Raw genomic sequence first — 111,786 nt, 5'->3', positions numbered from 1 at the left:
AGAAGTGGACGACGCCGTGACTTCGCGTTTCGTCCTCTGAATGCGGTAGTTCGTATCGCCGACTACAGCATCCAGAGGACGAAACGCGTCATTGGGCGCGTTCGGCGTAGGCCTCGACGAGCTGGGTTTCGGCGTCGTCGAGGTACTGCGCGAGGAGCTTTTCGGCACCCATGCCGTCGCCGGCTTCGAGGCGTTCGAGAATCTCCGCGTTGCGCTTGAGGTACGGCTCGTGGAAGCGCCGCGGGTCGGCCATCATGTGGAAGACCAGCCGCAACTCGGCGAGTATGCCGCGCATCAGCTCGTCGATCCGCTCGCTGCCGCTGAGTTCCGCGATGACCGAGTGGAACCGGATGTTCGCGGTGCCGAGGTCCTGCCAGCGTTCACTCCGCTCGGCGAGCCTGCCGTCCTCGACCATCCGCGCAAGCTTCGCGAAGGCCGGCGGCTTCTCCGTCACCGCCCGCACCGCCGAGCACTCGACGACCTTGCGCACCTTGTAGAGGTCGACGACGTCCTCGACCGACAGCATCCGCACGAAGACGCCGCGGTTGAGCTCGTGGGTCAGCAGCCGTTCGTGCGTGAGCAGCCGGAACGCCTCGCGCAGCGTGTTCCGGGAGACGCCCAGCGCCGAGCCGATGTCGTGTTCCGACAGCCGCACGCCGGGCAGGAAGAAGCCTTCCGCGATGCGCGTGCGGAGGACACCCGCGACCCGCTCGGCGGTGCTGGTGCGGCTGATCATGTCCCGGTCCGCTTCGAGTCCTCGCACCGATCCAGGACCACCCTCCGCGATCGTCACGTGACCGATCCTACCTACGCACAAGAGGCCAAGCCAAGGATCATCTTGTGGAATTGTTGAACAATACCTACAGTGGCTACTCATGTGACCCGTGCCACGATGAGATTCACCCTCTGGAGGTGCCGATGAACGCGACAGCCACTACCGAAGACACACGCCCCTTCGCCTGGTTCCGCACGCTCGGTTCGCGAGGCCGCCGGGCCTTCGTCGGCGCGTTCGGCGGGTACGGGCTCGACTCGTTCGACTACCAGACCCTGCCGCTGGGCCTGGCCGCGATCACCGCCTACTACGGCCTTTCCGGCGGCGAGGCGGGCCTGCTCGGCACGACGACGCTGGTCGTCTCCGCGATCGGCGGCATCGGCGCGGGCGTCCTCGCCGACCGCATCGGCCGCGTGCGCACCCTCCAGATCACCATCGCGATGTACACGGTCTTCACCGTGCTCTGCGGGTTCGCGCCGAACTTCGAGACGCTCCTGATCTTCCGCGCCCTGCAGGGTCTCGGTTTCGGTGGCGAGTGGGCCGCCGGCGCCGCGCTGGTGGCGGAGTACTCGCAGGCCCGCTACCGCGGCCGGACCGTCGCCTTCGTGCAAAGCGCGTGGGCGGTCGGCTGGGCGCTGTCGGTCGTCGTCTACACGGTGGTCTTCAGCATCTGGAGCCCGGACATCGCGTGGCGCGTCATGTTCTGGACCGGCGTCATCCCCGCGCTGCTGGTGCTGTGGGTCCGCCGCAACGTCCAGGACGCGCCCGTCGCGGAAGCGGCTCGCGCCACCAAGAAGGAACGCGGTTCGCTGGCGGGCATCTTCAAGCCGGACCTGCTGCGCACGACGTTCTTCGCCGCGCTGCTCGCGACCGGCGTCCAGGGCGGCTACTACACGCTCGCGACCTGGCTGCCGAGCTACCTCAAGACCACCCGCGGCCTCACCGTCATCGGGACCGGCGGCTATCTCGCGTTCCTGATCTCCGGCGCCTTCATCGGCTACATCACCGGCGGCTATCTCACGGATCTCTTGGGCCGCAAGAAGACCTTCCTGCTGTTCTCGGTGCTCTCGGCGTGCCTCATCGTCGCCTACACGCAGATCCCGGCGGGCGCGAACACGCTCGTGCTGTTCCTCGGCTTCCCGCTCGGGTTCTCGATGTCCGCGATCTTCAGCGGGTTCGGCGCGTTCCTCGCGGAGCTGTACCCGTCGGCGCTGCGCGGGACCGGGCAGGGCTTCACCTACAACCTCGGCCGGGCCATCGGCGCGACCTTCCCCGCCGTGGTCGGCTTCCTCGGCGCGGGCGGCGCGATGGTGTTCGGCGCGGTCGGCTACGGCATCGCCGTGCTGGCGCTGCTCGGCCTTCCCGAGACTCGCGGCCGCGAACTTCTGTGACGACAATCGGAGGAGGAGGCACCGCGATGACCACTTTCGACGAACCGGCGACGTTGTCCCCCGGCGAGGCCCGCGTCCTGTTCCGCGCGGGCACGGCCCGCCCGACCACCGGCTGGGCGAACGGGTTCACCCAGACCAACCTGATCGCCGTCCCCGAGGACTGGGCCTACGACGTCCTGCTGTTCTGCCAGCGGAACCCGCAGCCCTGCCCGGTGCTCGACGTCAGCGATCCCGGCGATCCGTCGACGCGGCTGGCGCCCGGCGCGGACCTGCGCACCGACCTGCCGCGCTACCGCGTCTGGCAGAACGGCGTGCTGTCCGGCGAGATCCCGGACGCGAGCGGGCTGTGGCGCAGCGACATGGTCGCGTTCTCGATCGGCTGCAGCTTCACCTTCGAAGCCGCGCTGGCCGCGGAAGGCATTCCGTTGCGGCACGTCGACCAGGGCCGCAACGTGGCGATGTACAAGACGAACCGCGAATGCGTCCCGGCCGGGCGGCTGCACGGGCCGATGGTGGTCTCGATGCGGCAGATCCCCGAATGCCGCATCGACGACGCCGTGCGCGTCACCCGGGGAATGCCGGCCGTGCACGGGGCGCCCGTGCACATCGGCGACCCCGCGGCGCTCGGCATCACTGATCTCGGCGAGCCCGATTTCGGGGACCCGGTCGACGCGAAACCAGGTGACGTGCCGGTGTTCTGGGCGTGCGGCGTGACCCCGCAGGCGGCGCTGATGGCCTCGCGGCCGCCGTTCGCGATCACGCACGCGCCGGGCTACATGTTCGTGACCGACAAACTCGACAGTGAGTTCAGGGTGGCCTGATGGATCTCGGCAGCATGGATCTCAACAGCGATCTCGGCGAGGGTTTCGGCGCCTGGAAGATGGGCGACGACGACGCCATGCTCGACATCGTCACCAGCGCGAACGTCGCTTGCGGCTTCCACGCCGGCGACCCGTCGGTGATGCGGCGCGTCTGCGAACGCGCGGCGGAGCGGGGTGTCGTCATCGGCGCCCACGTCGCCTACCGCGATCTGGCCGGGTTCGGGCGGCGGGCGATGGACGTCGCCCCCGCCGACCTGGCCGACGACGTGCTCTACCAGATCGGCGCGCTCGACGCGTTCGCCCGCGCGGCGGGGACGCGGGTGCGGTACGTCAAGCCGCACGGCGCGTTGTACAACACGGCCGCGGTGGATCCGGAGCAGGCGGCCGCGGTGGTCGAGGGGATCCGGCGGTTCCATCCCGGACTCGCGCTGCTGTGCCCGCCGGGGTCGGAAATGGCCAAGCAGGCCGGAAAAGCCGGGTTCCCCGCGTACGCCGAAGCCTTCGCAGACCGCGCGTACACGCCCGAAGGTCTGCTCGTCTCCCGGAAACTGCCGGGCGCCGTCCTCCACGACGCCGACGAGGTGGCCGAACGGGCGGTCGCGATGGCGGCCACCGGCAAGGTCGTCGCCGTCGATGGAACGGAATTGGCCCTTCAGCCGCATTCGCTCTGCGTACACGGTGACACGCCCGGCGCCGTCGAACTGGCGCAGCGGATCCGCGCGGGGCTCGGCGCGTCCGGTGTCCGCATCGGACCTTTCGTCGAGGCCGCGTGATGCGGGTGCTGCCCTACGGGGCGCGTGCGGCCATGGTCGACTTCGACGATCCGTCGGAGGTGCTCGGGCTGCACGCCTCCCTGGAGCAGGACCCGCCGGACGGTGTCGTCGAGCTCGTCCCGGCCGCGCGGACCCTGCTCATCCGGTTCGACCCGGGCCGGACCCACCACGACCGGCTCGCCTGCGACGTCCTCGATCGGTCCACAGTGGACATCGCCCCGCGCGAAGCCGCCGAGATCGTCGTGCCGGTGCGCTACGACGGCCCGGATCTGGCCGACGTCGCGGCCGCCACCGGCATGTCGGCGGAAGCGGTCGTCCGGCGGCACGAGGACGGGACCTACGTCTCGGCGTTCTGCGGTTTCGCCCCGGGTTTCGCCTACCTGACCGGCCTCGACCCCGCGCTGCACCTGCCGCGCCGGACGAGCCCTCGCACCCGGGTGCCCGCCGGTTCGGTCGCGATCGCGGGCGAGTACACGGCGGTGTACCCGAACGCCTCGCCCGGCGGCTGGCAGCTGATCGGGCGGACCACGCTGCCGGTGTGGGACGTCGAACGGGACCCGCCGAACCTGCTGGCACCGGGTACGCGGATCCGGTTCACTTCATGACCGCGAAGATCGAAGTGGTCCGTCCCGGGATCTTCGCCACCGTGCAGGATCTCGGGCGGCCCGGCCTGGCCGCGATCGGCGTCGGCCGGTCCGGCGCCGCCGACCGCAGTTCGCTGCGGCTGGCGAACCGTCTGGTCGGGAACCCCGAGGGCAACGCCGCGCTGGAGTGCGTGCTGGGCGGCCTCGTCCTGCGGTTCTCGGCCCCGGCGACCGTCGCCGTCACCGGCGCGCCCTGCTCGATCACCGTCGGCGCGCGGGCCGCCGGCCCCGGCTCGCCGATCCCGGTGGGCCCCGGCGACGAACTCGTTCTCGGCACGGCCTCCCGGGGTTTGCGGTGCTATGTCGCGGTGCGTGGCGGCATCGACGTCCCTCCGGTACTGGGCGCGCGGGCGACGGACACCCTCGGCAAGCTCGGCCCGCCCGTGCTTTCAGCCGGGATGACCTTGCCGGTGGGGCAGCGGGTGCTGGCCCACCCCGGGGTGGATCTCGCTCCTCGTGCCCCGCTTGCCGATGTCCCGGTTCTGCGGGTCACCCCGGGACCTCGGGTCCCGTGGTTCGTCCCCGGCGCACTGTCCACTTTGGTCTCTTCCGGTTACGTCGCCACCGCCGACGTCGATCGGGTGGGCGTGCGACTCGATGGCCCTGTCCTGTCGCGGGCCCGGGAGGGCGAGTTACCACCCGAGGCCGCCGTGCCCGGCGCATTGCAGATTCCTCCTTCGGGTCAGCCGATCCTGTTCCTCTCCGACCATCCGGTGACCGGGGGCTATCCGGTGATCGCGGTCGTGGAGGAAGCGGATCTGGATCTGGCCGCTCAAGTGCGGCCAGGACAACGGGTGCGGTTCCGGCTCGGTTGAGAGCGCAAGCAGGCGACTACTTGCGGGGACGGTCGGCCTATGCCCTGAGGTGCATCGTGTTGCGGCGGGGCTCTCCTGTCGGGTCGAGGTACGCGGGGGCGGTGAATTCGGGGAGTCCGTCTTGGGCGATCTGGACTTTCCATTCGCTGTGGTGGATCAGCCGGTGGTGTTTGGTGCAGAGGAGTACGAGGTTGTCGATTTTCGTTTCTCCGTGGTGTCGCCAGAAAACAATGTGGTGGGCGGTACAGCGTGGAACGGGCATGTCGCACCCCGGGAACGCGCAGCCTCCGTCGCGGATCGTGAGTGCGTACTTCTGAGCTAACGACACTGTTCGTTTTGAGCGGCCGATGTCGAGGGGTTCGCCCGCGGTGCCGAGAACACCGGGTCGCACGCGGGCGTCGCAGGCGAGGATGTGGGTGGCTTCCCCCGCTTGGCCGGGGAGATTTCGGCTGGTGGTCTTGAGCCGGACGTAGTCGGTGAAGGCGTCGCCGTAGCGTTCGGCTTGGGTGCGGGGGTCGCGGACTCCGTCGATGGCCTTGTGGGGTTTGGCCATCGGGTCCAGGTCGGATTTCAGTCGTGCGTAGGTTTCCAGGTCCAGGGTGGCTTTGAGGCCGAGCGTGCCGTCGCGGTGCTTGACGAACCGCAACTCCGGCCGGACATCCTTCGGGTCCTCGTTGCGCGGCTCTTTCCCGTCCGGATCGAGCTTGTCCAGGAGCCGTCGCCCGGCGCGGGCGATGCTCCGCGGCCCGGCATGACGAGCGAGGTCGACGAGAATCTTCTCCCCGCCCCGCACCTCCTCCTCCGGCACGAACGACGGGATCCGGGCGAGAGTGCGGATGATCGCGTCGATCTGCGACCCACCGATCGCGCCCTCCGCCGAAGCCTCAGCAGTCAGAGGCGCCAAAGGCGGAACAGGATCACCACCGACAGACGGACCGGGATACAACGCCAGCACCCGATCCGCCCGAGCCTTGGCCTCCTTCTCCGTCACATGGAAGTCCTCGTAAATCATCGCCGCCAACGTCGAATGCCCGCTACATCCCCGAACCCCGCGCGTATTGATCTCCGCGAGAATCGCGTTCTGCTCCGCATCCAGCTGACGCTTGAGGACTTCCAATTCCTGCTTACGGGCATGCAACACAGCCGTGTCGACACGCCACCACTCGATGCGCGTCGTCTGGGATCTGTCGCTGCCGGCCACGAAAACAACGCTACTCGCGGTCGAACATTTGTTCTATCGCACGTTTATGTGACACGTGAACTTGCTATTCCTTTCGTATGACGGTGGCCGCGGGCCGTGTCTCGCCTGCCTCGATCCGCTGGTGGTGCCAGCGCTACCAGTCGGCGTCCGGCCGCCACCAGCACGGTTCGGGGGGCTCGCCTGATGGTCACGAGCACGGTGGACGACGAGGCTGGACCCGATCGATCCGAAGTCCTCGAACAAGGGAAAAGTATGTCGAGAGTGGGTTCCTTGCGCCGCAACCTGATCCGTGCCGCCGGTGTCGCGCTGGTGGGTTCCGCCTGCGCGCTCGCGGTGCCCGGGAGCGCCGGCGCCGTGGTGAACGGGAAGGATTCCACCGAGCGCTACGAGTTCATGGCCTCGATCCCGGAGGTCGTGCCCGAGATGAACAACGCCAAGGGTGTCTGCGGTGCGGTGCTGGTCCATCCGCAGTGGGTGGTGACCGCGGCGCATTGCGTCGACCCGGGACGCAACCCGGCCAGGCCGGAAGGGACGGTCCGCATCGGCAGCCAAGGGCGGACCTCCGGCGGCTCGGTCCGCACGATCGACCGCTGGGTGCGCCACCCGGGCTACGAACCGGGCGCGCCGAACAAGAACGACATCGCGTTGGTGCGCCTGGACCGCCCGGTCTACCAGCAGCCGATCCGGATCGCCGATCGTCCCGGCCCGCCCGGCACGCCGACCCGTTTGATGGGCTTCGGCACCACGGTCGACACCGCCGACCTGACCAAGGTGGTGTTCCCCGAACGGCTCCAGGAACTCGACACCCGCCGCGGAGCGGTGTCCGAATGCTCGCCCGGCTACGCGGACCGGACCCGGCTGTGCACGATCAGCCGCAAACGTGACGCGATGGCGTGCATGGGCGACTCCGGCGGGCCTCAGGTCCAGCGCGGGAAGGGCGGCCGATGGGAGCTGATCGGCGTCACCTCCGGCCCCGGCGACGACGACGTGCCCTGCGCCAACGGTCCCGGCCTCTACACCAGCGTGCCCGCCTACGCCGGCTGGATCCACCGCACCATCCACGAACACAACTGACCTCCCGTCCCCGCTCGAGTCGGCACGTACCCGTGGCCGACTCGAGCGGGATCGTGGTGTCCAGACTGAGCTGGATCCGGTCGGATGCCAACCAAGAGCGGACGCCACGCGTCTTCGTGACTGTGATCAGCAACAGAGAGCTCTCCTGGAACGGGTGTGTCAATGGCCGGGATCTCGGCGGGCTGGGACGGACCAGGCCGCACGCGGTGGTCCGGATGGAGGCGCCGACGCGGTTGAGCGAGGCCGGGTGGGCGGCGGCTTGGGCGTATGGGGTCCGCACCGTGGTCGATCTGCGCGATCCCGACGAGCGCGAGCCGGACCACGCGCCGAGACCGGCAGGGATCACGACCGTTCATGCCCCGCTGGATCCGGTCGGCACCCCGTTCTACGAACGCTGGCAGAAGATCGATCACTTGGCCTCACCGCTGCACTACCCGGCGATGCTGGCCGAACACCCCGAGCGGGTGATCACCGCCGTCCGGGCGATCGCCAACGCCGCGCCGGGGTGCGTGGTGTTCCACTGCGCCGGCGGCAAGGACCGGACCGGGCTGCTCGCCCTGGTGTTGCTCGCGTTGGCCGGAGCGGCGCCGGAGGAGATCATCGCCGACTATCTCCTGACCTACGAGCGGATGAAGCAGCGGCACGACGAGCTCGGTTTCCGTGATCAACTGGCCGCGGTGACCGACCTTGTCGCGGCCCGCGACACCACCATCGAAGCGTCGCTGACCTCGACGATCACGTCGTTGACGATGCCGGGATACCTTCTCGACAACGGCCTGTCCGATGCCGAGCTCACCGCCCTGCGCGCCCGACTGACCACGCGCTCCTAAGAAGGAAGTCCCGAGACCCGCAGCGTGATGTTCAACCGCCCTGCCAACCCCAGCTCCGGATCAGCGGTCCCCGGCGACACCCGCGGCACCCCGTGGAAAGCCAGCCGCGACTCCCCGCCGAACACGAACAGATCCCCCGACCGCAGATCCACGTCCGTGTACGGCCGCCCGCGGTCCGTCGTGTTCCCGAACCGGAAAACGCACGCGTCCCCCAGGCTCAGCGACACGACGGGCTCCAGCGAGGCCTCGTCCTTGTCCTGGTGCATCCCCATCTTCGCGGCGGAGTCATAGAAGTTCACCAGCGCGATGTCCGGCTCATACGACGAAGACCCGTGAGCATCGGCGACGGCCCGCCGGCCGAGATCGCCCAGCCAGCCGGGAAACGGGAGCACCGGCGAGCCGTCGTCGGTCACCTTCGAGTACCGGTACGGGTGCCAGTGCCAGCCGAGACAGACCGTCCGCACCGACATGACGCCGCCGTTCGGCAAGCGCGTCCGCCGGTAGCCACGCCAGCCGCGACAGGCTTCGACCAGCCGTCGTTGCTCGTCGAAATCGAGCCAGTCGGGCACGTGCACGGCACCGGGGGCGACTTCGGCACGCGGGCGAGGGATCAGCGCGTCCACGGGTCGAGTTTGCCAGGGCGCGCGCCGACGAGCCGGTGGCCCCGCACCATGACACCGGCCGCGGCGAACCGGCTCAGCACACGCTGGACGAAACGCGGCCGAGGCGGGGCATGCCTGACAGTCACGGCGGAAAAGCTGCCATAACCTGCCACGGGAAACCACCTTTCGGATTACTCCGATCGGCGGGTTGACCGTAAGGCGTACACCCGGTTACCGCGCGAATTCGACCACCGTCACCCCGGCCTGGGCGGGCACCGGGTCGTTCATCGCCGCCAGCACCGCGGGGACGTCGTCGAGGCCGACCCGTTTGCCGATCATGGCCTCCAGGTCGATCCCGGCGGTCTCCACCACCCGCAGCATCTCGGGGTATTCGTGCGCTTGCAGTCCGTGGATGCCGACGATCTCCAGCTCCCCGCCGATCACCCGGTGCATCGGGATCGGCGCGATGCCCTGCGCGGGCGGCATCAGCCCGGCTTGGACGTGCCGTCCCCGCTTCCGGAGGCTGCCGACCGAAGCCGCGCAGGTGGTCGGCGAGCCGAGGCAGTCGAGGGAGACGTGCGCGCCACCGCCGGTCAGCTCCCGAACGTGAAGAGCGACGGCTTCGTGGCCTTCGAACGCGGACGGATCGACGGCCGACGCCGCCCCCATCCGCGTCGCCAGCGCCCTGGCCTGCGGAGACGGGTCCACGGCGACGACCGACGCACCGGCCGCGACGGCCAGCAGGATCGCCGAGACACCGACGCCTCCGCAGCCGTAGACCGCGACCCATTGCCCGGGCCGGACCCCGCCTTGGCGCAGCACCGCCCGGAACGCCGTCCCGAACCGGCAGCCCAGCGCCGCCGCCTCGGCCGAAGACAGCGAGTCCGGCAGCGCCACGAGGTTGACCTCGGCGTTTTCCAGGGCGACGTACTCGGCGAACGAGCCCCAGTGGGTCGCGCCCGGCTGGAACTCGCGGTCGCAGATCTGCTGGTCACCGGCCGCGCACTGGGCACAGGTGCCGCACGCGCAGACGAACGGCACCGTCACCCGGTCACCCACCGACCAGCCGCGGACACCCTCGCCGAGCGACGCGATCCGGCCGGCGAGTTCGTGCCCGGCGACGTGCGGCAGCGTCACCGACGTGTCGTGTCCCTGCCAGGAGTGCCAGTCGCTGCGGCACACCCCGGTCGCCTCGACGGCGATCACCACCCCGCCCGGCGGCGCGGACGGATCCGGCACCTCGCGTACCTCGGGCAGCACCCCGAACTCCTCGAAGACGACCGCCCGCACCGGCTCTCCTCTACGGTCCCGTGTCCCGGCTCCGCTGCGTCACCAGGCCCTCGCCGGGCACCGTACACCGGGCCGCACGTCCGCGTGGCGGCCCGAGAAGGCGGGACAGGGACTCCGGCGGCACCCCGAGGATCTCTTCGAGATTCTTGAGCACCAGCAGGGATTCCGGTCGTTCGGGACGGCAGCGGCCGGACTGCCAGTGGCTCAGCGTCGCGAGACTGACCGAGCACCCCCGCCCTCTCAGCCGGTACCGGATCCGGTCGAGACCGAGACCCCTTGCCCTGATCGCCGCTCTGAGGGCGTCCGCGAACGGCCCGGTCTCCAGCAGCCGCCTGAGTTCACGTCCTTCCGCCACCCCCCGGTCGATGGTGTGTGTCCGCTGACCGGTCATCGTCATCGCCTTCGCACGCTCGCTTAGCCACCCGGAATAGCGCAGCCTAGGCGCGGGAACACATGATCGGAAGGGCCTTAGATCACTCATCCGCACGGCATGTGGGTGACCTGCGCGGAATTCGAATTATGCAGAGACGTAGGGAAAATTCCCACCGGGCGAGCCGCCCGAAATGTGTCCACAGTGGACACGGCCGGTCAGCGCAGCGCGACCGACAGCGCCTGCGCGATCTCCTTACCGATCGCGTGCGTCGCCGCGTCCGGCGGCGAACCGACCTTGACCACCATCGGGCCGCCGAACGGCTGGCGCTCGACGACCTCGATCCGTTCGCCGAGCCCGATCGAATGCTCGGTCAGGTAGCGCAGGAGCTCCGGGTCGGTGTCCCAGACGCGGACGATCTCGCCGACCGCGCCGGGCGGGAGGTCGTCGAGGATGCGCATCGGCATCTCCTCGACGCTGCCGTCGGGGGCGGGGATCGGGTCGCCGTGCGGGTCGCGGACCGGGTTGCCGAGTTTCGCCGCGATCCGCTCGACGAGCCTGTCCGACACCGCGTGTTCGAGCGCGTCGGCCTCGGCGTGCACCTCGTCCCAGGTGTAGCCGAGTTCGGACACCAGGTACGTCTCGATCAGCCGGTGGCGGCGGAGCACCGAACGGGCGAGCTGCCTGCCTTCGGTGGTCAGCTCGATCCCGCGGTACGGGACGTGCGCGACCAGCCCCAGCTGGGACAGCTTGGTGACCATGCCGGACGCCGAGGACGGGCTGACCTCCAGCCGTCCGGCCAGCGACGTGTTGGTGACGGCCTCACCGCGCTCCACCAGCCCGTAGATCACCCGGACGTAGTCCTCCACCGACGACGACCTGCGGTTCGCCCCTTCACCCATGGGTGCGAGTTTACGGCTTGCCGCTTGGCCGTGACTCACCCAGCGTGCGGTCGCCAGCGGTACCGGATCCAGCCGGGGACGGGGTCGGCGCCGAGCTGGGCGTAGAACGCCTCACCCTTCTCGTTGCCCTCCTGCATGTCCCATTCGACCCGCCCGGGGGTCCGCGCGCTCAGCTCGTCGAGCAGCTCCCGGCCGAGGCCGAACCGGCGGTGTTCCGGGCGCACGAAGAGGTCGTCGAGCCAGATCCCCGGCCTGGCCTCCCAGGTGGAGAAGTTCCAGCTGCAGAAGGCGAAGCCCGCGACCTTGCCCGGTTCGCCCGGCGGGGTGGCGAGCAGCACCCACGCCTTCGGATCGGGTCCGAAGAGGAATCCGGCCATCTCCTGGCGGTCCAGCTTCAGATCGTGTTTGTCCTCGTAGACCGCGTGCTCCTCGATGAGCGCGCAGATCTCCTCGATGTCGTCCGCGACGGCGTCCCGTACCGGCATCAGTCTCAGCTCCGTTCGTAGACGAGGTCGCCGCCGACGGCGGTGGCGACGACGTGGATCGAATCCAAAGTGGACTCGTCGGTCGGGTCGGCCGAGAGGACGGCGAAGTCCGCGAGCTTGCCGACCTCCAGCGTCCCCAGGTCCTTCTCGGCGAAAGCGGCGTACGCGGAGCCGTAGGTGTACGCGCGCAAGGCTTCGGCGGGGGTGAGCCGCTCGTCGGGCCCCAGCACCACACCGGACGCGGTCTTCCGCCGCACCATGTCGGCCAGCGCGAGCAGCGGCGCGCCCTCGACGACCGGGCGGTCGGAGCTGGCGGGGAGCACGCATCCCGCGTCGAGCAGGCTCTTGAGCCGGTAGCACCACGGTTCGCGCTCGGGGCCGAGCGCGGCGCGCATCCCGTCGCCGATCTCGTTGACGAACCGGCCCTGCGGCGACGCGATCAGCCCCAGCGACGCCAGCCGCTCCAGCTCCTCGGGCCGCAGCACCGCGCAGTGCTCGATGCGGTGCCGGTGATCGGGCCGCGGGTCTGCCTTCAACGCGGCTTCGTAGGCGTCGAGGACGACGGTGATCGCGCGGTCGCCGATGGCGTGCGTCGCGATCTGCCAGCCGGCCTTGTGCGCGGCGGCGATCGTCCTGGCGATCTCGTCCTCGGGCACCTGGAAGTAGCCGACGTTGTCCGGTTCGCCCGCGAAGGGCTCGTGCATCGCGCAGGTCCGGCCGATCAGCGAACCGTCGGCGAACAGCTTCATCGCGCCGATCCGCAGCCATTCGTCGCCGAACCCGGTGCGCATCCCCAAGTCAAGCCCGAAGCCCGCACCGGCGTCGAGGTCGTGGAGCACGCTCGCCGCGACCATCACCGTGCTCCGCACCCGCAGCACTCCGCGATCGCGCGCGACCTGGTAGGCGGCCAGTTCGGCGGGTGTCTCCCCCACGAGACCCCCGCCGATCCCGGCCTCCTGGACACTCGTGATGCCCTCGGCCAGGTAGCGCTCACTCGCCCTGTCCAGTCCCCGGACGACCCGCTCGACCGGCGTCGGGTAGGTCAGCGGCCGCAGCATGAGCTGGGCCTGCTCCCGCAGCAGGCCGGTCGGCGAGCCGTCGCCGTCGCGGACGACGTCACCGCCCACCGGCACGTTCCCCAGGTCCAGCCGCTCCAGGACCGCGGAGTTGACCACGGTCATGTGCCCGGACGTGTGCTTGAGCCGCACGAGATGTCCCGGCGCCGCGCGATCCAGCCCCTGCCTGGTCGGATGGCCGCCCACGAGCTTGTTCTGGTCGTAGCCGCTGCCGATGATCCAGCCGCCCGGCGGGGTCTCCGCCGCACGCCGGGCGACGGCGTCGTACACCTCTTCGACGCTACGGCAATCCGACAGCGCGACGTCGTCGAGCGCCATGCCGAACCAGGCCATGTGGTTGTGCGCGTCATGGAATCCGGGCACCACCACAGAGCCGCCGAGGTCCACTCGCTTCCTTGCGGAAAGCGCCGCCGCATCGTGTCCCAGCGCCACGATTCGTCCGTTCAGCGCCGCCAGCGCTACGGATTCCCCCGTTCCGGTGAGGAACCGGGCGTTCTCGTAAACCGTGTCGACCCGCATGGATTCGACCCTATCGATCGATCGATCGGTCGTCTAGGCTCGGCGTCATGAGCACCGTGGACTACGCACTCGACGACGGCATCGCAGTGATCTGGCTGAACCGCCCCGAACGGCTGAACGCGGTGGTCGCCGAACTGGTCGACGACCTGCTGGAGGCGCTCGACGCGGCCGCCAAGTCGGACGCGCGGGCCGTCGTGCTCGCCGGCCGCGGGCGCGCGTTCTGCGCGGGTCACGACCTCAAGGAGCCCACCCCCGAGGGTGATTCACGCCCGCGGCTCGACCGGCTACAGGACGTGACGCGCCGCCTGCGTGGCCTGCGCCAGCCGGTCATCGCCGCGGTCCACGGCTACGCGATCGGCGCGGGCGCCGAGTTCGCGATGGGCTGCGACCTGATCCTCGCCGCGGACGACGCGGTGTTCGCCTTCCCCGAGGTCTCGCTCGGGCTGAGCGTCACGGGCGCGGCGTCGCGGCTGCTTCCGCTGCTGGTCGGCCCGCTGAAGGCCAAGGAGCTCCTGCTGCTGGGCGAACGCGTGAGCGGCACCGAGGCGTACGAGCTCGGCCTGGTCAACGCCGTCCTGCCCGCCGACGACCTGATGGACACCGCGCTCGACTGGGCGGCCAGGATCGCCGCCCATCCGGCGGCCGCGGCCACGATGGCCAAACGCGCCCTCGATTCCGGCATCGACAGCTCACTCGACGCCGCGCTCGAACTGGAGGTCAGCCACGCGCTGATCACCGAGCACTCCGCCGAGGTCGCCGCGTCGGCCGAGGCCTTCCGGAGCCGGACGTGACCCCGCTCGCCGGGATCGACACCCTGCTCGGGCTGACCACCCGCGCCGCCGCGCTCTGGCCGGACAGGACGGCGTGGATCTTCGACTCCACCGGCGAAAGCTTCACGTTCGCCGAAGTCGACGCGCGCAGCACGGAGTTCGCCCGCGCGCTGCTGGACCTCGGCGTGCGGCCGGGCGACCGGGTCGCGGTGATGCTGCGCAACCAGCCCGAGTTCCCGTTGCTGTGGCTGGCACTGGCCAAGATCGGCGGGGTGCTCGTGCCGGTCAACACCGGGTACCGCGAATTCGACGGTGCCCACGTACTCCGGCATTCCGGTGCCAGGTTCGCCGTCGCCGCCGAAGAATTCCTGGAGCTGCTGACCAAGATCGCGCCGGAGACCTCGCTGGAACGCGTACTCACGCCGGGCGAACTCACCGACCCCGGCGGCACCCCGGCTTTCGGGAGCGAGGCCGAACGCCCGATCAACATCCAGTACACCTCCGGCACCACGGGCGCTCCCAAGGGCTGCGTGCTGCCGAACCGGTACTGGACGACCCTGGCGATCAGCCTGGCGACGGACTTCCCCGCCGTCGGCGCGGACGACGTCATCCTGACCGCGCAGCCGTTCCACTACATCGATCCACAGTGGAACGTCGCGCTGGGGCTCGCGGGCGGCGCGACGCTGGTGGTGCTCGACCGGTTCCATCCGTCCACGTTCTGGGAGAAGATCCGCGAACACGGCGTCACCTGGTTCTACTGTCTCGGCCTGATGCCCACCCTCCTGGTGCGCCAGCCGGAAAGCGAGCTGGACAAGGCGCATCGGGTCCGCGCGATCTGCGCGTCGGCCATCCCGCGCGACCAGCACGCGGCGCTCGAAGCACGCTGGGGCGCGCCGTGGTACGAGGCATTCGGCATGACCGAGACCGGCGGCGACATCCGGATGTACCCGGCGGATCACGAAGAGACCGTCGGCACCGGCTGCCTCGGCAGGCCCGCGCCCACCCGTGAGGTGATGATCGCGGACGCGGATGGGAAACCCTTGCCGCGCGGGGAGACCGGTGAGCTGCTGATCCGCGGGGTCGGCCTGATGCACGGCTACCACGACGACGTCGAAGCGACCAGGCGCGCGTTCGACGGCGGCTGGTTCCACACCGGCGATCTGGCCACAATGGACGAACAGGGCCGCGTGTACTACGTGGGCCGCACCAAGGACATGATCCGCCGCAGCGGCGAGAACATCTCCGCCGACGAGGTCGAACGGGCGTTGCAGCTGCATCCGGCGGTCAAGCTCGCCGCCGTCATCGCGGTGCCGGACGAGATCCGGGGCGAGGAGGTCAAGGCGTACCTCGTCCTCGAAGAAAACGAAGGACACCGCTGCGAACCGGCCGAACTGGCGGAATTCTGCTCGGCGAAACTCGCCTATTTCAAGGTCCCCCGGTTCTGGGCCTTCGCGGCGGAACTGCCGATGACACCGTCGGAACGGGTCGCCAAGGGCGAGCTGAAGAAAGCGGAAGACCTTCGCGCCGGATCTTGGGACAGGACCACGGAAACATGGCTCTGAACATGGACTCTCGGCGGGAAAAAGAACCTCGAGTCGTGAACACCCGCGAAAGAGTCCGGCAGGCGGCGGTGAAATTGTTCGCCGCCAAGGGGTTCCATGGCACCGGGATCCGGGATCTCGCGCAGGAGGCGGAGCTTTCGTCCGCCAGCCTGTACCACTACATGGGCACCAAAGAGGATCTGCTGGTGACCATCATGAACGAGTCGCTGCGGCGGCTGCTCGACGCGGCGCAGCAGGCGACCGCCGGGCTCGCCGATCCCGTGTCCCGGCTCGGATCCCTGGTGGCCCTGCACGTGCTCGCGCACGCGATCCAGCCGGACGACACCCGCGTGGTGGACAACGAGGTCCACGCGCTCACCCCCGGCGCCAGGGCCGGCGTCGTCGGGCTGCGCGACGCCTACGAAAGGCTGTGGGCGGACGCCATCGAAGACGGGGTGACGGCCGGCGTCTTCCACACCGATCAGCCTTCGGTCACCAGGCTCGCACTGGTGGAGATGTGCAGCGGGGTCGCGCGCTGGTATTCGCCGAGCGGGCCGCTCACCCTCGATCAACTGGCCTCGCATTACGCGGAACTGGCGCTGCGGGCGCTGGCCTGTGAACGCCATCTTGACGTCGCGGCGTTGCAAAACTGCCGTGAAGTGGTCTCGGGAGTGTGGCGAGTGCCCGTTTAACGCCGACTCATACCTTGTACGCCTTGCTCAGACGGCTTCTCTGGGGGACGCTCGAAGGGTGACTGAGCAAACGATCCAACTCGAACTGGACGACTCGGGTCTCTCGCCGGCGTTGCCGGTGCCTTCGAACCCCCGTGATCAGGTGCAGGACGTCCCCTACCGCCCGGTGGGCTTCCGTGACGACGACCTGCCCACGGCCCTCGAACGGTGCGCGACATGGCTACGCCAGGCTCAGGAGTGGCTCGGGGAACCGGTCGATGTGCTGGCCGTCCATCTCGACTACGACGACCGCAAGGGTTCGCCCTACTACGACGTCAAGCTTCTCTGCAACGAGGAGGACCTGGCCGGGGTCCCGATCGCGATGCGGAGCCAGAAGTAAGTAGTCCCCTGATGTGATGAACGGGACTTTCCTGGCGAAAACTGCCGGGAAAGTCCCGTTCATCCCAGGTGTCAGCCCAAAGTGCCGCCGACCTTGACGTGCCCCTTGAGCAGGTTGCGTGCGATGGTCCGGCGCTGGATCTCGTCGGTGCCCTCGTAGATCCGCAGCAGCCGCAGTTCCCGGTACCACCGCTCGACCGGCAGTTCCCGCGTGTAGCCCATTCCGCCGTGGATCTGCAGGACGCGGTCGACGATCTCGTTCGCCTTCACCCCGCCGTACAGCTTCGCCATCGACTGCGCGTGCCGCGAGTCCAGCTTCTGGTCGACCTGCCAGGCGGCGTGCAGCACCAGCCAGCGCAGCGCCTCCAGTTCGGTGCCGGAGTCCGCGATCATCCACTGGATGGCCTGGCGCTCGGCGATCTTCTGCCCGAACGTCTCCCGCGTGTTGGCATGTTCGATGGCCATCGAGATCAGCCGCTCGCACGAGCCGATCGCCCGGGCGGGCAGCAGGTAGCGGCCCGCCCCGATCCACTGCATGGCCAGGTCGAAGCCGTGGCCGAGCTCGCCGAGGATCTGCGTCTCCGGCACGCGGACGTCCTCGAAGACCAGCGCCGCCGGGCCCCATTCGCCCATGGTGTCGATGTATTCGGACTTCCAGCCCGCGTCACGGTCGACGAGGAAGCAGGTGACGCCGCCGTTCGCACCCTTCTCCGGATCGGTGATCGCGAAGACCATCACGAAGTCGGCCTCGTTGCCGCCGGTGATGAAGGTCTTCTCGCCGTTGATGACCCAGTCGGTGCCGTCCTTGCGGGCGGAGGTCCGGATGGCCTTGGCGTCCGAACCCGCGCCGGGTTCGGTGATCGCGAAGCACGACTTGCGTTCGCCCGAGATCGTCGGGAGCAGGTAGCGCTCCTTCTGCTCATCGTTGGCGTAGTACAGGATGTTGTCCGCTGCGCCGCCGAAGCGGAACGGCACGAACGTGCGGCCGAGTTCGGCCTCCAGCAGCGCGGTCATCACCGCGGAGAGGCCCATGCCGCCGTACTCCTCCGGCGTCTGCGCACCCCAGAAGCCGGACTCCTTGGCCTTGAGCTGCAGCTCGCGCAGCTCCTCACCGGTGAGCCCCGGCTGACCGGCGCGTTCGCGGCGAAGTACCTCCTGCTCGCGCGGCATCAGGTCCCGCTGGACGAACGTGCGGACCCAGTCGCGCACCTCGCGTTCCTCGACGCTGAGAGAGAAATCCATGGTCAGCCCGCTCCTGTTCGGCATTGACTAAGCGCTCGCTTAGCTCAGGGTACCGCTTCGGTTGTCGTTCGCCGAGAAACTGTCATAAGTTTTCGCAACCTGTTCTCGTCTCGTTGAAGGGCACCCATGAGCACGCAGGAACCCGCGGCGAAGCGGGACCGGACCCATTACCTCTACATCGCCGTCATCGCGGCCGTCGGTCTCGGCATCGCGGTCGGCATCCTGTTCCCCGAGGTCGGCAAGGAACTGAAGCCGCTCGGGACCGGGTTCGTGAACCTGATCAAGATGATGATCTCGCCGATCATCTTCTGCACGATCGCGCTCGGCGTCGGCTCGGTGGCGAAGGCCGCGAAGGTCGGCCGCGTCGGCGGGCTCGCGATCGGCTACTTCCTGGTGATGTCCACGGTCGCGCTGATCATCGGCCTGGTCGTCGGCAACATCCTGCAGCCGGGCACCGGACTGCACCTGACCCCCGAGATCGCCGAAAAGGGCCAGGACCAGATCGCCAAGAGCGAGGGCACCGTCGAGTTCCTGCTCGGGATCATCCCGAAGACGCTGGTCTCGGCGTTCACCGAGGGCGAGGTGCTGCAGACGCTGCTGGTCGCGCTGCTCGCCGGGTTCGCGCTGCAGAAACTGGGCACGAAGGGCGAGCCGATCCGCCGCGGCATCGAGCACATCCAGCGGCTGGTGTTCCGGATCCTGGCGATGATCATGTGGGCGGCCCCGGTCGGCGCGTTCGGCGCGATCGCCGCCGTCGTCGGTGAGACCGGCTGGAAGGCGCTGCAGAGCCTCGCGGTGATCATGCTCGGCTTCTACATCACCTGCGGGCTGTTCGTGTTCGTGGTGCTCGGGCTGATCATCGGCGTGTTCGCCAGGGTCAACATCTTCAAGCTGCTGAAGTACCTCGGCCGTGAGTTCCTGCTGATCCTCTCGACGTCGTCTTCGGAGTCGGCGCTGCCGCGGCTGATCGCGAAGATGGAGCACGCGGGCGTCTCCAAGCCCGTCGTCGGCATCACCGTGCCGACCGGGTACTCGTTCAACCTCGACGGCACCGCGATCTACCTGACCATGGCGTCCATCTTCATCGCGGACGCGCTCGACAAACCGCTGACCATCGGCGAGCAGATCTCGTTGCTGGTGTTCATGATCATCGCGTCGAAGGGGGCGGCCGGGGTCACCGGCGCGGGGCTCGCGACGCTGGCGGGCGGGCTGTCGTCGCACCGGCCGGAACTGGTGGACGGCGTCGGGTTCATCGTCGGCATCGACCGGTTCATGTCCGAGGCGCGCGCGCTGACGAACTTCGCGGGCAACGCCGTCGCGACCGTGCTGATCGGCACTTGGACCAACGAGATCGACCGGGAGCAGCTGGACCGGACCCTGAACGGGCAGTCGCCGTTCGACGAGGCGACGCTGCTCGACGAAAACTCGAGTGATGCCAGTGCGGAATCGGGTAAAAAGAAGATGTGATCGAATGTGCGGTCCGCTGGTCCCCGCCCCTGCCCGCTGAACCCCGGTTCCTGGCCCTGCTCGACGAGCTCGAACAGGGCCGGTACGACAGCTACCGTCAGGACATCGACAAACGCCGGTTCCTGACCGGCCGGGTGCTGGCGAAGACCGTCGCCGCCGAGCGCCTCGGCCTCGCCGTCGAGGCCGTGAAGTTCGACGCGACCTGCGAAGACTGCGGTAAACCGCACGGCAGGCCCCGGGTCCCCGGCGCGCCGCTGATGCTGTCGATCTCGCATTCAGGCGACCTCATCGGCGTCGCGGCCACCGCGGGCACCCCGGTCGGCCTCGACGTCGAGACGGCCACCAGGCGGGCCGAGGACTCGCTCATGGAGTACGCGCTGACCCCGGCCGAGCAGGCCGCGATCTCCGGGCTGCTCGAAGCGGAGCGCGCGACGGCGTTCTTCACCTACTGGACGCGCAAGGAAGCCGTCATGAAGGCCACCGGGAAGGGCCTCAAGATCCCGCTGCAGAGCATCACGTTCTCCGCGTACGACGAGGAGGCACGGCTGGTCCGGTCGAGCCACGCGGCGCTCGACCCGGACCGGACCCGGCTCGCGGACCTCAAGGCGACCGAGGGCTATCGGGCCGCGGTCGCGCTGATCACCTCGGACGACATCTCGGTCACCGAAGACTTCACGCCCCTCTGACCTCACGCAATTCGTCCTCTGGATGCGGTAGTTGCGCGTGCAACTACCGCATCCAGAGGACGAAACGCGCTAGATCTCGAGGCCCATGGCGGCCAGCAGGGTGCGGAACTTCGCCGAGGTCTCGTCCAGTTCGGTCCGCGGGTCGGACGCGGGCACGATGCCGCCACCGGCGTACAGCCGCATGGAGGTGTCGGCGATCTCCGCGCACCGGATCCCGACGGCCCATTCGCCGTCTCCGGCCGCGTCGACCCAGCCGACGGCGCCCGCGTAGTACTCGCGGTCGAACGGCTCCAGCTCCCGGACCAGGGAGCGCGCGGCACCGGTCGGCGTGCCGCAGATCGCGGGCGTCGGGTGCAGCGCGGCGGCGAGGTCCAGCGCGGTGACGTCCTGGTCGATCAGCTCCCCGGTGACGGTGGTCGAGAGATGCCAGATCGCCGGCGTCGAGACCAGTTCGGGGCCTCGGACGTCGAGCGCGCGACAGAACGGCCGGAGGATCTCGACGACGGACTCCACCACCACGGCGTGTTCGAGGTGGTCCTTTTCGGACGCCAGGAGTGCCTCACCATGGGCCCTGTCGATCGCCGGGTCCGCCGACCGGGGCATCGACCCGGCATGCGGCCGGGACAGCACGGCGCCGCCGGTGCGGGAGAGCAGGAGTTCGGGGGTGGCGCCGACCAGCGTGCGCCCGCCGGGCAGCTGCGCGGCGTAGGTGGTGTGGCGGGGGTTCCCGTTCGCCAGGTTCCGGACGACGTCCGCGACCGGGACGGCAGCGGCGAAATCGAGATCGAGGGCGCGGGCCAGGACGACTTTGCGCAGGTCACGGTCGCTCAGCGCCGAGACGGCCGCGCGGACGGCGGCGAGATGCGCCTCCGGTTCGGGCACCGAAGTGACCTTGACCGGCTGCGGGAGGGCGGTGCGCGGAGGAACGGCCCCGCGCTCGGAAGACGCCCGGTGCACCGTGCGGGGCAGGACCAGGTGACCCGGCGTCGAGGTGCCCTCGCTGGTGTCGAAGGGCAGGACGCCGACCGCGATCGGAGCACCCGAGTCGGTGAACAGTCGGGGGAGTGCCCCGGACAGCCGCGCCGGATCGGTGTCGGTCGCGGTGGCGGCGGCCCCGGTCGCGAGGAGCGCGTGCCGGGCCGTGGCCAGGAGGAAGTCGCCCCGCTCGTAGCGGGCGGCCAGGTCTGCCGGGGTCGCCGGTGCGGTACTGGTCGTCACCCCACCAGCGTCCCAGGCTCCGGCTGAGACCAGGGGAAAGTGTTGCCCGGGCAACAGCCTCTCAGGCAACACCTTCCCCCGGACAGCCCGTGACCTGGGCAGTGTCTCTCAAAAGCGCGCTTTACTTCAGCGCCTCGAGGAGGGCCTCGCGCTGCCGCTCGCCCAGGCCGGCGGCACGCCGGTCCGGGTCGATCCCGGCCTGCTCCAGCAGGGCGGCGACCTTGACCGCACCCAGGCCGGGCACGGCCTTCAGCAGCTGCGTGACCTTCGTCTTGCCGATGGTCTTGTTCTCCTTGGCCTGCTTGAGCACCTTGTCGATGCTCTCCTTGCCGGACTTGATCGACGCAAGCAGCTCGGAGCGCGCTTTGCGAGCCTCAGCCGCCTTGGCGAGGGCATCGGCGCGCTGCTCCGGAGTCAACGTGGGCAGAGCCAACGTAGTAGTCCTTTCATCTCAGGTCTCCGCTTTCGCGGCCGACGGCCTTTAACCATGCTTGCAAGAGCAAGCGCTGGCCAGCCGTCTCTGTACCACGGCTCCAGTAAACGCCACCCGTTCCTCGGCCGTGAAACCGACACGCACTTATTACCCCTCGACCACGCCACGGGCAACCCGCCCCAGCCTGCGGAAACACGCCCATCGGGCGGCGATTCGCCTGCGTTCATCACCCTTATGAGCGATGCGAAGACTTCGCACTGTTAGCCATTTTTCGTTTCATGGTAGGAAAAACACGAATTATTGATGATCTTGACCCGAACCGGCGAACACCCGTTAGCGCGACACTGTGACCGAACGGTTGCCTGCGACGTTACTGACCAGTTCACCCGACCCGCATTAGAGTCGGCCCAACCCCAGTTCACCGGAGAACGAGCACCACGGGAGTACGCGATGTTGAGCACGATGCAGGACGGACAGCTGTCACTGGGCAGGCTGCTCCGCCACGGCACCAAGGTGCACTCCGAGAACGAAGTCATCACCTGGACCGGTTCAGAAGCCCGCCGCGAGACCTACGGTGAGCTCGGCAAACACGCCGCGAAGCTCGCGAACGCCCTCCGGAGCCTCGGCATCACCGGTGACCAGCGCGTGGGCACGTTCATGTGGAACAACGCCGAGCACATGGCCGCGTACCTGGCCATCCCCGCGATGGGCGCGGTGCTGCACACGCTGAACATCCGGCTGTTCCCGGAGCAGCTGGTCTTCGTCGCCAACCACGCCGAGGACCAGGTCGTCATCGTCGACGGCACGCTGATCCCGCTGCTGGCCAAGCAGCTGCCCGAGCTGAAGACCGTGCGCCACGTGATCGTGGCCAACGGCGACGCCTCGGCCCTCCCGGCGCCCGACGGCGTCCAGGTGCACTCCTACGACGAGCTGCTGGCCGGCCAGCCGGACACCTTCGACTGGCCCGAGGTGGACGAGCGTTCCGCCGCCGCGATGTGTTACACCTCGGGCACCACGGGTGACCCGAAGGGCGTCGCGTACTCCCACCGGTCGATCTGGCTGCACTCGATGCAGGTCACGATGACCGACAGCATGCGGCTGGCCCAGCACGACAAGGCGCTCGCGATCGTCCCGATGTTCCACGCGATGGCATGGGGCATGCCGTACGCGGCGCTGATGGTCGGCGCGTCGCTGCTGATGCCGGACCGCTTCCTCCAGCCCGCCCCCATCGCCCAGATGCTCGACGCGGAGAAGCCGACCTTCGCCGGCGCCGTCCCGACGATCTGGCAGGGCCTGCTGTCGCACCTCGACGCGAACCCGCAGGACATCTCGCATCTGCGCGAGGTCGTCGTCGGCGGGTCGGCCGCGCCGCCGTCGCTGATGCACGCGTTCGAAGACCGCTACGACGTGCCGATCCTGCACGCCTGGGGCATGACCGAGACGTCGCCGCTGGGCAGCGTCGCGCGTCCGCCCGCGGCCGCGACCGGGGAGAAGGCGTGGGAGTACCGCTACACGCAGGGCCGGTTCCCGGCCTCGGTCAGCGCCCGGCTGATCGGCGACAACGGCGAAGAACTGCCGTGGGACAACGAAAGCGTCGGCGAACTCGAAGTGCAGGGGCCGTGGATCGCGGCGTCGTACTACAGCGGCACGAGCGGTGACGAGCCCGACCCGGAGAAGTTCCACGACGGCTGGCTGCGCACCGGCGACGTCGGCAAGATCAGCCCGGACGGCTATCTCACGCTGACCGACCGCGCGAAGGACGTCATCAAGTCCGGCGGCGAGTGGATCTCCTCGGTGGATCTGGAGAACCAGGTGATGGCCCATCCCGCGGTGGCCGAGGCGGCCGTGGTCGGCATCCCCGACGAGAAGTGGGACGAGCGTCCGCTGGTCGCCGTCGTGCTCCGGGAAGGCCAGAGCGCCACGGCCGAGGAACTGCGCGAGTTCCTGTCCGACAAGGTCGCGAAGTGGCAGCTTCCGGAGAACTGGACCTTTGTGGACGAAGTCCCCAAGACGAGCGTCGGCAAGTTCGACAAGAAGCGGCTGCGGGCGTTCCACTCCGAAGGCAAACTCGACATCAGTCAGCTCTAACGGGTTAATCTCCCGCGCGCCTGCCCTTCCGTGAAGGCCATCTTGAGGGACCCTGTCCCTGGAGATGGCCTTCACGGCGTTCGGCGAAGGGTTTGTTGGTGCGTAAGACAAGCAGGCGGACGTTCCTCGCGTTGGCGGGGACGACGGCGCTCTCCTCGCTCGCCGCCTGCGGGTCGAACACCGTCCAAACAGGAACCCCGCCGCCCTCGACGGCGTACTCCGCCGGGGTGACCAGGCCGAAACCGAAACCGGTGGACCTCGCGCAGTGGTACCACCCGTATCCCGAAACCGGTGTCCAGGAAGCCGTCACCCGCTACGCGGCCGCGTACCAGAAGTCCAAGGTCGCGGTGCAGTGGAATCCCGACGACTACGAGACGAAACTGAACGCCGCGCTGGCAGCGGGCCCGGTCCCGGACGTCTTCGAAGGCCAGGTCACCGTCGACCGCGTCCGGCAGAACCTCCTCGTCCCGCTCGACGACGTCATCGGGCCCGTGCGCGGCGACTTCAACGCCTCGCTGCTCGCGGCGCAGACCGTCGACGGCAAGCTCTACGGCATCCCGCAGGCCCTGGACACCCAGGTTCTCTTCTACCGCAAGAGTTTCCTGCAGGAGGCCGGGGTCGAGCCGCCGCAGACGCTCGACGAACTCGTCGACGCGGCGAAGAAACTCTCCAAGGACGGCGTCAAAGGGCTGTTCGCCGGCAACGACGCGGGCGCGGCGGCACTCGCCGGGCCCTTGCTGTGGTCGGCCGGGCTCGACTACGTCAAGGACGGCAAATCCGTCGGCTTCGACGATCCGCGTGCCGCCACGGCGTTCGGAAAGCTCCACGAGCTCAACGGTTCGCTACTGCTGGGCGCCTCGACGGACTGGCAGGACCCGGTCCCGTTCATCGACGGGCTCGCCGCCATGCAGTGGACCTGGCTGTGGAACCTGCCGAAGATCCAGGACACCATGAAGGACGACTTCGGTGTCCTGGCCTTCCCCCGGCTCGACGCGTCGGGCGCGCCGTCCGTCCCGGTCAGCGGCCTGAGCTCGATGGTGCATTCGAAGAGCCTGAACCCCAACGCCGCCAAGGACTTCGTCAAATGGCTCTGGCTGGAGCGCACCGATTTCCAGCAGGAGTTCGCCACGAAGTTCGGCTTCCATCTGCCCGCGCGGCTGAGCGTGCTCGACAAGATCCCCACGGCGGGCGACGCGGCGAAGCTGGTCCGGGAGAACGGCCGCGCCGCCGGTCCACTGTGGACTTCTTCGGCGAACACCGCGCTCGTCGACGCGCTGGGCCGCATCGCCCGCGACGGCGCGGACCCGGCCGCCGAGACGAAGAAAGCGGTCGAAGTCGTCAAAGCCGAACTGGGTCGCCTGTCCGCGTGAGCCGCCGTGAGCGGACGTAAGCGACGATCAGCACGATCGACAGGATCACCGCGCCGCCGTCGGTGACCAGCGACGGGAGCACTCCCGGCCAGCCGTGTTCACCGATCGCGGCCCGGTGCACCTCGAACGGCACGACGAAGACGCCGAACGCCTGGCCGACGTTGAACGCGAGCACCGGCCAGAAGAGCCAGCGCCGGCGGAACCAGACCAGCAGTCCCAGCGCGTTGCCGGCGATGAAGACGTTCCCCACCAGCCGCAACGCGCTGAGATACGTCGGCGCCTCGGCGGTGTCCGCGCCCTTGAGCCGCATGCTCGCTTCGATCAGGTCCAGATCGATGATCACGTAGTTCTGCAGTGCCGTCCCGAGCACGAAAACGACCGAGCACAGCACCGTGACCAGGCGGATCTTCGGTGTCCAGAGCATCACTTCCCCCGTTCTCTATCAGTGATAGAGACAAATCTATCACTGATAGAGTCCTCGGGTGGCACGCAAAGGCTCGCTGGACCTCGCCAAGATCACCGAGGCCGCCGTCGATCTGCTCGGCGAAACCGGTCTCGCCGAGCTCAGCACCCGGCGCCTGGCGGCGAAACTCGGCGTCAGCTCACCGACGCTGTACTGGCATGTGAAGGACAAGGCGGAGCTGCTGGACCTCGTCGCCGAAGCCATCTGCGCCGACGCTTTCGAGATCGACGGCGAGCTGCCGTGGCGCGAACAGCTCGCGAGCGGACTCCGCCAGTTCCGCGCCCTGCTGCTGCGCCACCGGGACGCGGCCGCCCTGCTGCGCGAACGGCCACCGACCGGCCCGCACCGGCTGAGCCACATCGAAACGACCGCCCGGATCCTGCTTGAGGCCGGCTTCTCCGAAGAAGACACCGCGGGCATTTCACGGCTGCTCACCGCACACGTGCTCGCCTCGGTGGAAACCCTCCCCGCGCGGAAGCCGGACGAAGGGTTCCTCGAACGTCTCGCGGCCTATCCCCACGTGAGCAGGCTCGGCCCGGCTTTCGCGACGCAGAGCGGCGAAGATCTGTTCGACCTGGGTGTCGAGGTGATCTTGGACGGACTCGAAGCCCGGCTCTAGGCGCTGTCCTGTAAGTCCGTTCGATGGGCTTCGTGATCCAGGTGGTCTCTGGCGGTGCGGACGATTCAGCCTCGTACCGGGTCGTACTCGGCTGGATCGCCCGTGCCGTCAGGGGCCGCCTGGGCGCGAAGACCGCGGACGGACTTACAGGACAGCGCCTAGTCGCCGGAGACGCCCCAGATCGCCAGTTCGACGGCGACGTCGTTCTCGTAGAGCAGCGCGCAGTTCGCGCTCCAGCGCGGGCGGCGTTCGTACGGCAGCCGACCCGCCTTGTCGAGTTCGTCGAAGCCCTCGACGGACGGCTCCTCGGTGCCGAAGGCGGCGAGGAGTTCGGCGTCGGTCAGGGGCCGGATCGTGCCGAAGTCGTCCTCGCCCGTGGCGCTGATGAACTCGTGGACGTCGAGCACGGAATGGGTCCCGGACTCCTGGACGCTCTCCACCTCGTACAGCTCGTCGACCGAGTCCGGGCGGCCGAGTTCGTCCTCTTCCCAGAGGTAGTCGCCCTCCGCGAACACGCGCGCCTTCATCGCGTCCAGCGCCGCTTCCGGGTCGCCGCCGAACCGGCCGCGGACAGACCAAGCCGAAGCACCCACCAGGACCACCTCCACGCTCGCCGAGCGGACAGCGTAAACCGTCTCCGGTCCTTTCGGGTTCGGCCAAACGTGACAAATTTTCGCATTACCCTTTTCCGGAGTTCACCTCACGGCTAACGTCTTCCGGCATCGTCCTTCCGCGACACCCACCCGCGACGAGTAGGGGCACCGCCATGTCCGACATCTCCAGGCGCACCTTCGCCACGGCAGGCGCCGCCGGCGTCGGGCTGCTGCTGTGCACGCCGACCGCCAACGCACTCGACCGCGCGCTCGCGCGCACCACCACCCGCGCGACGCGGACCGCGGGCACCACGCTGGAATCCGCGGCCGCCCCGCTCAAGAGCGGTCCGGGCTACACGCGGCTGACCGCGGGCCCCGGCTGGCCGCTCGTCGTCCGCGGCGAGCTCGCCGCGCCGAAGTCCGGCCGCGACGACCGCCGCCGTGCGATGGCCTCGTTCGCGCAGTTCACCGACCTGCACTTCACCGACGCCGAGAGTCCGGCGCGGTTCGAGTACCTGCACCCGTTCGTCGGCTCGGCGCACCGGCCGCAGGAGACGCTCGGCCCGGTCGCGACGACGGCGCTGGTGGAGCGGGTGAACAGCCTGAAGGCGGGCCCGTTCACCGGACGGGCGATCGACTTCATGGTCACCACCGGCGACAACACCGACAACCACGAGCTGATCGAGCTCGAATGGTTCCTCAAGGTGCTCAACGGCGGCACGGTGAACCCGACCTCGGGCGACCCGAACGTGCACGAAGGCGTCCAGACCTCCGGGTCCTCGCACTACTGGAACCCCGGCAAGACACTGGACGACGCGTACACGAAGAAGGGCTTCCCGCAGTTGCCCGGCCTGCTCGGCGCGGCGTCGGGCACCTTCACCTCGCCCGGTCTCGACGTCCCGTGGTTCTGCACCTTCGGCAACCACGACGACAGCATCGTCGGCACCGTGCCGGACCTGCCCGGGATGGACGCCTGGTACACCGGCCGGTTCAAGGTGATCGGCAAGGACGAGACGACGTCGCGGAAACTCGCCAAGGCGATCGGTTCCGGCTCCGGCGTCCCGGTCACGGAGCTGTTCGGCGGCTCGGGCACGATCCGCGAGATCACCCCGGACGAGCGACGGCGGCCGTTCAGCACCGCGGAGTTCGTCCAGCACCACCTCGACACCGCCAACACCGGCCCCGGCCCGGTCGGCCACGGGTTCAGCGGGAACAACGCCGACGGGCGGAACGTGTACTACACCTTCCGCATCGCGCCGGGCGTCGTCGGCATCAGCCTCGACACCACGACGATGGCCGGGCTGGCCGACGGGTCGATCGGACTCGGGCAGTTCACCTGGGTGGAGAACACGCTCAAGCGCAACAGCTCGACGTACTACGACTTCTTCGGGCGCAAGGTCACGCAGAACGTGACGGACGAGCTGTTCATCCTGTTCAGCCACCACACCAGCGACACCATGGGCAACGTGCTCCCCGACGCGCGGCACCCGCTGGAGCTGCGCCTCAACGGCGACACGTTCGTCTCGCTGCTGAACCGGTTCCCGAACGTGCTGGCGTGGGTCAACGGGCACACCCACCACAACAAGATCACCCCGCACCCCGGAAAGACGGCGAAGCAGGGCTTCTGGGAGATCAACACCGCGTCGCACATCGACTTCCCGCAGCACGCGCGGATCATCGAAGTCGCCGACAACGCCGACGGCACGCTCTCGCTGTTCACGACGCTGATCGAGGCGGAAGCGCCGTACGAGGCTTCGTACTCGGACACCTCGACGCAAGCGCTCGCGTCGCTGTACCGGGAGTTCTCGTACAACGACATCCACGCTTCGCTGGGCGCGGTCGGGACGGCCCAGGACCAGAACACGGAACTCCTCCTGCCCCACCCCCTCGCCTGACCTCCTCGCCTGACCTCCGCGCGTTTCGTCCTCTGAATGCGGTACTTGCGCGTGCGACTACGGCATTCAGAGGACGAAACGCGGTCGTCTAGCGGGCAACTGTTTACATACCTCGCGCGACCGGCGAAAATCCCTTCCCTACTGGGTGGATTCGAGGGATGGGAGCCGCGATGCGCATACGAGGGCTGGTCACGCTGCTGACGGTCGCTACGCTGACCGCGGTGACGGCACAGACGGCGGAGGCGGGTCCCGGCCGTGGAGACGACGAGTCGATCGATTACCACGAATGGTCCGGTCACCACGGTTTCCGGGACGGCAGGCTGGAAGGGCTCGGCCTCGACCACGGCGCACTGCGCATCGACCGCCCGATCGGCACCGTCGAGCACACGGAACCCACGCTCGGCACCACGAAGACCTACGAATACGGCCAGTGGACGTCGAGGAGCCACACGCAGGGCTTCGACGCCTCCCAGCTGGTCGCGTCGTGGAACGCGAAGACGCCGGCCAAGACGTGGATCAAGGTCGAAGCGAAGGGCCGCACCGCGTCGGGCACCGAGACCGCCTGGTACGTCATGGGCCGCTGGGCCAACGGAGACACCGACATCAAACGCACCAGCGTCAACGGCCAGAGCGACGCCAACGCCGCGGTCGACGTCGACACGCTGGTCATGAAGGCGGGCGTCGCGCTCCGGTCGTACCGGCTGCGGGTGAGCCTGTACCGCGAGGCCGGTTCCCGAGCCACGCCGTCGGTGACGTCGGTCGGCGCCATGACGTCGCTGGTCCCGGACCGGTTCGAGGTCAAGGCGACGAAACCGGGCCGCGCCACCGGGATCGAACTCAGGGTGCCCGCCTACGCCCAGAACCTCCACAAAGGACAGTTCCCGGAGTACGGGGGCGGCGGCGAGAACTGGTGCAGCCCGACGTCCACCGAAATGGTGGCCGAGTACTGGGGCAAACGGCCCAAGCCCGAGGACATGGCGTGGATCCCGGAGGGTTACGTCGATCCGACCGTCGCGTACGCGGCCCGTTACACGTTCGACTACGCCTACGACGGAACCGGAAACTGGCCGTTCAACACCGCGTACGCCGCTTCACTCGGATTGCGTGGGCACGTCACCCGTTTGCACTCCTTGACCGAACTCGAGAACTACATCGCGCGCGGCATCCCGGTGATCACGTCGCAGTCGTTCAAAGCCGAGGAACTCGACGGCGCGGGCTACGGCACCGCCGGGCACATCATGGTCGTCGTCGGCTTCACGAAGGACGGCGACGTGATCGCGAACGACCCGGCAGCCAGCAGCAACGACCGCGTCCGGAACGTCTACAAACGACACCAGTTCGAGACGATCTGGCAGCGCACCAAGCGGTACAACACCACCGGCGGGGTTTCCAGCGGCCCGGGCGGGGTCGCGTACATCATCACGCCTCGCTGAAACGGGCCGACTGAACCGATACCGCACCCGAGCGGATGTCGCGACACCGGTGGATTCCGTGGCAAGCTTCTGAGTTCACGACTACTCGGAGGTGGGTATGCCGTACGAGGTGACGTGGTGAAACTCTTCACCGACGCCGATTTCCCCGCCGACCCGTACCCGGGGTCGCGGCCGGGCCATTCGTTCGTCCACTTCGACGGCGCCGGGCACAGCCTGGACACCGCGCCGGAAGGCTGGCGCGAGCGCCAGGCCGTGCTCGCCTACGGTTCGAACGCGTGCCCTTCGAAGATCACCTGGCTGCGGGAGAACATGGGCCTGCGCGGCCCGGTCGTCGTATGCCACGCGCGCTGCACCGACCTGGCCGCGGTCTGGGCGTCCGGCCTGCGGTTCCGGGACGGGCAGCGGCCCGCCACCCTCGCCGCCGCCCCGGGGGTGGTCGAGGAGCACGCCGTCTGGTTCGCGACCCCCGACCAGCTCGCCGTGCTCAACGAATGCGAGGGCAACGGGCAGCGCTACCGCCTGGTGCGGCTGACCGCTCCGGCCATCACCCTCGACGACGGCACCGTGCTCGACGACGTGGTGGCCTACGTCGGCGCCGCGGACATCCGCCTGCCGATCCTGGTGGACGGCAGGCATATCCGCGTCGCCGACCTCGAACAGCGCCGGGCCGCGGCGCTGGAAGGGATCCCCGCCGAAACGCACGGCCTGGACTGCACGCTGGTCGAGGTCGGGACGCTGGTCAGAGAAGCTTCCCGGGATTGAGGATCCCGGCCGGGTCGACGGCTTTTTTCGCCGCCCGCAACACTTCGACGCCGATCTCGCCGATCTCCGCGGACAGATAGCGAGCATGGTCGACGCCGACGGCGTGGTGGTGCGAGATGGTGCCGATCCCGGTGATCGCCTCCGACGCCGCCGCCTTCGCCCGCTGCCACTGGCCGATCGGGTCGGCCTCGTCGCGCGCGGTGAGCACGGTGAAGTACAGCGACGCGCCCGTTTCGTACGCGTGCGAGACGTGGCACATGATGACGGCCTTGCCGAGCGTGGCGGTGAGCGCGGCGCGGACGGCGTCGCGCAGGTCGCTCAATTCCGCCCAATAGGCGGCGGTTTCGAGGGTTTCGACGCAGACACCGTTGTCCATCAAGGCGTCCCGCTGCCGAGGCCCGGAGAACCGGCCGCGGCGCCAGGATTCGCCGAGCGCGGCGCCGATGCGGACGGCGCCGAACGGCTCCAGCACCCGGGTGGTCTCCTGACGACGCCGGGCGACCTCGCGTTTCGACGCGCCTTCCCAGCCGACGATCAGCAGGCAAGGCGCGTGCACCCCGCGTGCCTTGAGATACCGGCGCAGCGCCTTGGTCTTCCAGTTGTCGTTGAGCGCCAGCGAAACCTCGCTCTCGTCCACATCGGACAGCCGGGTGACGTCCGCGAGCACGTGCCGCTGGGCGAGTTCGCGGATCGCCGCGGTGCCGTTCTCCCAGCCGTCGAGGACGTAGCCTTCGTAGCGGCGGACCTCCGGCACCGGGCGGACGCGGACGGCGACCTCGGTGATCACGCCGAGCGCGCCCTCGCTGCCGACCGCGAGGTGGCGCAGATCGGGTCCGGCGGCCGACGCCGGCGCGACACCGAGCTTCCATTCACCTCGCGGGGTCGCGAGCCGGACGCCCTTGACCATGTCCTCGAACCGGCCGTAACCCGACGAGGCCTGACCGGCGGACCGGGTCGCGGCGAATCCGCCGATCGTGGCGCGTTCGTAGGACTGGGGCACGTGCCCGAGGGTGAAGCCGTGCTCGGCGAGCAGCCGATCGGCTTCCGGGCCGGTGACCCCCGCCTGCAGGACCGCGATCCGGGAGACGGGGTCGACGGAGACCAGCGCGTCGAGCCTGGTGAGGTCGAGCGCGATGACCGCGCTCTTGTCCCCGCGCAGCGCCGCGACCCCGCCGACCACCGACGTCCCGCCGCCGAAGGGGACGACGCCGACGTCGTGCCGGGCGCAGATTTCCAGCACCGCCTGGACTTCGTCGGGATTCCCCGGCAGGACGACGGCGTCCGGCACCGGAAAGTCACCGAACCCGCGGCGGCGCACCAAGTCCAGATAGGACAGCCCGCTCGCCCTGGCGAGCCGTTCCCCCGGCGTGACCAGAACGTGTCCGGCGCCGACGAGCTCCTCGAGGTCTCGCTTCGGCTGTCCGTCCAGCAGCGGTTCGGGAACGGACAGCGCCGAATCGGGTGCGAAGGGCGCCGCGGAGCCCAGCGGGCCGATACGCTGGACGAGCCACCGCAGGGCCTTCGCCGGAAGGTGGGCCGCGTCACCCGCCTCGGGCGTCCAGGATCGTCTTAACCGGTGGTCAATAAGCTCGGTCACGACTACAGTGTTACATATGGACGTAAAACGTCACTCACCTGCGGAAACAGGCGTCTCGGCACTGGCGGATACCCGATCCCGCCAGGCCTCGACACGCGTGTCCGACGACGTTCTGCTCGACGCCGCGAAGAAGTGCGTGCTCGCCGTCGGCGTGCGGCGGACCACGCTCGCCGAGATAGCGCGGACGGCGAAGGTCAGCCGGATGACCGTCTACCGCCGTTTCCCCGACGTGCGAAGCGTGCTCGCGACCCTCATGACCCGCGAATTCGGCGGCCTGCTGCAAGGCGCGGCCGAACCGGAGGTCGAACCGGCCCACTTCCGCGAGAAGCTCGTCCAGAGTTCGGTCGCCGCCGTCGTCGCGCTGTCGGGCGACCCGCTGTTCCGCACGCTGCTGGACCTCGACCCCGAACTGGTCCTGCCCTACATCGTCGAGCGGCTCGGGAAGACCCAGCGCTTCGCCGAGGGCGTGATCCTGCACCTGCTGCAGGGCGGCCACGAAGACGGCTCGATCCGCAAGGGCGACCTGCCCTCGCAGGCGCGCACCCTGTTGCTGCTCATCCAGTCCTTCACCTTCTCGTTCCGCCCCGCCACCGCGGACGTGAACGAGAAGGCGCTGATGACGGAGTTCGCCCAGGTGCTCGACGCGGCGTTGCGCCCGTGACGCCCGGCTCGCTCAACGCCCTGCGACGTGAGCGCGAGCTCGCGGCACTGGCCGGCGGCGAGCGGGTCGACCTGGCGGTGATCGGTGGCGGCGTCACCGGCACGGGGATCGCGCTGGACGCGGCCGCGCGCGGGCTCTCGGTGGCCCTGATCGAGGCGTACGACCTCGCGTACGGGACGTCGCGCTGGTCCAGCAAGCTGGTCCACGGCGGGCTCCGCTACCTCGCCAAGGGCGATCTGGCGCTGGCGCACGAAAGCGCCGTCGAACGCGGGATCCTGATGACCCGTACGGCCCCGCACCTCACCCGCGCGATCCCGCAGCTGTTCCCCCTGTACCCCGAGACCTCCCGCGGTCAGCAGGCGTTCATCATGACCGGCCTCGTCGCCGGGGACGGGCTCCGCCGCGCGGCCAGGACCCCGGCGTCGGTGCTGCCCCGGCCGCGGTCGATCCCGGCAGCGGAGGCGCTGGCGCTCGCGCCCGGCCTGTCCCCCCAAGGCCTGCGCGGCGCGCTGCTGGCCTACGACGGCGCGCTGACCGACGACGCGCGGCTCGTGGTGAGCCTGGCGCGCACGGCGGCGTCACGCGGCGCGAAGATCCTCACGAGGGTCGAGGCCCTCCGGCTCGGCGCGGATTCGGTGCTGGCCAGGGACCGGCTCACCGGGCGGGAGATCGAGATCCGCGCCCGTCAGGTGATCAACGCGACGGGCGTCTGGGCGGGCGAGCTGGCGGAGTCGGTGCGGCTGCGGCCGTCCCGCGGCTCCCATCTCATCCTGTCCTCGGAGGCGGCCCGGATCGGCGCGACGTCGGTCAACGTGCCCGTCCCCGGCGAGAACAACCGGTTCGTCTTCCTGCTGCCGCAACCCGACGGCCGGGTGTTCGTCGGGGTCACCGACGAGCCGACCGACGGCCCGGTGCCGCGGGTGCCGTCCGTGCCGGAGTCCGATGTGGACTTCCTGCTCGAAGTGGCGTCGAAGGCGTTCACCCGCCCGCTGACCCGCGCCGACGTCGCGGGCTCGTTCGCCGGGCTGCGGCCGCTGGTCGAAGGCGGTGGCGGGCGCAGCGCGGATCTTTCGCGCAAGCACGCGGTGGTGACCGGCTCCGACAGCGTGCTCACCATCGTCGGCGGCAAGCTGACGACGTACCGGAAGATGGCGGAGGACGCCGTCGACGCGGCGTTGAAGCGGTCCGGGCTGCTCGCCGGGCCGTCGACCACGTCCCGGCTCCCCTTGCTCGGCGCGACTCCGCGACACCGTCTGTCCACTGTAGATGCTCCGGCTCGGCTGGTCGCGAAGTACGGCACCGAGGCACCGCGGGTCGCGGCACTCGGCGAGGTCGACCCGGAACTGGGGCTGCCGCTGTTCGGCGGCACCGAGATCAGCGCGGCCGAAGTCGTCTGGGCGGTGCGGCACGAGGGCGCGCTCGACGTCGAGGACGTCCTGGAGCGCCGCACCCGGCTCGGCCTGGTCGCCCCCGAGGCCGAGGCCGCCCGAGCCCGCGTCCAGGAGCTCGTCGACAAGTCGCTCGCCGGTCTCGCCTGAACCGCGTTTCGTCCTCTGAATGCGGTACTTGCGTGCGCAACGACCGCATTTAGTCCTCTCGATGCGGTGAAGCACGCCCTCAACTTGACGAGTCGTTGGGTTTTTGCAACAGTATGTTCCATGAGCCCGGTCAGACGCGGCAAAGAGCTGCCGATCTACAACCGGCTTCCCGTGCTCCGAGCGGAGCGCGGACTGAGCAGGGCCGCCCTCGCGACCGCGGTCGAGGTCAACCCGCAGACCATCGGCGCGCTCGAACGAGGCGACCACTACCCGAGCCTCGACCTGGCGTTTCGCATCTGCGCGGTGTTCGACCTCCCGGTCGAGGCCGTGTTCAGCCGCGAACCGTTCACGCCACTGTCCACTCAGGTCTACCGGGAGGGGGGAACATGAGTGACGAGCGAGGCCGTCTCGCGGTGTACTGGGAACGCCAGCAGGAACGCTGGGAGGCGCTGGAACGCAAACGCGCCCAGCGGCTCCCGACCTGGCGGACGAGGAAACGGCGGCGGACGTTGAGCGTGTTCGTGGTGGCGGGCAACCTGATCCTGATCACCGGCGCCGCCCTGTTCCACGTCGCACCCGAGGTGGTCTTCTTCTTGTGCTGGTTCGGCGGCAGCATCGTCGCGGGCGGCGCGCACTACCTGTTGCGGATCCTGACCGGCAAGATGAGCAACGGGTTCTCCATCCGGCTCGACGAACGCGAGCGGGAATGGCGGCATCGCGCCACGTTCATCAGCTATCAGGTCCTGGTCGCGCTGATGATCATCGCGGTGTTCTACGGCCTGATCGTCTCCGGTACCGAGGACGGCGGCGCGCGCGGCGCGATGATGGGTTGCGCGCTGCTGGTCGCCGGCACCACGCTGTCCGGCGTCATCCTGGGCTGGTCGCTGCCGGACGACGATCCGGAGGATTTCGACGAGGAGATTCCGGCATGACCGTCACCAGGACCCGCTCGGACCGGCGGCGGCTCGCCGTCGCCGCGGTGATCGGCCACCTCGTGGTCATCGCCGGAGCGGCGTTGCTGCGCGAGCCGACGTTGTGGTTCGCCGTCGGCATGATGGGTCCCGGGCTGTGCCTGTGCGTCGGAGCCGCGGCCGTGTTGCGCCGTTCGGTCGGCAGACCGGGCTCCGCGGCGAAGGACCTCGACGAGCGCGAACTGCTGCTGCGCAACCGCGCGCACTACGCGGCGTTCCAGGGGATCTGTCTGCTGATGCTGGTGGACCTCGCGTACGGGCTCTACGCGGCCGGGCAGCCGGATTCCGGCTCCCTGCTTTCTTCGATGACAGCGGCGTTGTTCGTCTTCGGTACGTCGCTGCCGGCTCTCTGGCTCGCCTGGAGACTGCCGGACGACGATCCCGAAGACTTCGCAGACATCGACGAGGGGATTCCGGGATGACCGGGGACAAGAAGCGCTACCGGCTGTCGATCGGTGTGGTCGCCGTCGCCTTGGTGGCGGGCGGGGTGTTCGCCGGCGCGGCCAGGGCGGTATTGGTCTACCGGGCCACTTCGGTGGTGAGCAACGTCAAGCTGGACGGACTGGTCCAGCGCAACCGCACGGTTTCCGGCGTCCATCGGGGGATCACGGCGCTGGTGCGGTATCTGGAGGAGGGGAAGTGGAAATGAGCGAGGGGAAGCTGGAGATCGACCGGATCTCCAAGAAGTACGGCGCGAAGGTCGCGCTGGACGAGGTGAGCTTCGAGGTCCAGCCCGGTGAGCTGTTCGGGTTCGTCGGCAGCAACGGCGCCGGCAAGACCACGACCATGCGGATCGTCCTCGGGGTGCTGGCGGCCGACTCCGGCCAGGTGCGCTTCGGTGGCGCGCCGATCACCCACGAGACCCGCACGCACATCGGGTACATGCCGGAGGAACGCGGCCTGTACCCGAAGATGAAGGTGCTGGAGCAGCTGGTCTATCTCGCCGAACTGCACGGGATGTCGGCCAACGACGCCCACCGCAGCGCCGAGAACTGGATCGCCCGGCTCGGGCTGACCGAACGCCGCAAGGACGAGGTCCAGAAGCTGAGCCTCGGCAATCAGCAGCGGGTGCAGCTCGCGGCCGCGCTCGTGCACGATCCGCGGGTCCTCGTGCTGGACGAGCCGTTCTCCGGCCTCGACCCGCTGGCCGTGGACGTCATGAGCGGGGTGCTGCGCGAGAAGGCCGCGACCGGCGTGCCGGTGGTGTTCTCCAGTCACCAGCTGGATCTGGTCGAGCGGCTGTGCGACCGGGTCGGCATCATCCGAAGTGGGCGGATGGTCGCCTCGGGCACCGTCGGCGAGCTGACCGCGGGCGCCGGCAACGGCCTCGTCGTCACCGCGCCCGGCGCCTCGCCCGGCTGGGCTTCGGCCGTTCCCGGCGTCCGGTCCGTCGAGCAGAACGGCCCGACGTCGATCCTCGAACTCGAAGCGGGAGCCGACGACCAGGCCGTGCTCGCCGCGGCGCTGGCCACCGGCCCGGTCACCGAATTCACCAAGCGCAGGCGTTCGCTGACCGAGCTGTTCCGCGACGCGGTCACCGAAAAGCCCGCCGCACAGGGAGTTTCCGCATGAACACCGTTTCCTCATGGCGCGCGGTCTGGCTCATCGCCAAACGTGAACTGAACACCCGGCTCCGCACCCGGTCCTTCGTGATCGGCACCGCCGTGCTGCTGGTCATCCTGATGGGTTACGTCCTGCTGCAGTCCACGCTGGCCGACAACCAGGACAAGAGCAAGATCGGGCTCACCGGGCAGACCGCCGGGATCGCGCAGCAGCTCCAGAAGGCGGGCGAGGCGATCGGCGAGAAGATCGAGACCGTCACCGTCGCCGATCCGGCGCAGGGCAAGACGCAGGTCGAGAACGGCGATCTCGACGCGTTGCTGTCCGGCAACGCCACCGAGCTGAAGGTGCTCGTCAAGTCCGAATTGGACACCAAGCTGCGCACCGTGCTGAACGGCGTGTCCCAGCAGGAAGTGCTCAACGGCATCCTTTCCGAGGCACAGAAGTCCCCCGACGAGGTGATGCGCACCGTCGGACAGACCCAGGTCGAGGTCGCCTCGATCAAACCGCCGGATCCGGAGAAGTCCCAGCGGATGGTGATCGGGCTGATCGTGGCCGTGCTGCTGTACATGAGCATCGTGACCTACGGGACGCTGGTCGCGCAGGGCGTGGTCGAGGAGAAGTCCAGCCGGGTGGTCGAGATCCTGCTGTCGACCGTCCGGCCATGGCATCTGTTGCTGGGCAAGGTGATCGGGCTCGGCCTGGTGGGGCTGACGCAGCTGGTGATCATCGGTGGAGCCGGACTGCTCGTCGCGTCGTCGACCAACGTGCTGACGCTGTCCGGGGTCGCGACCGGCGCGCTGCTGTGGGGCGTGGTCTGGTACCTGCTCGGGTTCCTGTTGTACGCCACCGTCTACGGCGCGATGGGTTCGCTGGTCTCCCGGCAGGAGGACACCCAGTCGGTCATCGGCCCGGTCAACATCGTGCTGATCCTCGGCTTCGTCGTCGGGTTCAACCTGCTGGCGCAGGCGCCGGAGGGCACGGCCACGAAGATCCTGTCGCTGGTGCCGTTGCTGTCACCGGTGCTGATGCCCGCGCGGATCGCGGCCGGGACCGTCGAGGTGTGGGAGGTCGCGGCGTCGCTGGGCCTGACCGTGGGCGCCATCGCCCTGTTCACCTGGCTGGGCGCGCGGATCTACCAGAACAGCGTCCTGCGGGTCGGGAGCCGGATCAAGCTTTCCGAGGCTCTCAAGGGCTGATCGCTTCGCGCGTGAAGGCCCCCTTCCCTCGGCTCACCCGAGGGAAGGGGGCCTTCACGCGCTTTAGGTGCCTTTGATGGCGCCGTAGCGCTCCAGGGCGACCTGGCGTTCGTGGGCGTGGTCGACCATGGGTGCGGGGTAGTCCTTGACGCCCTGCGGTTTGTGCGCCGCTTTCCCTTGCACGGACCGGAGTTCGGGGACGTAGCGGCGGACGTACTCACCCGAGGGGTCGAACTTCTCCCCCTGCGTGGTCGGGTTGAAGATCCGGAAGTACGGCGCGGCGTCGGTGCCGCTGCCCGCGACCCACTGCCAGTTCAGCTGGTTGGACGCGAGATCGCCGTCGACCAAGTGCCGCATGAAGTGCCGCGCGCCCAGCCACCACGGCAGGTGCAGGTCCTTGACCAGGAAACTCGCCACGATCATCCGGACGCGGTTGTGCATCCAGCCCTCGGCGAGCAGCTGCCGCATCCCGGCGTCGACGATCGGGAACCCGGTCCGCCCCTCGCACCAGCGCTTGAAGGCCTCGTCGTCGCTCTCGTGTTCCATGGCGTCGAAGCGGGAATCGTAGTTCTTGCGCGCGGTTTCCGGGCGGTGCCACAGGACGTCGGCGTGGAACTCGCGCCAGGCGAACTCCCCGCGCAGCGACTTCGCGCCGGATCCCTCGTTCCCGGCGAGGTCGGCCAGCAGGGTGCGCGGGTGGACGCACCCCCAGCGCAGGTACGGCGAAAGCCTGGTCGTACCGGGGCGATCGGGGCGGTCACGATCCTCGTCGTAGGTCTCCAGGCCGTCGTCCAGGAACTCGTGCCAGCGCTCCAGCGCGGCCTTCTCGCCGGGCTCCGGCAGCTCCATGCCTTTGAGCGACGGGGATTTCGGGAGCTTGACCGAACGCGGCGGCTCCACCCAGTCCACTATGGACTTTCCAGTGTCGGCGGGGCGCGGCCAGCCGTGGCGCACCCAGGCGCGATAGAACGGGGTGAACACGCGATAGGGATCGCCGTCCGGCTTGGTGATCCGGCCGGGGGTGATCGCGTACGAGGAGCCTGTCTCGGTCCAGGCGATGTCGTGCTCCGCCAAGGCCTTCTTGACCTCGTCGTCGCGACGGCGGCCGTACGGACCGGTGTCCGAGCTGACGTGCACGGCCGCGGCGCCGATCTTCCGCGCGGCCTTGACGACCTCTTCGACCGGGTCGCCCTTGACGAGCATCAGCCGTCCGCCGAGCTGGTCGTCCAGTGCCTTCAGGCAGCCGTGCAGGAACGCGACGCGCGGGGCGCCGGAGGGCTTGAGGAGCGCGTCGTCGAGGACGTACAGCGCGAGGACGTGCTTGCTGTGCTTCGAGGCTTCCAGCAGGGCGGCGTGGTCTCCGAGGCGGAGGTCGCGGCGGAACCACAGCACTACGGGGGCTTCTCTGGTCACCCCGGGAACCCTAAGCGGTACCGGCGGTGAGCGCAGTCCGGCCCCCGGATGTCATGAAAGGGCCGTTCCTGACGAAAAACGTCAGGAACGGCCCTTTCATGACACTTGCGGGAAGCGGGCTGGTCAGCGCTCCGAGATCGGCGCGTAGTTCCGCTCGGCGGAGCCGGTGTAGATCTGCCGCGGGCGGCCGATCTTGGTGGCCGGGTCCTGGATCATCTCGCGCCAGTGCGCGATCCAGCCCGGCAGGCGGCCCAGCGCGAACAGCACGGTGAAGTACTTCGTCGGGAAGCCGAGCGCCCGGTAGATCAGGCCGGTGTAGAAGTCGACGTTCGGGTACAGCTTGCGCTCGATGAAGTAGTCGTCCGAGAGCGCGGTCTCTTCCAGCTTCTTCGCGATGTCGAGCAGCTGGTCGCCGCCCTTGAGCTTGGAGAGGATCTCGTCCGCGGTGTTCTTGATGATCTTCGCGCGCGGGTCGTAGTTCTTGTAGACCCGGTGCCCGAAGCCCATCAGGCGGACACCCTTTTCCTTGTTCTTCACGCGGGTGACGAAGTTCGCGACGTCGCCGCCCTCGGCCTGGATGCCCTCGAGCATGTCCAGGACCGCGCTGTTGGCGCCACCGTGCAGCGGGCCGAACAGGGCGTTGATACCGGCCGAGATCGAGGCGAACAGGTTCGCCTCGGAGGAGCCGACGAGGCGCACGGTCGAGGTCGAGCAGTTCTGCTCGTGGTCGGCGTGCAGGATGAACAGCAGGTCGAGCGCCTTGGCGACGTCCGGGTCGACCTCGTAGGGCTCGGCCGGGAAGCCGAAGGTCATCCGCAGGAAGTTCTCGACCAGGCCGAGCGAGTTGTCCGGGTACAGCAGCGGCTGGCCGACGGACTTCTTGTACGCGTACGCGGCCAGGGTCGGGACCTTGGCCAGCAGGCGGATGGTGGACAGCTCCACGTTCGCCTCGTCGAACGGGTTGAGCGAGTCCTGGTAGAAGGTCGACAGCGCCGATACCGCGCTGGAGAGCACCGGCATCGGGTGCGCGTCGCGCGGGAAGCCGCTGAAGAAGGCCTTGAGGTCTTCGTGCAGCAGGGTGTGGCGCTGGATCTTCTCGGTGAACTCGGACAGCTGCGCCTGGGTGGGCAGCTCGCCGTAGATCAGCAGGTACGAGACCTCGATGAAGGTCGACTTCTCGGCCAGCTGCTCGATCGGGTACCCGCGGTAGCGCAGGATGCCGGCGTCACCGTCGATGTAGGTGATGGCCGACGACGCGGCACCGGTGTTCACGAACCCCGGGTCGTGGGTGATGTACCCGGTCGTCGCCAGCAGCTTCCCCAGCTCGATCCCAGGCGCACCCTCGACCGGGTGGATCACCTTGAACTCGTGCTCGCCATTGGGCAGGCGCAGCGTCGCGGTCTCGCCGGACTGCCCCGCAGCCGTCGTCGCGTCGGACATGTAAGTCCCTCTCACGTTCAGCACGGGCCGGCGGCGCCTGTAGGTTCCACAGGTACGCCCTCTTTCACGCGCGTGACCCATGGCCTCGCTGCACACCGCCCCGCTGGGGTATGAATTCCCCTCCACGCTAGTCGAGAATGGGGTCAACGCGCAGCGGGTGAGTTGCTCACAACAGCCCCTTTGGGACCAGGTTCACACGGCGGAAGCCATATCTTCGGCCGTCGGCGGTTCCGCGCCACTCCGCGAGACCGTGATCGACGCCGCTTTCGCCGCGAATTCGAGCGCCGTGCGCCAGCCGCCGGCGTCGAGAGTGGACACGTCACGCACCCCGTTCGAGTACAGCCACGCCAGCAGGGCGCCCTGCACGGTGTCCCCCGCGCCGATCGTGTCGACGACGGCGACTCGGCGTGACGGGACCTGCGCGATTTCCCCCGCCCGTGTGATGACGGACAACCCCTGCGCGCCGCGGGTGAGCACCACGGCGTCGACCCCCTTGGAGGTCCAGACCTTTGCCGCGTCGACCGGATCGGCGCCTTCGGCGAGCCATTCCGTGTCGTCGTCGGAGATCTTCAGCAGGCGGATATGCGGCAACCAGGACTCGAACCGCACCCGGTACGCGGCGGAATCGGTGATCAGCGCCGCGCGGATGTTCGGGTCGAGGACGGTCAGCACGCCGCGGGCGGATTCCCGGCGCAACACGGTTTCGTACGTGCTCGCGCCCGGCTCCAGGACCATGCCGAGGGTGCCGAGGGAGAGCGCCGTCACATCTTCGGGCAGCGGGCCGGGGTCGCCGACGAGCCTGTCCGCGGTGCCCTCGGTGTAGAAGGTGTACTGCGCGGAACCCTTTTCGTCGAGCGCGACGACGGCGAGCGTCGTCGGCTCGTTTCCCCGCTGCAGCAAGGCGGTGTCGACACCGGAGGCGTGCAGCCGGTCCACCAGCGCGACTCCGAAACGGTCGTTCGAGACGCGCGAGAGGAAGCCCGTCGGGACGCCGAGCCGCCCGGCGGCGAGCGCGACATTGTAGGGACCACCACCCATCCGGGGCAGCAGCGCGCGCAACCCACCGTCCACAGTGGAATCCAACGGTTCACCAGGAACGAGGTCGACCAGCGCCTCTCCACCCACCACGATCACGGGCGCGATGCTAGCCGAGATGGCGGTGACACCACCATGATTGTCAGTTCAGGACATTTTTTGTCGCGAGCCCGCCGAGCAAAAGCTCCGACAAAGCGGTGAACGCTTCGGCATCGGTCACCCCGGCGCGCTGACCGACCACGCCGGTCTGGATTCCCTCGATGATCAGCCCCGCCATTTCCGCGATCAGCCGCGCGTGCACCTCGCGGAAAACACCGTCGGTGACACCGCGGTCGATGAACGACCGGATCCGCTGGGCCGCGGCACGGCTGTTGAGCTGATACGCGTCCCGCGCCGGCGCGAATTCGGCGATGTCGGTCATGAAAGCGGCCGAGGCGCGATTCAGGTATTCGGAGATCCCGGCGAGGTACTCCCCGAGGATCTTGCGAGCGTCGTCGATACCGGCGATCCGCTCCTCCAGGAGCTCGGCGGCGCCCTTGAAAAAGTGCGCGACGACCTTGACCGCGAGCTGCTCCTTGCTGGGCGCGAGCGCGTAGAGGGTCGATTTCGAGCAGTGGAGCCTGGCGGCGAGGTCGTCCAGCGTGAACTGGGAGAACCCCTCGGCGAGAAAGAGCGCTTCGAGTTCCGAGAGCAGTGCTCGCTGGCGCGCGGTGGGCTGACGGCGCGGGGTCCTGCTCTCGGTCATCGGATCACTATCCCTTACGCGGACGGTGTACCCCCAGCGCCATCTACTGTACGCTGAAACAGCCCACAGTACTGTTTTGAGTACAGTTCAGCGCGGAGGAATCATGCCGGCGGACCGTCTGCTGCCCAGCACCGAGGCCAGGGATCTGATCGATCTGGCCAAGGAGATCGCACGCGAAGAACTCGCCCCGATCGCGAGCAAGTACGAAGAGACCGCGCACTTCCCGCGCGAGCAGTTCCGACTGCTCGGCCAGGCTGGGCTGCTCGGGCTGCCGTACGCCGAACGATGGGGCGGCGGCGAACTGCCGTACGAGGTCTACCTGCAGGTGCTCGAGGAGATCGCGACCGCGTGGATGTCGGTCGGCGTCGGGCTCTCCGTGCACACGATGTCCTGCTTCGCGCTGGCGCACCACGGCACCGACGAGCAGCGCGACCGCTGGCTGCCCGCGATGCTGGAAGGCGGCCTGCTGGGCGCGTACGCGCTCTCGGAGACCCACGCCGGCTCGGACGCGGCGGCCCTCTCGACCCGCGCGCGGGTCGACGGCGACCGGTACGTCGTGAACGGCACGAAGGCATGGATCACCCACGCGGGTGAGGCCGACTTCTACACGACCATGGTGCGCACCAGCGACGACGGCGGCCAAGGCATCAGCTGCCTGCTCGTCGACGCGGCGACGCCGGGCCTCTCGGCCGCGCCGCCCGAGCGGAAGATGGGCCTCACCGGGTCGACCACCGCGCAGCTACTGTTCGAAGACGCCGCCGTCGACGCCGACCGGCGGATCGGTGAAGAAGGCCAAGGGCTGAAGATCGCGCTGTCGTCACTCAGCTCCGGACGGCTGGGCATCGCCGCCTGCGCCGTCGGCCTCGCGCAGGCCGCGCTGGACGAGGCTCTGGAGTACGCGAAGGGCCGCACGCAGTTCGGGAGGCCGATCATCGAGTTCCAGGGCCTGGAGTTCCTGCTGGCCGACATGGCCGCCACCGTCGAGACCTCGCGCGCGATGTACCTCGACGCGGCCCGCCGCCGCGACCGCGGCCTGCCGTTCCAGCGGCAGGCGTCGATCGCGAAACTCGTCGCGACCGACGGCGCGATGAAGGTGACCACCGACGCGGTGCAGGTCCTCGGCGGCGCCGGCTACACCAAGGACTTCCCGGTGGAGCGGTACATGCGGGAGGCGAAGGTGCCGCAGATCTTCGAGGGCACGAACCAGATCCAGCGCATGGTGATCGCGCGGGAACTCCGGAAATCCTGACTCTCCGCGCTGATACGATCACCAGTGGTCATCCTGTGGCCGTGAGACACTGTGGAAGACGTGAGGAGACGCTGTGACAGCCCTTCCCGACTCCACGACCGGGTCGCACGGTGAACCAGGGTGGGCCATCCCGGATCACCTGCTGTCGGTCGCGGAGTACGCGGCGCTCGGTGAGCCCGATTCCGGATTCACCGAGCTCGTGGAAGGCCGCCTCGTCATGTCACCGAGCCCCAAGAGGAGACACAACAAGGCGTTGTACGCCTTGGCGAGGCAACTCGAATCGCAGCTGCCCGAGCACCTCGAATTCATCCAGGACATCGATGTCGACCTCGGGCTGGTTCCGCCTGGCGAGCCGGGTTTCGCCCGGCGCCCGGACCTGATCATCGCCCTTCGTGAAGCCGGCGATCGGATCGACGCGGAAGACACGATGTACCACGCGGACGACGTCGTCGTGGTGGTCGAGATCGTGTCACCTGGCTCGAAGCGCACCGACTACGTGACCAAGCACGGCGAGTACGCCGACGCAGGGATTCCGCATTACTGGATCGTCGATCTCAGCGAGCCCGTCTCGCTTGTCGCCTGTCACCAGGCGGGCGAACTCGGCTACCAGGATGCTCCCGCCATGACGGTCGAATTCACCGCAGCCGAGCCTTTTCCGGTGAAACTGGACCTCGGCCGGCTGCTTTCCTGAGCGCATGACGTGAAAGCCACTTTCGCAACCTTCAACGTTGCGAACGTGGCTTTCACGTCATGCGAGTCCGGTCGCGGCCGGCCCCTCAGTGCCCCTGCGGGCCGAACTGCTGCGGCGGGCCACCCGGCTGCTGTGGCCATCCGGCCTGAGGCGGATACGGCTGCTGCGACGGCCCGGGCTGCCACTGAGGCCCAGGCTGTCCCGGCGGGTACGGCGGGACGGCCTCCGCGACGTGCGGCTGCGGATAGCCCTGCTGCCGGAATCCCTGCTGCTGGAATCCCTGCTGCTGGAATCCCTGCTGCTGCGGGAATCCCGGCCCGGCGGCGACAGGCTCTCGCGCCTTGCGCCGCTTTCCGCGGATGAGCATCGTCGTGCCCAAGCCGGTCAGCGCGACCCCGACGCCTGCCATCCAGAGACCGTGATTCCGGAACGTCTCGGCACGGGATTCGGCGGCGGCCTTCATCTCGGCGTAGGTGTCCTCACCCGTGCTACGGCCGTTCTTCGTGGTCTCGCAGACGTCCCCTGGCGACATGATCCTGCCGCCGCATTTGATGAGATTCGGGTCCTCGCGCGAGAACAGCAAGGTGACGACCAAGAACCCGATACCGACGACCAGGACGAAGACCCAGCGCTTCATGTGTTACACACCCTCCCCGTGTGTCACACATGAGAGCACAGGTCCCCGTCCCGTGGCAAGAGCGTGCTCAGCTCTCGCGGTAACGGCGCTCCTCGGTGACGCCGACCCCGGTCTCCTCGTCGAAGTGGTAGACCTCGCGCCCGCGCACGAACACCCGCATCGCCCGGTTCATCACGTCCAGCGGGTCACCCGACCAGATGGCCACGTCGGCGTCGAGGCCCGGCTTCAGCGCGCCGACCTGGTCGTCGAGCCCGAGCATCGCGGCCGGGTTGACGGTCAGCGCCTTCAGCGCGGTCTCCGGGTCGAGACCGTCCTTCACCGAAAGGGCGGCCTGGTACACCAGGAAGTTGATCGGCACGACCGGGTGGTCCGTGGTGATCGCGATCCGCACGCCCGCCCTGGCGAGGATGCCGGGCGCGCGCAGGGTGCGGTTGCGCAGCTCCACTTTGGACTTGGTGGTGAACAGCGGGCCGAGGATCACCGGCACGTCCCGCTCGGCGAGCAGGTCCGCGATCAGGTGCCCTTCGGTGCCGTGGTTGATCACCAGTTTGTAGCCGAACTCGTCGGCCAGCCGGATCGCGGTGACCATGTCGTCGGCGCGGTGGACGTGCTGGTCCCAGTACAGCTCGCCGTCGAGGACCTTGGCCAGCGTCTCCTTGGTCAGGTCGACGTCGAACGGCTTGCCCTCGCCGGCGGCGTGGTCGCGCTGGGCGGCGTAGTTGCGCGCGGCGGTGAACGCGTCCCGGATGGTCGACGCGACACCGAGCCTGGTCGACGGCGTCTGCTTCTTCTCGCCGTAGACCCGCTTCGGGTTCTCGCCGAGCGCGCTCTTCACGCTGACGCCCTCGGCGAAGATCATGTCGAGCACGGTCCGGCCCCAGGTCTTGACGCCGATCGTCTGCCCGCCGATGGGGTTCCCCGAACCGGGCTTGATGACGACGCTGGTGACACCGCCCGCGAGCGCGTCGTCGAAGCCGGGCTCGTACGGGTCGATGCCGTCGATCGCCCGGAACCGCGCGCCGTTGGGGTCGGTCATCTCGTTGGTGTCGTTGCCCGACCAGCCTTCGCCGTCCTCGTGGACGCCGAGGTGGGCGTGCGCGTCGATGAACCCGGGCAGCACCCAGCTGCCCGCGGCGTCGATCAGTTCGGCGTCGTCGGGGACGTCGACGTCGGCGTCCGTGCCGACCGCGGCGATCTTCCCGTTCTCGATGAGGACCGTGCCGCCGTCGATCGGTTCGCCGTCGACCGGGACGACGTAACCACCGACGATGGCCTTGACCTGTGCTTTGTCAGACATACTTTGACACGCTAACGAACTGGGCCGCCTGTCCGCACGCGGGGCTTTTCGAAGTGGACGAGCTCGTAGTGCTCCTCGCGCGTCCGGTGCGTCTCGACGTAGCCGAGTTTCCGGTACATCCGCAGCGGACCGGCGCTGCGCTCACCGGTGAACAGGCGGAACACGGTCACCGAAGACGGCATGGCCGCTTCGGCGGCGAGCAGCAACGAGCTGCCGAGCCCGTGTCCTTGCCGGTCCGGGGCCACGATGAGCCTGCCTACGAGACCGGCGCCGCCGTCCACGACGATCCGGACGCTCGCCACCAGCCGCCCGGATTCCCTGACGCCCCAGGCGAAACACGCGGGATCGCCCAGGGCCGCCTTGGTCTGCTCGAAGGTCTCCAGCAGCGGCGGGAGGTCGATGTTCTCGTGCGCCCGCGCCTCCGGGACGTACGCCGCGCGCTGCAGCGTGAGCATTTCGCCCGCGTCCACGGGCCCCAGCCGGAGTGGCGGCGGCGGTGCTGCCATCACCGCACCCGGATTCCCCAGCTCCCGGTCCACGAGGACGCGGGCTCCAGCTCGATCAGGTCGGTGCCGGTGTTGAGCGCGTCGGCGGGGCAGGTCATCGGCTCGATCGCCACCGCCCGGCCGCGGCCGACCAGGTCGTCCGGCGTGAACACCTGCGCCCAGTGGAAGTCCGGCCCGGCCCAGACCACCAGCTCCCGCTCGCTGTGCGAGAGGACGTAGTGATGGTTGCCGTCCTCGGCGAGGCTCAACCCGCCGAACGCGGTGTCGAGGTCGACGCCTTCGAGCAGCTTCCCGGACCGGAAGTCGTACTCGGTCCCCTCGACGTCCTGTTCCTCGGCGTACGGCATCTGCTCGTCGCCGAGGTACGGCCGGACCCGGCTCGCGGGCAGCGTCAGGGTCAGCTCGTCGGTGGGCGCGTCACCGATGCGGAAGTACGGGTGCGTGCCGAGCCCGACGCCGATCGGGCTCTCGCCCTCGTTGCGGATCTCGTGCGTCACGACCAGCTCGCGCGGCGAGATCTCGTAGGTGATCGTCGCGCGCAACGGCACCGGCCAGCCTTCCTGCGCCGGGACGTCGACGGCCAGGGTGATCGACGACTCCGCGTGCTCCAGCAGCTCCCACTCCTCGTGCCGGGTCAGGCCGTGGATCGCGTTGCCGCGCGCCTCTTCGGTGATCGGGAGCTGCTGCTTCTCGCCCTGGTGGACCCACTGGCCGCCCTTGGTGCGGTTCGGCCACGGCAGCAGCACCTGCCCGGCGCCCTTCGGCGGCTTCTCGTCCTCGGCGAACGCCTCGACGTACGGCACCCCGCCGACCTCGAACGCGCGCAGGCCGGCACCGATCTCGGTGACGACGGCGCGCGCGTTGCCGCGGGTGATCTCGAACTGCTCTCCGGTGGGATTGGCCATGCCGACGAGGTTACCGGCGCCCGCCGGGAACGTAGTCTGGGAACGCCACGCCCGGACGAAGGAGACCGCCGCGATGACCGTTCCCGGCTACCCCAGCACCGTCGGCCGCGTCCTGGAGCGGAGCGCGCGCCGCGTCCCGGACCGGGTCGCGCTGACCTTCGCCGATCGCGTGTGGACGTACGCGGAGCTCGACCGCGCGGTGGGCCGGGTCGCGGCGAAGCTGCTCGAAAGCGGGCTCGTCCACGGTGACCGCGTCGCGGCCTTCGGCAAGAACTCCGACGCGTACTTGTTGCTGTACCTCGGTTGCGCGCGGGCCGGGCTGGTGCACGTGCCGGTGAACTTCAACGCGCGCGGTGAAGAGCTCGCGTACCTGCTCACGCAGTCCGAACCCGCCGTCGCCTTCGTCGACCCCGCGCTGGCCGGGCACGTGGCGTCCGCCCATAAGTCCACTTCGGACATTCTCGGCTGGGCGCTGGACGAAACCGTCACCCCGCACGAGGAGTCCGGGGTCGCCGACGAAGACCTCGTCCAGCTGCTCTACACGTCCGGGACGACTTCCCGGCCGAAGGGCGCGATGCTCACCCATCGCGCGCTGGTGCACGAGTATTCGTCCTGCATCGCCGCGCTCGACCTGAGCGATCGCGACGTGCCGCTGCACGCGCTGCCGCTGTACCACTCGGCGCAGATGCACGTGTTCCTCATGCCGGGGCTGGCCGTCGGCGCGACGAACCATCTCGTCGAGGCGCCCGATCTCGGCGACATCCTCGCGCGGATCCCGCGCCAGGGCGTCACTTCCCTGTTCTTCCCGCCGACCGTCTGGGTGGGACTGGCGAATCATCCCGGTCTCGCGGAGGCGGATCTGCGCGGTCTCACCAAGGCGTACTACGGCGCTTCGATCATGCCCGTGCCGGTGCTGGACAAGCTCCGCGGGCAGCTGCCGGGAGTCGGTTTCTACAACTGTTTCGGCCAGTCGGAGATCGGTCCACTCGCGACGGTTCTGCGTCCCGAAGAGCACGACGCGCGGCCGGATTCCGTCGGCCGCCCGGTTCTGTTCGTCGAGACCCGCGTGGTGGACGCCGAGATGAACGATCTCCCGCCGGGCGAACTCGGCGAGGTCGTGTACCGCTCGCCGCAGTTGTGCACGGGCTACTGGGGCAAGCCCGAGGAGTCGGTGGAGGCGTTCGCGGGCGGCTGGTTCCACTCCGGGGATCTCGTGCGGCAGGACGAGGAGGGCTACCTGTTCGTCGTCGACCGGATCAAGGACGTCGTCAACACCGGCGGCGTGCTCGTCGCGTCGCGTGAGGTGGAGGACGCGCTGTACACGCATCCCGCCGTCGCCGAAGTGGCCGTCGTCGGCCTGCCGCACGAACGCTGGATCGAGGCGATCGCCGCGGTGGTCGTGGTGAAGGAGCCGGTCGAGGAAGCGGAGCTGATCGAGTTCGCCAAGAAGTCCCTGGCCGCGCACAAGGTGCCGAAGTCGGTGCATTTCGTCGGCGAATTGCCGAAGAACGCGTCCGGGAAACTGCTCAAACGCGAACTGCGGCAACAGTTCGGCGGGTCAGCGTCCGCGATCGGCGTCTAGGGACTCGGCGTACGCCGCGAACTCACAAGCCGCTTCGAGACTGCCCGGCCGTGGCGGATCCTCCGGATCCCAGCCGAGTTCGCGGTCTTGAAGGACCTGCGTGAGCAGCGGCCGCCACCGCGGATCGAGGTTCTCGCGAGCCCAGAGGAGCGCACCGCGCTTGGACTCGACCTCGGCCGTGCGCAAGGTGTAGAGCACCCGGCAACAAGTCGACACGAGGTAGCGCTGGGTCCACGCGATGTCGAAGGGCGCCCACGTCCGGACGCCGTCGACGAGGCCGTGCAGTTCCTCGCGCATCGCCGCTCGCATCGCCTCCGGCGGCGGCTCGTCGACCAGGCTCGCGATCGGCGGACCGTCGAGCACGATGCCGCGGTGGCGCAGGATCCAGCGCGTGTGGAGGCTGTTGCAGTGCGTGTCCCAGATCAGGACGCGATGGCCGTGATCGCAGTAGAGCCAGGGTGTGCCGAGCCCTCGGCTGGTTTTCAAGGACGCGACGTCCGCGTACGAGCCCTCGATTTCCTTGCACCAGAAGCCTTCCCTGGTGGGAAGTTCGTCGTGGAGCACGCGGAGGCCCGCCTCGGCCTCACCGCTCGGCGGCTCGGTGGTCGCGATGACGAAGTCGCAGTCGCTGTGGAGGTCGCCGGCGCCGAGCGCGAAGGACCCTTGGACGTACGCGCCGACGTAGGTGTCGCCGAGGATCTCGCGGGCCGAGGCGACCAGGCCGGTGAGGACTTCGTCGAGTTCCGCGTAAGGCGTGTACACAAGCCGGACGCTACCCGGCTCGCGACGCTAAAGCGCGATTCGCGTGATCAGGGACGTAACTCGCGTGATTGGACGCCGCACTCGGTGTTCGACGTCTGATCACGCGAGTTCCGTCTTCAATCACGTGAGTTCCGTCTTTGATCACGCGAGTCCGGCGTCACATGCTTACTAGACCGGTCGTCATAGTTTGGGCTACAGTCGGCCGCATGGTTCGCCGCACCGACACCCGGCAGCGCATGCTCGACTCCGCCGCCGAGCTCTTCCATCAGCAGGGTTACCACGCCACCGGTCTCAACCAGCTCGTCGCCGCCGTCGGCGCGCCCAAGGGATCGCTCTACTTCCACTTCCCCGGCGGCAAGGAGCAGCTCGCCGCCGAGGCCATCCGCCAGTCCGCCGACCGGCTCTGCGACCAGCTGCGCACGATCGTCGCGAACTCGCCCGACGTCGTCACCGGCATCCGGAACGTCATCGACGCGCTCGCGACCTCGCTGGAGGAGTCGGATTTCCAGCGCGGCTGCCCGCTCGCCACGGTCGCGCTCGACGCGTCGGGGGACAGCGAGGAGATCCGCCAGGCCTGCGCCGACGGCTACACCTCCTGGCACACCCTCATCTCCGAAGCACTCGACACCGAAAAAGCGGGCCACCTGGCCACCGTCATCCTCGCCTCGATCGAGGGCGGCTTGCTGCTGGCCAAGACGTTGCACGACACCGCGCCGCTGCGCGCGATCGCCCCTCATCTGGCCGACACACTCGAACGGGAGCTGTCCTGATGCGCGTCCATCACCTGAACTGCGGGACCATGCGGCCGATCGGCGGCAAACTCGTCGACGGCAGGCCCGGCCTCTTCCGCCGCGCGGAACTGATCTGCCACTGCCTTCTGCTGGAGACCGACACCGGGCTCGTGCTCATCGAAACCGGCGTCGGCACGCCGACCGTCACCCGGCCCGCCGAATGGCTCGGCGCCGGTTTCGTCCGGCTGGTCCACCCTGACAGCGACGACGATCTCAGCGCCACCACGCAGATCCGCAAGCTCGGCTTCGACCCGGCCGACGTGCGCGACATCGTGCTCACCCACCTCGACCTCGACCACGCGGGCGGGCTCGTCGACTTCCCCGAGGCACGGGTCCACGTCCACGCCCGTGAGCTCCAGGCGCTGGAGAAGCCGATCGATCGCAAGGAGGCGAGCCGCTACCGGAAGGTCCAGTTCGACCACGGCCCGATCTGGAAGTCGTACCGCGCCGACGGCGAACCCTGGTTCGGTTTCGACGCCGTCCGCGAGCTCGAAGGGGTGCCGGACGTGCTGATCATCCCCCTCGCCGGGCACACCCGCGGGCACGCCGGCATCGCCGTCGACACGGGTGACGGCTGGCTCCTCAACGCCGGTGACGCCGTCTTCCACGGCGGCGAACTGGAACGAAAGCCGCACATCCCGTTCGCACTCGGCTTCTTCGAGTCGTACATGCAGACGGAGAAAACGGCACGACTGGACAACCAGCGCCGGCTGCGCGAACTTGTCAGTAACAACGGTGACGAGGTGACGGTCTTCGCCGCGCACGACGCCACCGCATTCGAACGGCTCAGCCAGAGGAGCAGGCTATGAAGGTCCACCATCTGAACTGCGGCACGATGCGGGCGCCGGGAGGCAGGTTCCTCGACGGCCAGCCGGGGCTGTTCCGCCGCTCGGAACTGGTGGCGCACTGCCTGCTGATCGAGACGAACGACGGGCTCGTGCTGGTGGACACCGGTTTCGGCCGCAAGGGCGTCGCGGATCCCGGCGCGTGGCTCGGCACGCCGTTCACGCTGATGGTCGGCGCGAAACCGGTCGAGGTGGAGACTGCGGCCCATCAGGTCGAGGCGCTGGGACACAAGCTGGAAGACGTGCGGCACATCGTCTGCACCCACCTCGACGTCGACCACGCGGGCGGGCTCGCGGACTTCCCGAACGCCGTCGTGCACGTCCGCACGGCCGAGCACGACGCGGCGACGTCGCCCGCGAACGTCGGCGAGAAGGCGCGGTTCCGCGCCAACCAGTTCGCCCACCGTCCACTGTGGAGCACGTACGACGAGGCCGGGGACGAATGGTTCGGCTTCCAGGCCGTCCGCGAGCTCAAGGGCGTGCCGCCGGAGGTCCTGCTGGTGCCGCTCGCGGGACACACCAAGGGGCACACCGGGGTGGCGGTCGACACCGGCGACGGCTGGCTGCTGCACGCGGGTGACGCGTACTTCTTCCACGGTCAGCTGGATCCGGTGAAGCCGCATTGCCCGCCGGGGATGACCGCGTTCCAGAACATGGTGCAGACGCTGCGCAAGCCGCGGCTGGAGAACGTCGAACGGCTGCGGGAGCTGAGCCGAGAACACGCCGACGAGATCACCGTGTTCTCGGCCCACAGCCCGGTGGAGTACCAGGCCCTCAGCCGCGGATAGGGGTCAGCCGACCGGCGGCTCGATGGGCTGCCGGTCCTCTTCGCTGTGCGTGGCCCGCATGACGAGCCAGTTGATCCCCCACAGCACGACTCCGACACCGAGCAGGATCGCGGCGACCTTGTAGTCGCGCGCGGGCCGCCCGGACAACGGCGTCACCAGGTAGAGACAGAAGATCGCGGCCAGCACCGGGATGATCGTCGGCGCGCGGAAATGCTTGTGCGCCGACTTTTCCTTGCGCAGGACCAGCACCGCGACGTTGACGATGGCGAAGACCGCCAGCAGCAGCAACGCCGTCGTACCGCCGAGCACGCTGATGTCCACAAAGGACACCAGGCCGATGGCGATGACGCTGGTGAACACGATCGCCACCCACGGGCTGCGACGGAACGGGTGCACCGTGCCCAGCTGCTTCGGGATGATCCGCTGGTTCGCCATGCCGTAGAGCAGACGGCTGGCCATCAGCATGTTGATCAGCGCCGAGTTGATGACCGCGAAGAGACCGATCGCGGAGAAGACCTCACGCGGGAAACCGGGCGCCCCGACGTCGAGCACCTTCAGCAGCGCGCTGCTCTTGGCCGCTTCCAGGTCATCGGCGGGCACCAGCAGCGAAGAGGTCACGGAGACCAGGATGTAGATGGTCGCGGCGATGACCATGCCCCACAGCATCGCCTTCGGGAAGATCCGGATCGGGTCCTTGCACTCCTCGGCCATGTTGACCGAGTCCTCGAAACCGACCATCGCGAAGAACGCCAGCGACGTCGCCGAGGTGATCGCCACCAGCATCGTCTGGTTCTCGGTGTCGAACTCGACCAGCCGCGAGGCGTCCCCGTTGCCGTTGAGCACCGCCCACACGCCGACCCCGATGATGATCAGCAGACCGCCGATCTCGATGCAGGTCAGCACCACGTTGGTCTTCACCGACTCGGAGACCCCGCGGAAGTTGATCAGCGCGAGACCGATCACGAACAGGATCGCCACCAGCGGCATCGGCGCGGTGATGAACTCGGCCAGATAGGTGTCGCCGAAGGCCTTCGCCGCGGACGAGGCCGACGTGATCCCCGAGCACATCACCGCGAACGCCACCATGAAGGTGAGGAAGCGGATCTTGAACGCCTTGTGCGCGTAGAGCGCCGCGCCGGCGGCCTGCGGGTACTTGCCGACCAGTTCCAGGTAGCTGAACGCGGTCATGATCGCGACCACGAAGGCGATCAGGAACGGCAGCCACAGCGCGCCGCCCACCCGTCCCGCCACTTGCCCGGTGAGCGCGTAGACGCCCGTCCCGATGATGTCCCCCACCACGAAGAACAGCAGGAGCTTGGAACCCATGACCCGTTTGAGGCTCGGCTGACCGGCAGGGCCGGCCTGTTCCGTTGTCGTCGTGTCCGCCATGCGGCAAGAGTGTGCCGCATCACGTCTGTGGCCGACAGTCCGATTTGGTCAGTTCTTCGTCACGGGTTGACGGAGACCGATTCGGGGTATCAGTTCGCGTCGACCGCGGTCTTCACCAGCGGGGCCATCATCTCCTGGGTCATCTTCACCGGACCGGTGTAGTTGACCAGCACCGGGACGTTGTTCACGAGTTCCGCGGCCGCCAGCGTCGCGGTCTTGTTCTCGTCGGTGTAGTAGATGGCGCCCTCGCCGACACCGGCGACGTCCTTCGCGTTCGGCTTCGCCTTCTTCAGCGCGGCGACCATCTCGGCGGGCTTGATCGGGTTCTTCTCGAAGCGGGTCACCGCGAGCGCGCCGATCTGCTTGCCGGCGGCCGAGTAGACGCAGCTCTTGGCCTTGCCGCCGTTGGCGGCGTTGTCCTGCACCGGGCCCGGCGCCGACGTCACGCCCTGGAGGGAGACGGCCTTGCCGACGGCCTCGGCGGGCAGCAGCGCGCACGGCTCTTTCGAACCGGCACCACCGGTGGGAGCGGCCGACGAGCTCGGCGCGGCGGAGGAGGACGGGGCGGGAGCCTGGCTGGACGGCTTGGCCGCGTTGTCCGATTTCCCGTCCCCGGAAGAACAGGCGGAAAGGGTCGCGATGACAGCGGCGAACAGGACGATCGCCCGTGAAATACGCATGGGACCGACGATAGCCCCGGCGAATCAGTCCACCGGGGCCCGGTACCGCCAGAAGGACGGGATCAGCAGCGCGGCGCCGACGACCAGCACGATGACCAGCACCCCGCCGCCGGAAGCAGCGGCCGCGGTGCCGACACCGGCGGCCGCCCAGCCGTGGGTGAGGTCGGCGATCCGCGGGCCGCCCGCGACGACGACGGTGAACACGCCCTGGAGCCGTCCGCGCATCTCGTCGGTGGTGGCGACCTGCAGGATCGACATCCGGTAGATCGCGCTGACCATGTCGGCGGCCCCGGCGAGCGCCATGAAGAAGACCGCGAGCCACAGCGAGTTCGCGAGCCCGAACCCGATGATGGCGGCGCCCCAGACGCAAACCGAGACGATCACGCCGGCGCCCTGTTTGCCGATCCTGGTCAGCCAGCCGGAGAAGAGGCCGATCAGCATCGCGCCCGCCGGGAGCGCGGCGTACAGCCAGCCCAGCGCGGGTCCGCCGCCGGGCGGGTCGCCGAAGGTGCGCTCCGCCATCTCCGGGATCAGCGCCCGCGGCATGCCCGCGACCATCGCGATGATGTCGACGAGGAACGACGCCAGCAGGATCTTCTGCGTCGCCAGGTACTTGAAGCCGTCGATGATGTCGCGGATCCCGGCCCGGCGCGCGATCTCGCCGACCGGCGGGATCGGGGGCAGTTTCCAGACCGCGATCAAGGTCAGGGTCAGCGCGACGACGTCGATCAGGTAGAGCGTCGAGAGGCCGAGGATCGGGATCAGCGAACCGGCGAGCAGCGGGCCGAAGACCGCGCCGAAGGTGGCCATCGTGCTGCTCAGCGCGGTCGCGGGGGCGATCAGGTTGTCCGGCACCAGCCGGGCGACGACGGCGCTGCGGGTCGGCATGTTGACCGCGAAGAACGCCTGGTTGACCGCGAGCAGGGCGAGGACGAGCCAGACGGAGCCGACGTTCACGAACGCCTGGAACCACAGGACGGCCGAGGTGACGGTGACCCCGACGTTGGTGATCAGCAGGAGCTTGCGGCGGTCGACGGCGTCCGCGATGGCGCCGCCCCAGAGGCCGAAGACGAGCAGCGGGATCAGCGCGACCAGGCCGGTCAGGCCGACGTACGCCGACGAACCGGTGAGGTCGAAGACCTGTTTGGGGACCGCGACGGCGGTGAGTTGGCTGCCGATGGCGGTGACGGCGGTGGAGAGCCAGAGGCGGCGGAACGCGGGGATCTTGAGCGGCCGGGTGTCCACGACGATCGAGCCGAACAGCTTGCGGACGCCTTTGCGCTGTTCCACCCCGACGTCATCACTCACAACCCGACAGCTTAGCCGCGCTAACTAACCAATCGCGCGCGATTTATGTCACCTGGTGGCGCGTGAAGGCCCCCTTCCCTCGGCTGAGCCGAGGGAAGGGGGCCTTCACGCGAGTTGAGCTACGGCGCGACGCGCTCGATCTGCCAGCCGTCGTCGGTGCGGACGTAGCGGAGCCTGTCGTGCATGCGGTCCTCGCGGCCCTGCCAGAACTCGACGACGTCGGGCCGGATGCGCCATCCGCCCCAGTGCGGCGGGAACGGGATGTTCTCGACGTCGGCGAAGCGGCGCTCGATGCCGTGCAGCGCGGTCTCGAGGGCGCGGCGGCCGTCGACGACGCGGGACTGCGGCGAGGCCCAGGCCCCGAGCTGCGAGCCCCGCGGCCGGGAGGCCCAGTACTCGGCGGTCTCGGCGACGTTGACCTTCTCCACCTCGCCGCGCACGTGGACCTGACGCTGCAGGGCGTACCACGGGAAGGTGATCGACGCGTAGCGCGTCGCGGTGAGGTCGTGGCTCTTGGTCGAGGTGTAGTTCGTGTAGAAGACGACGCCGCGTTCGTCGAGGCCCTTGCACAGGACGGTCCGGGAGGACGGCCTGCCTTCCGGGTCGGCCGTGGCAAGCACCATCGCGTTCGGTTCGGCGACCCCGGCGGAGACGGCCTGGTTCAGCCAGTCCTGCAGCTGGGCGGTCCAGGTCTCCGCCAGCGCGGACTCGTCGAAGGCCGCGCCTTCGTAGGCCACCCGCATCCCGGGCAGGCGCACGACGGCGTCCCCGTCCACGCCATCCTTGATCTCCGGCATCATCCGCCAAACCTCCGTACCCGGTCGGGGCATCTGTGACTTCGGCTTTGCCGCCGACGGTATTGCCTCCGACGCGGCGGCGAAACCCACTGAACGGTGACACCCGCCACCCCCGCCCGATCATCTGTGCGTAACCGCCGGACCGCAAGCCGTTACCTCCCGGTTACCTTCCGGTCCCTGATCGATCCAGGGCGGACTGCCGCCGTCCGGGGTCCGGCGCCGCATTGTTCCGAATCGGCCCAGCGACCCGGGGAATCGCACTCGATGCCGAGAATTCGGACTCGCCCGCCTTTACCGGGCGTGAGAATTGCCTGGACAGACCCGGTCCGCACAGATCGACAGGAAATCGTTCGTCGAAGACCGGACTTCACACTCCCCTTTTCTTCATCGACCATTCCGGCGTCCTCGAACAATTCTTCCGGCCATTCACGCCCGGCCCGCGAGGGCACCCGGTCCGGCGGACCGTTAATTCTGTCGTTTGACAGAAATTAGCCACCGGGGAAACCTCCGCGACAGATCCCGGCAGGATGTGCCGGAAGGCCGGCCCCGGGACGGCAATTCGTCCCGAAACCGGCCTCCACGTCTCCCGTCTTCGCTGTCAGTTCGTGACAGTGAACTCCGCGCGGACGATCCAGCCCCAGCAGTCGTACGACGCCGTGTACCGGCCCGGCACCGTCCCCACTGGACCGTCGCCCCGGAGCGCGACACCGATGCCGCCGGTGCCGCCGTCGCCCACCACCCGCAAGGGGATCGGCGCGGCGAGACCGGCCGCGGTGAGCGTTGTCGCGAGCTCGCCCGCACCCGACGGGCGCAGGCAATAGATGTCCGCGGTGACCGTCCCACCTGCGACGACGGTGCCCGGGTTCAAGACCAGACTGGACGGTCTGGTCGCGTTCGCCTGCCCCGCCCCGGCCAAGGTGGACACGATCGCCGCCCCCGCGACGCACAACGCGGCCGCACGAAATCTCATCCTCTGCTCCCTCCCGGAAGACGGGCGAAGTTTTCACCCGCCACCCGATGGACGTACGCCGCCCTGGGAAGGGTTGCCCACCTGCCGAGACTGTGCCCCTTGGGGCGAACGGCCGGATTTAGCAGAATGTGACAGCAAATCAGGCAAGAGCTGACGATCACACTAGGTAGGCCTTGCGCCACTCGATAGGATCGCCGCCGAGAGCAACGGGGTGATCACCTCTATCCAGAGTGTTCAGAGGTTTGGGATGGGACGGCCGGGTGTGCGGTTGATCCATCCACTATTGCCGGCCGGGCTTCCATGAGGAGCCCGACACCGGTCGATCAGTCCTGCGCTCGAACCGCCGGAACTTTCCACGCCCGAGTTACTCCCCTTCCCCAGGAGTGCGTTGTGATTTCCCGTTCCCGCCGTCTCGTGACGGCGTTGTTGTGCGCCATTTCGCTCGCAGGCGTGACCGCCCTTTCGGCATGTTCCGACAGCACGGCGGCCTCCGGCACCAAGGTCACCATCGGTTACAGCGCCTGGCCGGGCTGGTTCCCGTGGGCGGTGGCCCAGGAGAAGGGCCTCTTCGAGAAGAACGGCGTGACCGTCGATCTGAAGTGGTTCGACAGCTACACCGAGAGCATCAACGCACTGTCCTCCGGCGCGATCGACGCCAACAGCCAGACCCTGAACGACACCCTCGCGTCGGTCAGCGGCGGCGCGAAGCTGTCGGTCGTCCTGGTCAACGACAACTCGACCGGCAACGACAAGATCATCGCCCGCCAGGGCATCACCGGCGTCGCCGACCTCAAGGGCAAGAAGATCGCCGTCGAGCAGGGCACCGTCGACCACTACCTCCTGCTGCTCGCGCTGCAGGAGGCGAAGCTGACCGAAAAGGACGTCGAGCTGGTCCCGCTGCTGACCGACGCCGCCGCGGCCGCGTTCGTCGGCGAGCAGGTCGACGCCGTCGCCGCCTTCGCCCCCTTCACCACGAAGGCGCTCGAGCGCCCCGGCAGCCGCGCGATCGCGACGTCCGCCGAGTTCCCCGGTGCCATCCCCGACCACCTGGTCGTCTCCGAACAGATGTCGAAGGAGCGCAAGAAGGAGGTCCAGGCGCTGGTGAACACCTGGTTCGAGACGATCGAGTGGATCAAGCAGAACCGGGACGAGGCCGTGAGGATCATGGCCAAACGCGGCGCCGTGTCGATCGAGGAGTACAAGACCTACGACGCGGGCACCACGATCTTCACCAAGCAGCAGAACCTCGACGCCTTCACCCCCGGCGTCACCCCCGCCCACCTGAACTTCCAGGCGGGCAAGATCGCCGACTTCATCGTCTCCAACGGCCTCGCCCAGAACCGGCCCAACTTCGACGCGCTGTTCGACGACCAGTACGTCAAGGCGGTGAAGTGAGCACCACGGACGCGGCGAAGCAGGCCTCTCAGCGGACGGACGCCGCTGACGAGGCCGAAGCGCGGCGTCTCGACGACGAGCTGCGGCTCGCCGAAGCGCAGGAAAACCGACGGCGGAGTGGCGCGCGACCCGACTGGGCGCCGCTGCCCCGCCGGGCGGGCCTCAAGCCGAACGCGTCCCCGCTGTTCTCGCTCCGGACACCGATCCCCGCGCGCTGGCGGTGGACGCTGGCGGTGGCCTCGTTCGCGATCCCGCTGCTGATCTGGGTGACCCTGAACGCGCTGGGCACCATCAAGCCCCTGTTCCTGCCGACGCCGGTCGCGGTGTTCGACGCGCTGCTGGAGATGATCAAGTCCGGCGAACTGTTCAGCGACCTCTGGGCCACGACCCAGCGGGTGCTGCTCGGCTTCGGGCTCGCGGTCGTCGTGTCGGTCCCGCTCGGCATCGTGATGGGGACGTTCAACGCGGGACTGGCGCTGTTCGAACCGGTCATCGCGATGCTGCGGTACCTGCCGGCCAGCGCGTTCATCCCGCTGCTGATGATCTGGCTCGGCCTCGGCGAGCCGTCGAAGGTCGCGGTCCTGTTCCTGGGCACGGTCTTCTTCAACACGCTGATGACCGCCGACGCCGTCCGCGGCGTGCCGCGTTCGCTGATCGACGTGTCCTACACGCTCGGCGCGCGGCGCGGCGAGGTCCTGCGCAAGGTGATCGTCCCGCACGCGCTGCCCGGCATGCTCGACGCGACCCGTGTCAACGCCGCGGCCGCGTGGAACTTCGTGGTGGTCGCCGAGCTGATCAACGCCACCGCCGGGCTCGGCCTGCGGATCATGCGGGCGCAGCGGTTCACCCAGACCGACCGGATCTTCGCGCTGCTGATCGTGATCGGCCTGCTCGGACTGATCATCGACATCGCGTTGCGGCTCCTGCGGGCCCGGGTCGGGAAGTGGGCCGCATGACGCTCCAGCTGAAGGCCGTCGCGAAGGACTACGCCGTCCGCGGCAAGACCACCCGCGCGCTCGACGGGATCGACCTCGACATCGCGCGCGGCGACTTCGTCTGCGTGGTCGGCGCGAGCGGGTCCGGCAAGTCGACCCTGCTCTCGCTGATCGCCGGGCTGACCGAACCGTCCGAAGGCCTCATCACCCTCGACGGCGACGCCGTGACCGGGCCCGGCCCGGATCGCGGCCTGGTGTTCCAGCACGGCGCGCTGTACCCGTGGCGCACGGTGGAGAGCAATGTCGCGTTCGGACTCGAACTGCTCGGCCTCGACAAGGCCGAACGCGCACGCCGGGTCGGCTGGTACCTCGAAGAGACCGGGCTCGACCACCTGCGGAAGTCCTTGCCCAAACAGCTTTCCGGCGGGCAGAAGCAGCGCGTCGCGATCGCCAGGGCGCTGGCGGGCGAGCCCGACGTGCTGCTGCTGGACGAACCTTTCGGCGCGCTGGACGTCCAGACGAAAGAGGACATGCAGGTCCTGATCCGCCGGATCTGGACCGACACCGGGACCACGGTGCTGATGGTCACGCACGACGTCGAAGAGGCCGTGTTCCTCGGACGGCGCGTCGTGGTGCTGGCCTCGGACCCGGGCCGGGTGGCCGCCGACATCGCGGTCGACCTGCCCGAAGACCGCGAACTCGCGGTCAAACGCGCGCCGGAGTTCGTCGCGCTGCGCGCGTCCATCGAAGACCTCGTCCGGGAACAGCACCGCGGACATCTCGGGCGGAGCCGAGAAGAAAGGTGACCATGAGGCACGGGAAGACCCGGCCGGAACGCACCCCGCGTTCCGGGTTGCTCGGCAGACTCGGCATCCGGGGCAAGCTCAACCTGCTCCTGATGCTGCCGCTGACCGCCGTGGTCCTGGTGTCGGTGCCTTACGTCGCCGGAGAGATCGACGACGCCCGGTCCGCGCGCACCACCGCCGACGTCGCGTCCCAGGCCCGTGCCCTCGGCACGCTGGCGTGGGAACTGCAGCGGGAACGGCTGCTGACGGCGCATTACATCGCGTCGTCGTCGGCGAGCAGTTCCGCGATGGTGAAGCAGCAGGGCGTCGTCGCGGACACGGTGAACCAGGTACGCGCGCAACTGCCCGCCGACGCGCCGGAGGAACTCGCGGCGGCGCTGGTGCGGATCGGGTCGCTGAACGAGATCCGGGAGAACGCGCTCCGGCGCGGAGCCTCGCTGGACAGCGTGGCGCGGACGTATCACGCGGTGATCGACGCGGTCATCAACTCGCTCCGCCTCGTCCCGCAGCAGACCAGTGACGCGGAGGGCACCCGGCAGCTGACCGCGCTCGACGCGCTGCTGCGCGCGAACGAGGAGAACTCGTTGCGCGGCATGGCGTTGATCATCGTGCTGGCCACCCCCGAGTCCGGTGAGCCGGTGCTCGCCGACGCGAAACAGCAGTCTTCGCTGTTCCTCGAACGGTTCGTGCAGCAGGCCGACGTCACCCAGGCCACCCAGGTCGTCGCGGTCGAGCAGGGCGAGACGGGCCGCCGGGTCGACGCGCTGGAAGGGAAGATCGCGGAAGCCCGCGGCCCGCAGGCCGTGCAGAACCTGCTGCCGGACATCCTCGGCGCCGTCGACGCCCAGTCCAATCAGCGACGGCTCGCCCAGGACGCGGTCACCACCGGCATCACCGACACCGCGACCGCGCGGGCGGACGCCGCGCAGAACCTGGCGTGGACGATCGGTATCGGCGCCGGTGTGCTGTTCCTGCTGGTCGGTGGTCTCGCGATCGCGGTCAGCCGGTCGATCGCGGATCCGCTGCGGAAGCTGACCACGGCGGCGACGTCGGTCGCCGACCTCGCGAGCACCGAACTGGTGCGCGTCACCGACACCGAGCAGGCCGAGGAACTCGCGCCGCGGCTCGCCACCATCGACGTGTCGTCCCAGGACGAACTCGGCAAGCTGGCCGAGGCGTTCAACCGGGTCCAGGCGACCGCGGCCGAACTGGTGGAACGGCAGGCTGTCACGCGACGCAACGTCGGCCTCATGTTCGCCAACGTCGCGAAGCGGACGCAGAACCTGGTCGGCAGGCAGCTGGCGCTGGTCGACGAACTGGAGCGCAACGAACAGGACGTCGCGCTGCTGGCGAGCCTCTACCGGCTCGACCACCTCTCCACGCGTCTGCGCCGGAACGCGGACAACCTCCTCGTCGTTTCGGGAAACCGTGACGAGGCAAGGATTTCCGGGCCGATCGAGCTGTCGACGGCGCTGCGTTCGGCGCTCGCGGAGATCGAGGACTACCAGCGGGTCCGGCTCGGTTCGATGGGCGACCTCCTGCTCTCGTCGCCGTTCGGTTCGGATCTGGTGCTGATCTTCGCCGAGCTGCTGGAGAACGCGACGTCGTTCTCCCCGCCCGAGTCCTTTGTGGACGTCGGCACGAAGATCCTGCCCGACGGCTCCTGCCTGATCGTCATCGTGGACCAGGGCATCGGCATGACCGCCGAACGGCTCGCCGAGGAGAACCGGCGGCTGGTCGAACGCGAGCGGCTTGAACTGGCGCCGACCAGTGTGCTCGGGCTGTTCGTGGTCGGACGGCTCGCGCGGCGGCACGGGCTCAAGGTCGAGCTGACCGAGACCGAACCCGGCGCGGGCATCACCGCGCGGATCACCGTCCCGTCGGATCTGCTGACCTACCGGGCGCCCGTGCCCAAGTCCGTCCCGGCGCCGCCGGCGTGGCCGACGGCGGAACCGGGCGACGAACCCGAGCCGCAGCCACAGCCACAGCCACAGCGGTCTCAGCCGAAGCCCCGGAAGCGGGACGAGGCGTCCACGCACGAGCCGCCGACGCTGGCGATCGCCGGGATGATCCCGCGCGACGGTCTGCCGCCGCGGGACTTCCGCTGGTTCCGCAAGACCGACGGGGAGATCCCGGAGCCGATGCCGATGCCGGAACCCACGCCGCCGCCCGCGCCCTCGCTCACGCCGGTGCCCGCGTACGAGGCGCCCAAGCCGACGCTGACCGCCGATTCCGGGGAGACCCGCGGCGGATTGCGGCGGCGGGTCAAGGGCGCGCAGCTCCCCGGTGCCCCCGACGCACCGTCGCGACAGTTGTCCAGGCATGATCCAGAAGCGGCCAAAGCGGCCTTCGACGGGTTCGAGGCCGGGCTCGCGAAGGCCACCACGTCGTCTTCCAGAGATTCGGTACCGCCGCAAGCATCCCCGCCCCCGGTGAGCCCGCCGGCGGGCAACCCGATGCCCATGCCGATGCCGACCCCGACACCGGTGCCCGCCGCCTCGCGCGGCGGTCTCACCCGGCGGGTCCCCGGTGCCCAGCTGGCGCCGGGGCTGGCGAAAGGACCGGCCGCGCGACACCAGACCGCGCGGGCGGCACTGAACACCACCAAGCCCAAGGGCATGCGTGACCCCGAGGCCGAGCGTGCCGCGTTCGACGCCTTCAGTGACGGGTTGGAGAAAGCCGTCAACCCGGAGATGGAACAGAGAGAGAAGAGCAAGAGATGACGACCGGAGTCAGCGTCGAAGCCCGGAACTTCAACTGGTTGGTGACGCGCTTCGCACAGAACACGGCGAGCGCGATGGGCGCGATCGCCGTCTCGGCCGACGGCCTGCTGATCGCGATGTCGTCCGAGCTGGAACGCGCCAACGCCGACCGGCTGGCCGCGATCTGCTCGGCGATGCTCGGACTGGCGCACGGCGTCTCCGAGAGCCACCCGCTCGGGTCGCCCGACAAGATCATCATCGAGCTGGAGCAGGGCTACCTGCTGGTCTGCACGATCAGCATCGGTTGTTCGCTCGGCGTGCTCGCCACCAAGCAGGCCAGCCTCGGCACGATCGCCTACGAGATGGCGATGTTCGCCAACCGCGCCACCGAGGTGCTCACCCCCGCGCTGATCGAGGAACTGAAGAAGAGCGTCGGCAGCTGAACTGACGAGGGGAAAAGGGAATGAGCGACGATCAGGTACCTCAGCCGAGAGGCTCCGAACAGAGCATCTCACCGCTGCGCCCGTATCTGCTCACCGCCGGCCGCGCGCAGCCGGTGGACGGCACGCTCGAAATCGAGGCACAGGTGCTCACGAGCAGGCTCGGCGCCGCGTCACAGGCGAGGCTCACCTTCGAACGACGGGAGATCGTTTCCCTTTGCCGGGAAACGAAATCCGTCGCCGAAGTGGCGGCGATGCTCGGCCTGCACATCGGCGTGGCCCGGGTGCTCGTGGCGGATCTCGCCGCGCTCGGTTACGTCGTGCTGCGTCGCCCGGCCGGAGCCTTCACCCAGGACCTCGGCATGATCGAAAGGGTCATTCGTGGACTCGAAGCAATTCGCTGAACCGGTGTCGGCCAAGCCGCCGACACCGGTCAAGATCGTCATCGCGGGCGGGTTCGGGGTCGGCAAGACGACCACCGTCGGCGCGATCTCGGAGATCAAACCGCTGACCACCGAGGCCGCCATGACCTCGGCGGGTGCCGCCGTCGACGGCTCGGGCGGGGAGGTGCCGTCGAAGACCACCACCACGGTGGCGCTGGACTTCGGCTGCATCACCATCGACGAAGAGGTGAAGCTGTACCTCTTCGGGACGCCGGGGCAGGACCGGTTCGGCTTCATGTGGCACGACCTCGTGCTGGGCGCGCTGGGCGCGCTCGTCATCGTCGACACCCGGCGGCTCGACGACTGCTACCCGGCTGTCGACTACTTCGAGAAGGCCGGGCTGCCGTTCGTGGTCGGGGTGAACGTCTTCGACGGCTCCCTCAAGCACGATCTCGAAGACGTGCGCTGGGCGCTCGCGGTGAGCGAGGACGTCCCGCTGATCACGTTCGACGCGCGGCAGCGGCTTTCGGTGCGGGACGCGCTGCTGGCGGTGCTGCACAACACCTTCCGGCGGGCGTCGGCCGCTTCCTGACGCATTTCGTCCTCTGAATGCGGTACTTGCGATGCGGTACTCGCGATGGGAAACGACCGCATTCAGAGGACGAAACGCGGGGTCAGGCGGGCCGGGTGATCGCGGCCAGCATCAGGGCGCGCAGTTCGGCGGCGACCTCGGCGACAGGCAACGGCGGGGTGTGCGCCTGCCACTCGCGCAGCAGCCCGGTCGCGGCGCCGACGAGCGCGATCGCCGTCAGGTGGTAGTCGCGGTCCGGCGCCACCCCGTGCGCGGCCGCGTGCCGGGCCTCGGCTTCGATGAACGCGGCCCACCGGTCGACCCATTCCTGGTGCTGCGCCTCCAAAGCGGCGCTGACGCCGACCGCCTCGACGTAATTCAGCCTCGGCATCCGGGGATCCGAGGTCACCGTGCCGACGAAGACGTCCAGCAGCGTCCCGATCCGGGTGACCGCGTCCGCGTCTTCCAGCCGTTCCAGTGTGCCGGTGACGTGCTCCAGCGCGAGGGCGTTGATGCGCTCGTGCAGGGTCAGCAGCACCTTCTCCTTGCTCTCGAACTCCTCGTAGAAGTTCCGCGTGGAGACGCCTGCCCGGGTGCACAACTCGGTGATCTTCGCCTGCCGGTAGCCCGTCGAGGTGAACAGGTCCAGGGCCGCGGTGAGCAGGCGTTCACGCCGTTCGGCGCGCCGCTGCTCCGGTGCGACCCCGCCGTACGTGCGGGCCACTCGACCTCCCCCGATTCGGTAACAGGGATTGCCAGATGCTACCAACACCGCCTACATTGCGAAAATCTCGATTACCAAACTGGAGGCAACGGTGCTTCGGACAGTTCTGGTCTCAGCCCTCGCAGCCACCCTGATCGGCGCGCCCGCCGCGCAAGCCGCGCCGAGCGCACCCGGGGACCTGGTCGACTACAAACGGGTCGTCGCCACCGCCCCGGCGAAGGCGTGGAAACTCACCTATCGCTCGACTTCCGCCACCGGGAAGCCGAACACGGTGTCGGGCATCCTGCTGGTCCCGCCCGCACCGTGGACGAAGGGACCGCGCCCGCTGGTCAGCTACGCCGTCGGCACGCACGGTCTCGGCGACCGCTGCGCGCCGTCGACCCGGCTGACGAACGGGTCCGAGAACGAAGTCCTCCTGATGAGCCAGGCGCTTTCACGCGGCTGGGCGGTCGTCGTGACCGACTACGAGGGCCTCGGCACCCCGGGCACGCACACCTACGCCGTCGGCCAGTCGGAAGGCCGGGCCGTCCTCGACGCCGCCCGTGCCGCCTCCCGGGTTCCCGAAGCCGGGCTGTCGAAGAGCGGCCCGGTCGGCGTTTTCGGCTACTCCCAAGGAGGCCAGGCCGCGGCGTTCGCCGGCGAACTGCAACCGTCCTACGCCCCCGACGTCAACCTGGTCGGCGTCGCGGAAGGCGGTGTCCCGGCGGATCTGAACGCGGTCCTGAAGTTCAACGACGGCGGACCGGCGTTCGGTCTCGTGCTCGGCGCGGCTGTCGGCTACGCGACCGCGTATCCGGAGCTGCCCTTCAACGACGTCCTCAACGCGAAGGGCGAGAAGGCCGTCGCGAAGGTCAAGGAAGCGTGCACCGTCGAACTCGGCGCGGCCGCGCCTTTCGCGCGGCTCAACGACTTCACGACCGTGCCGAACGTTTCCTCGGACCCGCGCTGGCAGGCCCGGCTCGGCGAGAACCTGGCGGGCAAGACCAAACCGGGCGCGCCGGTCTACCTGTACCACGCGTCGCTGGACGAACTGATCCCGCTCTCGGTCGGCAAGGGCCTGCGCGACCGCTACCAGGCCCTCGGCGCCGACGTCACCTGGCAGGAATTCCCGCTGCTGGAACACATCGGCGGTGTCTCGGCGGGCGGCCCGGTCGCGATGACCTGGCTGGGCACCAAGTTCTGACCGGGGCAGCACGCGTAACCCGGGACGTGACTCGCGTGATCAGACACGTGACTCGCGTGCTTGGAGGCGGATCACGCAGTTCCGCCTCCAAGCACGCGAGTCACGGGTTCAAGCACGCGAGTCACGGATTCCGGCGCGGTCGTCGAAAGCGCGAAGCGCGGTGACAGCGTCGGCCGCCAGCGACGTGACCAGCGTGCCACCGGCGGCGAGCGGTGTCCGCGACCACCACTCGCCCGACGCTTCGGGAAGAGCGGGGCCACCGACCACCAGATCGGTCGCCAGCACCCGCCGCCCGGCCAGATGCGCGAGACTGGAGTCCAAAGTGGAGTCTCCGATCTCCAGCGTCTGCCGCAGCACCGGGATTTCACCCCGCGTCACCTGCTGCGTGGTCACCAAGGACCCCGGCCGCTCACCTGCCCGGCCGAGTACGAGCACTTCCCGCGTATGCAAGAACGCGTCCGACGCCAAGGCGGCCCGAAGCACGGCCGAGTGCCGCGCCCGGGCGGTCACGACGGTCGGCTCCGGCAGGTACTCCAGCGAACCACCCGCGTCCACGACGACGTCCACAAGGGACGAGCTGCTCTCGCCGTGCAACCCGGGAAGCGCGATGGTCGCCGCGACCCCGGAAAGCCGCAGCGAAGCACCGGGGCCGACGCGGATGGTCAGCTTCAGCTCGTCGCCGCCCAAGGGTGACGTCGCCGAGTTGACCAGGTGCACCACCGCCGCCGCACCGCTGCCCCGCTTGGGGAGCAGCGTGAGCGGCGCCATCGAGCGCAGCTCACGTAGAACGGTCCGGCCGCCCTCGAAGCAGGCGGTCAGCCGCGCGTGCGCCTTCACCCCGCGTTGACCGGGAGCAGCGAGCGGACCCAGTCCGCGACCGCCGGCGCGTTCGGAGTGTCCACAAGGGACTGAGTGATCACCGGGAGCTCGCCGCGCATCCGGTGCGCGTCCGAGGTCATCACGTCCATGTCCGCGCCGACCAGATGCGCGATGTCGATCTTGTTGATCACCAGCAGATCCGCCGTCGTCACGCCCGGACCGCCCTTGCGCGGCACCTTGTCACCGCCCGCGACGTCGACCACGAAGACCTGGCTGTCGGCGAGGCCCCGGCTGAACACCGCGGTGAGGTTGTCGCCGCCGCTTTCGATGATCACCAGGTCCAGCCCCGGGAACCGCTCCTCCAGCCGTTCGACGGCGTCGAGGTTCGCGGTGATGTCGTCGCGGATCGCGGTGTGCGGGCACGCGCCGGTCTGCACGGCCTCGATCCGCTCCGGGTCGAGCACCCCGGCCTTGCGCAGGAAGTCGGCGTCCTCGGTGGTGTAGATGTCGTTGGTGACGACGGCGAGGTTCACCTCGTCGCCGAGCGCCCGGCACAGCGCCGCGGTGAGCGCGGTCTTCCCGCTGCCCACCGGCCCGCCGATGCCGATCCGGTACGCGCGGCCCGCGGTCGGCGCCTGATCGTAGTGGTCGGGTTCCGCTGCGGTCGGGTCGAAGTTGACCGGGTGGACGTGACCGTGACCATGACCGTGCTCAGCTGGCAAAGAGACGCACCTCTTCCTTGTGATGCCGGGCGTGTGCCTCGGCGAACAGATCGAGCGCCGGGGACCCCGGCGCCGGGAGCTCCGCCGGGTCGTCCCCCGCGACCTCGGCCGCGCGCAGGGAGACGTCCCGGACCTCTTGCGAAAGCCGCGCCACGACGGCGTTGACGGCGAACGGGTCGAGCCCGAGCAGCCGGACCGCCGCGCTCGCCGGACCGCTGATCGCCAGGTACGCGACCGCCATCGCCGCGTCGAACGGCACCCCGACCAGCGCGCCGACTACCACCGGATGATGCGGTCGCGGGGTTTCCTTCAGCAGCTGGGAAAGCATCGGCGACGGCCACGCCGCCTTGCCCGCCCTCGCCGTCCCGCGTCCTTGCGCGCGGGACGCCTCACGCTGCGCGAGCGACGGTGTCCTGGCGTCGAGTTCGAGGTCGAGCCGCTTCCAGTGTCCACTTCGGACTTCACGCGCGGCCGCGTGCGCCGACGCCGCGGCGAACACCGCGGCCAGCGCCCCTGCCGTGCGCAGACGGCCGGAGAGGAAGCCCGGCAGGTCGCGTTCGTGCGTGATCAGCTTCCGGGTGACGGCCTCTTCGAGTCCGCCGGAATGGACGTGACCGCCTCCGGGAAAGCGGGAGTCGGCCAGGATGAGCGCGGCTGTGTTCATCGAAGAATGTCCATTAAAACAAGAAATACCGCTGCGTCATCGGCAGTTCCGTGACCGGCTTGGGTTCGATCAGCTCGCCGTCGACGTGCACGGCGAAACTGTCCGGCTCCACCCGGATGTACGGGGTGGCGTCGTTGAGCACCATGTCGGCCTTGCCTCGGGAGCGGGTGTTCGCGATCGGCACGAGCTCGCGAGCGATGCCGAACCGTTCCGCCACCCCGTTCTCGATGGCTTCCGGCGCGACGAAATGGAAGCTGCTCGCGGCCGCGACCGCCGGGGCGGCCCCGAACATCGGCCGCGCCAGCACCGGCTGCGGCGTCGGGATGGATGCGTTCGCGTCACCCATCGCCGCCCACGCGGGGAAGCCACCCTTGAGCACGACATGCGGCCGGACGCCGAAGAACTTCGGTTCCCACAGCACGAGATCCGCGAGTTTCCCGACCTCGACCGAGCCGATTTCGCGGTCCATCCCGTGCGCGATCGCGGGGTTGATGGTGTATTTGGCGACATAGCGACGAGCCCGCAGGTTGTCGGCCGCCCCGTCGCCGGGCAGCGCGCCGCGCCGCCGCTTCATCACGTGCGCGGTCTGCCAGGTCCGGATGATCACCTCGCCGATCCGGCCCATGGCCTGCGAATCCGAGCTCATCATGGAGATCGCGCCGAGATCGTGCAGGACGTCCTCGGCCGCGATGGTCGTCGGCCGGATCCGGCTTTCGGCGAACGCCAGATCCTCGGGGACGGACGGGTTCAGGTGATGGCAGACGACCAGCATGTCCAGATGCTCGTCGAGGGTGTTCGCGGTGTGCGGGCGCGTCGGGTTCGTCGACGACGGCAGGATGTTGGGCAGCCCGGCGACCTGGATGATGTCCGGTGCGTGCCCGCCGCCCGCGCCTTCGGTGTGGTACGCGTTGATCGAGCGGCCGCCGATGGCGTCCACAGTGGACTCCAGGAAGCCTGCCTCGTTCAGTGTGTCGGTATGGATCGCCACCTGGACACCGGATTCGTCGGCCACGGTGAGACAGGCGTCGATCGCGGCCGGGGTGCTGCCCCAGTCCTCGTGCAGCTTGAATCCGCCCGCGCCGGCGGCGAGCTGTTCGCGCAGCGCCTCGTGCCGGACGGTGTTCCCCTTGCCCAGCAACAGGACGTTGACCGGCTGGCCGTCCATCGCCCGCAGCATCCGGCCGAGATTCCACGCGCCGGGCGTGACCGTGGTGGCCTTGCTGCCCTCGACCGGGCCGGTGCCGCCGCCGACCAGCGTGGTCAATCCGGACGCCAGCGCGGTGTCGGTCAGCTGAGGGCAGATGAAGTGGACGTGGCAGTCGATTCCGCCCGCGGTGAGGATCTTCCCGTTGCCGGACAACACCTCCGTGGACGGGCCGACGACCAGCGCCGGATCCACGCCGTCCATCGTGTCCGGGTTCCCTGCCTTGCCGATGCCGACGATCCGGCCGTCGCGGACCCCGACGTCGGCCTTGACGATGCCCCAGTGGTCCAGGATCACCGCGCCGGTGATGATCAGGTCCGGCGCGCCTTCGGCCCGGGTCGCCATGCCCTGGCCCATGGATTCGCGGATGACCTTGCCCCCGCCGAACAGCACCTCGTCGCCGCTGCCGGACGGCCCGACACTGCGGTCTTCGGTGACTTCGATGAGCAGATCGGTGTCCGCGAGGCGGATCCTGTCGCCGGTCGTCGGGCCGAACAGTTCGGCGTAGCGCTCGCGATCGATCGACGGCATCAGGACTCCTTGCGCAATCCGGGCACCGCGCGGTTCCCGGCCAGCGGGACGAGGTCGACTTCGCGTTCGACGCCCGGTTCGAAACGCACCGAAGTTCCCGCGGGGATGTCGAGCCGATGTCCTCGCGCGGCCTCGCGGTCGAATTCGAGTCCGGGATTGACCGCCGCGAAATGGTAGTGCGAGCCGACCTGGACGGGCCGGTCGCCGAGGTTCCGCACGAGCAGCCGGACGCGCGGCCTGCCGGGGTTCAGTTCGACCGGTCCGTCGCCGGTGATGATCTCTCCTGGTCGCACTCGCGGCCCTTCCTAGACGATCGGATCGTGCACGGTGACGAGCTTCGTGCCGTCCGGGAAAGTGGCTTCGACCTGCACGGAATCGACCATTTCCGGGATCCCGTCCAGCACCTGCGCCCGCCCGAGGACCGAACGCCCGCTCGCGACGAGCTCGCTCACCGTCCGGCCGTCACGGGCGCCTTCGAGGACGTGATCGGTGATCAGCGCGACCGCTTCGGGGTAGTTCAGCAGGACCCCGCGTTCCAGGCGTTTGCGAGCTACGTCCGCCGCGACGTGGATGAGCAGTTTGTCCCGCTCCTGGGGGCTCAGGTGCATGAGAAAGGTGTATCACCGGAATCCGTGGACCGCCGGTTCTCGAAACACAGGATTTACCTCGGCGACCGGTACACGCAAAGTGAACGTCGCCGTAACTCTTCGCGTACGAAGGCCGTTTTCACTGAATCGTTCTCGTAATCGTGACCGAAACCACCACATCTTTCGATTGCCCCTGGACCCGACGTGGAGCAAAGTTTGTCCATCCGTGCGATGAGGCGCGCCTTCGCCGCGTATGTCCCGTCCACGCGTGAAACACAAAGCCGGGGAATGCGCATCGAAAGGTTTCACCACAGTGAGTACCTCCACGATCAGCACCAATCAACCGTCCGACCAGGTCGACGACGGTTTCCGACCCGGTCTCGAAGGTGTCGTCGCCTTCAAGACCGAAATCGCCGAGCCCGACCGTGACGGTGGCGCGCTGCGCTATCGCGGTGTCGACATCGAGGATCTCGCCGGCAAGGTGACCTTCGGTGACGTCTGGGGTCTTCTCGTCGACAGCCGGTTCGGTCACGGGCTACCGCCCGCCGAGCCGTTCCCGCTGCCGGTGCACACCGGTGACGTCCGGGTGGACGTCCAGGCCGCGCTGGCCATGCTCGCCCCCATCTGGGGTTACCGGCCGCTGCTCGACATCAGCGACGAAGAGGCCCGCGACCAGCTGGCCCGCGCCTCGGTGATGGCGCTTTCGTATGTCGCCCAGTCCGCGCGCGGCATCGGACAGCCCGCCGTCCCCCAGACCCGGGTCGACGAGGCGCAGTCGATCACCGAACGCTTCATGGTCCGCTGGCGCGGCGAGCCCGACCCGGCTCACGTCAAGGCCATCGACGCCTACTGGGTCTCGGCCGCCGAGCACGGTCTCAACGCCTCGACCTTCACCGCCCGCGTCATCGCCTCGACCGGCGCCGACGTCGCCGCGGCGCTGTCCGGCGCGATCGGCGCCATGTCCGGCCCGCTGCACGGCGGCGCGCCGGCGCGGGTGCTGCCGATGATCGAAGAGGTCGAGAAGACCGGTGACGCGGTCGGCCTGGTCAAGGGCATCCTGGACCGCAAGGAACGGATGATGGGCTTCGGGCACCGCGTGTACCGCGCGGAGGACCCGCGGGCGCGCGTGCTGCGCCGCACCTGCCAGGAGCTCGGCGCGTCGCGCTACGAGGCGGCCGCGGAGCTGGAGCAGGTGGCCCTGAAGGAGCTGCGCGAGCGGCGTCCGGACCACCCGATCGAGACCAACGTCGAGTTCTGGGCGGCCGTGATCCTGGACTTCGCCCAGGTGCCGCCGCACATGATGCCCGCGATGTTCAGCTCGGCGCGCACCGCCGGCTGGGCCGCGCACATCCTGGAGCAGAAGAAGACCGGGCGCCTCGTGCGTCCTTCGGCCAAGTACGTCGGGCCGGAGCCGCGCAAGCCGGAGGACGTCGAAGGCTGGGACCTGGTCGCCAAGCAGGCGTAGCGCGCGTGCAATGAAGGGGCCTTTCATAGCAAAATTTGCTATGAAAGGCCCCTTCATTGCATCTGCGGGACCGAAGAATCGTGGGTCGCGGTAGCCGAGAGCATGGCCGTCAGCTGGTCGACCAGCCAGCTGTCGAGCACCTCACGCGGCACAGCGCGCTCCTGCAACCAGCTCAGCAGAGCGCCCTCGACCACCGCGGTCCAGCACCGCAAGGTCAGCAGCACCATCGGCGAGGGCTCCGGCACCGCCAGCGCGCCGAGGATGAGCTCGACGGCGCGGTTGCGGACCTCGTCGATCGCCGCGTCCGTCTCCGAGGTCGCGATCACCGAACCACTGCGCAGCAGCGCCACGTACCCCGCGCGGTAGTGGTCGGCGACGTCGATCAGCCCGCGGACGGCGGCCCGCAGCCGCGTTTCGGGCGGGCCCTCCTCCAGCCCGGCGAGGCCGTCGATGAGCCCTTCGGTGACCGTCTTCAGCGCCTCGACCTGCAGTTCCCGCAGGCTCGAGAAGTACCGGTAGAACAGCGGCCGCGAAACCTCGGCGCGCGCGATGATGTCGTCCACGGTGACGAGTTCGGGCGCGCGCGAGCCGAACAGGTCCAGTGCGGCGCGGATCAGGTCGTCGCGGCGAGCCTTTGCCGACATCCGGCGAGGACGTCTGGCGGAGGTCACGGGGTGACGTCCAGCTTCGCCGCGGCCCGCAGCAGTCCGGGGGTGAGCCGGGAGAGGACGAGCGCGGCCTTGGCCTCCGGGGTCGACGGCTGGATCGCCTTGTCCTTCTCGACCGCGCGCAGGATGTCGCGCGCGACCTTCTCCGGGCCGAAACCGCGTTTCGCGTACAGCTTGCTGCTCGACTTCTGGCGCCGCTTCTGCTCGACGTCGTCGACGCCGACGAACCGGGTGGTGCTGGTGATGTTGGTGTTCACGATGCCGGGGCAGATGGCGGTCACGCCGATGTTCTCGGCGGCGAGCTCGGCCCGCAGGCACACGCTCAGGGTCAGCACGGCGGATTTCGTGGTGGCGTAGGCGGAAAGGATCTTCGACGGCAGGTACGCGGCGGCCGAGGCGACGTTGACGATCTGGCCGCCTTCGGCTCGCTCGCGCATCTGCTCGGCGAACACGCGGCAGCCGTGGATGACGCCCCACAGGTTCACGTCGATGAGGCGTTCCCAGTCCTTGACCGTCGTGTCGAGGAACGGGCCGGACAGGCCGATCCCCGCGTTGTTGATGACGATGTCCGGGACACCGAACTCTTCCTTGACCTGCTGGGCGAACTTCTCGACCGCTTCCGCGTCGGAAGAGTCCACTGTGTACTCGCCGACGGTGGCACCCTTGTCCCGCAGGAGTTTCGCGGTGTCCGCGGCGGCGGAGCCGTTGATGTCGGTGATGACGAGGTCGGCGCCCCTGTCCGCGAACGCGAGCGCCGTCGCGCGGCCGATCCCGCTGCCCGCGCCGGTGATCAGGACGAGCTTGTGCGCGAAACCGCCCTCGCGGGCCTGCTTGAGCGCGCGGCTCTCGTCCCCGCCTTCGACGTGGTCGATCAGCTCGGCCGTGGCGTCGGCGATCACCCGCGGCTTCTCGCGGACCACCCAGTGCGTGCCGACGATCCGGCGGACGCGAAGGTCCGGCGCCCAGCGCTCGATCTCGGTCTGCAGCGGCGTGGTGACGAACTTGTCGCCGGTGGGCGCGAGCACCTGGACCGGGATTTCGGCGTTGCGCGGCTTCGGCCGGGAGAGCCGGGTGAACATGTTGGCGCGGTAGAGGTTGAGCCCGAACAGGCCGTCCGAAGTGGACGGCGCGGCGGCCGCCGGATCCATCCGGCCGATCAGCGCGCCCATGGCGCCGGTGCGCCACAGCAGCTGCGGGATCAGGGGGATCTGGAAGCCGAGGATGTACGTCGAGTGCGCCCACTGGACGAGCGCGTTCTTGAGCCGTTTCGGGTTCGGGCGCACCTGCGCGCGGAACCACGCGCCCGCGTGATCGAGGCTCGGCCCGGAGATCGACGTGAACGACGCGAGCCGTCCGCGCAGCCTGTCGCCGGTGACCGAATGCCAGGTCTGGATGGAGCCCCAGTCGTGCGCGAGCAGGTGGACCTTGCCCTCGGGCTGGACCTCGTCGACGACCGCGGCGAGGTCGTCGGACAACTGGTCCAGTTTGTAGGACCCGCGTCCCGAAGGCTTGTCCGAGCGGCCCGCGCCGCGGACGTCGTAGACGACGACCCGGTAGCGGCTTTCCAGCAGGGCGGCGACGCCGTCCCACATGGAGCCGTTGTCCGGGTAACCGTGGACGAGCACCACCGTGGGCGCGTCGTCGACACCGGTCACCCGGACCGAGAGGCGGACACCGTCGCTGGCAGTCACCCACGTATGAGACATAGTGTCATGTTAGACAACATGTCAATAAGGCCGTTTCTTGAGCAGCTCGCGGCCGAGCGTCCACACAGTGTCGATCACGAGGACGAAGGTCCAGATCCGGCCGAGGTTCAACAGCCAGTGACCACTCCAGTTCCAATACCAGCCGGCCTCGTGCGCCCCGCCGAACAAGGCTTCGACCGGCCAGCTGTGACCGGCCATCGCCAGCGCCGCCTGCGCGAGGACGTAGACCGCGACATGGACCGTCCAGTTCCGGAGCGGGTTCGCCCGCTTGTTCGCCCCTTCCGTCACCGATTCGGCCTCTTGTGGACTGTCCTCGATCATGCGGGGAGCCGGTTTTTCCTTCTGTGACGCCGTTTTCACTTGTTCCACGGGAAACTCCGCAACTCCGACACGCCGTACGGCGCCACGAACCACGAACGATCCGAAGATCAGGAGCGCCGCCGCGCCGAAGCAGGCGACGCGCCAACCGGCGTCCGAGCCGTAGAGCTGCCCCGCCAGGAAGGTCCCGATCGTCGCTCCGAGTAGCGTCGCGCTCTCGTAGATCCCCATGGCCCGGCCGAGGCTCAGCCCGGCCGCCTCGGCGACCACCGCCTGCTCCACCGGGATGGCCGCCGCGAACGCCGCCGCCGACAGGACCCACATGACCGCGAGCACCACCGGGCCCGGCGCGAACGACAGACCGGCGGCGAAGACCGCGCTCGCCACCATCGCCAGCGAGAGCACCCGCGTCCGGCCGACCTTGCGAACGAAACCGTGCAGGTAGTCCGGCAGCAGGCTGTACACGATGAAACCGGGGATGAACACCGCGGCGATCTCGCCGAGTTCCAGCTGATGCCCGCGTTGCAGGTGCATCAGGAGCAGCAAGGCGACCCCGGCCTCGGCCATCGCGGTCAACGCGACGAGCGCGAGCATCGGGCGCATCCGTTTGCCCAGTTGCAGCAGCCGCGGCGCGTCTTCCCCGTGGACCGGCGCGGGCTTCGCGCTCAGCAAGACGACCGCGGCCCCCACGCAGGCCGCCGCACCGAGCCAGAACACGCCCCGGTAGTCGATCCAGGAGATCGCGGTCAGCGCGACCACGAACGCGATCCATGTGCCGCCGCCCTCGGCCGCGAACAGCTTGCTGAACGCGCCGTCGTCCCGCGCGAGTCCCTCCCCCACGCGGGCCCGCAACGCGACCCAGAACAGCGCGCCACCCGCGCCGCCGAGAACCGCGGCCAGGTAAGCGACACCGATCCCCGGCGTCACGGCATAGATCACAAAGGACAGTCCATAGAGGACCGCACCGGCGGCCGCGATCCGGCCCCGGTCGAACCGATCCGCCAGTGAGCCCGCGATCGGCCGGACCACGAACGACACCAGCGTCTCCAATGCGGTCAGCGCCCCGACCTCGGCGGCCGACGCGCCGAGCTGGCTGCCCACCCACAACGGCAGGAGGAAATCGAGGACCTCCGCCGGTCCCTTGGTCAACGCGGCGGCGAGCTGGTTCTCCTCCGCCCGCTTTTTCTGTGCGACTTCGTCCACCCCAGTACCCCCTTTTCGGATACGACTGTATTCTAAAGAGATCAGCCGGGCAAGAAGTCCCTAGGATGCGAACGTGCCGAAGATCGTGGACCGGACCGAACGCCGCCGGGAGATCGCCGGCGCCCTCCTGCGCATCGTCGCGCGCGAAGGCGTCGAGGCCGTCAGCGTGCGCTCGGTCGCCGCGGAAGCGGGCGTCTCCGGCGGCGCGGTGCAGAAGTACTTCTCGACCAAGGAAGATCTGTTCCGCTTCGCGCTCGACATGACGAGCGAGTTCCTGGAGCAGCGCTGGAACACCCTCGACCAGTCCGGGAACCTGCTGGACCTGCTGCTGCGACTGCTCGTCGAGGCGATGCCGCTGGACGAACAGCGTCGCGCGGAAGTGATCGTCATCAACGCCTTCACCGCCCGCGCCGCCGTCCTGCCGTCGTGGGCCGAGTTCATCCGCACCGGCTACGACGAGCTCGCGGAGATCACCGCTCAGTACATCGCGAAAGCGCAGTCGGCGGGCGATGTCCGCGACGACCTCACGGCCTCCGACCTGGCCGACGCCGTCCTCGCCCTTTCGGACGGCTTCGCGAACCGGATGCTCACTTCGGCCGACCCGGCCACGCTGCTCCCCTCCCTCGAAACCACCGTCCGCACCCTGCTCACCCCTCGCACCCTCCGCAATTAGTCCTCTGAATGCGGTAGTTGCGCGTGCAGGTACCGCATCCAGAGGACTAAACGCGGGAGGAGGGGACACCGGTGTCCATCGATCGGTTGACAGCCGGGTTCAGTCCTGCGGACGTCCCGGGGCACCGGCCCGCCGAAGCACGATCGACGTATGAAAACAGCGGTGAAGGTGCGCGGCCTGCGCAAGGAGTACCCGGGCCACACGGCCGTCGGGGGCATCGACCTCGACATCGACCAGGGCGAGGTGTTCGCGCTGCTCGGGCCCAACGGCGCGGGCAAGACGACGACGGTCGAGATCCTGGAGGGCCACCGCGAGCGGACGTCCGGCGAGGTCGACGTCCTCGGCGAGGACCCCGGGACCGCGGGCCGGGCTTGGCGCGCGCGGCTGGGGATCGTGTTGCAGACGGCCAACGACGCCGCCGAGCTCACCGTCGCCGAGACCGTCCGGCACTACGCCCGCTACTACCCGAATCCGCGTGACCCCGAAGAAGTGATCGAGAAGGTCGGCCTGACCGAGAAGGCGGGCGCCCGCGTCAAAAGCCTGTCCGGCGGGCAACGACGTCGCGTGGACGTCGCGCTCGGGATCATCGGGCGGCCCGAGCTGGTCTTCCTCGACGAGCCCACGACCGGATTCGACCCGGCGGCCCGGCGCCAGTTCTGGGAGCTGATCCGGAGTCTCGCCCACGAAGGCACCACGATCCTGCTCACCACCCATTACCTCGACGAGGCCGAGGCGCTGGCGGACCGCGTCGCCGTCATCACGCGCGGCGCGATCGTCGCCGAGGGGACGCCGCAGACGCTGGGCGGCCGGGCGACCGCGGAGGCGACCGTCCGCTGGGCCGACGAACGCGGCGGTCACCAGGAACGCACGCACTTCCCGGCCAAGCTCATCCGCGAGCTCTCCGCCGACGGCCGTGAACCGTCGGAGCTGACCGTCCACCGGCCCACCCTCGAAGAGACCTACCTCGACCTGATCGGAGAAGCCCGATGACCACACTGCCCACGCTGACCCACCCGGGCAAACTCCCCGGGACCCTGTCGCTGGGCCTCATCCGGGGCTCCGCCGAACTCAAGCAGTTCTTCCGTATCCGGGAACAGGTGATCTTCACCTTCGCCTTCCCGTCCCTGCTGATGATCCTGCTCGGCTCGATGCTGAACACGTCGATGCCGGGCATGTCGATCACCACCGGTCAGGTGCTGGCCGCCGGCATGATCGGCTCCGGCATCGTCTCGACGTCGTTCAACAGCATCGGGATCAACCTGTCGTCCGATCGTGAGCTGGGGGCGCTGAAACGGCTGCGCGGCACGCCGATGCCCGCCGCGTCCTACTTCATCGGCAAGATCATCCTGGTCGGTTTCACCAGCATCGCCCAGGTGGTGCTGATGTCGATCGTCGGCACCCTGCTGTTCGACCTCGACCTGCCCACCGACCCGATGAAGCTGCTGACCGCGCTATGGGTCTTCCTGCTCGGCATCACCAGTTGCACGCTCCTGGGCATCGCGCTCAGCTCGGTGACGAAGTCGGTCAGCGGCGCGGTCGCGGTGACCAACCTGATCTACATCGCGCTGCAGTTCATCTCCGGGGTGTTCGTCACGCCGATCACCAACCTGCCGAAGGTTATGGTCACCATCGCCTCCTTCTTCCCGGTGAAGTGGATCTGCCAGGGCTTCCGCTCGGTGTTCCTGCCGGCCGAGGCGGCGACACAGGAAATGGCGGGGACATGGGAACTTCCGATGGTGGCACTGGTGCTGACGGCGTGGTGCGTGGCGGGGCTGCTGCTGGCGAAGCTGACGTTCCGCTGGTCGAACGAAGGCAAGTGAACGCCTGGGAGCGGCTGTTCTGGCTCTGGGAGGTCCTCTTCGGGATCACCTTCGCCGCCACGACGGCTCTGATCCTCATCGGGGACGACGCCGCCGCCGACAAGACGATCGCGATCCTGTGCCTGGTCGGCGTCGGCGTCACCTACCTGGTCCGGGGCCGCGGCCTCATCAAAGGCCCGGACTACGAGGGCACCCCGTGGCTGTTCGTCGGCGTTCTGATGCTCCTGCTGACGGCGGCCATCTTCGCCACCACCACCTCGAGTTTCATCCTGTTCTTCGCCTGCCCGGTGCTCTACATGACGCTGCCGACGAAGACGGCGTCGATCCTCACCACGATCGCGGTCCTGCTCGGCCCGCTGTCGTCGATCGTCCGCGGCGGTCTCGATCAGCCCGCGCTGCGCATCCTGGTGCCGATGACGGCGATCCTGATCATCTTCAGTCTGCTCGCCGGGCGCTACACCACGCAGATCATCGAACAGAGCAAGGCGCGGGCCGCGCTGATCGAGCAGCTGAAAGCCAGTCAGGCGGAGGTTTCCCGGCTCTCCAGGGAGGCGGGAACGGCCGCCGAACGCGAGCGGATGGCCCGCGAGATCCACGACACGCTCGCGCAGGGCTTCACCAGCATCGTCACCCTCACCCAGGCCATCGAGTCCGAAATGGACACCGACCCGACGGCGGCCCGGCGCCACCTGGACCTGGCCGCGCGGACGGCGCGGGAGAACCTGGCCGAGGCCCGGGCGATGGTCGCGGCGCAGGGGCCGTCGGCGCTCGCCTCCGGCTCCCTGGAAGAGGCCCTGCGGCGGCAGGTCGAACGACTGACCGAGGAAGCCGGGATCGAGGCGGACGTCGAGATCGGCGGCCCGCTGCCCGCACTGCCGATGGCCACCGAAGTCGTCCTGCTGCGCGGGGCGCAGGAGGCACTGAGCAACATCCGCAAGCATTCCCGCGCCACCCGGGTCTCGCTCCGTCTGTCCGTTGTGGACGGCCGGGTCCGGCTCGGCGTGACCGACGACGGCACCGGATTCGATCCCGCCGCGCCCACCGGCGGTTTCGGCCTGTCGGGGATGCGGACGCGGGCGGATCAGGTCGGTGGCATCGTGACGTTGACGAGCGAACCCGGTGCGGGGACGACACTGGAACTGGAGGTGCCCGCGTGATCACGATCATGCTGGTCGACGATCACCCCGTGGTGCGGGAAGGCCTGCGCGGCATGCTGGAGGCCGAACCGGATCTGAGCGTCATCGGGGAAGCGGGTTCCGGCGACGAGGCCGTGGCGCTGAGCCGGGTCAAGCAGCCGGACGTGATCCTGATGGACCTGCGGATGCCCGGCCTCGACGGCGTCGGCGCGACCAGGAAGATCCTCGCCGACCGGCCGGGCCAGCGGGTCGTCGTGCTCACCACCTACGAAACGGACGCGGACATCCTGCGCGCCGTCGAGGCGGGAGCCTCCGGTTACCTGCTGAAGGACGCTTCGCGCACGGAGCTGGCCGGGGCGATCAGGGCGGCGTCACGCGGCGAGACGGTCTTGGCGCCTTCGGTCGCCGGGAAGCTGGTGAACCGGGTGCGCAACCCGACGGCGTCGCCGTTGTCGGCGCGCGAGATCGAGGTGCTCCGGCTGGTGGCGCGGGGAAGCACGAACGCCGACATCGGGCGGACGCTCCACATCAGCGAGGCGACGGTCAAGACCCACCTGCTCAGGACGTTCGGTAAATTGGACGTTTCGGACCGCACGGCGGCTGTGACCACCGCTATGCGACTGGGCCTGCTCGGGTAGGCAGAATGCGTCCCATGCTTGCCACGACCGAAATGGCGCTGCTTCGCCGCCTCGCGCACGAGCAATCCTCGTGCCGCGCCCCGTCCATCGTCGCCGCCGTCGTCCGCGACGGAGAACTCGTCTGGTCCGGAGGGCGCGGCCGCGTCGACGGCGCGACACCGGGCGCCGACACGCAGTACCGGCTCGGGTCGATCACCAAGACACTCGTCGCGACGGCCGTCATGCGCCTGCGCGACGAGGGCAAGCTCGACCTCAACGACCCGCTCGAACAGCACCTGCCGGGCACCGCGTTCGGCTCGGCCACCATCGCGCAGCTGCTCTCCCACACCTCGGGCCTGACCGCGGAATCGCCCGGCTCTTGGTGGGAGCGCACGGTGGGCGCCGACTGGGACGCGCTCGTCGAGAGCCTCAAGGACGGCGCGACGCGGCTGCGGCCGGGCAGCAAGTTCCACTACAGCAACGTCGGTTACGGCGTGCTCGGCGAACTGGTCGCCCGCCACCGCGGGCAGTCGTGGCTCGACGTCGTCCGCGCCGAGATCCTCGGCCCGCTCGGCATGACCCGGACCTCGCCGCATCCGGAAGGCGCGCACGCGAACGGGTTCGCCGTGCACCCCTTCGCCGACCTCCTCATGCCGGAGCCGTCGCCGGACGCGGGCGCGATGGCGCCCGCCGGGCAGCTGTGGTCGACGATCACCGACCTCGCCCGCTGGACGGCGTTCCTCGGCGGCCACACCGGCGGCGTGCTGAGCGAGCAGACCGTCGCGGAGATGCGTGAGATGGTCACCGTGGACGACGGCGACGCCTGGACCACCGGCTTCGGCCTCGGCGTCATGCTGGTCCGCACGGAGGGCAGGCGGCTGGCCGGGCACACCGGGTCGATGCCGGGCTTCCTCGCCTGCTCCCTGGTCGACGCGAACGCCGGCATCGGCGCGCTCGTGCTGACGAACTCCACGGCGGGCGTCGGCATCACGCAGCTGTGCCTCGACCTGATGAACCTGACCGAACAGCACGAGCCGTCGATGCCCGAGGAATGGGTTCCGTCCACTGTGGACCCGAAGCTGCTGGAGCTGACCGGGTTGTGGCACTGGGGCCCGACGCCGTATCACCTGCGGCTGCTCCCGGACGGCCTGTTCTCGCTCGCGCCGTCCGACGGCCCCGGCCGCGCGTCGCGGTTCGCGCCGGTCGGCGAGGACACCTGGGTCGGCCTCGACGCCTACTACGCGGGCGAAACGCTGCGGGTCGGGCGGGACTCGGCGGGGAGGCCGAACCACCTCGACCTCGCGACGTTCATCTTCTCGCGGACGCCGTTCGACCCGGCCGCGCCCATCCCGGGCGGCGTCGACCCCGACGGCTGGCGCTAGCGGAAACGGAAGGCGGCGGTCGTGAACTCGCGGCCGCCGTCGGCGCACACCAGGACGTCGCTGTAGTCGGGGTCACCGACGACCCACATCCGACGCGGGCCGCGCAGTGACTCGGCGAGTTCGCCGGGGCATCGCTCGATGACGAACTTCGCCGGGCGGCCGTCGAGGACGGCCCACCCGCGCGCGGTGTCCGCGTCCGGATCCAGCGTGGCGGTGGCCAGTGCCCAGGGGCCGAACACGACATCGAGGACACCTTCACGGCGCCGGATCGTGAACCGCAGCGCCGCCCACCACTGACGGGTCTTCGGTGAGGAGATCTCGTCCGGGCCGTCTCCGTGCACCCAGCGCGGCAGGCCGGGAACGAACACGAGCACGAGCGTCGCCACGAAACCGATCGGCGCGCCGATCGCCGCCGTCTCGTCCCACTCGCCGAAGACCCAGTGGATCACGAACACGAGGAAGTACAGGAACAGGAAACCCCATCTGGGTCTCCACGGATCGGGCATCAAGCAGCCGGGGTGTGCCCGACGGCCGTACCCACCGCGGCGATGAACTTGCGGGCGATGCGCTTGCCCTCGCCCCAGTCGACGAACCCGAACTTCAGGCTGGTCTGGATCGCCAGCCCCGAGCCCTCCGGCGTCCGCTCGACCTTCACCGTGACCGTCTGCCCGTAACTGAAGAGGCCCATGCTGGTGGAGAAGGTGACGTAGCCCGCGGCCGCGTCGTAGAAGGGGTTCTTCCCCTTGACCGCCGTGACCCCGTTCGGGAGGGCCTGCCACAACGCGTCGGGGGGCAGGGGGAATCGCTCGTGCACTGTCGCCATGACGCGAGAAGCTACCCGCCGGTCGGCGGGAGCGGGAGCGTGATCCCGATTCCCATATAGCGGACACTCGGCACCGACTGTCAGCAGGGTCATCCCGACCTGAGAGACTGGGCATATGACCGACGCACCTGAGTTGACCCTCCCCGCGGACCTGAAGCCTGCCGATGGCCGCTTCGGCTGCGGACCGTCCAAGGTCCGTGACGAACAGCTCGCCAACCTGGCGAAATCCGGTGCCACCTACCTCGGCACCTCGCACCGTCAGAAGCCGGTGAAGTCCCTCGTCGGCCGCGTGCGTGCGGGTCTGTCCGAATTGTTCTCCCTGCCCGAAGGCTACGAAGTGGTCCTCGGCAACGGCGGGACGACCGCATTCTGGGACGCCGCCGCGTTCGGGCTCGTGCGGGAACGCTCGCAGCACTTCACCTACGGCGAGTTCTCTTCGAAGTTCGCCACGGTGACCAAGGGCGCCCCGTTCCTCGCCGATCCGATCGTCGTCAAGGCCGACCCGGGCAGCGCGCCCGAGATCGCCTACGAAGCCGGTGCCGACCTGGTCGGCTGGGCGCACAACGAGACCTCGACCGGTGTCGCGGTGCCGGTCCGCCGCCCCGAAGGCAGCGACGGCGCGCTCGTCGCCATCGACGCCACCTCCGGCGCGGGCGGCCTGCCGGTCAAGGCCGAGGACTTCGACGTCTACTACTTCGCGCCCCAGAAGTCCTTCGCCTCCGACGGCGGCCTCTGGATCGCGCTGGCCTCGCCCGCCGCGGTCGAGCGCATCGGCGAGATCGGCGCGAGCGACCGCTGGATCCCCGAGTTCCTGTCGCTGACCACGGCGCTCGACAACTCCCGCAAGGACCAGACGTACAACACCCCGGCGGTGTCGACGCTGTTCCTGCTGGCGGACCAGATCGAGTGGATGAACTCGAACGGTGGTCTCGAGTGGACGACCGCGCGCACCCGCGACTCGTCGACCCGGCTGTACGAATGGGCCGAGAAGACCTCGTACACGACGCCGTTCGTCAGCGACCCGTCGCTGCGTTCGCAGGTCGTCGGCACCATCGACTTCGCCGACGAGGTGGACGCCGCCGCGGTGGCGAAGGTGCTGCGCGCCAACGGGATCGTCGACACCGAGCCGTACCGGAAGCTCGGCCGCAACCAGCTGCGCGTCGGCCTGTTCCCGGCCATCGACCCGGACGACATCACGAAGCTGACCCAGAGCATCGAGTACGTCGTCGAGCGCCTGGGCTGAGCTAGCTTTCCGTGAAGGCCCCCTTCATTGCGCTAGACGCAATGAAGGGGGCCTTCACGTACTTGGAGAAGACAGCGGCCAGCACCAAGAGCAGCAGGCCGTACAGGACAAAGGATTCCGTCGCCAGCCACCAGCCGAAGCTCCCGGCGGGCCGCGGCGCGAGCCACATCGGCGCGACCACGAACAGCGCCGCCGTCACCACCGCGAGCGCGGAGGAAACCACCGACCACAGCCACACCAGCAGCACGAGGATCGGCACGCACCAGATCCAGTGATGCGTCCAGGTCACCGGCGAGACCAGCAGGCCGCCGACGGCACAGGCGGTCAGCGCGAACACCGGTTCCGCGACGCGCACGATCACGAACGCGGTCAGCGCGACCACCACGACCGCGGCCAGCATCCAGACGATCTCCTCGGCCGAACCGAACCCGAACCGCGCCAGCATCCCGCGCAGCGACTGGTTGCCGACGTAGCCGCGATCGCCGATACGGCTGGTGTCGAAGAGGACGTTCGTCCAGAACTTCGCCGACGCTCCGGGCGCGGCCAGGAACATCAGCAGGCCCGCGCCCAGGAACCCCGCGACGACCCGGGCGGCGGAGCGGAAGTCCTTGCGGAACAAGAAGAACAGGATGAAGAAGGCCGGGGTCAGCTTGATCGCCGCGGCTACGCCGATCAGCAGTCCCTTGGTGCGGGCGCGGCCCGGCAGGAGGGCGTCGGCGACGACCATCAGCATCAGCAGGGTGTTGATCTGGCCGAAGCCGAGCGTCGACCGGACCGGTTCCATGATCCCGCCGGCGGCCTGCGCCCCGATCGCCGCCAGGACGGCGATGGCGCGGCCGCGGACATCGGCGCGGTCAGCGAGCGAACCGTTGAGCGTCGCGACGAAGAGGTACACGACGATCCCGCCCGCGATGATCGACGCGAGCCCGACCAGCCGCGTCGCGACCGCCGTCGACAGCAGCGTGCCGGGCACGAACACCGCCGCCGCGAACGGTGTGTAGGTGAACGGCAGCCAGCCGCCGTGCGTCTGGACCCACGTGCCGTACAGGTCGCCCGAGCCGAGGAGCAGCCGGGAGCCGCCGACGTAGACCTCGAGGTCCTGGCCGTCGAACACCTTCATGGTGAAGAGCACGCCGACCACGACGACTTCCAGCGCGATCAGCGCCCCCGCGAGTTTCCGCCCCGACAATCCCACCAGCACCCGGCGAGATTACCCACCGCCACCACGCAGTTCGTCCTCTGGATGCGGTAGTTGGTAGTGCCAACCACCGCATCCAGAGGACGAAACGCGAGCTAGGCGAGGGCCTGGGTCGGCGGGAGCCGGGCCGCGCGCATCGCCGGATAGGCGCCGGCGACGGCACCGACCAAGGCCGAGACGCCGACCCCGCCGAGCAGGGCACCGACGGGTAGCACCGCGGGCCAGCCCTGACTCAGCGCGTACCCGGATGTCACGAGGACGCCGACCAGCACCCCGGCGACCCCGCCGAGCCCGGACAACAGCACCGACTCGGCCAAGAACTGGCCTCTCACCTGCCGTTTCGTCGCGCCGAGCGCACGGCGCAGGCCGATCTCCCGGCGCCGCTCCAGCACCGAGATCACCATCGTGTTGGCCACCCCGACACCGCCGACCAGCAACGCCACCCCGCCGAGCCCGAGGAACAGCGCACTGTAGGTGTTTTCCGTCAGCTTCTGCGCCTCCAGGGCCTCCGACGGACGACGCACCTCGACCTCGTTCGGCGCCTCCGGGTTCATCGTGTGCGCGAGCACCGAACGGACGTTCTCGACCTGCGCGTCCTTCGCCCGGACGTACACGTTGGTCGGATGCCCTTTGAAGCCGAGGAGCCGCTTCGCCGCGTCCCAGCCGACCAGCGCCGACCGCTCGATCTCGGGCGCCAGCGGCGTCGGCCCGAGGATCCCGCCCACGGTGAACCATTTCCCGTCGATGAACACCCGCGGCGGGTCGGCCTGGTCGACGTGGTCGATCCCGAGCCGCGCGGCCGCGACCGAACCCAGCACGACGACCGGGTAGTCACGGGTCGCGTCCCGGAGGAACTGCCCGTCACGGACGGAGCCGCCGATGACGCCGAGGAGATCCGGGGTCGCCGCGAAGACGGACAACCCGGACGTCTCGTCCTTGTCGATCTTGTCCGTCCGCCGGACGGACGCGCTGGTGCCGCCGATCGCGGACGCCGCCGTCACCGGGGCGATCCGCTTCGCCATCGGCACCGCGCTGTCGGGCAGGGTCGCGTCGCCGCCGAACATCGTCTTGCCCGGACCCGCCGAAAGCAGGTTGGTGCCGAGTGCGGCCAGCTGGTCCTGCAGCGCCTTCGCGCCCGACGCCGGGATCGCGAGTACCGCCACCATCGCGGCGATCCCGATCCCGATGCCGAGCGCGGACAGCACCGCGCGCATCGGCCGCGTCCGCATCCCGTGCGCGCCGAGGTTCAGCACGTCACGCGGGCCGAGCCGGGCCGGATTCGGCGTCGGCACCTTGTCGAGCACGGGTGCGCTCACACCAGCACCCCCGTCCCGGTGTCGAGCCGGATCCGGCCGTCCCGCAACTCGATCCGCCGCGGGATGCCCGCCGCGATCTCCCGGTCGTGCGTGATGATCACGACCGTCGTCCCCTGCGAGCTCAACGTGGCGAGCAGGTTGAGGATCGCCGCGCCGTTGCCCGTGTCGAGGTTCCCGGTCGGCTCGTCGGCCAGCAGGATCGACGGCGAGTTGACGACCGCCCGCGCGATCGCCACCCGCTGCCGTTCCCCGCCGGAGAGCTCGTTCGGGAAATGTCCCGCACGGTGCGCGAGCCCGACCCGGTCCAGCGCCGCCAACGCCCGCTCGTGACGTTTCCGCCGCGGCACCCCCGCGTACAGCAGCCCCGTCGCGACGTTGTCGACCGCGCTCACCCCCTCGCTGAGGAAGAACTGCTGGAACACGAAGCCGATCCACCGCGACCGCAACGCGGAAAGCTTGCGGTCGGGCAGTTTCGCGACGTCGTGCCCGCGCAGTTCGATGACGCCGCTGGTCGGCCGGTCGAGCGTGCCCATCAGCTGCAGGAGCGTCGACTTCCCCGAGCCGGACGGCCCGAGGATGGCGACCATCTCCCTGTCCTCGATGGACAGGCTCACCTCGTGCAGGGCGCGCACGCCGCCGGGATAGGTGCGCGAGGCGTCGCGCACGGCCAGCACCGGGGTCATGACGTCGTCACCACGCGCATCCCGGCGGCGAGGCCGGTGCCGGTGATCTCGACGCGGCCATTGCTGAACAGGCCGGTCTTCACCGCGACGAGCCGCCGTTTGCCGCCTTCGTCGACCTCGACGGCGTAGCCGCCCTCGGCGAGCGCGAGCAGCGCGCCGACCGGGACCGCCAGCACTCCACTGTGGACCTCCTTGGTGAACCGCACCGAGACCGGCGTCGAATCGAGCGAACCCGCCGCGGCCGGATCGTCCAGCTTGATCTTGACCTTGATCTTCGGCTTGCCGTCGTCCTGCCCGGCGCCGTCCTTGCCGTTCTCCGCGACCTTGCCGACCTCGGTGATCACGCCGTTCGTCGTCTTGCCGCCGGTGATGTCGACGCCGACCTTGTCGCCCTCCTTGGCGATGGCCTGCTTGGCGGCGTCGAGCTTGACCTCGACGATCCTCTCGGTGCCGGTGTACTTCAGCAGTTCGCCGCCGCCGGGGCCGCCGAGCTGCGCGGCGAGCTGCGAAACCCGGATCTCGCCCGCGGCGAGGACGACGTCGCCCTGCCCGAAGGCGCCGGTCTGCTCGACGCCCAGCGACTTCTGCCACTTCTTGATCGCGGCGGCGGTGGCCGAGGTGAACTTCTTGTCGGGTGTGCCGAAACCGCCGAAACCGAGCGCCTTCAGGTTCTCTTCCAGCTGCTTGACGTCCGGACCGTCCGTGGCCCCGTCCGCGAGGTCACGGAAGAACGGCAGCGTGCCGTAGAACAGCGGGACCGGTTTGGCGTCGACGCCGTACACCGCTTTGCCGCGGGTGAGCACGGCGCCCGCGTCCGGAAGGGACGTGATGGTGCCCTGTTTCCGGCCGGCGAGGGAGCTTTCCTCGCCGTAGCCGAGCTTTCCGTTCGCTTCCTCTTCCTCCTGCAGGTCGGTCTTCTCCACCTTCGCGGTTTCGACCGGCGGCGGCGCCTGCCCGACCTGCTGGGCCTCGGACGTGACCCTGGTCAGCACGACCACCGACATCGTCCCGACCACGACGACGAGGACCGCCGCGATGATGAACCAGCGCGCCCGGCGCGAACGCCGAGCGCCGCCGGGTCCTTCGTGTTCGCTCATTTCGCCGGGGCCGCCCTCATGCTCATGCCGAGACCGCAGGCCTTCGCCGCTTCTTCGAACTTCTTCGGGTCACCGCCCGCGTCACCCAGCGGGATGGCCACACCGCCCTTGCCCCCGGGCTCGGGGTCCGGGAAGTCGATGCCGTGGTCGCGCATGCACTTCGCTTCCTTGCGCATCTTGTCGAGCTCTTCCGGCGTGGGCGGCTTGATCTCGCCGCCGTTCGGCAGTAGCTTGCGGCACGCCTCGTCCGCGGCCTTCATCTTGTTCTCGTCGGGCATGTCGGCCGCCTCGAAGGTGACCGTGTCCTGGCCGTTGGCGTCCCTCTTGGGCTCCGGCATGTTGACGCCGTGCTCGCGCATGCACTTCGCGAAATTGCGCCTCTTGTCCTCGTCGGACACGTTGTCGGCCTGCTGCCCGTCACCGGCTCCGGCGCTCGGCGGCGACGAGATCGAGGCGACCTTGTCGCCGCCGTCCCCGCCACCGCCGCAGCCGGCCACCAGCGCGAAGACCGCTCCGGCGATCAGTGCCGCCATCGGTCGTTTCCGCATCGCTGCTCCTTCGGTCGTCTTGGCGACCCGATTTCTACGGAGACGGCGATTCCGGCGCGGTAAGCGAAGTCGCTTATGTCGCGCTTACGGCAGCTACGCCCGGCCGGCTGACGCGTGCTTGAAGCCGGAACTCGCGTGTCTCCAGCCGGATCACGCAGTTCCGGCTCCAAGCACGCGAGTTCGCCCTTCGATGCCACCCGGTGCCGGCCATGTTGCGAAAGCTGACCACCCGGTCGGCTGACCGGCGCTTATCCCGCGCTTACCCCCATCCGGGGCAGACTGGCCCGGTGCGAGTGCTGGTGGTGGAAGACGAGCGGCTCCTGGCGGACACGATCGCCGAGGGCCTGCGACGGTTCTCCATGGCCGTCGACGTCTGCTACGACGGCGGCCAGGCCCTGGACCGGGTGGGGGTACACGGCTATGACGTCGTCGTGCTCGACAGGGACCTTCCCGTCGTGCACGGCGACCAGGTCTGCGCGGCGGTAATCGAGACCGGTGGCGAGGCACGGGTCCTCATGCTCACGGCGGCAGCCGACGTCGACGACCGGGTCGCCGGGCTCGGCCTCGGCGCCGACGACTACCTGACGAAACCGTTCGCGTTCGCCGAACTCGTCGCGCGGGTGCAGGCGCTGTCGCGGCGCGCGCGGCCGGCGCTGCCGCCGGTGCTGGAACGCGGCGGCGTCGTCCTCGACCTGCCCCGGCATCAGGCGTCCCGCGACGGCCGGTTCCTTTCCTTGTCCCCCAAGGAATTCGCGGTACTGGAGGTGCTCATGCGCGCCGAAGGGACCGTCGTCAGCGCGGAAGAACTGCTGGAAAAGGCGTGGGACGAGCACGCTGATCCGTTCACGAACGCCGTCCGGGTGGCGATGATGACGTTGCGGCGCAAACTCGGCGACCCGCCGCTGATCGAGACCGTGCCCGGCGCCGGTTACCGGTTCGGGCCGTGAAGCCGCTCCGGATCTCCCTGCGCACCAAGCTGACGGCGCTCTACGGCGGGGCGTTCCTGGTCGTCGGGCTCGCGCTGCTGGTCGTCAACTACCTGCTGGTGAGCTCGAAGCTGCCGGATTCGGCGGCGTTCGCGACCGACAGCACCGCCGGCATCGCGATCCAGCGCGCCCCGGCGTATCCGATGGACACGACGAGCGTCATGCCCGCGCAGCGCGCCGAAGCGGTCCAGCTGGTCGCGACCTCGATCACCGAATACCGCTCGGACGTCCTTTCGACCCTGCTGTGGCAATCGCTGGTGGCGCTGGCGATCGCCGGCGCGCTCGCGGTGCTGTTCGGCTGGCTGATGGCGAGCCGGGTGCTGCGGCCGCTGCACGCGATCACCTCGACCGCGCGGAAACTCGAGGTCGAGAACCTCGACCGGCGGATCGACCTCGACGGCCCCGACGACGAACTCAAGGAGCTCGCCGACACCTTCGACGGCATGCTCGACCGGCTCGCCGTGTCCTTCGACAGCCAGAAACGGTTCGTCGCCAACGCCTCCCACGAACTGCGGACCCCCCTGGCCGTGCAGCGCACGCTGGTCGAGGTGGCGATGGCCGACCCCGACGTCAGCCCGGAGGTCCGGAAACTCGGCGAGCATCTGCTCTACACCAACGAACGCAGCGAACGGATGATCGAAGGCCTGCTCGTACTCGCCCGCAGCGATCGCGGCCTGGCCACGCGCGGCCCCGTCCGGCTGGACGAGGTCGCGGCGACGGTGATCCGGTCGGCGTCGGCCATGGCCGAGGAAGCGGGGATCACGGTGGAGTCGCGGCTGCGGCCGCGGACGGTGTCCGGCGATCCCGTGCTGCTGGAGCGGCTGGTCACGAACCTCGTGCACAACGCCATCACCTACAACCGCAAGGGCGGCTGGATCCACGTCGACATCGGCGGCGATCCGGCGCTGGTGGTGCGCAACACCGGCCCGCAGGTGCCGCTGGACGCCGTACCCGCGCTGTTCGAGCCGTTCCGGCGGCTTTCCGGCGATCGGACCGGCGACTCGCGCAACGCCGGGCTCGGGCTGTCGATCGTCCGGTCCATCGCGCAGGCGCACGGCGGGGCCGCGGGCGCGGAACCGGGCGGACGCGGCGGCGGACTGGTCGTCCGGATCCGGCTGCCGTAGATTCCCCCGATCGTGACTGTGCGTGTCCAGCGCGTCACGCGTCGAGCCGTGTGTTGCTCCGACAGAATGCACTTGCGGTCATGAACAAAATAGTGAGCAGAACACATGACATCGGCGCGCCTCACACGTCAAGGCGACGCGCCGTTTTAACGTGGACACCCACAAAGGTGAAGAATCGGGGAGGCGAGAATGCGAGCGCTACGGGTGGTCGGGCTGCACGAGGACGGTAAGTCCATCGTGTGCGAAGACCCGGCGAGCCGCACGCGCTTTCTGCTCCCCGCGGATGAGAGGCTGCGAGCGGCGGCGAGGGGTGACATCACCCGCCTCGGCCAGATCGAAATCGAGTTGGAGAGCCAAATGCGGCCACGCGAGATCCAGGCACGAATCCGGGCCGGTGAGTCCGTGGAGCAGGTCGCGAGCAGCGCCGGCGTGACCGTGCAGCGCGTCGAGCGGTTCGCGTACCCCGTCCTGCTCGAGCGTTCCCGCACCGCCGAACTGGCCCAGCGCGCGCACCCGATCCGCGAAGACGGCCCCGACGTGCAGACCCTCGGCGAGGTCGTGGCGCACTCCTTCGGGCAGCGTGGCCACGACTACAGCCAGGCGACCTGGGACTCCTGGCGCGGCGACGACGGCAAGTGGGTCGTCGTGCTGAGCTGGAAGGCCGGCCGCTCGGACAACCGCGCGCACTGGGCGTTCGCTCCCGGCGCGCACGGCGGCACCGTCCAGGCCCTCGACGAGAACGCCGAAGTCCTGCTCAACCCCAACGCCTACCGCGCCCCGCGCACGGTCCGGGCGCTGGACCCGGGCAAGGAACCGGCCGTCCAGCCCACTTTGGACTCCGTACCCGACGAACCGGTCGCGAAGGTGATCGACGCGCCGATCGCGGAGCCCGACGAAGATGTCGAGCCAGCACTCCCGGCTGACGAGCCGGGGGAAGTGGCCGAACCCGCCCCACGGGCGAAGGGGAAGAAGAACCACCCCATCGTTCCATCCTGGGAAGACGTCCTATTGGGCGTCCGATCGCAACGAGGTTGACTTCGCACGTAGTGGCCCCTTCCGGTGGAGGGGCCATTACGTGCGTCCGGGGACCTGCGCGATCAGGTATTTCGGCGCCACGAGGCAATAGGCGTCGGTGACGATCCGCTCGATCTCGGTCCAATCGACGTCGACGTCCACCCGGACCCCGATCCAGCCACTGTGCCCGACATACGGCGGCCGGAAGAACCGCTCCGGTTCGGCGCCCACCAGTTCTTCCTGCGCGCCGGGCGGCGCCGGGCACCAGAACGCGACCTTGTCGTCGTGATAACGGTCGGCGTACTTGACGAACGTCTTCTTGCCGCGGACGAACCACGCCGGCTCGCCGTGGCTGAGGCGCTCGGTGGCCTCCGGCAGCGCGAGGCAGAGCCGTCTGAGTGAAACGAGCGGGTCACCGGCCATGGATCTCAGTATCCTCGTGCGAGGGGGATACTCATGCACGATCGGTACATCAGCACCGTCCGGTTGCGGTTCGAGGTGTTCACCGGGGCGCCGTACTCCCACGTGTCACCGCTGGAATGGCGGATCGACCCAGAGAGCGTCCGCGGGATCGCGCGGATGCGCGGCTATCTGGAGATCCCGCCGATGTACCAGGGCTGCCTCAGTTTCCAGTACGCGCCACTGCACGTCCCGCCGGTTCCCTGTTTCGACGGTCCCGACCGGCCGGACAAGGACCGGGAACGCTGGCTGCTCAACCAGATCAGCGGTTCGGACCAGGTCTGGATCAGCCTCAAGCACGCGAATCTCTCCGCCCGGCGTGTCGCGGAGGTCGCCGAGACGGAGGGTTTGCGGGTCGCGGCGGATTTCGGCGATCACGACGACCGGATCCTCCTGCTCAACCGCGACCCGCCACCACCGCTGCTTCCGTCGCCTTCACCCGGCGTAGCCCGGTTCCGCCCCGTGTGGCTGAACGGCATCGTGCCCGTCGCGATCGCCGTCCTGCTCGTCGTGGCGTTGATTTCCGCCGGAGCGTCGGACGAATCCGGCGACCCGCTGGCCAACCTGCTGTTCTTGGCCGCTTTCGCCGGAATCATCCCGGCCGCCTTCGTCACCTGCGTGTTCCCGCGCACCTCCCGCCTCGGGTGGCTCGCGCGGGAATTCGACGGGCGGCCCCACGTGCAGATCGCGATGCGCGCCTACCGGATCTCCCCGGCTCTGGTCGTGCAGATCGCCGGATACCGCGGTTACACGCTGAGCGGACATAGGGCGGCGCAGACGGGCGGGCAGATCCTGATGTTCTCCAAACGCGTCTAGAAGACGACGATCAGCACGCCGATCCACGCGATCACGATCCCCGCGGCCGCGCCGAACGACGCCCACCGCACGATCGGCACCCGCCGCGCGAGCCACAGCGACGGCGTGATCCCGGCGGTCACGACGGCGGACGCGAGCAGCGCGAGCCAGCCGCTGGTCTCACGCGCCAGGGTGTTCGCCAGCGCCAGCATCGCCACGACGACCACGGCCGCGACGAACGCGGAGATGGTCAGCCCGGTCAGCCACGGCGTCGGTTCCCCGGCGGGGTCCGGCGTGCCGAAGAGACGGCGCGCGAGTTCGCTGCGGGGTGCGGGGGCGGGCGGGTCGATGATGACGCCTTCGCCGGAAACGGGATCGACGAAGCGGACCGAGGTGCCCATCGTGGCCGCGACCCGCTGGGCGAGCTGACGGCCGCGTTGCGAGACCACGGAAACGGCTTCGGTTCCGGAGTCGCCGACGACGGACGCGACACGCGCCCATTCGTGCAACGCCTGGGCGAGGTCCGAACCGATCGCGAGTGAGTGCGGGTCCACTTCGCGCGCGCTTTCGCCGCCCGGCCCGGCCAGCACCGCGCGTCCCTCACGGATCCGCAATTCCATGGGTTCTCCTCGTGATCGCTCGGATGCTCACGATAGCGGTGGACGCGTCTCGTAGAACGCGATCGCGCCCGCCGTCGCGACATTCAGCGAGTCGACGCCTTCCGGCATCGGGATCCGGACCGCGACGTCGGCGGCGGCGATGGCCTCGCCGGTCAGGCCGGGGCCTTCCGCACCCAGCATCAACGCGACCTTCTCCGGTGTTTGATCCCGTAACTGGCGCAGCGAAACGGAATCCGCACGAGGAGTGAGGGCCGCGATACGGAAACCGCGTTCCCGCAGCAGTTCCAGGTCCCCGGGCCAGGAGCCGAACGTGGCGAACGGGACGCGCAGCACATGTCCCATCGAAACGCGGACGCTGCGCCGGTACAACGGGTCCGAACAACCCGCTCCGAGCAGGACCCCGTCGACCCCGAGCGCGGCCGCGTTGCGGAACAGCGAGCCGAGATTCTCGTGGTCACCGACGCCTTCCAGGACCGCGAGCACCCGCGCGCCGTCGATGACGCTTTCGACCGTCGGCGCCGGGACGGGCCGGTCCGCGACGGCCAGGATCCCGCGATTCAGATGGAATCCGACCGCTTCGGCCATCGTCTCGGCCGAGGTCACGTAACCGGGGACGTCGACGCCGTCCAGTTCGTCGCTCAATTCGCGGAATCGCCGTTCCACTCCGAGCAGGGCGCGGACCGGATAGCGGGAGTTGAGCAGGCGTTCGACGACGACGGTGCCTTCGGCGATCACGAAGCCTCGTCCACCCGGCCGGTCGGGCCGCCGATCGGCTGTGGACAAGTCGCGGAAATCGTCGAGCCGCGGGTCGCCGGAATCGTCGATGGTGATCAGTTCAGCCACCAGGAGAGTGTGTCATCCGCCCGCTGCGAGCCGTTTGCCTCCGAACGTCCACCGGCGAGTGGTACGAACGGGCGCATTTTGCTGTAAGTTAACCCCTGGTGACAGAGAGCACCAGTTTGGCCGCTAGCCGGACGACGGCGATGCGTGAAACCGTTGGGCCGCCTGGCAGTCCCGCCTGGATCCCGCGGAGCGTGGCCAATGAGGAGCTCGACGAACATGGGTAAGAATCTTTCGGCGGACCCCTGTCAACCGCAAGATCGCGGACGTTACCGCCGGAAGGTCCAGCGCTGTCTCGACACTTTGGCCCGGATGCTCACCGACGGGAGCTTTTCCTTTCCTCGCAAGAACATCGGGCTCGAGGTCGAACTGAATCTCGTGGACGCCGAGCTGCGTCCGTCGATGACGAACACGACGGTGCTCGAAGCGCTGGACGATCCGTCGTTCACCACCGAACTCGGCCAGCACAACCTGGAGCTCAACGTGCCGCCGCGGCCGCTGGCGGGCGAGTCCGCGCTCCAGCTGGAGGACGATCTCCGCGCGTACCTGGGCGCCGCCGCGCGCAAGGCCGAGGAATCCGGCGCCTCACTGGCGATGATCGGCATCCTCCCGACGCTGCGGCATGAGCATTTCGACCAGAAGTGGCTCACCAACAACGCCCGGTATTCGCTGCTCAACGACCGGATCTTCGCCGCTCGCGGCGAGCGCACGGTGCTTTCGATGGAGGGCGCGCCGCTGCCCGGCAGACAACCCGAGCGCCTGCGCAGCTACTCCGAGTCGATCCTGCCCGAGGCCGCCTGCACCTCGGTCCAGCTCCATCTCCAGGTCGCGCCGGAGGAGTTCGCGGCGCATTGGAACGCGGCGCAGGCGCTGGCCGGGGTCCAGATCGCGGTCGGCGCGAATTCGCCGTTCCTGCTCGGCAAGACCCTCTGGCACGAGACGCGGATCCCGCTGTTCCTGCAGGCCACGGACACCCGGCCGGAGGAGCTGAAGAACCAGGGCGTGCGGCCGAGGGTGTGGTTCGGCGAGCGGTGGATCACGTCGATCTTCGACCTGTTCGAGGAGAACGTCCGGTACTTCCCCGGGCTGCTTCCCGAGACCGATCGGGAGGATCCGATCGAAGCGCTCGACTCCGGCCAGGCCCCGAAACTCACCGAACTGCGGATGCACAACGGCACGGTCTGGCGCTGGAACCGGCCGGTCTACGACGTCGTCGACGGCATGCCGCATCTTCGCGTGGAGAACCGCGTGCTGCCGTCGGGTCCGACCGTGGCCGACATGGTCGCGAACGCGGCCTTCTTCTACGGCGCCCAGCGGGCTCTCGCCGAGGCCGACCGTCCAGTGTGGACACAGATGTCGTTCCAGGCGGCCGAGGAGAACATGTACGCGGGGGCGCGCCGGGGTTTCGACGCGCAGCTGTACTGGCCGGGCATCGGCTGGATCCCGCCGGACGAGCTGGTGCTGCGGGTCCTGTTGCCGCTGGCGCACGAGGGATTACGCCGATCGGATGTTTCGGACGAGGCGAGAGAGCGCTATCTGGGCATCATCGAGCAGCGCTGCCTCACCAGGCGGACCGGCGCGGCCTGGCAGCGGGAGTTCGTCCTGCGCGCGGAGGAGCGCGGGGCCGAGCGGGAAACCGCGCTGAACCGGATGCTGGGCCGGTACCTGGAGCTGTCGGCCACCGACACGCCGGTGCACACCTGGCCGCTCGACGCCTAAGGTTGCCTCTCAGGGAGGTGGCTCGTGCCCAAGATCATCGGCCGGTCGCTGGAGGAGCACCGGCGCGAGGTCCGCAGCAGGGTGTTCGACGTCCTGCGCGGGCAGCTGTACGAGCGCGGGTTCGACGCGATCACGCTCGCGGGGGTCGCGGCCGAAGCCGGTCTCGGCCGGACGGCGATGTACAACCACTTCCCCGACAAGGAAAGCCTGCTGGTCGCCTTCGTCGAGGACGAGGCGACGCGGTACGTCGAACGGCTGACCGCGGCCGTCGCGACCGCCGACACCCCGGTGGCGAAGCTCTCGACGTTCGTCCGGCTGCAACTGCGGGTGCTGGCCGAATACCACCTGCCGCCGGGGACGGCGCTCGCGTCGGCGCTGGCGCCCGCCGCGTACCGGCGGATCAGCGCGCACGCCGATCCCATCACCGGCCAGCTGCGGGAGATCCTCGCCGAGGGAGTGCCGGAAGAGGATCCGGACGTCCTGATCCCGATGATCACCGCCGCGCTGGGCAGCCGTCAGGTCGTCGACGTGCCACCCGAACGGCTGGAAGACGCGATCGAGGGCGCGGTCCGATTCGTGCTCCGAGCGGTCGGCATGACGGAGAAAAGCGAAGATTAGGGTAGCCTAACTCGCAGTTGTGCCTTACGCTCTTTCTGACAGCATGTCAGATCGATGCTTTGGAGGCTGTGTTCATGCCGGTGACCACCGACGTCGAATCCGGGCCGTTCTCCGCGAACCTGCGCGCCTCCACCTTGGCCGCCCACGAGCGGGCCAACCACTCCGAGTACATGAACGCGCTGCTCGGCGGCGAGCTCTCGGTCGAGGGGTACACCCGGCTGGCCATCCAGTACTACTTCATCTACCAGGCCATCGAGCGCGCCGCCGACAAGCTGGCGGCGGACCCGGTGGCGGGCAAGTTCGTCTTCGAGGAACTGCGGCGGGTGCCGAGCCTCGAACGCGACCTCGAACATCTCGTCGGCCCGGACTGGCGCGAGACCGTCCGCCCGCTGCCGTCGACGGAGCGCTACGCGCGGCGCGTGGCCGAGGCGTCGGACTGGTCCGGCGGCTTCGTCGCCCATCACTACACCCGCTACCTCGGCGACATCGCCGGCGGCCAGGTCATCCGGCGGCTGCTGGAGCGCAAGTACGAGCTGAACGAGGCGGGTTCGCTGTTCTACCACTTCGACCAGCTGGGCAGCGCGCCCAAGTTCCGCGACAACTACCGCGAACAGCTGAACTCGGCGCCGTGGAGCGACGACGAGCGCGCGCGGCTGATCGAGGAGGCGATCGTGGCCTTCGAGTGCAACATCGCGGTCTTCGACGAGCTGGCGAGTGAGCTGGACTCCTACCGGGCCGCCTGACCCCTCTGGACACCGACCGGCAAAGGTCATGAAAGGGCCGTTCAGGACGTTTCTCGTCCTGAACGGCCCTTTCATGACATCCGGTGGCCGCTAACGCGACGCGGTCCGGCGACGCACCACCAGCACCAGAAGCAACCCGGCGCCCAGCAGCACCAGACCACCCAGCAGCCAGACGCCGCTCTCGACACCGGTGGAGGCCAGCGCCGAGTCCGGCCGGTACTTCACGTCCGGAACGAGGTCATCCGAGCCGGAGCCCGAACCGGCACCGGGACCCGAGCCGGGCCCGGCGCCACCCGGCAGGTTCGCGCACGCGGCGCCGAGCGTCACCGCCGCCTCGTCCAGCACCTCCCCGACCGTGTAGAACTTCGCGAACGCCTCCGCGTTGCCCAGGGTGACCTTGACCCCGGCGACGCTCAGCACTCCCGCGCCCTCGGTGGTCTTCGCGGCCGCGAGGTCCAGCGAAGCGAGTTCGACACCCGGCTGATCGATGGGCGGCGACGGCGCCCCGCTGGTCGTCTTCAGTTGCACGTCGGCGTAGAGCTTGCCCTTCCCTTGCGCCACGACCACCTTCGGCCGCCCGATCGACAGCTCGAAGGAGTGAGCCGGGTAGGCGAAGGTCACCTTGCCGCGGAACTGCGTCGTGAACTCGGTCGCCGATTTGTACTGCGCGTTGTCGAAGCCCCACCGGTAGGCCCCGCTCGGCGGGCCCGTCCCGTCGATCTTGTCGATGTCGGTGATCTCGACGCCGTCCGAGGCGGTGATCGACGTGCCCGAGCCGGTCGCGACGTAGCGGCGGAAGCTCTGTTTGAAGCCCCACAACAGGTTTCCCTGCTTCGCCGAATCCGGGGTGAGCACGCACGCCGAGGACGTCGTCGTGGCCGGAGCCGAAGACGAGCTGGAGGGAACCGAACTCGTGGGCACCGAAGTGGGCTGGCTGGACGTGGGTGCGGGGCCGCTCTTGCCGGGGAAGGCGATCCGGCCCGCGTCGAGGGCTTCGCCCTCGCTGTAGAACCCGGCGAACGCCTCGGCGCCCTCCTTCGTCAGTTTCGCCGACTCGATGTCGACGACGACGGCGTCCCCCACCTGCTGTGGCGTCTTCAGCTTGAGGTCGGCGAAGACGACGTCGGACGGCGCTCGCACCTTTTCGGGCGCGGTCTTGGTCCCGTAGAAGGAGTATCCGATCTTCGCGGTGAGCTTCCCGGTGCCGTCTCCGGCGATGGCCATCCGGGGATCGGCGACGGTGAAGTCCCAGATCGTATGCGCCTCGAAGGTGTACTTGACCTGGCCCGTGTACGAAGCCGTTCCCTTACCGGAGTCCCAGGTGGACGATCCGTACTTCCACTTGTACGGGAAGGGCGCGACGTTCGGCGCCGAGGAATCCAGCGTAGCCCCGTTCGACGGCGTCACCGTCCCTCCGCCGCGAGTGATGTAGTTCCGCCAGGACTGCCTGATTCCCCAGCCGAGGCCGGCCGCGGTGTCGCCAGGTCCGGGATCGGGGTCGCCGATCCCGGTGAACTTCAACGGTGTCGTGCTGTCCCAGGTGAGCACCGGGGTGTCCCAGCCGAAGACGAAGACGCTGAACGGCTGCGTCTTCGCGCTGTAGGTCGTGCCGCTCGCGACGTACTCGGCCTTGACCGTGACCGAGTATTCCCAGGTCCCGTCGGCGTCGAGCGGGATCTGGGTGCCGACGGCACCCTTCTTGATCAGGCGGCTGACCTGGAAATCCTTACCGGCGCGGTCGCGGACGTCGGCCTTGGCCGGGCCCACGCGCAGGCCGAAGCCCTTGCCGTCGTTGGCGGCCGGATCGAATCCGGTGCCCTTGACGACGATCTTCGCGCCCGCCGGATCGAGACCGGTGCCCGGGGTCACGGTCACCTTCGGCGTGAACGGATCGGCGGCGATCGCCGGGGTGACGGCGATCCCGGCCACCAGCGCCGCACCCGCCAGCGCGGCGCCCCATCTTCGCAAGGACACTTCATTCACCTTCCGCGTTTCGGGTCCGCTTGCGGGCCCGGATCAGGGGGACGGCGAGCGCGGCGATCAGCACCACGCCCGCCACGACGGCGATCCACCACCACGAACCGGATTCCCCGCTTTGCGCGGCGGGCTGCACGGCCGGAGCCGGAGCCGCCGCGGCAGGCGTTGATTCCACAGTGGACATAGGTGGCGCCGAAGAGGAGGCCGGCGCCGCGCTGGAGGAGAGCGGCGGCGCCGGCGAAGCCGGAGGGGGTGGCGGTGGCGCGGCCTGCGTCGCGGGCGCCTTCGGCACCGCGAACGTCACCGGGGTGAAGGTCTCGTTGTTCGCGTTGACCACACCGTGGGCGCCGACCGTGATCAGTCCACATCGGACCTTCAAGCAGTCGACGTCGACGATCTTCCCGGCCCGGTCGGCGGCCTTGAACCGCGCGCCAGGGATCACCAGCGTCGCCGACCACGTGCCGTTCGCGGCGAGCTCGCCGTTGGCCGCGGACGCGGTGTCGCTGCCGGGAAAGGCGAGGAACCGCTGGAAACCGTTGTTGTCCTTGGTCTCCTTGTCCTTGACGTACCGATACGTCTCGCCTGCCGCGCCACCCTGGCTCGGCCGCCACGCGCCGTCGGCGACCCAGCCGAACAACAGGTAGATCCCGCCGTACCCCTTCGGCACGGACTGGAATCCGGTTCCCTTGACCTGCAGCGACGTCGCGTACTCCGGGTCCGCGGAGCCGGGCGAGAAGGTCACGGCCGCGCCCGCCGCGGAGGCGGGAACGGGGGCGGCGATCATGAGCAGCCCGGCTGCGACGGCCACTCTCATCAGCTGTTTCATCGGCGCTCCTCGGCCGCTCGGTGGGGCAGTACGATCGGTTTCCCGGTACGGGGATGGGTGAGGACCTCCACGGGATGCCGGTAGACCTCGCTGAGCAACGACTCCGTCAGCACCTCGGCGGGCGTGCCCTCGGCGGCGAGTTCCCCTTCCGACAGCACCGCGACCCGGTCCGCGTACGCGGCGGCGAGCCCGAGGTCGTGCAGGACGACGAGCACCGCGTCCCCCGCCTCGGCTCGCACTGTCGCGAGGGTGAGGATTTCTTCGCTGTGCCGCAGATCCAGCGCGGCGGTGGGTTCGTCGAGCAGCAGGATTCCCGCCCGCTGGGCGAGCACCCGGGAGAGCGCGGCCCTGGCCTGCTCGCCGCCGGACAACGTGGTGAAGCGGCGTCCGGCGAACCCGGTCATCCCGGTGGCCTTCAGCGCGGCCGCGATCTCGGTCTCGTCGAAGTCCTCGGCTTCCGTTCCCTCCCAAGGTGTCCGGCCCATCCGGACGACGTCTTCGACGCTGAACGGGAAGGTCACGGTGTTCTGCTGCGGCAGGACCGCGCGCAACCGCGCGAGCTCGATCCCGCTCCAGCCGCCCAGCTCCCGCCCGGCGACGAGGACCCGCCCCGAATCCGGGCGGAGATCCCCGGCGAGCACGCCGAGCGTGGTGGACTTGCCCGCGCCGTTCGGGCCGACGACCGCGAGGACCTCGCCCGCGGGCAACCGCAACGACACGTCACGCAGCAGCGTTTTCCCTTCCACCGCGTAGGAAACCCGGTCCAGTTCGGCGGCGACGGCACCGCGTTCCGCCGGCCGGGGAACGGCGGCGGCACTTCGGGAGAAGAACTTCATGCCCAGCCTCCCGAACGACGCCGGGTGCGCAGCAGGAGCCAGAAGAAGAACGGTCCGCCGACGAGCGCGGTCAGCATGCCGATCGGCAGATCCGCGTAGGTGAACAGGGTTCTGGCGCCGAGATCCGCCGCGGCGAGCAGCAGCGCGCCGCCGAAGAGGCTCGCCGGGATCAGCACGCGATGCCCGGGGCCGAGCAGCATCCGCAGCCCGTGCGGCACGATCAGCCCGACGAACCCGATGATCCCCGAATACGAAACGGCCGCCGCCGCCATCAGCGCGACGATCACGACCGCACCGAGGCGCAGTTTCTCGACGTCCACGCCGAGATGCCGGGCCTGCCGTTCCCCGAGCGCGAGGAGGTCGAGTCTCCGGGACAGCGCGATCGACACGGCGACCCCGGCGGCGACCAGCGGCAGCACGGTCACGACGTACGGCCAGCGCGAACCGGCCAGCGACCCCAGCTGCCAGAACACGATCTGCTCGCGGGCGGCCTGGTCGGCGGAGAACATCAGGAACGAGATGAGCGCCATCGCGACCGCGTTGACCGCGACGCCGGTCAGGATCAGGGTGACCACCTCGGAGCGCCCGCGCGACCGCGAAAGCAGGTAGACCAGCAGCGTCGTGACGAGCCCGCCGGCGAACCCCAGGGCCGGTGTGGTGAAGGCGCCGAAGAACGTCCAACCGGCCACAATGGACAGACTCGCGCCGACGGCCGCGCCGGACGAGACACCGACCACGGCCGGTTCGGCGAGCGGGTTGCCGAACACGCCCTGCATCACCGCGCCGCAGACCCCGAGCACCCCGCCGACCAGCAACGTCATCACCACGCGGGGGAACCGGACCTGCCACAGCGCGCCCTCGGCGAACGGGTCGAGCCGGGTTTCCGTGAGCCCGAGCCGGCTCAGCACCGAATCGAAGACCTGCGACAGCGGGATGCCGAACTGCCCGCTGCCCGCGGAAACGAGCGAGATCCCGGCGACACCGGCGATGAGCACGGCGAATACGGCGGTCACCTTGAACCCTCGGTTCATCTGGCGTCGTCCGGGGCGTAGAGGGCCCGCGCCAGCGCGTCGAGCACACTGGCGGTGAGCGGTCCGAAGCTCAGGATCTGCGAGTCCGCCATGTCGACGATGCGGCGGCGCTGCCCGGCGGGGGTCTGCGCCACTCCGGGCACCTGGAGCGCGCCGTCGACCCCGCCGACGGATTCGAGTCCCTTGGTCATCATGAGGATCACGTCGGGTTTGGCCTTGGCCAGCGCCTCCGGGTTGACCGGGCGCATCCCCTCGATCCCGGCCTCGGTGGCGACGTCGACCGCGCCGAGCGCGCCGATCAGCGAATCGGCGCCGGATCCCTTGCCGAACAAGTGATACACGCCCGCCTGCCCGCGCATGTACAGGAAGACGACGCGGAGTTTGCGGGCCGGATCGGCGGGAGCGAGCTTCGCGATCTCGGCCTTCTTGGCGTCGACGTCGGCCGCGAGCCTGGTGGCGAGGCTTTCCCCCGCTTCGGGAACGCCCAGCGCGGCGGCGACCTGGCGGACGATGTCGCCGACGTTGTCCATCGAGCGCTTCGCGTCGACGACGACCACGGGCACGCCGGACGCGCGCAACTGCAGCACGACGTCCCACGGGCCCAGGGTGGTGTCGGTGATCACCACGGTCGGGCGCAGCGCGAGGATCGCTTCGGCGTTGAGCCGGTGGCCGTTCACGGTGACCAGCGGCAGGTTCCTGGCCGACGGGAAGCCGGTCGAGACGTCCCGGCCGACGACGTTGCCGCCGAGGCCGAGACCGAACACGGTCGCGGCGAGCGTGCCGGACATGTCGAAGGCGAGGATCCGGCTGGTGTCGGTCACCGTGACCGGCGTGCCCTGGTGGTCGGTGATCACCGCCGGGAGGTGCTGGACGGCCGGTTTCCCGCCGGTGATGTCCGCCTGTGCCGGCTTCGCGGTGCTCGGTCCGGTGCGGGTTTTCGGCTCCGGCAGGGGCGTGACCTGCGAAAGCGGCCTCAGGTCGGCACCGGTTTCAGCCGCCTTCGTAGTCGCCAGAGGCGGCGAGGTGCAGCCGCTGACAACGATGACGAGGATCAGAGCGACCGCGGGCAGCAACCCCCTTGACAACATTAGGCAAGGCTAACCATATTTACCCACTGATAGGTAAGCCTTGCCTAAGGCTGTGACCTCCTTGTGATCGAAGGGAACTTCCCATGTCGAAGAGATCGGTCCTGCTCCGCGCCGCACTGGTCACGACCGCCGCGACCGCGGCCGTCACCGCGCTCGCGGCCCCCGCTTCGGCCGCGCCGGGCAGTGCGACGCACAACGGCAAGACCCTCTCCGCCTCCAACGCCACCGGACTCGCCGCGGCCGGCGAGACCATCACCGTCACGGGCAGCGGTTTCAACTCCGCGGAGGGCTACTACGTCGCGCTGTGCGCCGTGCCCGAGGACTACAGCTATGGCACCAAACCGAGCCCCTGCGCGGGCGGCGACGGCCAGGGCGGCACCGGCGTCGGCCCGTCCGCCTGGGTCACCAACTTCCCCGGCGGTTCCTCGCCGATCGCCGCGAACGGCACGTTCACGACTCAGATCAGGATCGCCGAGGTCAACAGCGGCCTCGACTGCTCGAACCCCTCGGTGACGTGCGCGATCATCTCGCGTCGCGATCACTTCGCCTCGAACGACCGGAACTCGGACGTCTTCATCCCGGTCTCCTTCTCCTGACGCGGAAGCCACCGGCCCTCCTTCGATGACCGCCGTCACATCGCCTTGACCTCCAGCTAACTGGAGCTAGCAGGGTGGGTTTCAAGCGGTGCTCCCACCGGGTACGCATCGCTACGAACGGGTCGTTCCACCTGGGGAGAAACGCGGCGCCCCCGGTCGCCGCAAACGGGTGAAGACGACTAAGTTCGTCCTTGGAAACTTGTGTCGAAGACAGAAGGAGGGCCGATGGCCCGCTACGTGCTCCCCGATCTCGACTATGACTACAGCGCCCTGGCGCCGCACATCTCGGGCGAGATCAACGAGCTGCACCACAGCAAGCACCACGCGACCTACGTCAAGGGCGCGAACGACACCCTCGACAAGCTCGCCGAGGCCCGTGAGGCCGGCAACTTCGGTGACATCGTCGGCCTGCAGACCACGCTGGCGTTCCACCTGGCCGGGCACGCCAACCACGTCGTGTGGTGGAAGATCCTCTCCCCGGAAGGCGGCGACAAGCCGACCGGCGAGCTGGCCGCCGCGATCGACGAGGCGTTCGGCTCCTTCGACAAGTTCAAGGCGCAGTTCACCGCGGTCGCCACCACGATCCAGGGCAACGGCTGGGCCGCGCTCTCCTGGGACCCGATCGGCAAGACGCTGATCACCCAGCAGCTGCGCGACCACCACAACAACCTGGTCCTGCCGACCACGCCGATCCTGCTGGTCGACGTCTGGGAGCACGCGTTCTACCTGGACTACAAGAACGTGAAGCCGAAGTACGTCGAGGCCCTGTGGAACATCTTCAACTGGGCCGAGATCTCCAAGCGGTTCGACAACGCCGTCGCCGGTGGCAACGGCCTGCTGCTCGGCTGACCTCCCGCCACGAATCGGGGCTCTCCTTCTCGGGAGGGCCCCTTTTCCGTGCTTGACCTCCAGCCGAGTCGAGGTGTCAAGGTGGTCGCATGGACGTCGCCGCATACCTCGATCGCCTCGGGCTGGATCGCCCCGCCACCGCGGACGTGACCGCGCTGCGGGTGCTGCAGGAGCGCCACCTCGCGGTGGTCCCGTTCGAGAATCTGAGCATCCACCTCGGCGAACCGATCGTCCTGGACGCCGAAGCCCTCTTCGGCAAGATCGTGCGGCGGCGCCGAGGCGGGTTCTGTTACGAGCTCAACGGGCTCTTCGCCGCGCTGCTGCGGGAGCTGGGCTTCGACGCCACTCTGAAAGCCGCGAAGGTGTTCCGGCCGGACGGCACGCTCGGGCCGCCGTTCGATCACGCTGTCGTGCGCGTCGACCTGGACGAACCTTGGCTGGCCGACGTCGGCTTCGGCCGGTTCAGCCGGTTCCCGCTGCGGCTGTCCGCCACCGAGGCGCAGGCCGACCCGAACGGCGAGTTCCTGGTCCTCGACGCGCCCCATGGCGACATCGACGTCCTCCTGGACGGCGAACCCCAGTACCGGATCGAGCCGCGGACGCGGACGCTGGACGAGTTCGTCCCGACGGCGTTCTGGCAGTCGACGTCGCCGGACTCGCATTTCACGCGGGGGCCGACCTGTTCCCTGCCGGGCGACCACGGCCGGGTCACGCTGGCGGGTGACAAGCTGATCGTCACCACCCACGGCGTCCGCGAGGAGACCAGGCTTTCGGGTGATCAGGAGATCCTGGACGCCTACCGGAAGGAGTTCGGGATCGAACTCACCCGAGTGCCGGAACGGCCTTGACCGGATCGACGCCGGTCATCGACCATGAACCCCCGGAATGAACGAAGCCCCGCCGCCGGGGGTAACCCGGTTGCGGGGCTTCGTCCGTTCCCGAACTGACTGCCGCTCCCACCACGAAGCGGACATGTATGAGGTTAGCCTAACCTCATCTACTCGGGCAAGGGGTTCGCCCGAGAGACGCCGATCTCACCCTTCCGAGTGACGGCACACGGTCGCCGACGCCGGCGTCAACTACCGCGCCGACCCCGCGTGACCGGTCCGGTCGCGACGGGGTGTGTGGAAAGAGGGACGTTGAACGTCTCTCTTTCCACACACCCCTCACCCTGAGCGACACCCCGACTCACGACACCTGACCACGGCGCCGGTGGTAGTGCCACGTCACGACGGCGAGCAGCGGTCCCCAGACCAGCAGCGGCAGGTAGACGACGGCGATCAGCCAGTCCGCCCAGGGCTCGCCCGCCATGTCGGCGTTGAAAGTCGTGTAGACGAACAGCGCGGCGTAGATCGTCGTGGCGAGCACCCCGATCGAGGAGACGATCACCACCTTGCTCGCGGAGACGGTTTTGCCGCCCACGAAAGGGATCCAGCGCGGCCAGGTCTCACCCCACGGCTGGACGAGGCCGAGGGCGAGGAAGGCGACGGCCTCGGAGAACACCGCGAGGAACACCAGGTAGAGCGATCCCCAACCGGGCGTCTTCATAGCGTCCATTTCGGACTGTGCCAGCCCGAACGGGATCCCGGCCGCGAGCCCGAGCCGCCAGATGCCGGACGGGATGTTCACCAGGGCGACGGCGTGGGCCGACCACTTCGCCCACCTGGGCACTCCTGGAACGCTTCGGAACGCTGCGCTGTTCATGCCTTGAAGCATCGCCGGACGATCTTCGGATCGGCTCCCTCTGGCGGCCCTTCGGCCTCCCCCATGAGTAGGGTGCCGAGTCCGCGAAGGCCTCCTTGAGGGAATCTGGGTCCCTCAAGGAGGCCTTCACGGAACGGTGCTCATGGTGATCGGGGTTGGCGTTTCGCCGGACAGCGGGCTCCCGAGGAGCTAGCTTCACCCCGTGGCCACCCCGAACGACTACCGCGCCATCGCCCGCAAGACCGACCGTCCGATGTGGATCTGGGCGGGCTGCGCGCTGACCAGTGTCCTGCTGCTCCTCGGCGTGGTCGTCTTCGTCTCGATCACCCTGCTGAACAGGGACGACGACATCGGCGCGGAAGCGAAGCTCCCCGAACCCTGGCCGTCCAAGCCGGAGAAAGCGCTCCGCCCGGTCTCGATGCCGACCGGCGAGATGGTGGCCGCGCTGACGAGCGAGACCAGCGCGCAAGTGCTGTGCCAGGCGATCCCGGCACAACGCTGGGAGGAGATCCTCGGCGGCAGCACGCTCTTGGAGGCGGGCAGAGCCTGTCACGCGGTCACCGCGCAGCTCGACGTCAGCGCGCAGATGATCCCCGCGCTGCCCGAGGACACCAGCCGGGGCCTGCCCACGAAGACCACCATCGCGGGCAAGCTCGCGGTGATCGCCACCGACAAGGACGGCACCAGCCTGAGCGTCGAGCTGGTCGAGGTCGCGCCGCACAACGGTGCCTCGCCGGTCCTTCTTGTCTCCGTCCGGGGCAGGATCGTCAGGCCGCCCGAGACCGAGAGCAAGGCGAAGGCGCTGGCCGAGGCGTTGATCGCGGGCGCGATGCCGCCCGGTCCGAAGTTGCCGGAAATCGGCGAGGACGGCGAAATCGCGCCGCAGCAGGCCGAGGCCGGTCCGCTCAAGGACAAACCGCTCCCGGTGATGTCCTGGCTGCTGTGCGGGGAACTCGGCCGCGCGCTCGGCGTCCCCGCTGACAAGGCGAAACCGACCTTCTTCGCCTCGTGCGAACTGAACGGCGTGACCGCGGACTACAGCGAGCTGTCCACGGCCGTCGTCCCCACCACGACCATCGCCGGGCTGCCCGCCCAGGTCGACGGACGCGGCGTCTTCGTGCAGCTCACCGGCGATCCGGCCGGGCAGACGCTGAAGTTCAAGGGTCCCGGTGATCTCCAGGCGCTCGCCGAAAAGATGGTGCCCCCGCTGCTCGGGCGCTAGGCGCGGTAGTTCGACAGGAGGTCGCGAAGCAGGGTCTCGTACACCTTCCGCTCGAAACGAGCGCCGGTGAACTTGTACTCCTCCGAGTCCTCGAAGGGTTCGTAGTCGGTCTGCCAGCCGAAGGCCCGCCACTCGACCACGTCGTCACCGAAGACGACCTCGACGCTGTAACCGCCGCAGCCGAGGTCACCGCACAGCGGGCAGAACAGCAACGCGACCCGTCCGTCGTCGAAATCGCCCGGCAGATCGCCCAGCAGACGGCAAAGCGTCGCGACAGCGGCCTCACGCCACCCGGCGTCGTCCAGGAACAGCGGCGTTTGATTCTGCGTGGGCACCATGTCCCGCAGGGCGACGCCGTCGATCGTCCAGTCCAGGAACCGGGCCTCACCGTCGTTCCACCGGGTCACCGCCGGTTCGACGCCGAGTCTGTTCACACTCGCTCCCTCTTCAGCACGCGCAGCCCGTTCCCGAACCGCCGCACCGGCAAGCTCACCCCACCGCGCCGGATCAGCACGACAGCGCAGGCTACCGCGGCGAGCGCCGAGATCGCGCCGCCGATGTAGAACGGCGAGCGGCCGCCGAAGGCGTCGGCCATCCAGCCGGTCATCGGGCCGCCGATGGGGTTGCCGCCGATCAGCACCAGCACGTACAGGCCCATCACGCGGCCGCGCATCTCCGGGCTGACCGCGGTCTGCACCAGCGCGTTCGCCGTGTTCAGGAAGGTGATCGTGGCGAAGCCGAGCGGGATCAGCGCGAGCCCGAAGGTCAGGTACGTCGGCATGAACGCCGTGATCACCTCGAAAGCGCCGAGCAGGAACGCCGAGATCAGCAGCAGCCGCACGCGAGGACCGCCGCGGGTGTTACGGCGGGCCGACATCAGCGCGCCGGTGAAGGTGCCGACGGCGACCAGCGTCGACAGCAGGCCGTAGCCGTCGGCGTTGGTGTGGAAGACGTTCGCGGCGACGATCGGCAGCGACGTGAAGTACGTGATGCCGAACGTGCTCACGAAGAACACCAGCACCATCACGGTCATCAGGTCACTGCGCCGCCGGACGTAGCGCAGCCCTTCGACGAGCTGCCCCTTCTCGCGCGGGATGGCCGGACCGCGGAAGAGCTTGTCCGGGTTCATCATCACCAGCGCGGCGATGACGGCACCCGTGCTGACCGCGTTCGCCATGAACAGCCAGCCGGTGCCGACCCAGGTGATCGCGAAACCCGCGATGGCCGGGCCGACGATGCGGGCCATGTTGAAGATCGAGGAGTTGAGCGCGACGGCGTTGGTGACCTTGTCCCGGCCGACCATCTCGGCGACGAACGACTGCCGCGCCGGCACTTCCAGCGAAGCCGTGCAGCCCAGCGTGAAGCAGAGGAGGTAGACGTGCCAGAGCGCCGCTATCCCGCTCAGGTCCAGCGCGCCGAGGATGACCGCCTGCGCCAGCACGGCGATCTGGATGCCGATCAGCAGCCGCCGCTTGTCGACACGGTCGGCCAGCACCCCGGCCCACAGCGAGAGGAACAGCGTCGGCGCGAACTGGAGCGCGACCGCGATGCCGAGCGCGATCGGATCGTTGCCGCTGAGGGTGAACACCAGCCAGTCCTGCGCGATGCGCTGCATCCAGGTGCCGATGTTCGAGATGACCTGGCCGGTGAAGAAGAGCCGGTAGTTACGGACCTTCAGCGAGGAGAACATGCTCCCGCGCGGCTTTTCGCGCGTGGGCGGTGGCGGTGGAGCGGGTTCCCGGGTAACGGTGGTCTTGGAAGGACACTGTGTTTCGTTACCCGTGGTCGTCACCGCTGTTAGTTCCCCGCCATCCTGTCGATGATCTCGGCGGCGCGAGAGAGCACTTCGCGTTCTTCCGCGCTCAACTCCGCCAATTGCTTGTCCAGCCAGATCTCCCGTGCGGTGATCTGTTCGACCACGTAGGCCCGGCCGCGGCCGGACAACTCGACGATGGCCTGGCGGCCGTCGGTCGGATGCGGCCTGCGCTCGACGTAACCCATCTCTTCGAGCGCGGCGATCACCCTCGTCATCGAGGGCGGCTGGACGCCTTCCTTCGCGGCGAGCTGGCCAGGGGTCAGCGCACCGCATTTGTGCAGTGTCGACAACGCGGACACCTGGGTCAGCGAGATGCCGTCACCGGCACGCTGGGCCCTGAGTCGTCGATTGAGCCGCACCACCGCGAGACGCAGGCGGCTCGCCGATGAGCGCTCGTGCGTGTCTCCGGACATATAGTTAGCATACCTCACGATCGGATCAGCGGCCCGTGAGATCGACCACGGGTGACATAACCGCAGGTCAGTTGAACGCGGCCTGGATCGGCCCGACGGCGAAATAGGCCACGAACATCGCGGCGATGGCCCACATCAGCGGGTGGATGCCCTTCGCCTTGCCGGAGACCGCGCGAAGCACGACGTAGCTGACGAAACCGGCGCCGATGCCGTTCGCGATCGAGTAGGTGAACGGCATGACCACGATGGTCAGGAACGCGGGCAGCGCGATGGTGAAGTCGGAGAAGTCGATCTCCTTGACCTGGCTCATCATCAGCGCGCCGACGACGACCAGCGCCGGGGCGGCGGCCTCGACCGGGACGACCTGGTAGAGCGGC

119 protein-coding genes and 1 pseudogene (1 of these 120 running past the window's edge) are annotated in these 111,786 nt (G+C 69.0%); 61 read left to right on the top strand and 59 right to left on the bottom strand.

Features of this window, described 5'->3' with window-relative positions:
• Positions 1-20 carry the 3' portion of a glycoside hydrolase family 16 protein gene (locus tag IE302_RS40655; protein ID WP_191259789.1) on the top strand. 1,204 nt of this gene lie to the left of the window's left edge, so the window shows 20 of its 1,224 coding nt (coding positions 1,205-1,224); its start codon lies beyond the left edge, outside the window; it ends in the stop codon at positions 18-20.
• 68 nt (positions 21-88) lie between these two features.
• On the opposite strand, the gene IE302_RS40650 is transcribed toward IE302_RS40655, so the two are convergent.
• Positions 89-736 carry a GntR family transcriptional regulator gene (locus tag IE302_RS40650; protein WP_191259823.1) on the bottom strand — a complete coding sequence of 216 codons (648 nt, stop codon included), beginning with the start codon at positions 734-736 and terminating at the stop codon, positions 89-91.
• Between the two features lie 182 nt (positions 737-918).
• Between IE302_RS40650 and IE302_RS40645 the strand changes: the two genes are divergently transcribed.
• The 5 genes from IE302_RS40645 to IE302_RS40625 are packed head-to-tail and all read left to right on the top strand — an operon-like array spanning position 919 to position 5,216.
• Positions 919-2,163, top strand: coding sequence for an MFS transporter (locus IE302_RS40645; RefSeq protein WP_191259788.1), 1,245 nt, complete (start codon positions 919-921; stop codon positions 2,161-2,163).
• 26 nt (positions 2,164-2,189) lie between these two features.
• The gene (locus IE302_RS40640; protein ID WP_191259787.1) at positions 2,190-2,984 is read left to right on the top strand and encodes a putative hydro-lyase; all 795 of its coding nucleotides are present in this window, start codon (positions 2,190-2,192) and stop codon (positions 2,982-2,984) included.
• Positions 2,985-2,998: 14 nt separating this feature from the next.
• Positions 2,999-3,757 carry a LamB/YcsF family protein gene (locus tag IE302_RS40635; RefSeq protein ID WP_191259822.1) on the top strand — a complete coding sequence of 253 codons (759 nt, stop codon included), beginning with the start codon at positions 2,999-3,001 and terminating at the stop codon, positions 3,755-3,757.
• Positions 3,757-4,362 carry a 5-oxoprolinase subunit B family protein gene (locus IE302_RS40630; protein ID WP_191259786.1) on the top strand — a complete coding sequence of 202 codons (606 nt, stop codon included), beginning with the start codon at positions 3,757-3,759 and terminating at the stop codon, positions 4,360-4,362. The genes IE302_RS40635 and IE302_RS40630 overlap by 1 nt, the downstream gene beginning before the upstream one ends.
• Positions 4,359-5,216, top strand: a complete 858-nt coding sequence (locus tag IE302_RS40625; RefSeq protein ID WP_191259785.1) for a 5-oxoprolinase subunit C family protein — start codon at positions 4,359-4,361, stop codon at positions 5,214-5,216. Before IE302_RS40630 ends, IE302_RS40625 begins: the two co-directional genes overlap by 4 nt.
• 37 nt (positions 5,217-5,253) lie before the next feature.
• Here the strand turns inward: IE302_RS40625 and IE302_RS40620 are convergent, their stop codons facing one another.
• A complete protein-coding gene (locus IE302_RS40620) occupies positions 5,254-6,417 on the bottom strand; it encodes an HNH endonuclease signature motif containing protein (protein ID WP_308436955.1) in 1,164 nt (387 codons plus the stop codon).
• A 252-nt stretch (positions 6,418-6,669) separates the two neighbouring features.
• Here IE302_RS40620 and IE302_RS40615 point away from each other — a divergent pair, with 252 nt between their 5' ends.
• Both IE302_RS40615 and IE302_RS40610 read left to right on the top strand, forming a co-directional pair.
• Positions 6,670-7,491 carry a S1 family peptidase gene (locus tag IE302_RS40615; RefSeq protein ID WP_191259784.1) on the top strand — a complete coding sequence of 274 codons (822 nt, stop codon included), beginning with the start codon at positions 6,670-6,672 and terminating at the stop codon, positions 7,489-7,491.
• Positions 7,492-7,613: 122 nt separating this feature from the next.
• Positions 7,614-8,321 carry a tyrosine-protein phosphatase gene (locus IE302_RS40610; RefSeq protein WP_191259783.1) on the top strand — a complete coding sequence of 236 codons (708 nt, stop codon included), beginning with the start codon at positions 7,614-7,616 and terminating at the stop codon, positions 8,319-8,321.
• Here IE302_RS40610 and IE302_RS40605 read toward each other — a convergent pair.
• The 7 genes from IE302_RS40605 to IE302_RS40575 form a co-directional block, all read right to left on the bottom strand.
• Positions 8,318-8,944, bottom strand: a complete 627-nt coding sequence (locus tag IE302_RS40605; protein ID WP_191259782.1) for an alpha-ketoglutarate-dependent dioxygenase AlkB family protein — start codon at positions 8,942-8,944, stop codon at positions 8,318-8,320. The genes IE302_RS40610 and IE302_RS40605 overlap by 4 nt on opposite strands.
• A complete protein-coding gene (locus IE302_RS40600; RefSeq protein WP_191259781.1) occupies positions 8,932-9,069 on the bottom strand; it encodes a hypothetical protein in 138 nt (45 codons plus the stop codon). The genes IE302_RS40605 and IE302_RS40600 overlap by 13 nt, the downstream gene beginning before the upstream one ends.
• A gap of 85 nt (positions 9,070-9,154) precedes the next feature.
• Complete coding sequence (locus IE302_RS40595) at positions 9,155-10,213, bottom strand: zinc-dependent alcohol dehydrogenase family protein (protein WP_191259780.1); 1,059 nt, start codon at positions 10,211-10,213, stop codon at positions 9,155-9,157.
• A gap of 10 nt (positions 10,214-10,223) precedes the next feature.
• Positions 10,224-10,610 (bottom strand): transcriptional regulator, encoded by a 387-nt coding sequence (locus IE302_RS40590; RefSeq protein ID WP_191259779.1) that lies wholly within the window; start codon positions 10,608-10,610, stop codon positions 10,224-10,226.
• A gap of 191 nt (positions 10,611-10,801) precedes the next feature.
• The gene (locus IE302_RS40585; protein WP_020631721.1) at positions 10,802-11,485 is read right to left on the bottom strand and encodes a metal-dependent transcriptional regulator; all 684 of its coding nucleotides are present in this window, start codon (positions 11,483-11,485) and stop codon (positions 10,802-10,804) included.
• A 35-nt stretch (positions 11,486-11,520) separates the two neighbouring features.
• Entirely contained in the window at positions 11,521-11,970 is a 450-nt protein-coding gene (locus IE302_RS40580) for a GNAT family N-acetyltransferase (RefSeq protein WP_007028633.1), read from the bottom strand.
• Between the two features lie 5 nt (positions 11,971-11,975).
• A complete protein-coding gene (locus tag IE302_RS40575; protein ID WP_191259778.1) occupies positions 11,976-13,565 on the bottom strand; it encodes an amidohydrolase in 1,590 nt (529 codons plus the stop codon).
• Between the two features lie 47 nt (positions 13,566-13,612).
• On the opposite strand from IE302_RS40575, the gene IE302_RS40570 reads away from it, so the two are divergent.
• Genes IE302_RS40570 through IE302_RS40555 form a run of 4 tightly spaced genes read left to right on the top strand, consistent with a single transcriptional unit; the run spans position 13,613 to position 16,947 of the window.
• Complete coding sequence (locus IE302_RS40570; protein WP_191259777.1) at positions 13,613-14,356, top strand: enoyl-CoA hydratase/isomerase family protein; 744 nt, start codon at positions 13,613-13,615, stop codon at positions 14,354-14,356.
• A complete protein-coding gene (locus IE302_RS40565) occupies positions 14,353-15,897 on the top strand; it encodes an ATP-dependent acyl-CoA ligase (protein WP_191259776.1) in 1,545 nt (514 codons plus the stop codon). Before IE302_RS40570 ends, IE302_RS40565 begins: the two co-directional genes overlap by 4 nt.
• 35 nt (positions 15,898-15,932) lie before the next feature.
• Complete coding sequence (locus IE302_RS40560; protein ID WP_191259775.1) at positions 15,933-16,568, top strand: TetR/AcrR family transcriptional regulator; 636 nt, start codon at positions 15,933-15,935, stop codon at positions 16,566-16,568.
• Between the two features lie 58 nt (positions 16,569-16,626).
• Entirely contained in the window at positions 16,627-16,947 is a 321-nt protein-coding gene (locus IE302_RS40555) for a hypothetical protein (protein WP_191259774.1), read from the top strand.
• Positions 16,948-17,018: 71 nt separating this feature from the next.
• On the opposite strand, the gene IE302_RS40550 is transcribed toward IE302_RS40555, so the two are convergent.
• Positions 17,019-18,188: an acyl-CoA dehydrogenase family protein gene (locus IE302_RS40550; protein ID WP_191259773.1), complete on the bottom strand. Its 1,170-nt coding sequence runs from the start codon at positions 18,186-18,188 to the stop codon at positions 17,019-17,021.
• A 126-nt stretch (positions 18,189-18,314) separates the two neighbouring features.
• Between IE302_RS40550 and IE302_RS40545 the strand changes: the two genes are divergently transcribed.
• Together IE302_RS40545 and IE302_RS40540 are read left to right on the top strand one after the other, a co-directional pair.
• Positions 18,315-19,655: a cation:dicarboxylate symporter family transporter gene (locus IE302_RS40545; RefSeq protein WP_191259772.1), complete on the top strand. Its 1,341-nt coding sequence runs from the start codon at positions 18,315-18,317 to the stop codon at positions 19,653-19,655.
• Entirely contained in the window at positions 19,652-20,341 is a 690-nt protein-coding gene (locus IE302_RS40540; protein ID WP_191259771.1) for a 4'-phosphopantetheinyl transferase family protein, read from the top strand. Before IE302_RS40545 ends, IE302_RS40540 begins: the two co-directional genes overlap by 4 nt.
• Before the next feature lie 69 nt (positions 20,342-20,410).
• Here the strand turns inward: IE302_RS40540 and IE302_RS40535 are convergent, their stop codons facing one another.
• Positions 20,411-21,559 carry an isochorismate synthase gene (locus IE302_RS40535; protein ID WP_191259770.1) on the bottom strand — a complete coding sequence of 383 codons (1,149 nt, stop codon included), beginning with the start codon at positions 21,557-21,559 and terminating at the stop codon, positions 20,411-20,413.
• Positions 21,560-21,680: 121 nt separating this feature from the next.
• The gene (gene mihF, locus IE302_RS40530) at positions 21,681-21,992 is read right to left on the bottom strand and encodes an integration host factor, actinobacterial type (protein WP_005155963.1); all 312 of its coding nucleotides are present in this window, start codon (positions 21,990-21,992) and stop codon (positions 21,681-21,683) included.
• Positions 21,993-22,442: 450 nt separating this feature from the next.
• On the opposite strand from mihF, the gene IE302_RS40525 reads away from it, so the two are divergent.
• Both IE302_RS40525 and IE302_RS40520 read left to right on the top strand, forming a co-directional pair.
• On the top strand, positions 22,443-24,080 hold the full coding sequence (locus IE302_RS40525) for a long-chain fatty acid--CoA ligase (RefSeq protein ID WP_191259769.1): 1,638 nt from the start codon (positions 22,443-22,445) through the stop codon (positions 24,078-24,080).
• A gap of 98 nt (positions 24,081-24,178) precedes the next feature.
• The gene (locus IE302_RS40520) at positions 24,179-25,450 is read left to right on the top strand and encodes an ABC transporter substrate-binding protein (RefSeq protein ID WP_191259768.1); all 1,272 of its coding nucleotides are present in this window, start codon (positions 24,179-24,181) and stop codon (positions 25,448-25,450) included.
• On the opposite strand, the gene IE302_RS40515 is transcribed toward IE302_RS40520, so the two are convergent.
• Positions 25,419-25,874, bottom strand: a complete 456-nt coding sequence (locus IE302_RS40515; RefSeq protein WP_191259767.1) for a hypothetical protein — start codon at positions 25,872-25,874, stop codon at positions 25,419-25,421. The two genes, IE302_RS40520 and IE302_RS40515, sit on opposite strands and share 32 nt — an antisense overlap.
• Before the next feature lie 58 nt (positions 25,875-25,932).
• Between IE302_RS40515 and IE302_RS40510 the strand changes: the two genes are divergently transcribed.
• Positions 25,933-26,532: a TetR/AcrR family transcriptional regulator C-terminal domain-containing protein gene (locus IE302_RS40510; protein WP_191259766.1), complete on the top strand. Its 600-nt coding sequence runs from the start codon at positions 25,933-25,935 to the stop codon at positions 26,530-26,532.
• Positions 26,533-26,690: 158 nt separating this feature from the next.
• Here the strand turns inward: IE302_RS40510 and IE302_RS40505 are convergent, their stop codons facing one another.
• A complete protein-coding gene (locus IE302_RS40505) occupies positions 26,691-27,125 on the bottom strand; it encodes a hypothetical protein (protein ID WP_191259765.1) in 435 nt (144 codons plus the stop codon).
• A gap of 173 nt (positions 27,126-27,298) precedes the next feature.
• On the opposite strand from IE302_RS40505, the gene IE302_RS40500 reads away from it, so the two are divergent.
• The 3 genes from IE302_RS40500 to IE302_RS40490 all read left to right on the top strand — a co-directional run bounded on the left by IE302_RS40500 (position 27,299) and on the right by IE302_RS40490 (position 31,215).
• The gene (locus IE302_RS40500; RefSeq protein WP_191259764.1) at positions 27,299-29,020 is read left to right on the top strand and encodes a TIGR03767 family metallophosphoesterase; all 1,722 of its coding nucleotides are present in this window, start codon (positions 27,299-27,301) and stop codon (positions 29,018-29,020) included.
• Positions 29,021-29,190: 170 nt separating this feature from the next.
• Positions 29,191-30,453, top strand: a complete 1,263-nt coding sequence (locus tag IE302_RS40495) for a C39 family peptidase (RefSeq protein ID WP_191259763.1) — start codon at positions 29,191-29,193, stop codon at positions 30,451-30,453.
• Between the two features lie 114 nt (positions 30,454-30,567).
• Complete coding sequence (locus tag IE302_RS40490; protein WP_191259762.1) at positions 30,568-31,215, top strand: gamma-glutamylcyclotransferase; 648 nt, start codon at positions 30,568-30,570, stop codon at positions 31,213-31,215.
• Here the strand turns inward: IE302_RS40490 and IE302_RS40485 are convergent.
• Entirely contained in the window at positions 31,193-32,812 is a 1,620-nt protein-coding gene (locus IE302_RS40485; protein WP_191259761.1) for an FAD-binding oxidoreductase, read from the bottom strand. The genes IE302_RS40490 and IE302_RS40485 overlap by 23 nt on opposite strands.
• Before the next feature lie 97 nt (positions 32,813-32,909).
• Here IE302_RS40485 and IE302_RS40480 point away from each other — a divergent pair, with 97 nt between their 5' ends.
• The 8 genes from IE302_RS40480 (at position 32,910) to IE302_RS40445 (ending at position 38,741) form a co-directional block, all read left to right on the top strand.
• Positions 32,910-33,473 (top strand): TetR/AcrR family transcriptional regulator, encoded by a 564-nt coding sequence (locus IE302_RS40480; protein WP_005155985.1) that lies wholly within the window; start codon positions 32,910-32,912, stop codon positions 33,471-33,473.
• Positions 33,470-35,011 (top strand): glycerol-3-phosphate dehydrogenase/oxidase, encoded by a 1,542-nt coding sequence (locus IE302_RS40475; protein ID WP_191259760.1) that lies wholly within the window; start codon positions 33,470-33,472, stop codon positions 35,009-35,011. The genes IE302_RS40480 and IE302_RS40475 overlap by 4 nt, the downstream gene beginning before the upstream one ends.
• A gap of 120 nt (positions 35,012-35,131) precedes the next feature.
• Positions 35,132-35,401, top strand: coding sequence for a helix-turn-helix transcriptional regulator (locus tag IE302_RS40470; protein ID WP_005155992.1), 270 nt, complete (start codon positions 35,132-35,134; stop codon positions 35,399-35,401).
• Positions 35,398-35,943, top strand: a complete 546-nt coding sequence (locus IE302_RS40465) for a hypothetical protein (protein WP_191259759.1) — start codon at positions 35,398-35,400, stop codon at positions 35,941-35,943. The genes IE302_RS40470 and IE302_RS40465 overlap by 4 nt, the downstream gene beginning before the upstream one ends.
• Positions 35,940-36,404 (top strand): hypothetical protein, encoded by a 465-nt coding sequence (locus tag IE302_RS40460; protein ID WP_191259758.1) that lies wholly within the window; start codon positions 35,940-35,942, stop codon positions 36,402-36,404. The genes IE302_RS40465 and IE302_RS40460 overlap by 4 nt, the downstream gene beginning before the upstream one ends.
• Positions 36,401-36,631 carry a hypothetical protein gene (locus tag IE302_RS40455; RefSeq protein WP_191259757.1) on the top strand — a complete coding sequence of 77 codons (231 nt, stop codon included), beginning with the start codon at positions 36,401-36,403 and terminating at the stop codon, positions 36,629-36,631. Before IE302_RS40460 ends, IE302_RS40455 begins: the two co-directional genes overlap by 4 nt.
• Positions 36,628-37,554 (top strand): ABC transporter ATP-binding protein, encoded by a 927-nt coding sequence (locus tag IE302_RS40450; protein ID WP_191259756.1) that lies wholly within the window; start codon positions 36,628-36,630, stop codon positions 37,552-37,554. Before IE302_RS40455 ends, IE302_RS40450 begins: the two co-directional genes overlap by 4 nt.
• Positions 37,551-38,741 carry an ABC transporter permease gene (locus tag IE302_RS40445; protein ID WP_191259755.1) on the top strand — a complete coding sequence of 397 codons (1,191 nt, stop codon included), beginning with the start codon at positions 37,551-37,553 and terminating at the stop codon, positions 38,739-38,741. The genes IE302_RS40450 and IE302_RS40445 overlap by 4 nt, the downstream gene beginning before the upstream one ends.
• Positions 38,742-38,804: 63 nt before the next feature.
• Here the strand turns inward: IE302_RS40445 and IE302_RS40440 are convergent, their stop codons facing one another.
• From IE302_RS40440 to IE302_RS40425, 4 genes are all read right to left on the bottom strand, one after another.
• Positions 38,805-40,154, bottom strand: coding sequence for a cryptochrome/photolyase family protein (locus IE302_RS40440; protein WP_191259754.1), 1,350 nt, complete (start codon positions 40,152-40,154; stop codon positions 38,805-38,807).
• Positions 40,155-40,277: 123 nt separating this feature from the next.
• Entirely contained in the window at positions 40,278-41,594 is a 1,317-nt protein-coding gene (locus tag IE302_RS40435) for a citrate synthase (protein ID WP_191259753.1), read from the bottom strand.
• Positions 41,595-41,786: 192 nt separating this feature from the next.
• Entirely contained in the window at positions 41,787-42,728 is a 942-nt protein-coding gene (locus IE302_RS40430; RefSeq protein ID WP_191259752.1) for a carbohydrate kinase family protein, read from the bottom strand.
• A 43-nt stretch (positions 42,729-42,771) separates the two neighbouring features.
• A complete protein-coding gene (locus IE302_RS40425) occupies positions 42,772-43,374 on the bottom strand; it encodes a TetR/AcrR family transcriptional regulator (protein ID WP_191259751.1) in 603 nt (200 codons plus the stop codon).
• Between the two features lie 103 nt (positions 43,375-43,477).
• On the opposite strand from IE302_RS40425, the gene IE302_RS40420 reads away from it, so the two are divergent.
• Positions 43,478-44,623, top strand: coding sequence for an acyl-CoA dehydrogenase family protein (locus IE302_RS40420; protein ID WP_191259750.1), 1,146 nt, complete (start codon positions 43,478-43,480; stop codon positions 44,621-44,623).
• Positions 44,624-44,696: 73 nt separating this feature from the next.
• On the top strand, positions 44,697-45,314 hold the full coding sequence (locus IE302_RS40415; RefSeq protein ID WP_191259749.1) for a Uma2 family endonuclease: 618 nt from the start codon (positions 44,697-44,699) through the stop codon (positions 45,312-45,314).
• 85 nt (positions 45,315-45,399) lie between these two features.
• Here the strand turns inward: IE302_RS40415 and IE302_RS40410 are convergent, their stop codons facing one another.
• From IE302_RS40410 to IE302_RS40395, 4 genes are all read right to left on the bottom strand, one after another.
• Entirely contained in the window at positions 45,400-45,951 is a 552-nt protein-coding gene (locus tag IE302_RS40410; protein WP_191259748.1) for a hypothetical protein, read from the bottom strand.
• A gap of 67 nt (positions 45,952-46,018) precedes the next feature.
• Positions 46,019-47,248 carry an amidohydrolase gene (locus tag IE302_RS40405; protein ID WP_191259747.1) on the bottom strand — a complete coding sequence of 410 codons (1,230 nt, stop codon included), beginning with the start codon at positions 47,246-47,248 and terminating at the stop codon, positions 46,019-46,021.
• A gap of 11 nt (positions 47,249-47,259) precedes the next feature.
• Entirely contained in the window at positions 47,260-47,754 is a 495-nt protein-coding gene (locus IE302_RS40400; RefSeq protein WP_229908282.1) for a GNAT family N-acetyltransferase, read from the bottom strand.
• Positions 47,754-48,659, bottom strand: a complete 906-nt coding sequence (locus IE302_RS40395) for an aldose 1-epimerase family protein (RefSeq protein WP_191259745.1) — start codon at positions 48,657-48,659, stop codon at positions 47,754-47,756. Before IE302_RS40395 ends, IE302_RS40400 begins: the two co-directional genes overlap by 1 nt.
• 73 nt (positions 48,660-48,732) lie before the next feature.
• Between IE302_RS40395 and IE302_RS40390 the strand changes: the two genes are divergently transcribed.
• Positions 48,733-50,241, top strand: a complete 1,509-nt coding sequence (locus tag IE302_RS40390) for a fatty acyl-CoA synthetase (protein ID WP_191259820.1) — start codon at positions 48,733-48,735, stop codon at positions 50,239-50,241.
• On the opposite strand, the gene IE302_RS40385 is transcribed toward IE302_RS40390, so the two are convergent.
• Positions 50,218-51,003 carry an aminoglycoside adenylyltransferase domain-containing protein gene (locus tag IE302_RS40385; protein ID WP_191259744.1) on the bottom strand — a complete coding sequence of 262 codons (786 nt, stop codon included), beginning with the start codon at positions 51,001-51,003 and terminating at the stop codon, positions 50,218-50,220. The genes IE302_RS40390 and IE302_RS40385 overlap by 24 nt on opposite strands.
• Before the next feature lie 206 nt (positions 51,004-51,209).
• Here IE302_RS40385 and IE302_RS40380 point away from each other — a divergent pair, with 206 nt between their 5' ends.
• Genes IE302_RS40380 through IE302_RS40370 form a run of 3 tightly spaced genes read left to right on the top strand, consistent with a single transcriptional unit; the run spans position 51,210 to position 53,427 of the window.
• On the top strand, positions 51,210-51,773 hold the full coding sequence (locus IE302_RS40380) for a TetR/AcrR family transcriptional regulator (protein ID WP_191259743.1): 564 nt from the start codon (positions 51,210-51,212) through the stop codon (positions 51,771-51,773).
• Positions 51,773-52,603: an MBL fold metallo-hydrolase gene (locus IE302_RS40375; protein ID WP_191259742.1), complete on the top strand. Its 831-nt coding sequence runs from the start codon at positions 51,773-51,775 to the stop codon at positions 52,601-52,603. The genes IE302_RS40380 and IE302_RS40375 overlap by 1 nt, the downstream gene beginning before the upstream one ends.
• Positions 52,600-53,427, top strand: coding sequence for an MBL fold metallo-hydrolase (locus IE302_RS40370; protein WP_191259741.1), 828 nt, complete (start codon positions 52,600-52,602; stop codon positions 53,425-53,427). Before IE302_RS40375 ends, IE302_RS40370 begins: the two co-directional genes overlap by 4 nt.
• 3 nt (positions 53,428-53,430) lie before the next feature.
• Here the strand turns inward: IE302_RS40370 and IE302_RS40365 are convergent, their stop codons facing one another.
• The 5 genes from IE302_RS40365 to IE302_RS40345 form a co-directional block, all read right to left on the bottom strand.
• Positions 53,431-54,816: an APC family permease gene (locus IE302_RS40365; protein WP_191259740.1), complete on the bottom strand. Its 1,386-nt coding sequence runs from the start codon at positions 54,814-54,816 to the stop codon at positions 53,431-53,433.
• An 89-nt stretch (positions 54,817-54,905) separates the two neighbouring features.
• Positions 54,906-55,496 carry a DUF3558 domain-containing protein gene (locus IE302_RS40360; RefSeq protein ID WP_191259739.1) on the bottom strand — a complete coding sequence of 197 codons (591 nt, stop codon included), beginning with the start codon at positions 55,494-55,496 and terminating at the stop codon, positions 54,906-54,908.
• 24 nt (positions 55,497-55,520) lie between these two features.
• Positions 55,521-56,804 carry an MFS transporter gene (locus tag IE302_RS40355; RefSeq protein ID WP_191259738.1) on the bottom strand — a complete coding sequence of 428 codons (1,284 nt, stop codon included), beginning with the start codon at positions 56,802-56,804 and terminating at the stop codon, positions 55,521-55,523.
• Between the two features lie 119 nt (positions 56,805-56,923).
• Complete coding sequence (gene pdxH / locus IE302_RS40350) at positions 56,924-57,604, bottom strand: pyridoxamine 5'-phosphate oxidase (RefSeq protein WP_191259737.1); 681 nt, start codon at positions 57,602-57,604, stop codon at positions 56,924-56,926.
• Positions 57,605-58,199: 595 nt separating this feature from the next.
• A complete protein-coding gene (locus tag IE302_RS40345; protein ID WP_191259736.1) occupies positions 58,200-58,571 on the bottom strand; it encodes a hypothetical protein in 372 nt (123 codons plus the stop codon).
• A 390-nt stretch (positions 58,572-58,961) separates the two neighbouring features.
• Between IE302_RS40345 and IE302_RS40340 the strand changes: the two genes are divergently transcribed.
• The 7 genes from IE302_RS40340 to IE302_RS40310 are packed head-to-tail and all read left to right on the top strand — an operon-like array spanning position 58,962 to position 65,824.
• Positions 58,962-59,966: an ABC transporter substrate-binding protein gene (locus IE302_RS40340; protein WP_191259735.1), complete on the top strand. Its 1,005-nt coding sequence runs from the start codon at positions 58,962-58,964 to the stop codon at positions 59,964-59,966.
• Complete coding sequence (locus IE302_RS40335; protein WP_191259734.1) at positions 59,963-60,922, top strand: ABC transporter permease; 960 nt, start codon at positions 59,963-59,965, stop codon at positions 60,920-60,922. Before IE302_RS40340 ends, IE302_RS40335 begins: the two co-directional genes overlap by 4 nt.
• Complete coding sequence (locus tag IE302_RS40330; RefSeq protein ID WP_191259733.1) at positions 60,919-61,707, top strand: ABC transporter ATP-binding protein; 789 nt, start codon at positions 60,919-60,921, stop codon at positions 61,705-61,707. The genes IE302_RS40335 and IE302_RS40330 overlap by 4 nt, the downstream gene beginning before the upstream one ends.
• A gap of 2 nt (positions 61,708-61,709) precedes the next feature.
• Positions 61,710-64,430 carry a sensor histidine kinase gene (locus IE302_RS40325; RefSeq protein ID WP_191259732.1) on the top strand — a complete coding sequence of 907 codons (2,721 nt, stop codon included), beginning with the start codon at positions 61,710-61,712 and terminating at the stop codon, positions 64,428-64,430.
• The gene (locus IE302_RS40320; RefSeq protein WP_005156032.1) at positions 64,427-64,852 is read left to right on the top strand and encodes a roadblock/LC7 domain-containing protein; all 426 of its coding nucleotides are present in this window, start codon (positions 64,427-64,429) and stop codon (positions 64,850-64,852) included. Before IE302_RS40325 ends, IE302_RS40320 begins: the two co-directional genes overlap by 4 nt.
• A 20-nt stretch (positions 64,853-64,872) precedes the next feature.
• Positions 64,873-65,253: a DUF742 domain-containing protein gene (locus IE302_RS40315; RefSeq protein WP_191259731.1), complete on the top strand. Its 381-nt coding sequence runs from the start codon at positions 64,873-64,875 to the stop codon at positions 65,251-65,253.
• The gene (locus tag IE302_RS40310; protein WP_191259730.1) at positions 65,231-65,824 is read left to right on the top strand and encodes a GTP-binding protein; all 594 of its coding nucleotides are present in this window, start codon (positions 65,231-65,233) and stop codon (positions 65,822-65,824) included. The genes IE302_RS40315 and IE302_RS40310 overlap by 23 nt, the downstream gene beginning before the upstream one ends.
• Positions 65,825-65,906: 82 nt before the next feature.
• Here IE302_RS40310 and IE302_RS40305 read toward each other — a convergent pair whose 3' ends face one another.
• Positions 65,907-66,527 (bottom strand): TetR/AcrR family transcriptional regulator, encoded by a 621-nt coding sequence (locus tag IE302_RS40305; RefSeq protein WP_191259729.1) that lies wholly within the window; start codon positions 66,525-66,527, stop codon positions 65,907-65,909.
• 91 nt (positions 66,528-66,618) lie between these two features.
• On the opposite strand from IE302_RS40305, the gene IE302_RS40300 reads away from it, so the two are divergent.
• Positions 66,619-67,710, top strand: coding sequence for a lipase family protein (locus IE302_RS40300; RefSeq protein ID WP_191259728.1), 1,092 nt, complete (start codon positions 66,619-66,621; stop codon positions 67,708-67,710).
• Between the two features lie 108 nt (positions 67,711-67,818).
• Here IE302_RS40300 and IE302_RS40295 read toward each other — a convergent pair whose 3' ends face one another.
• From IE302_RS40295 to IE302_RS40270, 6 genes are read right to left on the bottom strand one after another with little or no spacing between them, the layout of a single operon-like run.
• Positions 67,819-68,547, bottom strand: coding sequence for an urease accessory protein UreD (locus IE302_RS40295; protein WP_191259727.1), 729 nt, complete (start codon positions 68,545-68,547; stop codon positions 67,819-67,821).
• Positions 68,544-69,251, bottom strand: coding sequence for an urease accessory protein UreG (gene ureG / locus IE302_RS40290; protein ID WP_191259726.1), 708 nt, complete (start codon positions 69,249-69,251; stop codon positions 68,544-68,546). Before ureG ends, IE302_RS40295 begins: the two co-directional genes overlap by 4 nt.
• Positions 69,241-69,915 carry an urease accessory protein UreF gene (locus IE302_RS40285; RefSeq protein WP_191259725.1) on the bottom strand — a complete coding sequence of 225 codons (675 nt, stop codon included), beginning with the start codon at positions 69,913-69,915 and terminating at the stop codon, positions 69,241-69,243. Before IE302_RS40285 ends, ureG begins: the two co-directional genes overlap by 11 nt.
• 13 nt (positions 69,916-69,928) lie before the next feature.
• Positions 69,929-71,650 (bottom strand): urease subunit alpha, encoded by a 1,722-nt coding sequence (locus IE302_RS40280; protein ID WP_191259724.1) that lies wholly within the window; start codon positions 71,648-71,650, stop codon positions 69,929-69,931.
• Complete coding sequence (locus IE302_RS40275) at positions 71,650-71,943, bottom strand: urease subunit beta (protein WP_191259723.1); 294 nt, start codon at positions 71,941-71,943, stop codon at positions 71,650-71,652. The genes IE302_RS40280 and IE302_RS40275 overlap by 1 nt, the downstream gene beginning before the upstream one ends.
• 12 nt (positions 71,944-71,955) lie before the next feature.
• Complete coding sequence (locus IE302_RS40270; protein WP_191259722.1) at positions 71,956-72,258, bottom strand: urease subunit gamma; 303 nt, start codon at positions 72,256-72,258, stop codon at positions 71,956-71,958.
• A gap of 292 nt (positions 72,259-72,550) precedes the next feature.
• Here IE302_RS40270 and IE302_RS40265 point away from each other — a divergent pair, with 292 nt between their 5' ends.
• Positions 72,551-73,702 carry a citrate synthase 2 gene (locus IE302_RS40265; RefSeq protein ID WP_191259721.1) on the top strand — a complete coding sequence of 384 codons (1,152 nt, stop codon included), beginning with the start codon at positions 72,551-72,553 and terminating at the stop codon, positions 73,700-73,702.
• Positions 73,703-73,755: 53 nt separating this feature from the next.
• Here IE302_RS40265 and IE302_RS40260 read toward each other — a convergent pair whose 3' ends face one another.
• The 3 genes from IE302_RS40260 to IE302_RS40250 are packed head-to-tail and all read right to left on the bottom strand — an operon-like array spanning position 73,756 to position 77,597.
• Positions 73,756-74,346, bottom strand: a complete 591-nt coding sequence (locus tag IE302_RS40260) for a TetR/AcrR family transcriptional regulator (protein WP_191259720.1) — start codon at positions 74,344-74,346, stop codon at positions 73,756-73,758.
• Between the two features lie 23 nt (positions 74,347-74,369).
• Positions 74,370-76,061: an SDR family oxidoreductase gene (locus tag IE302_RS40255; RefSeq protein WP_191259719.1), complete on the bottom strand. Its 1,692-nt coding sequence runs from the start codon at positions 76,059-76,061 to the stop codon at positions 74,370-74,372.
• 36 nt (positions 76,062-76,097) lie between these two features.
• A complete protein-coding gene (locus IE302_RS40250) occupies positions 76,098-77,597 on the bottom strand; it encodes an MFS transporter (protein WP_191259718.1) in 1,500 nt (499 codons plus the stop codon).
• A 73-nt stretch (positions 77,598-77,670) separates the two neighbouring features.
• Between IE302_RS40250 and IE302_RS40245 the strand changes: the two genes are divergently transcribed.
• From IE302_RS40245 to IE302_RS40220, 6 genes are all read left to right on the top strand, one after another.
• Positions 77,671-78,270, top strand: a complete 600-nt coding sequence (locus tag IE302_RS40245) for a TetR/AcrR family transcriptional regulator (protein WP_191259717.1) — start codon at positions 77,671-77,673, stop codon at positions 78,268-78,270.
• Positions 78,271-78,420: 150 nt separating this feature from the next.
• Positions 78,421-79,260: an ABC transporter ATP-binding protein gene (locus tag IE302_RS40240; RefSeq protein ID WP_229908280.1), complete on the top strand. Its 840-nt coding sequence runs from the start codon at positions 78,421-78,423 to the stop codon at positions 79,258-79,260.
• Positions 79,261-79,265: 5 nt separating this feature from the next.
• The gene (locus IE302_RS40235) at positions 79,266-80,090 is read left to right on the top strand and encodes an ABC transporter permease (RefSeq protein WP_373308088.1); all 825 of its coding nucleotides are present in this window, start codon (positions 79,266-79,268) and stop codon (positions 80,088-80,090) included.
• Positions 80,087-81,247: a sensor histidine kinase gene (locus IE302_RS40230; RefSeq protein ID WP_191259715.1), complete on the top strand. Its 1,161-nt coding sequence runs from the start codon at positions 80,087-80,089 to the stop codon at positions 81,245-81,247. The genes IE302_RS40235 and IE302_RS40230 overlap by 4 nt, the downstream gene beginning before the upstream one ends.
• Positions 81,244-81,864 (top strand): response regulator, encoded by a 621-nt coding sequence (locus IE302_RS40225; RefSeq protein ID WP_191259714.1) that lies wholly within the window; start codon positions 81,244-81,246, stop codon positions 81,862-81,864. Before IE302_RS40230 ends, IE302_RS40225 begins: the two co-directional genes overlap by 4 nt.
• Before the next feature lie 14 nt (positions 81,865-81,878).
• Complete coding sequence (locus IE302_RS40220) at positions 81,879-83,225, top strand: serine hydrolase domain-containing protein (RefSeq protein WP_191259713.1); 1,347 nt, start codon at positions 81,879-81,881, stop codon at positions 83,223-83,225.
• On the opposite strand, the gene IE302_RS40215 is transcribed toward IE302_RS40220, so the two are convergent.
• Both IE302_RS40215 and IE302_RS40210 read right to left on the bottom strand, forming a co-directional pair.
• Entirely contained in the window at positions 83,222-83,731 is a 510-nt protein-coding gene (locus IE302_RS40215) for a hypothetical protein (protein ID WP_191259712.1), read from the bottom strand. The genes IE302_RS40220 and IE302_RS40215 overlap by 4 nt on opposite strands.
• Positions 83,731-84,048 carry a hypothetical protein gene (locus IE302_RS40210; RefSeq protein ID WP_191259711.1) on the bottom strand — a complete coding sequence of 106 codons (318 nt, stop codon included), beginning with the start codon at positions 84,046-84,048 and terminating at the stop codon, positions 83,731-83,733. Before IE302_RS40210 ends, IE302_RS40215 begins: the two co-directional genes overlap by 1 nt.
• Before the next feature lie 115 nt (positions 84,049-84,163).
• On the opposite strand from IE302_RS40210, the gene serC reads away from it, so the two are divergent.
• Positions 84,164-85,291 carry a phosphoserine transaminase gene (serC, locus tag IE302_RS40205; RefSeq protein ID WP_191259710.1) on the top strand — a complete coding sequence of 376 codons (1,128 nt, stop codon included), beginning with the start codon at positions 84,164-84,166 and terminating at the stop codon, positions 85,289-85,291.
• Between the two features lies 1 nt (position 85,292).
• Here serC and IE302_RS40200 read toward each other — a convergent pair whose 3' ends face one another.
• The 5 genes from IE302_RS40200 to IE302_RS40180 all read right to left on the bottom strand — a co-directional run bounded on the left by IE302_RS40200 (position 85,293) and on the right by IE302_RS40180 (position 90,133).
• On the bottom strand, positions 85,293-86,492 hold the full coding sequence (locus IE302_RS40200) for a glycosyltransferase 87 family protein (RefSeq protein ID WP_191259709.1): 1,200 nt from the start codon (positions 86,490-86,492) through the stop codon (positions 85,293-85,295).
• A gap of 92 nt (positions 86,493-86,584) precedes the next feature.
• A complete protein-coding gene (locus IE302_RS40195) occupies positions 86,585-87,805 on the bottom strand; it encodes an ABC transporter permease (protein WP_191259708.1) in 1,221 nt (406 codons plus the stop codon).
• Positions 87,802-88,488 carry an ABC transporter ATP-binding protein gene (locus tag IE302_RS40190; RefSeq protein ID WP_191259707.1) on the bottom strand — a complete coding sequence of 229 codons (687 nt, stop codon included), beginning with the start codon at positions 88,486-88,488 and terminating at the stop codon, positions 87,802-87,804. The genes IE302_RS40195 and IE302_RS40190 overlap by 4 nt, the downstream gene beginning before the upstream one ends.
• Positions 88,485-89,585, bottom strand: coding sequence for a peptidoglycan-binding protein (locus tag IE302_RS40185; protein ID WP_191259706.1), 1,101 nt, complete (start codon positions 89,583-89,585; stop codon positions 88,485-88,487). The genes IE302_RS40190 and IE302_RS40185 overlap by 4 nt, the downstream gene beginning before the upstream one ends.
• The gene (locus tag IE302_RS40180) at positions 89,582-90,133 is read right to left on the bottom strand and encodes a hypothetical protein (protein ID WP_191259705.1); all 552 of its coding nucleotides are present in this window, start codon (positions 90,131-90,133) and stop codon (positions 89,582-89,584) included. The genes IE302_RS40185 and IE302_RS40180 overlap by 4 nt, the downstream gene beginning before the upstream one ends.
• Before the next feature lie 287 nt (positions 90,134-90,420).
• Between IE302_RS40180 and IE302_RS40175 the strand changes: the two genes are divergently transcribed.
• The 3 genes from IE302_RS40175 (at position 90,421) to sepH (ending at position 93,278) form a co-directional block, all read left to right on the top strand.
• Complete coding sequence (locus IE302_RS40175; protein WP_191259704.1) at positions 90,421-91,080, top strand: response regulator transcription factor; 660 nt, start codon at positions 90,421-90,423, stop codon at positions 91,078-91,080.
• On the top strand, positions 91,077-92,243 hold the full coding sequence (locus IE302_RS40170; protein ID WP_191259703.1) for an ATP-binding protein: 1,167 nt from the start codon (positions 91,077-91,079) through the stop codon (positions 92,241-92,243). Before IE302_RS40175 ends, IE302_RS40170 begins: the two co-directional genes overlap by 4 nt.
• A gap of 189 nt (positions 92,244-92,432) precedes the next feature.
• Positions 92,433-93,278 carry a septation protein SepH gene (gene sepH / locus IE302_RS40165; protein WP_191259702.1) on the top strand — a complete coding sequence of 282 codons (846 nt, stop codon included), beginning with the start codon at positions 92,433-92,435 and terminating at the stop codon, positions 93,276-93,278.
• 36 nt (positions 93,279-93,314) lie between these two features.
• Here the strand turns inward: sepH and IE302_RS40160 are convergent, their stop codons facing one another.
• Entirely contained in the window at positions 93,315-93,680 is a 366-nt protein-coding gene (locus IE302_RS40160; protein WP_191259701.1) for an MmcQ/YjbR family DNA-binding protein, read from the bottom strand.
• Positions 93,681-93,713: 33 nt separating this feature from the next.
• On the opposite strand from IE302_RS40160, the gene IE302_RS40155 reads away from it, so the two are divergent.
• Positions 93,714-94,532 (top strand): hypothetical protein, encoded by an 819-nt coding sequence (locus IE302_RS40155; RefSeq protein ID WP_191259700.1) that lies wholly within the window; start codon positions 93,714-93,716, stop codon positions 94,530-94,532.
• On the opposite strand, the gene IE302_RS40150 is transcribed toward IE302_RS40155, so the two are convergent.
• Both IE302_RS40150 and IE302_RS40145 read right to left on the bottom strand, forming a co-directional pair.
• Positions 94,529-95,131: a DUF2537 domain-containing protein gene (locus IE302_RS40150; protein ID WP_191259699.1), complete on the bottom strand. Its 603-nt coding sequence runs from the start codon at positions 95,129-95,131 to the stop codon at positions 94,529-94,531. The genes IE302_RS40155 and IE302_RS40150 overlap by 4 nt on opposite strands.
• A gap of 27 nt (positions 95,132-95,158) precedes the next feature.
• Complete coding sequence (locus IE302_RS40145) at positions 95,159-95,974, bottom strand: TrmH family RNA methyltransferase (protein ID WP_191259698.1); 816 nt, start codon at positions 95,972-95,974, stop codon at positions 95,159-95,161.
• A 216-nt stretch (positions 95,975-96,190) separates the two neighbouring features.
• Here IE302_RS40145 and IE302_RS40140 point away from each other — a divergent pair, with 216 nt between their 5' ends.
• From IE302_RS40140 to IE302_RS40130, 3 genes are all read left to right on the top strand, one after another.
• Positions 96,191-97,690, top strand: a complete 1,500-nt coding sequence (locus IE302_RS40140; protein WP_191259697.1) for a glutamate-cysteine ligase family protein — start codon at positions 96,191-96,193, stop codon at positions 97,688-97,690.
• Between the two features lie 24 nt (positions 97,691-97,714).
• A complete protein-coding gene (locus tag IE302_RS40135; protein WP_191259696.1) occupies positions 97,715-98,308 on the top strand; it encodes a TetR/AcrR family transcriptional regulator in 594 nt (197 codons plus the stop codon).
• 74 nt (positions 98,309-98,382) lie between these two features.
• Positions 98,383-99,051 (top strand): biliverdin-producing heme oxygenase, encoded by a 669-nt coding sequence (locus IE302_RS40130; protein ID WP_191259695.1) that lies wholly within the window; start codon positions 98,383-98,385, stop codon positions 99,049-99,051.
• A gap of 90 nt (positions 99,052-99,141) precedes the next feature.
• Here the strand turns inward: IE302_RS40130 and IE302_RS40125 are convergent, their stop codons facing one another.
• From IE302_RS40125 to IE302_RS40105, 5 genes are read right to left on the bottom strand one after another with little or no spacing between them, the layout of a single operon-like run.
• Positions 99,142-101,025, bottom strand: coding sequence for an HtaA domain-containing protein (locus IE302_RS40125; protein WP_191259694.1), 1,884 nt, complete (start codon positions 101,023-101,025; stop codon positions 99,142-99,144).
• 1 nt (position 101,026) lies between these two features.
• Positions 101,027-101,854 carry a hypothetical protein gene (locus tag IE302_RS40120; RefSeq protein WP_229908278.1) on the bottom strand — a complete coding sequence of 276 codons (828 nt, stop codon included), beginning with the start codon at positions 101,852-101,854 and terminating at the stop codon, positions 101,027-101,029.
• The gene (locus IE302_RS40115; protein ID WP_191259693.1) at positions 101,851-102,690 is read right to left on the bottom strand and encodes a heme ABC transporter ATP-binding protein; all 840 of its coding nucleotides are present in this window, start codon (positions 102,688-102,690) and stop codon (positions 101,851-101,853) included. Before IE302_RS40115 ends, IE302_RS40120 begins: the two co-directional genes overlap by 4 nt.
• The gene (locus IE302_RS40110; protein WP_229908276.1) at positions 102,687-103,703 is read right to left on the bottom strand and encodes a FecCD family ABC transporter permease; all 1,017 of its coding nucleotides are present in this window, start codon (positions 103,701-103,703) and stop codon (positions 102,687-102,689) included. Before IE302_RS40110 ends, IE302_RS40115 begins: the two co-directional genes overlap by 4 nt.
• Before the next feature lie 14 nt (positions 103,704-103,717).
• Positions 103,718-104,809, bottom strand: coding sequence for a heme/hemin ABC transporter substrate-binding protein (locus IE302_RS40105; RefSeq protein ID WP_191259691.1), 1,092 nt, complete (start codon positions 104,807-104,809; stop codon positions 103,718-103,720).
• A gap of 83 nt (positions 104,810-104,892) precedes the next feature.
• On the opposite strand from IE302_RS40105, the gene IE302_RS40100 reads away from it, so the two are divergent.
• The 3 genes from IE302_RS40100 (at position 104,893) to IE302_RS40090 (ending at position 107,102) form a co-directional block, all read left to right on the top strand.
• Positions 104,893-105,405: a neocarzinostatin apoprotein domain-containing protein gene (locus tag IE302_RS40100; protein ID WP_191259690.1), complete on the top strand. Its 513-nt coding sequence runs from the start codon at positions 104,893-104,895 to the stop codon at positions 105,403-105,405.
• A 225-nt stretch (positions 105,406-105,630) separates the two neighbouring features.
• The gene (locus IE302_RS40095) at positions 105,631-106,254 is read left to right on the top strand and encodes a superoxide dismutase (protein ID WP_005156101.1); all 624 of its coding nucleotides are present in this window, start codon (positions 105,631-105,633) and stop codon (positions 106,252-106,254) included.
• An 89-nt stretch (positions 106,255-106,343) separates the two neighbouring features.
• The gene (locus tag IE302_RS40090) at positions 106,344-107,102 is read left to right on the top strand and encodes an arylamine N-acetyltransferase family protein (RefSeq protein ID WP_191259689.1); all 759 of its coding nucleotides are present in this window, start codon (positions 106,344-106,346) and stop codon (positions 107,100-107,102) included.
• A 340-nt stretch (positions 107,103-107,442) separates the two neighbouring features.
• On the opposite strand, the gene IE302_RS40085 is transcribed toward IE302_RS40090, so the two are convergent.
• Positions 107,443-107,925: a hypothetical protein gene (locus tag IE302_RS40085; RefSeq protein WP_191259688.1), complete on the bottom strand. Its 483-nt coding sequence runs from the start codon at positions 107,923-107,925 to the stop codon at positions 107,443-107,445.
• Between the two features lie 235 nt (positions 107,926-108,160).
• Between IE302_RS40085 and IE302_RS40080 the strand changes: the two genes are divergently transcribed.
• Positions 108,161-109,180: a hypothetical protein gene (locus IE302_RS40080; RefSeq protein ID WP_191259687.1), complete on the top strand. Its 1,020-nt coding sequence runs from the start codon at positions 108,161-108,163 to the stop codon at positions 109,178-109,180.
• Here IE302_RS40080 and IE302_RS40075 read toward each other — a convergent pair.
• From IE302_RS40075 to IE302_RS42970, 4 genes and pseudogenes are all read right to left on the bottom strand, one after another.
• Positions 109,177-109,614 (bottom strand): hypothetical protein, encoded by a 438-nt coding sequence (locus tag IE302_RS40075; protein WP_191259686.1) that lies wholly within the window; start codon positions 109,612-109,614, stop codon positions 109,177-109,179. The two genes, IE302_RS40080 and IE302_RS40075, sit on opposite strands and share 4 nt — an antisense overlap.
• A complete protein-coding gene (locus IE302_RS40070) occupies positions 109,611-110,870 on the bottom strand; it encodes an MFS transporter (RefSeq protein WP_191259685.1) in 1,260 nt (419 codons plus the stop codon). The genes IE302_RS40075 and IE302_RS40070 overlap by 4 nt, the downstream gene beginning before the upstream one ends.
• A gap of 107 nt (positions 110,871-110,977) precedes the next feature.
• Positions 110,978-111,409 (bottom strand): MarR family winged helix-turn-helix transcriptional regulator, encoded by a 432-nt coding sequence (locus IE302_RS40065; RefSeq protein WP_191259684.1) that lies wholly within the window; start codon positions 111,407-111,409, stop codon positions 110,978-110,980.
• Positions 111,410-111,476: 67 nt separating this feature from the next.
• A pseudogene (locus tag IE302_RS42970) lies at positions 111,477-111,786 on the bottom strand (NCS2 family permease); the annotation flags it as partial.

The sequence above is a fragment of the Amycolatopsis oliviviridis genome (assembly GCF_014654365.1).
GTDB lineage: Bacteria > Actinomycetota > Actinomycetes > Mycobacteriales > Pseudonocardiaceae > Amycolatopsis > Amycolatopsis oliviviridis.
The sequence above is the reverse complement of the archived record's forward strand: the minus strand, read 5'-3'. Positions and strand labels throughout refer to the sequence as shown.

Coding starts and splice junctions, on each gene's coding strand:
- IE302_RS40460 (WP_191259758.1), top strand. CDS start 35,940: ATGACCGTCACCAGGACCCGCTCGGACCGGCGGCGGCTCGCCGTCGCC.
- IE302_RS40395 (WP_191259745.1), bottom strand. CDS start 48,659: ATGGCCAATCCCACCGGAGAGCAGTTCGAGATCACCCGCGGCAACGCG.
- IE302_RS40240 (WP_229908280.1), top strand. CDS start 78,421: ATGAAAACAGCGGTGAAGGTGCGCGGCCTGCGCAAGGAGTACCCGGGC.
- IE302_RS40455 (WP_191259757.1), top strand. CDS start 36,401: ATGACCGGGGACAAGAAGCGCTACCGGCTGTCGATCGGTGTGGTCGCC.
- IE302_RS40590 (WP_191259779.1), bottom strand. CDS start 10,610: ATGACGATGACCGGTCAGCGGACACACACCATCGACCGGGGGGTGGCG.
- IE302_RS40450 (WP_191259756.1), top strand. CDS start 36,628: ATGAGCGAGGGGAAGCTGGAGATCGACCGGATCTCCAAGAAGTACGGC.
- IE302_RS40435 (WP_191259753.1), bottom strand. CDS start 41,594: ATGTCCGACGCGACGACGGCTGCGGGGCAGTCCGGCGAGACCGCGACG.
- IE302_RS40525 (WP_191259769.1), top strand. CDS start 22,443: ATGTTGAGCACGATGCAGGACGGACAGCTGTCACTGGGCAGGCTGCTC.
- IE302_RS40615 (WP_191259784.1), top strand. CDS start 6,670: ATGTCGAGAGTGGGTTCCTTGCGCCGCAACCTGATCCGTGCCGCCGGT.
- IE302_RS40650 (WP_191259823.1), bottom strand. CDS start 736: ATGATCAGCCGCACCAGCACCGCCGAGCGGGTCGCGGGTGTCCTCCGC.
- sepH (WP_191259702.1), top strand. CDS start 92,433: ATGCGAGCGCTACGGGTGGTCGGGCTGCACGAGGACGGTAAGTCCATC.
- IE302_RS40105 (WP_191259691.1), bottom strand. CDS start 104,809: ATGTTGTCAAGGGGGTTGCTGCCCGCGGTCGCTCTGATCCTCGTCATC.
- IE302_RS40315 (WP_191259731.1), top strand. CDS start 64,873: ATGAGCGACGATCAGGTACCTCAGCCGAGAGGCTCCGAACAGAGCATC.
- IE302_RS40445 (WP_191259755.1), top strand. CDS start 37,551: ATGAACACCGTTTCCTCATGGCGCGCGGTCTGGCTCATCGCCAAACGT.
- IE302_RS40410 (WP_191259748.1), bottom strand. CDS start 45,951: ATGAAGCGCTGGGTCTTCGTCCTGGTCGTCGGTATCGGGTTCTTGGTC.
- IE302_RS40360 (WP_191259739.1), bottom strand. CDS start 55,496: ATGCGTATTTCACGGGCGATCGTCCTGTTCGCCGCTGTCATCGCGACC.
- IE302_RS40625 (WP_191259785.1), top strand. CDS start 4,359: ATGACCGCGAAGATCGAAGTGGTCCGTCCCGGGATCTTCGCCACCGTG.
- IE302_RS40365 (WP_191259740.1), bottom strand. CDS start 54,816: ATGGCGGACACGACGACAACGGAACAGGCCGGCCCTGCCGGTCAGCCG.
- IE302_RS40180 (WP_191259705.1), bottom strand. CDS start 90,133: ATGCGGAAACGACCGATGGCGGCACTGATCGCCGGAGCGGTCTTCGCG.
- IE302_RS40115 (WP_191259693.1), bottom strand. CDS start 102,690: ATGAAGTTCTTCTCCCGAAGTGCCGCCGCCGTTCCCCGGCCGGCGGAA.
- IE302_RS40495 (WP_191259763.1), top strand. CDS start 29,191: ATGCGCATACGAGGGCTGGTCACGCTGCTGACGGTCGCTACGCTGACC.
- IE302_RS40570 (WP_191259777.1), top strand. CDS start 13,613: ATGAGCACCGTGGACTACGCACTCGACGACGGCATCGCAGTGATCTGG.
- IE302_RS40070 (WP_191259685.1), bottom strand. CDS start 110,870: ATGTTCTCCTCGCTGAAGGTCCGTAACTACCGGCTCTTCTTCACCGGC.
- IE302_RS40320 (WP_005156032.1), top strand. CDS start 64,427: ATGACGACCGGAGTCAGCGTCGAAGCCCGGAACTTCAACTGGTTGGTG.
- IE302_RS40220 (WP_191259713.1), top strand. CDS start 81,879: ATGCTTGCCACGACCGAAATGGCGCTGCTTCGCCGCCTCGCGCACGAG.
- IE302_RS40630 (WP_191259786.1), top strand. CDS start 3,757: ATGCGGGTGCTGCCCTACGGGGCGCGTGCGGCCATGGTCGACTTCGAC.
- IE302_RS40375 (WP_191259742.1), top strand. CDS start 51,773: ATGCGCGTCCATCACCTGAACTGCGGGACCATGCGGCCGATCGGCGGC.
- IE302_RS40645 (WP_191259788.1), top strand. CDS start 919: ATGAACGCGACAGCCACTACCGAAGACACACGCCCCTTCGCCTGGTTC.
- IE302_RS40405 (WP_191259747.1), bottom strand. CDS start 47,248: ATGTCTGACAAAGCACAGGTCAAGGCCATCGTCGGTGGTTACGTCGTC.
- IE302_RS40160 (WP_191259701.1), bottom strand. CDS start 93,680: ATGGCCGGTGACCCGCTCGTTTCACTCAGACGGCTCTGCCTCGCGCTG.
- IE302_RS40425 (WP_191259751.1), bottom strand. CDS start 43,374: ATGACCGAGAGCAGGACCCCGCGCCGTCAGCCCACCGCGCGCCAGCGA.
- IE302_RS40400 (WP_229908282.1), bottom strand. CDS start 47,754: ATGGCAGCACCGCCGCCGCCACTCCGGCTGGGGCCCGTGGACGCGGGC.
- IE302_RS40325 (WP_191259732.1), top strand. CDS start 61,710: ATGAGGCACGGGAAGACCCGGCCGGAACGCACCCCGCGTTCCGGGTTG.
- IE302_RS40465 (WP_191259759.1), top strand. CDS start 35,398: ATGAGTGACGAGCGAGGCCGTCTCGCGGTGTACTGGGAACGCCAGCAG.
- IE302_RS40260 (WP_191259720.1), bottom strand. CDS start 74,346: ATGTCGGCAAAGGCTCGCCGCGACGACCTGATCCGCGCCGCACTGGAC.
- IE302_RS40380 (WP_191259743.1), top strand. CDS start 51,210: ATGGTTCGCCGCACCGACACCCGGCAGCGCATGCTCGACTCCGCCGCC.
- IE302_RS40550 (WP_191259773.1), bottom strand. CDS start 18,188: ATGGATTTCTCTCTCAGCGTCGAGGAACGCGAGGTGCGCGACTGGGTC.
- serC (WP_191259710.1), top strand. CDS start 84,164: ATGACCGACGCACCTGAGTTGACCCTCCCCGCGGACCTGAAGCCTGCC.
- IE302_RS40120 (WP_229908278.1), bottom strand. CDS start 101,854: ATGAAACAGCTGATGAGAGTGGCCGTCGCAGCCGGGCTGCTCATGATC.
- IE302_RS40100 (WP_191259690.1), top strand. CDS start 104,893: ATGTCGAAGAGATCGGTCCTGCTCCGCGCCGCACTGGTCACGACCGCC.
- IE302_RS40140 (WP_191259697.1), top strand. CDS start 96,191: ATGGGTAAGAATCTTTCGGCGGACCCCTGTCAACCGCAAGATCGCGGA.
- IE302_RS40090 (WP_191259689.1), top strand. CDS start 106,344: ATGGACGTCGCCGCATACCTCGATCGCCTCGGGCTGGATCGCCCCGCC.
- IE302_RS40285 (WP_191259725.1), bottom strand. CDS start 69,915: ATGAACACAGCCGCGCTCATCCTGGCCGACTCCCGCTTTCCCGGAGGC.
- IE302_RS40370 (WP_191259741.1), top strand. CDS start 52,600: ATGAAGGTCCACCATCTGAACTGCGGCACGATGCGGGCGCCGGGAGGC.
- IE302_RS40515 (WP_191259767.1), bottom strand. CDS start 25,874: ATGCTCTGGACACCGAAGATCCGCCTGGTCACGGTGCTGTGCTCGGTC.
- IE302_RS40420 (WP_191259750.1), top strand. CDS start 43,478: ATGCCGGCGGACCGTCTGCTGCCCAGCACCGAGGCCAGGGATCTGATC.
- IE302_RS40545 (WP_191259772.1), top strand. CDS start 18,315: ATGAGCACGCAGGAACCCGCGGCGAAGCGGGACCGGACCCATTACCTC.
- IE302_RS40280 (WP_191259724.1), bottom strand. CDS start 71,650: ATGCCGTCGATCGATCGCGAGCGCTACGCCGAACTGTTCGGCCCGACG.
- IE302_RS40185 (WP_191259706.1), bottom strand. CDS start 89,585: ATGAGCGAACACGAAGGACCCGGCGGCGCTCGGCGTTCGCGCCGGGCG.
- IE302_RS40390 (WP_191259820.1), top strand. CDS start 48,733: ATGACCGTTCCCGGCTACCCCAGCACCGTCGGCCGCGTCCTGGAGCGG.
- IE302_RS40330 (WP_191259733.1), top strand. CDS start 60,919: ATGACGCTCCAGCTGAAGGCCGTCGCGAAGGACTACGCCGTCCGCGGC.
- IE302_RS40155 (WP_191259700.1), top strand. CDS start 93,714: ATGCACGATCGGTACATCAGCACCGTCCGGTTGCGGTTCGAGGTGTTC.
- IE302_RS40500 (WP_191259764.1), top strand. CDS start 27,299: ATGTCCGACATCTCCAGGCGCACCTTCGCCACGGCAGGCGCCGCCGGC.
- IE302_RS40635 (WP_191259822.1), top strand. CDS start 2,999: ATGGATCTCAACAGCGATCTCGGCGAGGGTTTCGGCGCCTGGAAGATG.
- IE302_RS40470 (WP_005155992.1), top strand. CDS start 35,132: ATGAGCCCGGTCAGACGCGGCAAAGAGCTGCCGATCTACAACCGGCTT.
- IE302_RS40345 (WP_191259736.1), bottom strand. CDS start 58,571: ATGAGATTTCGTGCGGCCGCGTTGTGCGTCGCGGGGGCGGCGATCGTG.
- IE302_RS40210 (WP_191259711.1), bottom strand. CDS start 84,048: ATGGCGACAGTGCACGAGCGATTCCCCCTGCCCCCCGACGCGTTGTGG.
- IE302_RS40065 (WP_191259684.1), bottom strand. CDS start 111,409: ATGTCCGGAGACACGCACGAGCGCTCATCGGCGAGCCGCCTGCGTCTC.
- IE302_RS40190 (WP_191259707.1), bottom strand. CDS start 88,488: ATGACCCCGGTGCTGGCCGTGCGCGACGCCTCGCGCACCTATCCCGGC.
- IE302_RS40095 (WP_005156101.1), top strand. CDS start 105,631: ATGGCCCGCTACGTGCTCCCCGATCTCGACTATGACTACAGCGCCCTG.
- IE302_RS40215 (WP_191259712.1), bottom strand. CDS start 83,731: ATGCCCGATCCGTGGAGACCCAGATGGGGTTTCCTGTTCCTGTACTTC.
- IE302_RS40130 (WP_191259695.1), top strand. CDS start 98,383: ATGCCGGTGACCACCGACGTCGAATCCGGGCCGTTCTCCGCGAACCTG.
- IE302_RS40575 (WP_191259778.1), bottom strand. CDS start 13,565: ATGCGGGTCGACACGGTTTACGAGAACGCCCGGTTCCTCACCGGAACG.
- IE302_RS40150 (WP_191259699.1), bottom strand. CDS start 95,131: ATGGAATTGCGGATCCGTGAGGGACGCGCGGTGCTGGCCGGGCCGGGC.
- IE302_RS40585 (WP_020631721.1), bottom strand. CDS start 11,485: ATGGGTGAAGGGGCGAACCGCAGGTCGTCGTCGGTGGAGGACTACGTC.
- IE302_RS40270 (WP_191259722.1), bottom strand. CDS start 72,258: ATGCACCTGAGCCCCCAGGAGCGGGACAAACTGCTCATCCACGTCGCG.
- pdxH (WP_191259737.1), bottom strand. CDS start 57,604: ATGATGCCGGAGATCAAGGATGGCGTGGACGGGGACGCCGTCGTGCGC.
- IE302_RS40640 (WP_191259787.1), top strand. CDS start 2,190: ATGACCACTTTCGACGAACCGGCGACGTTGTCCCCCGGCGAGGCCCGC.
- IE302_RS40580 (WP_007028633.1), bottom strand. CDS start 11,970: ATGCCGGTACGGGACGCCGTCGCGGACGACATCGAGGAGATCTGCGCG.